The sequence below is a fragment of the Bacillus sp. 2CMS4F genome, assembly GCF_023161785.1.
Classification (GTDB): Bacteria; Bacillota; Bacilli; order Bacillales; family Bacillaceae; genus Bacillus; species Bacillus halotolerans.
Genome location: NZ_JALNTO010000013.1, coordinates 1 through 115343 on the forward strand (window position 1 = coordinate 1; position 115343 = coordinate 115343).

Annotated in this window: 129 protein-coding genes, 1 other RNA gene and 2 riboswitches (1 of these 132 running past the window's edge); of the genes, 15 read left to right on the plus strand and 115 right to left on the minus strand. The window is 43.1% G+C overall.

Annotated elements, in window-relative coordinates; genetic code table 11:
- Positions 1-138: 138 nt before the first annotated feature.
- Together MTN95_RS16540 and MTN95_RS16545 are read right to left on the minus strand one after the other, a co-directional pair.
- Positions 139-321 (minus strand): zinc-finger domain-containing protein, encoded by a 183-nt coding sequence (locus tag MTN95_RS16540; RefSeq protein ID WP_024121802.1) that lies wholly within the window; start codon positions 319-321, stop codon positions 139-141.
- Positions 314-994: a ribonuclease H family protein gene (locus MTN95_RS16545; RefSeq protein ID WP_095713156.1), complete on the minus strand. Its 681-nt coding sequence runs from the start codon at positions 992-994 to the stop codon at positions 314-316. Before MTN95_RS16545 ends, MTN95_RS16540 begins: the two co-directional genes overlap by 8 nt.
- A gap of 82 nt (positions 995-1076) precedes the next feature.
- Between MTN95_RS16545 and MTN95_RS16550 the strand changes: the two genes are divergently transcribed.
- The 3 genes from MTN95_RS16550 to sspL are packed head-to-tail and all read left to right on the plus strand — an operon-like array spanning position 1077 to position 2325.
- Positions 1077-1766 (plus strand): queuosine precursor transporter, encoded by a 690-nt coding sequence (locus tag MTN95_RS16550; protein ID WP_024121804.1) that lies wholly within the window; start codon positions 1077-1079, stop codon positions 1764-1766.
- Positions 1766-2164 (plus strand): reverse transcriptase-like protein, encoded by a 399-nt coding sequence (locus MTN95_RS16555; protein WP_024121805.1) that lies wholly within the window; start codon positions 1766-1768, stop codon positions 2162-2164. Before MTN95_RS16550 ends, MTN95_RS16555 begins: the two co-directional genes overlap by 1 nt.
- Positions 2165-2196: 32 nt before the next feature.
- The gene (gene sspL / locus MTN95_RS16560; protein ID WP_010334670.1) at positions 2197-2325 is read left to right on the plus strand and encodes a small, acid-soluble spore protein L; all 129 of its coding nucleotides are present in this window, start codon (positions 2197-2199) and stop codon (positions 2323-2325) included.
- Positions 2326-2333: 8 nt separating this feature from the next.
- Here the strand turns inward: sspL and MTN95_RS16565 are convergent, their stop codons facing one another.
- The 14 genes from MTN95_RS16565 to MTN95_RS16630 form a co-directional block, all read right to left on the minus strand.
- On the minus strand, positions 2334-3221 hold the full coding sequence (locus tag MTN95_RS16565; RefSeq protein WP_103671787.1) for a 5'-3' exonuclease: 888 nt from the start codon (positions 3219-3221) through the stop codon (positions 2334-2336).
- Positions 3222-3319: 98 nt separating this feature from the next.
- A complete protein-coding gene (locus tag MTN95_RS16570) occupies positions 3320-3466 on the minus strand; it encodes a hypothetical protein (protein ID WP_003230761.1) in 147 nt (48 codons plus the stop codon).
- 74 nt (positions 3467-3540) lie between these two features.
- The gene (locus tag MTN95_RS16575; RefSeq protein WP_044155446.1) at positions 3541-3798 is read right to left on the minus strand and encodes a YpbS family protein; all 258 of its coding nucleotides are present in this window, start codon (positions 3796-3798) and stop codon (positions 3541-3543) included.
- 64 nt (positions 3799-3862) lie between these two features.
- Positions 3863-7444: a dynamin GTPase gene (gene dynA, locus MTN95_RS16580; RefSeq protein ID WP_248339025.1), complete on the minus strand. Its 3582-nt coding sequence runs from the start codon at positions 7442-7444 to the stop codon at positions 3863-3865.
- 178 nt (positions 7445-7622) lie between these two features.
- Positions 7623-7712 (minus strand): Fur-regulated basic protein FbpC, encoded by a 90-nt coding sequence (gene fbpC, locus MTN95_RS16585; RefSeq protein ID WP_100069434.1) that lies wholly within the window; start codon positions 7710-7712, stop codon positions 7623-7625.
- Between the two features lie 70 nt (positions 7713-7782).
- Positions 7783-8289 (minus strand): isoprenylcysteine carboxyl methyltransferase family protein, encoded by a 507-nt coding sequence (locus tag MTN95_RS16590; protein WP_105991758.1) that lies wholly within the window; start codon positions 8287-8289, stop codon positions 7783-7785.
- Positions 8290-8292: 3 nt separating this feature from the next.
- Entirely contained in the window at positions 8293-9390 is a 1098-nt protein-coding gene (locus tag MTN95_RS16595; protein ID WP_248339027.1) for a type III polyketide synthase, read from the minus strand.
- A 73-nt stretch (positions 9391-9463) separates the two neighbouring features.
- Entirely contained in the window at positions 9464-10780 is a 1317-nt protein-coding gene (gene pbuX / locus MTN95_RS16600; protein ID WP_248339029.1) for a xanthine permease PbuX, read from the minus strand.
- On the minus strand, positions 10777-11361 hold the full coding sequence (xpt, locus tag MTN95_RS16605; protein ID WP_059336603.1) for a xanthine phosphoribosyltransferase: 585 nt from the start codon (positions 11359-11361) through the stop codon (positions 10777-10779). Before xpt ends, pbuX begins: the two co-directional genes overlap by 4 nt.
- Before the next feature lie 91 nt (positions 11362-11452).
- Positions 11453-11552, minus strand: a riboswitch (purine riboswitch).
- Between the two features lie 143 nt (positions 11553-11695).
- A complete protein-coding gene (locus MTN95_RS16610) occupies positions 11696-13201 on the minus strand; it encodes a carboxypeptidase M32 (protein ID WP_101860390.1) in 1506 nt (501 codons plus the stop codon).
- Between the two features lie 112 nt (positions 13202-13313).
- A complete protein-coding gene (kdgT, locus tag MTN95_RS16615; protein WP_024121814.1) occupies positions 13314-14309 on the minus strand; it encodes a 2-keto-3-deoxygluconate transporter in 996 nt (331 codons plus the stop codon).
- A 43-nt stretch (positions 14310-14352) separates the two neighbouring features.
- On the minus strand, positions 14353-14943 hold the full coding sequence (gene eda, locus MTN95_RS16620; protein ID WP_248339031.1) for a bifunctional 4-hydroxy-2-oxoglutarate aldolase/2-dehydro-3-deoxy-phosphogluconate aldolase: 591 nt from the start codon (positions 14941-14943) through the stop codon (positions 14353-14355).
- Between the two features lies 1 nt (position 14944).
- Positions 14945-15919: a 2-dehydro-3-deoxygluconokinase gene (gene kdgK / locus MTN95_RS16625; RefSeq protein ID WP_024121816.1), complete on the minus strand. Its 975-nt coding sequence runs from the start codon at positions 15917-15919 to the stop codon at positions 14945-14947.
- 34 nt (positions 15920-15953) lie between these two features.
- Positions 15954-16973: a LacI family DNA-binding transcriptional regulator gene (locus MTN95_RS16630; protein WP_248339033.1), complete on the minus strand. Its 1020-nt coding sequence runs from the start codon at positions 16971-16973 to the stop codon at positions 15954-15956.
- Positions 16974-17195: 222 nt separating this feature from the next.
- On the opposite strand from MTN95_RS16630, the gene kduI reads away from it, so the two are divergent.
- Positions 17196-18023: a 5-dehydro-4-deoxy-D-glucuronate isomerase gene (gene kduI / locus MTN95_RS16635; protein ID WP_024121818.1), complete on the plus strand. Its 828-nt coding sequence runs from the start codon at positions 17196-17198 to the stop codon at positions 18021-18023.
- Between the two features lies 1 nt (position 18024).
- The gene (gene kduD, locus MTN95_RS16640; protein WP_202852557.1) at positions 18025-18789 is read left to right on the plus strand and encodes a 2-dehydro-3-deoxy-D-gluconate 5-dehydrogenase KduD; all 765 of its coding nucleotides are present in this window, start codon (positions 18025-18027) and stop codon (positions 18787-18789) included.
- A gap of 45 nt (positions 18790-18834) precedes the next feature.
- On the opposite strand, the gene MTN95_RS16645 is transcribed toward kduD, so the two are convergent.
- Together MTN95_RS16645 and MTN95_RS16650 are read right to left on the minus strand one after the other, a co-directional pair.
- Complete coding sequence (locus MTN95_RS16645) at positions 18835-20760, minus strand: ATP-dependent DNA helicase (RefSeq protein ID WP_248339035.1); 1926 nt, start codon at positions 20758-20760, stop codon at positions 18835-18837.
- 102 nt (positions 20761-20862) lie between these two features.
- Positions 20863-21051: a hypothetical protein gene (locus MTN95_RS16650; protein ID WP_229042794.1), complete on the minus strand. Its 189-nt coding sequence runs from the start codon at positions 21049-21051 to the stop codon at positions 20863-20865.
- Positions 21052-21217: 166 nt separating this feature from the next.
- Here MTN95_RS16650 and MTN95_RS16655 point away from each other — a divergent pair, with 166 nt between their 5' ends.
- Entirely contained in the window at positions 21218-21370 is a 153-nt protein-coding gene (locus MTN95_RS16655; protein ID WP_003153548.1) for a YpzG family protein, read from the plus strand.
- A gap of 82 nt (positions 21371-21452) precedes the next feature.
- Here MTN95_RS16655 and MTN95_RS16660 read toward each other — a convergent pair whose 3' ends face one another.
- The 10 genes from MTN95_RS16660 to MTN95_RS16705 form a co-directional block, all read right to left on the minus strand.
- The gene (locus MTN95_RS16660) at positions 21453-21899 is read right to left on the minus strand and encodes a hypothetical protein (protein WP_312842978.1); all 447 of its coding nucleotides are present in this window, start codon (positions 21897-21899) and stop codon (positions 21453-21455) included.
- A 340-nt stretch (positions 21900-22239) separates the two neighbouring features.
- Entirely contained in the window at positions 22240-23388 is a 1149-nt protein-coding gene (locus MTN95_RS16665) for a THUMP domain-containing class I SAM-dependent RNA methyltransferase (RefSeq protein WP_248339037.1), read from the minus strand.
- A 98-nt stretch (positions 23389-23486) separates the two neighbouring features.
- An RNA gene (rnpB, locus tag MTN95_RS16670) (RNase P RNA component class B) lies at positions 23487-23868 on the minus strand.
- Positions 23869-23934: 66 nt separating this feature from the next.
- Positions 23935-24231, minus strand: coding sequence for a cell division regulator GpsB (gene gpsB / locus MTN95_RS16675; RefSeq protein ID WP_010334692.1), 297 nt, complete (start codon positions 24229-24231; stop codon positions 23935-23937).
- A 78-nt stretch (positions 24232-24309) separates the two neighbouring features.
- The gene (locus MTN95_RS16680; protein ID WP_024121823.1) at positions 24310-24855 is read right to left on the minus strand and encodes an SLOG family protein; all 546 of its coding nucleotides are present in this window, start codon (positions 24853-24855) and stop codon (positions 24310-24312) included.
- 89 nt (positions 24856-24944) lie between these two features.
- Entirely contained in the window at positions 24945-25172 is a 228-nt protein-coding gene (gene cotD, locus MTN95_RS16685; RefSeq protein ID WP_081638329.1) for a spore coat protein CotD, read from the minus strand.
- Between the two features lie 85 nt (positions 25173-25257).
- A complete protein-coding gene (locus tag MTN95_RS16690) occupies positions 25258-25386 on the minus strand; it encodes a hypothetical protein (protein ID WP_003230707.1) in 129 nt (42 codons plus the stop codon).
- Between the two features lie 100 nt (positions 25387-25486).
- Positions 25487-26728: a ribonuclease H-like domain-containing protein gene (locus tag MTN95_RS16695; protein ID WP_248339039.1), complete on the minus strand. Its 1242-nt coding sequence runs from the start codon at positions 26726-26728 to the stop codon at positions 25487-25489.
- Positions 26729-26744: 16 nt separating this feature from the next.
- Positions 26745-28994 carry an ATP-dependent helicase MrfA gene (gene mrfA, locus MTN95_RS16700; RefSeq protein WP_105991750.1) on the minus strand — a complete coding sequence of 750 codons (2250 nt, stop codon included), beginning with the start codon at positions 28992-28994 and terminating at the stop codon, positions 26745-26747.
- Positions 28995-29098: 104 nt separating this feature from the next.
- A complete protein-coding gene (locus MTN95_RS16705) occupies positions 29099-29605 on the minus strand; it encodes a PTS sugar transporter subunit IIA (RefSeq protein ID WP_202852559.1) in 507 nt (168 codons plus the stop codon).
- A 136-nt stretch (positions 29606-29741) separates the two neighbouring features.
- Between MTN95_RS16705 and MTN95_RS16710 the strand changes: the two genes are divergently transcribed.
- On the plus strand, positions 29742-30161 hold the full coding sequence (locus MTN95_RS16710) for an Hsp20/alpha crystallin family protein (protein WP_248339041.1): 420 nt from the start codon (positions 29742-29744) through the stop codon (positions 30159-30161).
- A 21-nt stretch (positions 30162-30182) separates the two neighbouring features.
- On the opposite strand, the gene MTN95_RS16715 is transcribed toward MTN95_RS16710, so the two are convergent.
- Positions 30183-30557, minus strand: a complete 375-nt coding sequence (locus tag MTN95_RS16715) for a YppG family protein (protein ID WP_248339043.1) — start codon at positions 30555-30557, stop codon at positions 30183-30185.
- Between the two features lie 187 nt (positions 30558-30744).
- On the opposite strand from MTN95_RS16715, the gene MTN95_RS16720 reads away from it, so the two are divergent.
- Complete coding sequence (locus MTN95_RS16720) at positions 30745-30933, plus strand: YppF family protein (RefSeq protein WP_105991748.1); 189 nt, start codon at positions 30745-30747, stop codon at positions 30931-30933.
- 35 nt (positions 30934-30968) lie between these two features.
- Here MTN95_RS16720 and MTN95_RS16725 read toward each other — a convergent pair whose 3' ends face one another.
- On the minus strand, positions 30969-31340 hold the full coding sequence (locus MTN95_RS16725; RefSeq protein WP_105991747.1) for a YppE family protein: 372 nt from the start codon (positions 31338-31340) through the stop codon (positions 30969-30971).
- Between the two features lie 45 nt (positions 31341-31385).
- On the minus strand, positions 31386-31631 hold the full coding sequence (locus MTN95_RS16730; protein WP_095713163.1) for a DUF5446 family protein: 246 nt from the start codon (positions 31629-31631) through the stop codon (positions 31386-31388).
- Between the two features lie 197 nt (positions 31632-31828).
- On the opposite strand from MTN95_RS16730, the gene sspM reads away from it, so the two are divergent.
- Entirely contained in the window at positions 31829-31933 is a 105-nt protein-coding gene (gene sspM / locus MTN95_RS16735; RefSeq protein WP_010334703.1) for an acid-soluble spore protein SspM, read from the plus strand.
- A 25-nt stretch (positions 31934-31958) separates the two neighbouring features.
- Here the strand turns inward: sspM and MTN95_RS16740 are convergent, their stop codons facing one another.
- Complete coding sequence (locus MTN95_RS16740; RefSeq protein ID WP_248339045.1) at positions 31959-32921, minus strand: DUF2515 domain-containing protein; 963 nt, start codon at positions 32919-32921, stop codon at positions 31959-31961.
- A 40-nt stretch (positions 32922-32961) separates the two neighbouring features.
- Between MTN95_RS16740 and recU the strand changes: the two genes are divergently transcribed.
- Positions 32962-33582 (plus strand): Holliday junction resolvase RecU, encoded by a 621-nt coding sequence (recU, locus tag MTN95_RS16745; RefSeq protein WP_248339047.1) that lies wholly within the window; start codon positions 32962-32964, stop codon positions 33580-33582.
- 21 nt (positions 33583-33603) lie between these two features.
- Positions 33604-36348 (plus strand): PBP1A family penicillin-binding protein, encoded by a 2745-nt coding sequence (locus MTN95_RS16750; protein WP_248339050.1) that lies wholly within the window; start codon positions 33604-33606, stop codon positions 36346-36348.
- 72 nt (positions 36349-36420) lie between these two features.
- On the opposite strand, the gene MTN95_RS16755 is transcribed toward MTN95_RS16750, so the two are convergent.
- The 18 genes from MTN95_RS16755 to MTN95_RS16840 all read right to left on the minus strand — a co-directional run bounded on the left by MTN95_RS16755 (position 36421) and on the right by MTN95_RS16840 (position 52648).
- Positions 36421-36915: a YpoC family protein gene (locus MTN95_RS16755; protein WP_248339054.1), complete on the minus strand. Its 495-nt coding sequence runs from the start codon at positions 36913-36915 to the stop codon at positions 36421-36423.
- Entirely contained in the window at positions 36912-37571 is a 660-nt protein-coding gene (gene nth, locus MTN95_RS16760; RefSeq protein ID WP_010334708.1) for an endonuclease III, read from the minus strand. The genes MTN95_RS16755 and nth overlap by 4 nt, the downstream gene beginning before the upstream one ends.
- Positions 37572-37589: 18 nt before the next feature.
- Positions 37590-38288, minus strand: a complete 699-nt coding sequence (dnaD, locus tag MTN95_RS16765) for a DNA replication protein DnaD (protein ID WP_044155229.1) — start codon at positions 38286-38288, stop codon at positions 37590-37592.
- A gap of 93 nt (positions 38289-38381) precedes the next feature.
- Positions 38382-39674 carry an asparagine--tRNA ligase gene (gene asnS, locus MTN95_RS16770; RefSeq protein WP_044155223.1) on the minus strand — a complete coding sequence of 431 codons (1293 nt, stop codon included), beginning with the start codon at positions 39672-39674 and terminating at the stop codon, positions 38382-38384.
- A gap of 140 nt (positions 39675-39814) precedes the next feature.
- On the minus strand, positions 39815-40996 hold the full coding sequence (gene aspB / locus MTN95_RS16775; protein ID WP_248339056.1) for a pyridoxal phosphate-dependent aminotransferase: 1182 nt from the start codon (positions 40994-40996) through the stop codon (positions 39815-39817).
- A 22-nt stretch (positions 40997-41018) separates the two neighbouring features.
- Positions 41019-41504, minus strand: coding sequence for a cell wall elongation/penicillin-binding protein regulator TseB (tseB, locus tag MTN95_RS16780; protein WP_024121839.1), 486 nt, complete (start codon positions 41502-41504; stop codon positions 41019-41021).
- Positions 41505-41512: 8 nt separating this feature from the next.
- On the minus strand, positions 41513-41683 hold the full coding sequence (locus tag MTN95_RS16785; protein ID WP_003225588.1) for a YpmA family protein: 171 nt from the start codon (positions 41681-41683) through the stop codon (positions 41513-41515).
- Positions 41684-41826: 143 nt separating this feature from the next.
- Positions 41827-44622 (minus strand): ATP-dependent DNA helicase DinG, encoded by a 2796-nt coding sequence (gene dinG / locus MTN95_RS16790; RefSeq protein ID WP_248339058.1) that lies wholly within the window; start codon positions 44620-44622, stop codon positions 41827-41829.
- Between the two features lie 125 nt (positions 44623-44747).
- Entirely contained in the window at positions 44748-45131 is a 384-nt protein-coding gene (panD, locus tag MTN95_RS16795; RefSeq protein ID WP_044156733.1) for an aspartate 1-decarboxylase, read from the minus strand.
- 2 nt (positions 45132-45133) lie between these two features.
- A complete protein-coding gene (gene panC, locus MTN95_RS16800) occupies positions 45134-45994 on the minus strand; it encodes a pantoate--beta-alanine ligase (RefSeq protein WP_105954963.1) in 861 nt (286 codons plus the stop codon).
- Between the two features lies 1 nt (position 45995).
- Positions 45996-46829: a 3-methyl-2-oxobutanoate hydroxymethyltransferase gene (panB, locus tag MTN95_RS16805; RefSeq protein ID WP_105954962.1), complete on the minus strand. Its 834-nt coding sequence runs from the start codon at positions 46827-46829 to the stop codon at positions 45996-45998.
- Between the two features lie 240 nt (positions 46830-47069).
- The gene (locus MTN95_RS16810) at positions 47070-48053 is read right to left on the minus strand and encodes a biotin--[acetyl-CoA-carboxylase] ligase (protein ID WP_227597590.1); all 984 of its coding nucleotides are present in this window, start codon (positions 48051-48053) and stop codon (positions 47070-47072) included.
- A complete protein-coding gene (locus MTN95_RS16815) occupies positions 48038-49231 on the minus strand; it encodes a CCA tRNA nucleotidyltransferase (RefSeq protein WP_248339060.1) in 1194 nt (397 codons plus the stop codon). Before MTN95_RS16815 ends, MTN95_RS16810 begins: the two co-directional genes overlap by 16 nt.
- Before the next feature lie 4 nt (positions 49232-49235).
- The gene (gene bshA, locus MTN95_RS16820) at positions 49236-50369 is read right to left on the minus strand and encodes an N-acetyl-alpha-D-glucosaminyl L-malate synthase BshA (protein ID WP_024121846.1); all 1134 of its coding nucleotides are present in this window, start codon (positions 50367-50369) and stop codon (positions 49236-49238) included.
- Positions 50366-51076, minus strand: a complete 711-nt coding sequence (bshB1, locus tag MTN95_RS16825) for a bacillithiol biosynthesis deacetylase BshB1 (RefSeq protein WP_248339062.1) — start codon at positions 51074-51076, stop codon at positions 50366-50368. The genes bshA and bshB1 overlap by 4 nt, the downstream gene beginning before the upstream one ends.
- On the minus strand, positions 51069-51482 hold the full coding sequence (mgsA, locus tag MTN95_RS16830) for a methylglyoxal synthase (RefSeq protein ID WP_044155160.1): 414 nt from the start codon (positions 51480-51482) through the stop codon (positions 51069-51071). The genes bshB1 and mgsA overlap by 8 nt, the downstream gene beginning before the upstream one ends.
- A 15-nt stretch (positions 51483-51497) precedes the next feature.
- On the minus strand, positions 51498-52301 hold the full coding sequence (gene dapB / locus MTN95_RS16835) for a 4-hydroxy-tetrahydrodipicolinate reductase (RefSeq protein WP_105954957.1): 804 nt from the start codon (positions 52299-52301) through the stop codon (positions 51498-51500).
- Positions 52302-52312: 11 nt separating this feature from the next.
- Entirely contained in the window at positions 52313-52648 is a 336-nt protein-coding gene (locus MTN95_RS16840) for a nucleotide pyrophosphohydrolase (RefSeq protein ID WP_105954956.1), read from the minus strand.
- 139 nt (positions 52649-52787) lie between these two features.
- Between MTN95_RS16840 and MTN95_RS16845 the strand changes: the two genes are divergently transcribed.
- Positions 52788-53660 (plus strand): YitT family protein, encoded by an 873-nt coding sequence (locus MTN95_RS16845; RefSeq protein ID WP_105954955.1) that lies wholly within the window; start codon positions 52788-52790, stop codon positions 53658-53660.
- Positions 53661-53709: 49 nt separating this feature from the next.
- Here the strand turns inward: MTN95_RS16845 and ypjB are convergent, their stop codons facing one another.
- From ypjB to MTN95_RS17025, 36 genes are all read right to left on the minus strand, one after another.
- Positions 53710-54504: a sporulation protein YpjB gene (ypjB, locus tag MTN95_RS16850; RefSeq protein ID WP_105954954.1), complete on the minus strand. Its 795-nt coding sequence runs from the start codon at positions 54502-54504 to the stop codon at positions 53710-53712.
- 68 nt (positions 54505-54572) lie between these two features.
- A complete protein-coding gene (lhaT, locus tag MTN95_RS16855) occupies positions 54573-55166 on the minus strand; it encodes a lipoprotein heptaprenylglyceryl N-acetyltransferase LhaT (protein ID WP_248339065.1) in 594 nt (197 codons plus the stop codon).
- A gap of 110 nt (positions 55167-55276) precedes the next feature.
- Positions 55277-56044, minus strand: a complete 768-nt coding sequence (locus MTN95_RS16860; RefSeq protein ID WP_010334724.1) for a menaquinol-cytochrome c reductase cytochrome b/c subunit — start codon at positions 56042-56044, stop codon at positions 55277-55279.
- Positions 56045-56076: 32 nt separating this feature from the next.
- Positions 56077-56751 (minus strand): menaquinol-cytochrome c reductase cytochrome b subunit, encoded by a 675-nt coding sequence (gene qcrB / locus MTN95_RS16865; RefSeq protein WP_003225560.1) that lies wholly within the window; start codon positions 56749-56751, stop codon positions 56077-56079.
- 1 nt (position 56752) lies between these two features.
- Positions 56753-57256: a Rieske (2Fe-2S) protein gene (locus MTN95_RS16870; RefSeq protein WP_248339068.1), complete on the minus strand. Its 504-nt coding sequence runs from the start codon at positions 57254-57256 to the stop codon at positions 56753-56755.
- Between the two features lie 142 nt (positions 57257-57398).
- Positions 57399-57845 carry a YpiF family protein gene (locus MTN95_RS16875; protein ID WP_105991735.1) on the minus strand — a complete coding sequence of 149 codons (447 nt, stop codon included), beginning with the start codon at positions 57843-57845 and terminating at the stop codon, positions 57399-57401.
- A 58-nt stretch (positions 57846-57903) separates the two neighbouring features.
- Entirely contained in the window at positions 57904-58443 is a 540-nt protein-coding gene (locus MTN95_RS16880; protein ID WP_105991734.1) for a ReoY family proteolytic degradation factor, read from the minus strand.
- A 69-nt stretch (positions 58444-58512) separates the two neighbouring features.
- Positions 58513-59784 carry a tetratricopeptide repeat protein gene (locus MTN95_RS16885; RefSeq protein ID WP_248339070.1) on the minus strand — a complete coding sequence of 424 codons (1272 nt, stop codon included), beginning with the start codon at positions 59782-59784 and terminating at the stop codon, positions 58513-58515.
- Positions 59785-60132: 348 nt separating this feature from the next.
- Positions 60133-61419 carry a 3-phosphoshikimate 1-carboxyvinyltransferase gene (gene aroA, locus MTN95_RS16890; RefSeq protein WP_227597604.1) on the minus strand — a complete coding sequence of 429 codons (1287 nt, stop codon included), beginning with the start codon at positions 61417-61419 and terminating at the stop codon, positions 60133-60135.
- A 10-nt stretch (positions 61420-61429) separates the two neighbouring features.
- Complete coding sequence (locus tag MTN95_RS16895; protein ID WP_248339072.1) at positions 61430-62545, minus strand: prephenate dehydrogenase; 1116 nt, start codon at positions 62543-62545, stop codon at positions 61430-61432.
- Between the two features lie 48 nt (positions 62546-62593).
- On the minus strand, positions 62594-63676 hold the full coding sequence (hisC, locus tag MTN95_RS16900; RefSeq protein ID WP_024121856.1) for a histidinol-phosphate transaminase: 1083 nt from the start codon (positions 63674-63676) through the stop codon (positions 62594-62596).
- Between the two features lie 11 nt (positions 63677-63687).
- A complete protein-coding gene (gene trpA / locus MTN95_RS16905) occupies positions 63688-64491 on the minus strand; it encodes a tryptophan synthase subunit alpha (RefSeq protein WP_105954949.1) in 804 nt (267 codons plus the stop codon).
- Positions 64484-65686: a tryptophan synthase subunit beta gene (gene trpB, locus MTN95_RS16910; RefSeq protein ID WP_202852574.1), complete on the minus strand. Its 1203-nt coding sequence runs from the start codon at positions 65684-65686 to the stop codon at positions 64484-64486. Before trpB ends, trpA begins: the two co-directional genes overlap by 8 nt.
- Positions 65667-66320 carry a phosphoribosylanthranilate isomerase gene (locus tag MTN95_RS16915; RefSeq protein ID WP_202852575.1) on the minus strand — a complete coding sequence of 218 codons (654 nt, stop codon included), beginning with the start codon at positions 66318-66320 and terminating at the stop codon, positions 65667-65669. The genes trpB and MTN95_RS16915 overlap by 20 nt, the downstream gene beginning before the upstream one ends.
- Before the next feature lie 4 nt (positions 66321-66324).
- Positions 66325-67077: an indole-3-glycerol phosphate synthase TrpC gene (gene trpC, locus MTN95_RS16920; protein WP_105954946.1), complete on the minus strand. Its 753-nt coding sequence runs from the start codon at positions 67075-67077 to the stop codon at positions 66325-66327.
- A complete protein-coding gene (trpD, locus tag MTN95_RS16925; protein WP_105991728.1) occupies positions 67070-68086 on the minus strand; it encodes an anthranilate phosphoribosyltransferase in 1017 nt (338 codons plus the stop codon). The genes trpC and trpD overlap by 8 nt, the downstream gene beginning before the upstream one ends.
- The gene (trpE, locus tag MTN95_RS16930; RefSeq protein WP_248339074.1) at positions 68058-69605 is read right to left on the minus strand and encodes an anthranilate synthase component I; all 1548 of its coding nucleotides are present in this window, start codon (positions 69603-69605) and stop codon (positions 68058-68060) included. Before trpE ends, trpD begins: the two co-directional genes overlap by 29 nt.
- Positions 69606-69822: 217 nt before the next feature.
- Entirely contained in the window at positions 69823-70206 is a 384-nt protein-coding gene (gene aroH, locus MTN95_RS16935; RefSeq protein WP_248339089.1) for a chorismate mutase, read from the minus strand.
- Positions 70203-71291, minus strand: a complete 1089-nt coding sequence (gene aroB, locus MTN95_RS16940; protein ID WP_044155075.1) for a 3-dehydroquinate synthase — start codon at positions 71289-71291, stop codon at positions 70203-70205. Before aroB ends, aroH begins: the two co-directional genes overlap by 4 nt.
- On the minus strand, positions 71291-72463 hold the full coding sequence (aroC, locus tag MTN95_RS16945) for a chorismate synthase (protein ID WP_024121865.1): 1173 nt from the start codon (positions 72461-72463) through the stop codon (positions 71291-71293). The genes aroB and aroC overlap by 1 nt, the downstream gene beginning before the upstream one ends.
- A 74-nt stretch (positions 72464-72537) precedes the next feature.
- The gene (gene cheR, locus MTN95_RS16950) at positions 72538-73308 is read right to left on the minus strand and encodes a protein-glutamate O-methyltransferase CheR (protein ID WP_024121866.1); all 771 of its coding nucleotides are present in this window, start codon (positions 73306-73308) and stop codon (positions 72538-72540) included.
- Between the two features lie 232 nt (positions 73309-73540).
- Positions 73541-73990: a nucleoside-diphosphate kinase gene (gene ndk / locus MTN95_RS16955; RefSeq protein WP_081638330.1), complete on the minus strand. Its 450-nt coding sequence runs from the start codon at positions 73988-73990 to the stop codon at positions 73541-73543.
- Between the two features lie 115 nt (positions 73991-74105).
- Positions 74106-75068 carry a heptaprenyl diphosphate synthase component II gene (gene hepT / locus MTN95_RS16960; protein WP_024121868.1) on the minus strand — a complete coding sequence of 321 codons (963 nt, stop codon included), beginning with the start codon at positions 75066-75068 and terminating at the stop codon, positions 74106-74108.
- 25 nt (positions 75069-75093) lie between these two features.
- Positions 75094-75795, minus strand: a complete 702-nt coding sequence (gene menG / locus MTN95_RS16965; RefSeq protein ID WP_024121869.1) for a demethylmenaquinone methyltransferase — start codon at positions 75793-75795, stop codon at positions 75094-75096.
- A gap of 5 nt (positions 75796-75800) precedes the next feature.
- Entirely contained in the window at positions 75801-76556 is a 756-nt protein-coding gene (gene hepS / locus MTN95_RS16970) for a heptaprenyl diphosphate synthase component 1 (RefSeq protein ID WP_248339167.1), read from the minus strand.
- A 165-nt stretch (positions 76557-76721) separates the two neighbouring features.
- A complete protein-coding gene (gene mtrB, locus MTN95_RS16975) occupies positions 76722-76949 on the minus strand; it encodes a trp RNA-binding attenuation protein MtrB (RefSeq protein ID WP_024121871.1) in 228 nt (75 codons plus the stop codon).
- A gap of 21 nt (positions 76950-76970) precedes the next feature.
- Positions 76971-77543: a GTP cyclohydrolase I FolE gene (folE, locus tag MTN95_RS16980; protein ID WP_010334745.1), complete on the minus strand. Its 573-nt coding sequence runs from the start codon at positions 77541-77543 to the stop codon at positions 76971-76973.
- A 175-nt stretch (positions 77544-77718) separates the two neighbouring features.
- Positions 77719-77997, minus strand: coding sequence for a non-specific DNA-binding protein Hbs (hbs, locus tag MTN95_RS16985; protein WP_003153447.1), 279 nt, complete (start codon positions 77995-77997; stop codon positions 77719-77721).
- Between the two features lie 372 nt (positions 77998-78369).
- Positions 78370-79848 carry a stage IV sporulation protein A gene (spoIVA, locus tag MTN95_RS16990; protein ID WP_010334746.1) on the minus strand — a complete coding sequence of 493 codons (1479 nt, stop codon included), beginning with the start codon at positions 79846-79848 and terminating at the stop codon, positions 78370-78372.
- Positions 79849-80030: 182 nt separating this feature from the next.
- Positions 80031-80765 carry a hypothetical protein gene (locus MTN95_RS16995; protein WP_024121872.1) on the minus strand — a complete coding sequence of 245 codons (735 nt, stop codon included), beginning with the start codon at positions 80763-80765 and terminating at the stop codon, positions 80031-80033.
- Positions 80766-80786: 21 nt separating this feature from the next.
- Positions 80787-80990, minus strand: coding sequence for a DUF2768 domain-containing protein (locus MTN95_RS17000; RefSeq protein ID WP_024121873.1), 204 nt, complete (start codon positions 80988-80990; stop codon positions 80787-80789).
- 336 nt (positions 80991-81326) lie between these two features.
- A complete protein-coding gene (locus MTN95_RS17005; protein ID WP_248339091.1) occupies positions 81327-82364 on the minus strand; it encodes an NAD(P)H-dependent glycerol-3-phosphate dehydrogenase in 1038 nt (345 codons plus the stop codon).
- Positions 82365-82381: 17 nt separating this feature from the next.
- A complete protein-coding gene (gene der / locus MTN95_RS17010; protein ID WP_010334750.1) occupies positions 82382-83692 on the minus strand; it encodes a ribosome biogenesis GTPase Der in 1311 nt (436 codons plus the stop codon).
- Between the two features lie 150 nt (positions 83693-83842).
- Entirely contained in the window at positions 83843-84037 is a 195-nt protein-coding gene (locus MTN95_RS17015) for a capping complex subunit for YIEGIA (protein ID WP_024121875.1), read from the minus strand.
- Positions 84034-84927 (minus strand): YIEGIA family protein, encoded by an 894-nt coding sequence (locus tag MTN95_RS17020; RefSeq protein ID WP_044155014.1) that lies wholly within the window; start codon positions 84925-84927, stop codon positions 84034-84036. Before MTN95_RS17020 ends, MTN95_RS17015 begins: the two co-directional genes overlap by 4 nt.
- Positions 84924-85526, minus strand: coding sequence for a YphA family membrane protein (locus tag MTN95_RS17025; protein ID WP_105954939.1), 603 nt, complete (start codon positions 85524-85526; stop codon positions 84924-84926). Before MTN95_RS17025 ends, MTN95_RS17020 begins: the two co-directional genes overlap by 4 nt.
- 77 nt (positions 85527-85603) lie before the next feature.
- Between MTN95_RS17025 and MTN95_RS17030 the strand changes: the two genes are divergently transcribed.
- The gene (locus MTN95_RS17030) at positions 85604-85735 is read left to right on the plus strand and encodes a YpzI family protein (protein WP_010334754.1); all 132 of its coding nucleotides are present in this window, start codon (positions 85604-85606) and stop codon (positions 85733-85735) included.
- Between the two features lie 49 nt (positions 85736-85784).
- On the opposite strand, the gene fni is transcribed toward MTN95_RS17030, so the two are convergent.
- The 17 genes from fni to MTN95_RS17115 form a co-directional block, all read right to left on the minus strand.
- Positions 85785-86834: a type 2 isopentenyl-diphosphate Delta-isomerase gene (gene fni, locus MTN95_RS17035; RefSeq protein WP_248339101.1), complete on the minus strand. Its 1050-nt coding sequence runs from the start codon at positions 86832-86834 to the stop codon at positions 85785-85787.
- A 12-nt stretch (positions 86835-86846) separates the two neighbouring features.
- Positions 86847-87995 carry a 30S ribosomal protein S1 gene (gene rpsA / locus MTN95_RS17040; protein ID WP_024121879.1) on the minus strand — a complete coding sequence of 383 codons (1149 nt, stop codon included), beginning with the start codon at positions 87993-87995 and terminating at the stop codon, positions 86847-86849.
- 236 nt (positions 87996-88231) lie between these two features.
- Complete coding sequence (gene cmk, locus MTN95_RS17045) at positions 88232-88906, minus strand: (d)CMP kinase (RefSeq protein ID WP_044155003.1); 675 nt, start codon at positions 88904-88906, stop codon at positions 88232-88234.
- 78 nt (positions 88907-88984) lie between these two features.
- Positions 88985-89161: a YpfB family protein gene (locus tag MTN95_RS17050; protein WP_105954937.1), complete on the minus strand. Its 177-nt coding sequence runs from the start codon at positions 89159-89161 to the stop codon at positions 88985-88987.
- 44 nt (positions 89162-89205) lie between these two features.
- Positions 89206-89862 (minus strand): cyclic di-GMP receptor DgrA, encoded by a 657-nt coding sequence (dgrA, locus tag MTN95_RS17055; protein WP_105991724.1) that lies wholly within the window; start codon positions 89860-89862, stop codon positions 89206-89208.
- Positions 89863-89955: 93 nt separating this feature from the next.
- Positions 89956-91308, minus strand: a complete 1353-nt coding sequence (gene ypeB / locus MTN95_RS17060) for a germination protein YpeB (RefSeq protein ID WP_105991723.1) — start codon at positions 91306-91308, stop codon at positions 89956-89958.
- A 36-nt stretch (positions 91309-91344) separates the two neighbouring features.
- Complete coding sequence (gene sleB / locus MTN95_RS17065; protein WP_105954934.1) at positions 91345-92259, minus strand: spore cortex-lytic enzyme; 915 nt, start codon at positions 92257-92259, stop codon at positions 91345-91347.
- A gap of 143 nt (positions 92260-92402) precedes the next feature.
- A complete protein-coding gene (gene prsW / locus MTN95_RS17070; protein ID WP_105991722.1) occupies positions 92403-93059 on the minus strand; it encodes a glutamic-type intramembrane protease PrsW in 657 nt (218 codons plus the stop codon).
- 120 nt (positions 93060-93179) lie between these two features.
- A complete protein-coding gene (locus MTN95_RS17075) occupies positions 93180-94154 on the minus strand; it encodes a YpdA family putative bacillithiol disulfide reductase (protein WP_105954932.1) in 975 nt (324 codons plus the stop codon).
- Positions 94155-94262: 108 nt separating this feature from the next.
- Positions 94263-95537, minus strand: coding sequence for an NAD-specific glutamate dehydrogenase (gene gudB / locus MTN95_RS17080; RefSeq protein WP_044154979.1), 1275 nt, complete (start codon positions 95535-95537; stop codon positions 94263-94265).
- Between the two features lie 156 nt (positions 95538-95693).
- A complete protein-coding gene (locus MTN95_RS17085; RefSeq protein WP_010334765.1) occupies positions 95694-96278 on the minus strand; it encodes a genetic competence negative regulator in 585 nt (194 codons plus the stop codon).
- 151 nt (positions 96279-96429) lie between these two features.
- Entirely contained in the window at positions 96430-97209 is a 780-nt protein-coding gene (locus MTN95_RS17090) for a metallophosphoesterase (protein ID WP_105991721.1), read from the minus strand.
- 85 nt (positions 97210-97294) lie between these two features.
- Positions 97295-97738: a YpbF family protein gene (locus MTN95_RS17095; protein ID WP_024121889.1), complete on the minus strand. Its 444-nt coding sequence runs from the start codon at positions 97736-97738 to the stop codon at positions 97295-97297.
- Between the two features lie 64 nt (positions 97739-97802).
- Complete coding sequence (locus tag MTN95_RS17100; RefSeq protein ID WP_105954930.1) at positions 97803-98543, minus strand: LysM peptidoglycan-binding domain-containing protein; 741 nt, start codon at positions 98541-98543, stop codon at positions 97803-97805.
- Positions 98527-99108, minus strand: coding sequence for a CPBP family intramembrane glutamic endopeptidase (locus MTN95_RS17105; protein WP_282459616.1), 582 nt, complete (start codon positions 99106-99108; stop codon positions 98527-98529). Before MTN95_RS17105 ends, MTN95_RS17100 begins: the two co-directional genes overlap by 17 nt.
- A gap of 14 nt (positions 99109-99122) precedes the next feature.
- Entirely contained in the window at positions 99123-100613 is a 1491-nt protein-coding gene (locus MTN95_RS17110; protein WP_248339103.1) for a RecQ family ATP-dependent DNA helicase, read from the minus strand.
- On the minus strand, positions 100606-101664 hold the full coding sequence (locus tag MTN95_RS17115) for a YpbB family protein (protein WP_248339168.1): 1059 nt from the start codon (positions 101662-101664) through the stop codon (positions 100606-100608). The genes MTN95_RS17110 and MTN95_RS17115 overlap by 8 nt, the downstream gene beginning before the upstream one ends.
- A 265-nt stretch (positions 101665-101929) precedes the next feature.
- Between MTN95_RS17115 and MTN95_RS17120 the strand changes: the two genes are divergently transcribed.
- The gene (locus MTN95_RS17120) at positions 101930-102178 is read left to right on the plus strand and encodes a ferredoxin (RefSeq protein WP_248339105.1); all 249 of its coding nucleotides are present in this window, start codon (positions 101930-101932) and stop codon (positions 102176-102178) included.
- Between the two features lie 39 nt (positions 102179-102217).
- On the opposite strand, the gene fmnP is transcribed toward MTN95_RS17120, so the two are convergent.
- Positions 102218-102790: a riboflavin transporter FmnP gene (gene fmnP, locus MTN95_RS17125; protein ID WP_024121894.1), complete on the minus strand. Its 573-nt coding sequence runs from the start codon at positions 102788-102790 to the stop codon at positions 102218-102220.
- A 156-nt stretch (positions 102791-102946) separates the two neighbouring features.
- Positions 102947-103081, minus strand: a riboswitch (FMN riboswitch).
- Between the two features lie 206 nt (positions 103082-103287).
- Between fmnP and serA the strand changes: the two genes are divergently transcribed.
- Positions 103288-104865, plus strand: coding sequence for a phosphoglycerate dehydrogenase (gene serA / locus MTN95_RS17130; protein ID WP_248339108.1), 1578 nt, complete (start codon positions 103288-103290; stop codon positions 104863-104865).
- Positions 104866-104923: 58 nt separating this feature from the next.
- Here the strand turns inward: serA and aroD are convergent, their stop codons facing one another.
- The 11 genes from aroD to spmA form a co-directional block, all read right to left on the minus strand.
- Positions 104924-105685, minus strand: coding sequence for a type I 3-dehydroquinate dehydratase (aroD, locus tag MTN95_RS17135; protein WP_105954926.1), 762 nt, complete (start codon positions 105683-105685; stop codon positions 104924-104926).
- Between the two features lie 112 nt (positions 105686-105797).
- Positions 105798-106913, minus strand: a complete 1116-nt coding sequence (locus tag MTN95_RS17140; RefSeq protein WP_248339111.1) for a sigma-X negative effector — start codon at positions 106911-106913, stop codon at positions 105798-105800.
- Positions 106849-107433 (minus strand): RNA polymerase sigma factor SigX, encoded by a 585-nt coding sequence (gene sigX / locus MTN95_RS17145; RefSeq protein ID WP_024121898.1) that lies wholly within the window; start codon positions 107431-107433, stop codon positions 106849-106851. Before sigX ends, MTN95_RS17140 begins: the two co-directional genes overlap by 65 nt.
- Before the next feature lie 203 nt (positions 107434-107636).
- Positions 107637-109403, minus strand: coding sequence for a sensor histidine kinase ResE (gene resE / locus MTN95_RS17150; protein WP_227597637.1), 1767 nt, complete (start codon positions 109401-109403; stop codon positions 107637-107639).
- Positions 109400-110122 carry a DNA-binding response regulator ResD gene (gene resD / locus MTN95_RS17155; protein ID WP_010334777.1) on the minus strand — a complete coding sequence of 241 codons (723 nt, stop codon included), beginning with the start codon at positions 110120-110122 and terminating at the stop codon, positions 109400-109402. Before resD ends, resE begins: the two co-directional genes overlap by 4 nt.
- Positions 110123-110204: 82 nt before the next feature.
- On the minus strand, positions 110205-111380 hold the full coding sequence (gene ccsB, locus MTN95_RS17160; protein WP_101860350.1) for a c-type cytochrome biogenesis protein CcsB: 1176 nt from the start codon (positions 111378-111380) through the stop codon (positions 110205-110207).
- 19 nt (positions 111381-111399) lie between these two features.
- On the minus strand, positions 111400-113028 hold the full coding sequence (gene resB / locus MTN95_RS17165) for a cytochrome c biogenesis protein ResB (RefSeq protein WP_248339117.1): 1629 nt from the start codon (positions 113026-113028) through the stop codon (positions 111400-111402).
- The gene (gene resA / locus MTN95_RS17170) at positions 113025-113564 is read right to left on the minus strand and encodes a thiol-disulfide oxidoreductase ResA (protein WP_227597643.1); all 540 of its coding nucleotides are present in this window, start codon (positions 113562-113564) and stop codon (positions 113025-113027) included. The genes resB and resA overlap by 4 nt, the downstream gene beginning before the upstream one ends.
- Positions 113565-113657: 93 nt before the next feature.
- Complete coding sequence (gene rluB, locus MTN95_RS17175; RefSeq protein WP_024121903.1) at positions 113658-114392, minus strand: 23S rRNA pseudouridine(2605) synthase RluB; 735 nt, start codon at positions 114390-114392, stop codon at positions 113658-113660.
- A 91-nt stretch (positions 114393-114483) separates the two neighbouring features.
- Entirely contained in the window at positions 114484-115020 is a 537-nt protein-coding gene (gene spmB / locus MTN95_RS17180; protein WP_010334782.1) for a spore maturation protein SpmB, read from the minus strand.
- Between the two features lie 4 nt (positions 115021-115024).
- On the minus strand, positions 115025-115343 hold the 3' portion of the coding sequence (gene spmA, locus MTN95_RS17185; protein ID WP_248339120.1) for a nucleoside recognition domain-containing protein. Its footprint extends 272 nt past the window's final position; only the last 319 of its 591 coding nucleotides appear in the window; the start codon falls outside the window, past its right edge; its stop codon occupies positions 115025-115027.

The window sequence follows — 115343 nt, forward strand, 5'->3', positions numbered from 1 at the left end:
CCTATCCAAGCAGGGATAGATATGTGGGAGCCTTTTTCTGTATCTAAAATACAATAAGCATCTAAAGAAACAAAAAAGCTTGTAGAAAAAACATCGTTTTCTCTACAAGCTGAACCGCAGAAGCTGCGGTTTTATTTTTTAGTGCTTGGTTAAGACATCTCCATATGATTTAAGCTTTTCCCCCACTGTACATTTATTGATACAAAATGAATGTGCATATGTTTTGCCAAACTCCTTGCGAAACTGCTTCTTAATAAAACAGTCTTTGCAATATTCATCTTGCAGTTCTGTCAGTTCCTTATATATAGCTTTCTTATCCAATATTGTCATCTCCGTTACAGTCTAATTTCATGTGGCTTTCTACGAATTGATGAGATAGGATTTTTTTTGCGAGGCCATCAGCTTCCTGATTTTCTTTTCGCTGTATCGTTTCGTATGTCGGACTCAGCTTTAGTGACTCAAGAAGCGCTTCTATTTTATCCAGCCATTCATTATGGGAGGGATCATAGCAAGGCCAGCTGCCGTCAAGCTGATTCAGCACAACAAGAGAGTCCCCTCTGATCGTGATTGAATTTCTGCTAGCTCCGAGCTCTCTTACTTCTCTAATCGCTTCATAAAGAGCGGCATATTCAGCTTCGTTATTGGTTTTCAGACGGAAGCTTTTATTTTTTCTTAAGCGGTGGCGCGTCCCTCCCAATGTATAATAAATGACGATTCCGAGCCCGGCCAGCTGGCTTTCCTTATCGAAACTGCCGTCAAAATAAACGGTAATGTCATCAGGTTCATGCGCAAGCTCCTCAGTCAGCTTTTCTAATTCCTTCAGTGTCCAGACGCCGCCCTTCTCATCTTCGAATTCAAGTTCCTTCATATAAGGAAAACGGCCGAGTTCCCTCGCGAGCATACGTGCTTCCTGAACAGTCAGCCAGTTTTCGCCCAAAAACGAGACAGGCCCCGTCCCTTTTGCTTCTATTTTCATGTGCGGTCTGAGATTCAATATAATCACCTTACCATTCATTAGTTGCCGGGCTTGTGCTATAATCAAACCATTCTTAACCCGGAAAGGAAGCTTCTTCATTTTGTTTAATAACTCTTTTTGGATCTTTTTTGCGATCATTCATTTTATCATTGTTCTTTTATTTTATAAAGGATTTGGCAAAATGGGTTTATTTGTGTGGATCGGCTTTGCAACAGTCTGTGCCAACCTTCAAGTCGTCAAAACGGTTGAGCTGTTTGGCTTAACAGCAACGCTCGGGAATGTGATGTACGGCACAATCTTTTTTGCTACAGATGTGCTGAATGAAAAATATGGGCCAGCTGAAGCGAGAAAAGCTGTATGGCTCGGGTTTTCGACTCTCCTGACACTGACTTTTGTTATGCAGGGCGTTCTGCTTTTCGAACCCGCTTCAAGCGATATTTCACAAACAGCGCTGGAAACGATTTTCGGTTTTCTCCCGAGAGTTGCTTTGGGAAGTCTGCTTGCCTTTATCTTCAGCCAAACACTGGATGTTTATGTATATTCGGCAATTAGAAGGATATTTCCTTCCGATCGGCTTCTATGGCTGAGAAACGGCGGCAGTACAGCAGTCAGCCAGCTGTTTGATACATTCATTTTTACCGGAGTCGCTTTTTTCGGCACATATCCGGCGGATGTTTGGCTTCATATTTTTATTTCTACATATTTGATTAAGTTTGCGGTATCTCTGATTTCGCTGCCATATGCTTATGCGGCGAAAAAAATGATTCCCAGTGACGAAAGGAGTACATGATGCCTACAGAAATATATGTTGACGGAGCGAGCGCCGGTAATCCAGGGCCTTCCGGCATCGGCATTTTTATCAAACATGAAGGAAAAGCAGAATCTTTCTCGATTCCAATCGGAATGCATACCAATCAGGAAGCGGAATTTCTGGCGTTAATTGAAGGCATGAAACTGTGTGCAGCGCGCGGGTATCAATCGGTCTCCTTTCGAACTGACTCGGATATCGTGGAACGCGCAGCCGATCTTGAAATCGTGAAAAATAAAGCGTTTCAGTCATTTGTCGAAGAAATCATCCGATTAAAAATGGCCTTCCCTCTTTTTTTCATCAAATGGATTCCGGGAAAGCAAAACCAAAAAGCCGACCAGCTGGCAAAAGAAGCGATTCGGATGAATGATAAGAATTAGAATGGTTCATGCTATTGATGAGGTGAACAAACATGAAAAAGAAAGATAAGGGCCGGCTGACCGGCGGTGTTTCCCCGCAAGGCGATTTAGAAGGAAATACACATAATGACCCTAAAACAGAGCTTGAGGAAAGAGCTAAAAAAAGCAATACAAAACGCTAGAGAAGATCTTAAACGATCTCTCTAGCGTTCAGTTTTTCAAGCATACGCTCTATTCCTTTGATCTGATGGCGGCGAAGCATGACAGCCGCCTGCTCCATATTCAATGTAAAAACGGCTTCTGTCAGCGTACAGGCTAACGGCACAGAGCAGTTAATCTCAGCAAGCTTCCTCGAAATTTCCAGGTCGCTTAAACCTTGCTGAATTTTCCCCTGCTGTCCCTTTGGAAGAAGAGACAGATTCTCCAGCAAGCGGTCAATTGTTTCGTATTCACGAATCAGTTTATACGCGGTTTTTTCTCCAATGCCTTTTACTCCGGGATAATTATCACTGGAATCGCCCATCAGCGCCTTGATGTCAATTAAAGCCTTGGGCAGGACACCTGTTTCTTCGTAAAATACATCTTTTGTATACATTTTATAATTGCCGATTCCTTTTTGGAGCAGCGCAACGCTTACTTCGTCCGTTAACAGCTGAAGTAAATCCCTGTCGCCTGTTACGATCGTAATATCCGTTTCTTCAGAAAACAAAGCTGCAAGTGTTCCAATACAATCATCCGCTTCGTACCCGGCAAGGCCAATATTCATGATGCCTAGTTCAGCGGCCGCTTCCTTTGCCAGATCAAATTGCGGGATCAGCTCAACCGGCGGCTGGCTTCGGTTCGCCTTATAATCCTGAAACAGATCATTCCGGTACGTTTTGCTGCCCATGTCCCAGCAGCATACAACATGTGTAGGCTGAAATGTTTCCACGGCTGTGATTAAATGCTTCAAAAATCCGTTAACGCCGTTTGTCGGAACCCCGCTGTCATTTATCATAAAGTTGCGATGCACGGCTGTGGCGAAAAATGCCCTGAATAATAGAGCCATGCCGTCAACAAGCAATAATTTATTTTTCATATGATAACTCCTTTGTCTATCAGTCAATCTATTTTACCATAAGTGCCGCGAAAATAAAAAACAGCATCTCTGGATAGAGATACTGTTTTGCGGTTAAATTAATCGTTGTGTCTTTTATTGCTGGCAATCAGCTTTTCAGCTTCGCGTCCTGCGTAAGAGTCGAAATGGGTTTGAAACCCGTTTTTCTTTTTGGCATTGTTATTGGCCTGCGCATTTCTGTTACCCAGCTTTGTTCTGCCCAACATAAATCCCCCCTTACGTCGGATACATATAGTATGCGCGTAACGGAGGATTTGCACTCGAGGCAGGATCATCCAGCTTATGTGCGGCTGACGTATTCTTTGACCATTTCTTTTGATACCAGACGTCTAGTCGGTACGATGCCTTTCTTGGCCAGCTGATTCATCTTTTCTGTAATTTCATTAATGGCATCTGTTGAAAATGGCTCATCGTTTTTGCATTTCGCAACAGCTTCTTCAATCGCCATTTCACGAAGGTGTTCAAGCTGCATAAATGTTTTAATATGCTCGTGCTGTTTTGCAGAATGTGCAGAAATTGCTTTATGTACCTCTGACATCAATCGTTCATCTCGCTTTTTCTATTTAGTCTAACATGACTTGAAATGCAAGCCAACTGAATTTTTACATTTTGATTGTATCGCCTGTTCTCTGCCAAGAAATACATGCTTGATATGCATCTTCTATCTCTTTCACATGTTCCCCCTCTGCGTATCCTTTTACATACGTATCTCTTTGGCCCTCTATTTGCGCCAATGCTTTTTCCGCCATTCCATACTGCTGGTGTCTGACATATTCAGCATAATGAGATATAAGGCTTTCTTCTTCACTTTTAATCCAGGCCTCCGTTATTTTCATAAGCTTCGTCCGCGCTGCTTCAATGAAGCCTACTTTTCCTTTCTGTTCAAAAAACTGCTTCGGAGATTTGATTTGTTTTTGTTCCTGTTCAAAGGCACGTTCATCGATCTCAGGTTCAACTTCTTTGAGCTGTATGCTGTTAGAAAGCCGATCATCCGCATAAATGGAGAAATATCCGTCTTCATCCAATGTTTTTTGACAGCTTTCCAGCCACTCTTCAGTGATATGCCGTTCGATGAAACCGCTCATTCGAATGTCGAGCGTTTTGATCTCCTGAATATATTCAAATTGATAATCATGTAATGCGCTTTTCATCGCCGCACTGATATTCTTTTTCCAATCTCCATTTTGAAGACCCGGATGAAACGCTGCTTTTAACAAATCATTCGCAAAAAAGGACAAACGCTGTGTAATGTGATAAAGCTGCTCCCTTGTATCCTTTTTTACTTTCTCAATAATGGTTTCTGAATTGCGGCGTTCCTTGATATCAGCAGCTGCCCGCTCAAACGATAACAGAAGGCGCTTTTTTTGCGCTTCCTTTTCTTCTTTGGACTGATGCTGAGATTGATGAAGCTGTAAGACCGTCTCACATAGTTTGTCTGCTTCTGAGCTAAGCTGGACCGCAGCCGCTTTCTTTACATCGACCTCAATAAACTGGTCTAAATGTGCTCTTGCTTTTGAGAACTGATTATGATATGTTTCCGGTTTTCCTAAAAGCTCTTCTTTACTTGACACGTAAAAGAGCTGCGGATCATGAATTCCTTCTTTTAAAAGCTCTGATCTGACATAATCCGTGACCGTTTCGAGCTCTGCTTTATCTTTCGCAAGATCAGCGGCATTAATGACAAAAAACATTTTATCCATGCTGAGCGATTCTTTCACGAGTCCCAGCTTCCGTAAAAATGAGCGGTCTCCTTTCGAGAAAGAATGCTGATAATAGGTCATGTAAAAAAACGCATCGGCATCCTTGATATATTGAAACGCAAGTTCTGTATGCCGTTTATTCAGACTGCTGGCTCCAGGTGTATCAACGATCGTAATCCCTTTTTCAGTCAGCGGGCTTTTATAATAAACGGTCACTTCCTTTACAGCACAAGCCGTTGTCTCCTCAGCTACATACGGTTTTAATTCGGAGAGCGGAATCGTTAATATCTTTTGGGCCTGAATATATTGCTGATATTTTTCATATGCAAGCAGGAAATGACTGATCATGTTGATTTTTTCTTCTTGCAGACGCTCTTTTTTGATTGCCTTTTTCCATTTATCCGCAAATGACCGTCCTTGTGGTTCCTCTTGCATTCCTGTGAGCTGCATGATTTCAGTTGTTATGTCATCCTCCGTCTTAAAAATGACATCCGCTGTTTTGTGGGATTTGCCGTTTACCGGTTTCGTTATTTTGTTAATCGTTGCTGTTGTCGGTGTCGGTGATGACGGCAGCACTCTTTCACCAACCAGCGCATTGGCAAATGAGGATTTTCCTGAACTGAATCCGCCAAATAGAGCAAGTGTAAATTTTCGGTCTTCCAGCCTTTTAATCCTTTCACGAAAAGCTGAGGTTTGTTTGGACAGCATACGATATCCGCCCAATAGATCCGACAGTGTGTAAAAGCGTTTTATCTGTTCTTGAAGCGGCAGCTCTTTCCCGTTTTTCACTTCTGTTTTTAGCGGTTGCTGCTTTATATGCTGTGCTTGGCTTTGTTTCTGTTCTGGAGCCTCGACCTTTTTTTTCTTCGTTCTAAACCAGTCCGTATCTATGTTTATTGGGCTTGCAGGCTTCTCTTCCCAGATCGCCCACATCCGGTCGGCTTTCTCACGGGCATGTTGTTCATGACTGGCCTGTTCCTGAAGATAAGCCAGCTTTTCCGATTCCTGCGCGAGCCGGCCATTGATCGATTCCTGTACTATAAAAGCACTCTCTTTTACCGTGGCGGTAAGTGTTTTGATGATGTCTGACGCTTCAGCTTTCGCCTCTTTACGGATCAGCTCTGCCAAATCTTTTGTATATTGCAAGACATATTCAGAAGAAAATGCTGCACCTTGCTTGACTGCGCGTTCAATGATATCAATATGAAGCGGCGTGCGATAAGCCTGGATCAGCTTTTCACTTTCAGCTGATTGAATACCAAATCCCTTGGCGAGTTTATGCAAAATATCAATGATATGCCAATCCGCTTCAGCTTCCGTTCTTTTTTTCACATCAGAGAAAAACTCATTTCTCCTTTTTTCTCTTTCCTGTGCAGTCTTTGCTTTAGAAAAGAAAAAACCGGTCTTAAAAGAGGGCTCACGTGATTCTAAGTAAGCTGCTGCCAGTTCACGCATTTCAAAAGGCGTCAAATTAGCGTTTTTTAAAATTCGATTGATTTCCTCCTGCATCGTGCTTTCTGCCTCAATCGGTTTATTTGCTGCTTCGGTTGATTGAAGCTGCAGGGAATCGACCAGACGTGCTTGCTTTTCAAGCTGTTCTCCAGAACTTGGACTGTCCGTATCCTCTTTCATGAGCATCTCTGTGTGCTCTCTCAGTAAATTCTGTACTTTTTGTTCAGTAATGGAATGCAAATTTCTTTTTGACTGCTGTTCAATTCTTTTTAACTCTTTTCGCAGGATACCGATTTGATTGAATGGGTGATTCGGTTCCGTCACCGACGTAAAAAAGAGTGCATCCTTTGGAATGCCTTCTTGACAAAGCATCTCCTCCACTTGCGCTTTGTAATCTTCAAAGCGTGTCTCAGTCTCATCATGTCTGTCAGTTTGATTAACGATAAAATAGACATTCGGAATGCTGTCTTTGATTGACCTAAGAAACAGTACATTTTCCTCAGAGTGGACATGGTTATAGTGTACGACGTAAAACAGCGCATCTGCCTGGTGAAGAATAGATGCCGCCGATAAAAAATGAGCCTCATCTGTTGAGTCAATCCCGGGGGTATCAATATACGCAACTCCTGGTTCGATTTCAGTATACCGGTCAAAAATTTCTACGGTTTCAATCTGCTCCCCATCCTTGCAATATTGCTGCACCTTGTCTTTATGATAGGCACCCTCCAGCTCCGCACACGCTCCGTCTGTTGTATGAAGACGAACACGCTTTTCTCCGTTTCTGATTACAACAAGGTTAGCGCTGGTCGGAATTGGACTTGTCGGCAGAATATTCTCCATTAACAGGCAGTTCAGCAATGACGATTTCCCCGCTGAATAATGCCCTGTAAACGCGATATAAATTTCTTCATCTGCGGCTTTCTTAACAACTGAAGCCAGTTTAGCCGCCCTTTTTTCATCCTGGTTCTCAATCAATTGTTCATAAAGTGCCCCAGTTTTGTACAAAAGTTCTTGTCTGCTGCGTTCTGTCATAAGTCTGAACCCCTTTGTGCCGTTTCAATTATGAATCTTTTTTGAAAGATCTGAATAAATCCCACTTCCATTTTACACAAGAATGACCCAAATTTCTTTAAGAGAATAGAAAAAAGCTGCCGAAGACGGCAGCTTCTATAAAAGAAAATCTGCAACTTTTTTACAAGTTCCAGATTCTTTAAACAGATTTATTAGAGATTCCTTTCAATACAAAACCGATTAATACACTATATGTACAAACTGCCCCAAGCAAAAACAGCATTGTCATTTGCTTCACCATCCTGATTGAGAATCTTTTTCAAGTTCATTCTAACATGGATGAGAATGATATTCAATCTCTATTTTGCTGTATATTCTCGTAATGCTTGCTCCTCTGCACGTATTCTGACAGACAGCATAACGGCATTTAAAAGTGAAAACAGACACATGGTAAAGTACGCTTGATACAAGAGCGGAATCAGGATGATTTCTAATACGACAACCGTATAGTTTGGGTGCTTCAGCCATTTGTAAGGCCCTTTTTTGACAAGTTCAGCACCCGGAACAACAAGAATTTTTGTATTCCAGTATGCCCCCAAGGAACAAAGCGCCCAATATCGAATCGCCTGTACTGCCAATATAGCCGCTGCTATGCCTGACCACCAGTTTGAAGGCTGTTTGTGCAGCAGCAGTACTTCGGCAATTAAAGACAGAAAAAATAGAATGTGCATGGTGATGATATACGGATAATGACCCTCTCCGCACTCTATCGCACCTTGTTTTTTCACCTTTTGTTCGTTTCGTCTCGCTACAGCCATTTCCGCTACTCTTTGAGCAGTGAGCACAGTGATTAGCATCCAAAACATGAGTTATGCCCCCTTTTCCCAGCTGAACAGCAGCAATTCTGATGAAAATCCCGGCCCCAATGCACCGATCAGACCCCGTTCTGCTTCGTTTTTGCTTCCGTTCTGCAGATGGTGGTCGATCACATACAGAATTGTGGCTGATGACATATTTCCGTGTTTTTTAAGGATAGTTTGCGAAGACGCAAGCTGCTCAGGTGACAGGTCAAGACATTTAATGTATGCATCAATGACTTTTTTTCCGCCTGGATGAGCCAGAAAGACCGTAATATCGCTGAATGAAAGCTGATGTCCATTCAAAAAAGCCTGGACATTTGTCTTCAGCCATTTTTCAACCAAAGTCGGAATATCCCTTGAAAAAATGACTTTGAAACCTTGATCGGTAAAGTCCCAGCCCATAACATCTTCAGATTGTTTCATCAATACAGATTGCGAATCCGATATATTCGGCAAAAGCTGCAGCTTTGTCAGCCGGCGGTCCGCCTTCTCCCCGCATAATAATGCCGCTGCAATGCCGTCGCCAAAAAGTGATGTGCCGATCAAATTGCTTTTCGTTTTATCTTCAGGCTGAAATGTCAGACTGCACAGCTCAGCAGCAATGACAAGAACAAAAGCCTCCGGATACGCTTTGCAGTACTCAGCAGCGCGCGCAAGCCCGCTCGCCCCTCCTGCACAGCCAAGTCCCCAAAGCGGAATTCGCTTCGTATAAGGAGAAAACGGGAGTTCATTCATCAGCCGCGCCTCAATGCTTGGTGTGGAAAGGCCCGTGCTGGAGACGAAAAAAACAGCATCCACTTTTTCATAAGGAATGGGTTCTTGAAGATAAGCTGCATTTGCGAGACACGTTTGAACAGCACTGACGCTATGCCTGAGTGTTTCCTCTATATAAATTTGATTTTTTTCTTCGAAGCTGTGCCCTTCTTTATACCATTCAATCGGTCTCACAAATTGTCTCGATTCAATTTGCCCATTTTTAAAGGAGGTTAACAGCCGTTCTATATCTTTAAAGGAATGCTGAAACATATATCTGGCAAACTCCGCCGCCTTTTCTTGATTCACATCATTCTCAGGAAGACTTGTCCCGATCGACAAAACAAACGCCATATGATCACCTCTTAGCATACATTGTGCCGCAACTTTCTTTTTTATATGCAAAAAAACTCCGCCGAAGCGGAGTTTACACTGCTGTTTTTTGCTGATTGACATCAGCTTTCTGTTCTGTTTTTTCAGTTTTCGAAAACATATTATATATCATATTCAAGGCAACAGCTGTAAAGCTGCCGGCAACAATGCCGTTTGTTGTAAGAAGCGTTAAGGCGCTTGGAAGCTGTTTAAATATGTCTGGCACAACTGTTACACCGAGCCCAAGCCCCACTGAGCAGGCAACGATCAGCAGATTTTCCTGCTTTGCAAAATCAATTCGGCTGAGCATTTTGACGCCATAAGCAATGACCATTCCAAACATGGCCACCATCGCTCCGCCTAACACGGCAGATGGAATGATGGTCGTAAAAGCAGCAATTTTGGGAAACAGGCCAAAAGCCATTAGAAGCACGCCTGTCGCCACAATCACTGTATTTTTCTTGATTCCTGTCAGCTGGACAAGACCGACGTTTTGAGAAAATGCAGTGTAAGGAAATGCGTTAAATATACCGCCCAGCAAAACAGCCAGTCCTTCTGCACGATATCCTCTGGATAAGTCCTTTTCTGACAGACGGCGGTTGGTCAGATCGCCTAAAGCAAAGTAAACGCCCGTTGACTCCACAAGGCTGACGATGGCAACGATGGACATTGTAATGATAGGGGCCGCATGAAAAGACGGTGTGCCGAAATAAAACGGCTGAATCATTTGCACAAAGGCAGCGTCTGAAACATGATCAAACTGAACTTTCCCCATAAAATACGCAATAAATGTCCCGATCAAAATACCGATCAAAATGGAGATGGACTTGATAAATCCTGTTGTAAAACGGTAGAGAAGCACGATGATGCTCAAAACGATAAAAGCCAGAGCGAGATTAGAAAGATCACCGAAGTCTGGACTGCCTTCCCCGCCGGCTATATTATTCATGGCCACCGGCATAAGCGTAATGCCAATGATGGTAACGACAGAACCTGTAACGACAGGCGGAAAAAACGAGACCAGTTTTCCAAAGAAAAAAGAAATGAGAATCACAAGAATACCTGAAGCGATAATACTTCCATAAACGGCGGAAACCCCATATTCGGAGCCTATCGCAATCATTGGTGACACAGCGGTAAATGTGCAGCCAAGCACAACTGGAAGCCCGATGCCGAAAAACCGATTGCTCCAAACTTGGAGAAGTGTAGCAACACCGCACATAAAAATATCAATCGACACCAAGTAGGTCAGCTGCTCCGCCGTCAGCCCCATCGCCTTCCCCACAATCAGGGGAACGACAATGGCGCCGGCGTACATGGCGAGTACATGCTGGATCCCTAGTGACAGCGTTTTGCCGAATCCGTTTTTCATGAACGAACCTCCTGTACAAAGGATACTTTTCCTTTTTCTAAAGATTCAATTCTTGCCAAAGATTCCACCCGATAGCCAAGCTTCACAAGTTCTTCTCTTCCCGGCTGAAACGATTTTTCAATGACAATGCCAAGTCCCGCGACAGAAGCTCCAGCTTGCTGTACGATCGATACCAGCCCAAGTGCGGCTTGTCCATTTGCCAAAAAGTCATCAATAATCAAAACGCGGTCTTGATCTGACAGATGATTTCCTGATACTGCAATTTGGCTTTCTGTTTGCTTCGTAAAGGAATAAACAGACGATGTCAGCAAATTGTCAGTGAGCGTTAAAGACTTATGTTTTCTCGCGAATACGACTGGCACACCCATTTGTAAACCAGCCATTACGGCCGGAGCAATTCCGGATGATTCGATTGTAACAATTTTTGTTACTCCGTCTTTTTCAAATCTGGCGGCAAACTCGTCACCGATTTTCTTCATGAGCAGCGGATCAATTTGATGATTTAAAAAAGCATCCACTTTCAATACCTGATCTGATAAAACGACGCCCTCTTCCTCTATTTTTCGTTTCAGTGCTTCCATCCTGTCATACCTCCGTTTAGATAATAAAAAAAGCATTACCCGCTCAAAACAAAGAGCAAGCAATGCTGAAATAACAAAAAACCGTACACGTCCGGTCTCATTGCTCACTCATAGTCGGACATTTACGGTGCCCGGTAGAAACTTGCGTGCCATATCCACGCGATTATATGAGTGTTCCTATCATATTGTTACAAATTATATCAAGATTCTAAGGTCTTGCATAGACAAAAATAAAAATTTCCGAACTTTAATTCTTTTTTTGAAAAAATCATTCGTTTTTTATGAATATTTTGATAATAAATTAGCCTGACGTTTGAAACGCCAGGCTTTTTCATTAAGATAAATACAGATTTGAGTATTTATTTTGCAAATAATCAATCAGGTAGCGTACATTCAGCTCTTCACCTGTTGCTTCTTTAATAATGTCTAATGGCTTTTTCCGTTTTCCGTGAATATGCACTTTTTCCGTCAGCCATTGTTTAATCGGATGAAACTCTCCTCTTTCCAAGAGAGTATCAAATTCAGGCAGATCATCGAGCATTTTATGTTTCAGCTGCGCTGCATACATATAACCAAGTGCATACGATGGGAAATAGCCAAAATCTCCACCCGCCCAGTGAACATCCTGCAGGATTCCCTCTGCATCCTCAGAAGGAGTAATACCTAAATAATCCTGATATTTTTGATTCCAAAGTGAAGGCAGTTCTTCCACAGATACTTCATTGCTGAAAATCGCTTTTTCAATTTCATAACGAATAATAATATGCAAAGGATACGTCAATTCATCCGCTTCAACTCTGATTAATGAAGGTTTTGATTCGTTGACAGCCCTAACAAAATCATCAAGCGATATGTTGCCGAACTGTTCAGGAGACGCTTCTTGTATTTTCTGATAGTATGGTGTCCAGAAATGCTTGTTGCGTCCAATAAAATTCTCGTAAAATAATGATTGAGATTCATGAATTCCCATTGAAGCACCGTCTGATAAATTCGTCCCGCTCAGCGCTTCGTCAATATTTTGCTCGTAGATCGCATGACCGCATTCATGAATTGTGCCGAAAATAGCTGTCCGGAAATCTTTTTCATCATATCTCGTCGTCACCCGAACATCCCCGCGGTTCATTGTGGTCGCAAATGGATGAACGGTTTCATCAAGCCTTCCGCCGTCAAAATCGTAGCCGAGCTCTTGCAGGAAATAAAGGCTGAGTTCTTTTTGTTTTTCCTTAGGGAACACTTCACTGATAAAGCTTGTATCCGGTTTATTCTCTGAGGCTGACACTTGTTTGATAAGAGGAATGATCGCTTCTTTCAGCTCAGAAAACAGCTGATCAAGCACCTTGACTGTCACACCTGGTTCAAACAAATCAAGCAATGCATTATAAGGATGCTCTTCATAACCCCAATATTCAATAAATCGTTTATTGTATTCGACCAGCTCCTCCAAATAAGGGGCAAACAAGCTGAAATCAGATTTTCCTTTCGCTTCCTCCCATGCTGTTTCAGCCTTTGAGCAAAGAATAACATATTCCCTGTATTCTGCTTCAGGAATTTTTTTGTTTTCTTCATACTCTTTTTTTGCCAGCTCTACAGCCTTTTTCGTATCTTCAGCCAAATCATCAAACCGTTCATAAAGCGCATCAATAAGCTCCTTCATCCGATCTGATGTCTGGATATTGAATATATCTGTCGAAAGCTGACCGATGCTTTCAGCACGGTCCTCTGAGCCGTTTTTCGGCGCGCCTGTTCTGGAGTCCCAATGCATTAATGCAACCGCTTCACTATAATGTGAGATTCTTTTTAAAAGATCAAAAAATTCCTTTTCGTATGTATGTATCTCCATATCCATTCCCTCCCTATTCTAGCCGTTCCATTACAGGCTACTGGAAGGGTGTTTGAAAGTCAAATTGTTTGTATAAAAGGCTGCCGGTCTAGTTATCGGCAGCCTTCATCACTCAGTTTATCGTCATTTGATTGTTTGGCGGCGGCGGTGTTTTTCGTTTTTTTGCATTGATTTTTTTATCCGCCCACACTGTTGCCAGAGGTGTTAACAAAGAGGTGACAATAACGCTTGTCGCAATGATTGCAGTTGCCGATTCAGCAACGGGTGCAAACGCAGAATTCGCTTCCGCTAAGGCGTATGGCACGGCGACTGCCGCTCCCGCTGTGGATGAAGCTGCCACCCCCGCGACACCATCACCCCGGGCAATGAAACGATCAAGCAAATACAAGGAGCCGCCGGATAAGATGACAACAGATACACCGACCAAAATGCCTAATAACCCTGACTGAATCAGCATTCCAAAATTTAAAGTGTTCCCAAGTGAAAATGCAAAAAACGGAATGATTGCCGGCACTACCTTGCTGAATAAGTCTCTCAGATCATGATCAAGATTTCCAAGTATGCAGCCGAGCAAAAACGGGATGACTGTTGCCGCCAGCGTTTCCCACGGAAAAGCAGCCAGTCCGGTAACTCCGAATGTAACCATGGTCATAAAAGGCCCAGATTCTGTACTGATAAACGCGAATGCGCCGGCATCTTCTTTTCTGCCCATATGATTCATGAGCGCCAAATAGAGGCCGCCGTTCGTTTCATTCATCACTGCAACAATAGCTAGAACAGAAAGACCTGCAAAGAATCCGGATTGGATGCCTTCATCGGGTATAAATTGAGCCGCAATCACACCGAGCAGTGCCGCAAACCCGATCTTTCCCAATAATAAGGTAATTCCTTTTCTCGCAATATAGCCTGAAGAACGGAAATCAATCGTCGCTCCAACGCAAAAGATAAAAACGCCTAGTATGGGAAGGGTTCCTGTAATAAGCGCACCCGTAAACCCTCCAAAAAACTCTGCTGTTCCAGGCGCAAACGTATTAAGCGCTGCTCCCAGAAACAGCGGAATAATCATCATTCCGCCAGGTACCCGTTCAATTGTCGCTTTGATTTTCATATATATTCTCCCATCCTCTGGTTATGGAAAAACAATTATGTGGCTACACTTGGAAAACAGCCTGTAAATCCTCTTTTGAACAGCTTTCCAGCTGTCTTCCGACTCCGACGGCACCTGCCCCTGCCTTAAGCCATTCCGGAACCTCAGACGGATGGATTCCGCCAGTCGGTATAAAAGTAACCTGCGGAAAAGGGCCCGCTAAATTTTTCATAAAAGAAATGCCGAATACACCGCTTGGAAACAGCTTTAATGTAGTGAATCCGCATGTCAACGCTTTCATAATTTCGCTCGGTGTCAGTACGCCAGGGATATAATGCGTCTTCATAAACGATAGGTGTTCAGCAAGATCTGTTGAAAAACCCGGACTGACAATAAATTGTGCTCCTGCTTCCGCAGCTTCTCCCGCCTGCTGCGCAGTGATGACCGTGCCCGCTCCGATTAAGACATCTTCCCGATTTCTGTAGGACTCAATAATAGCAGAAGCTCCAGGTGTCGTATAAGTGACTTCAATTGCCCGAATCCCTTTATCTATCAAACTCTCAATCTGCTGACAGGCCTGCTGTTTATCCTTTGAACGAATGACTGCAATCAGCTTGGCTTCTTTCAGACGGTTTTCTACTACATTGGACTCCATATTAACAATCCCCTTTCTTGTGGTGAACTGTTCTTTGAGCAGATAGAAATGCGGCTAATTTTTCCCTTGTCGGCAGACCGTCCATGTCCCCCGGTGCCTGAACTTGCAATGCGCCGATCGCATTACCCCTTTGCACTGCATCCTTGTACGGCAAGCCATCAAGAATTCCGCTGATGACGCCGACAGCAAATCCGTCTCCGGCGCCGACTGTGTCAACAACCTGATCAACCCGGAAGCCTTCTGTATATCCTTCACTTTCCTTTGATTTAAAGTAAGCGCCTTCTTTTCCAAGTTTAATAGCGACAAAGCTGACACCTTTTTTCAGATAAAAATCTGCAATGCCTTCAGGCGTTTTTTTACCAGTCAATAGCTCTCCCTCTGCGATTCCAGGGAAGAACCAATCCGCAAGTCCCGCCAAATCATTAATCGTATGTGCCATTGTAGCTTGATCAGGCCAAAGTGCGGGTCTTAGGTTAGGATCTAATGAGATGGTTTTTCCAGCCTGTTTCATGTCTTTCATCACATAATAGGCGAATTCTTTCATATCGGCGGACAAAGCCGGGGGAATACCTGTAACATGCAGATGGTCTGCGCTTTGAAAATAGTCTCTTGGGTATTCAGCAGCTGTTAAAGTGCTTGCAGCCGAGTTCTTCCTGTAATAGGTTACCTCAGGATCGCCTTCTTTCACTTTGGACTTTAGCAGCAGCCCGGTTGGATTGCCATCCTGAGACCGGATCACGCGAGACACATCCACTCCCTCTTTTTTCAGCTCCTGAAGAATAAATGTTCCGAGCTGATCATTGCCGACTTTGCTCATCCAGCCCATTTGAAAGCCAAGTCTGGCCAGGCCGCAAGCCACATTGCTTTCTGCCCCGGCCAGCCCTTTTGAGAATGTGGAAGCTTCATGAAGGCCTCCGTACTCATTTGCGTAAAACATGGCCATCGATTCGCCGAAAGTAATCGCATCAAGCTTCATTTCCCAACCTCCCCTTAGTTGAGGGCACCTTGGATTAAAGTGACTTTCTCATGATGACTTTTGCCTCTAATTCGATGGTTTGAGGCGCTCCCTCGTCACCTTCAATCCTTTTTAATACGCGTTCCATCGCCGTCTTGCCCATATCATGTGACGGCTGGGCGATTGTTGTAATGCCCGGGCCGATGAGTTTATACCATTCCGTATCATCGAATCCGGCAATCCCTGTATCTTCGGGAATGCGCAGCCCTATTTCTTCCATACAGCTAATAATTTTCAGCATAATCAACCCATTTAAAGCAAGAATCGCTTTTTTTTGCTCAGGCATCTCATTCATAAAAGAACGCAGCGCCTTCTCAAGCTGCTCTTTGTCTTTGACGTCAATTTCATACATTCGCCTGAGTCCATTCACATTTCGCACCGCAGCAATCTCCTGATAAACAGCCGCTCTTTCCGCCCGAGGGCTGATGGATGCAATCGGTTCGGTAAACAGCGCGACATCTGTGTACCCTTTGCTGTAAATCTGCTGAAGGATCTCTTCAGTTATCCTTCTGTTGTCAGTCGTTACGGTATCCAGTTTCAGATCCGGCAATTTGCGGTCAATTAATACTGTCGGCACCTGCTGTTCGGCAAAGGAATATAAAATATCCTTGTTTTCCCCGGTTGCATTCAAAATCAGCCCTTCTACAGAGTGTGCTTCGAGCTTTAGCAACATTTCCCGTTCTTTTTCAGGACTGTTATCAGTGTTGCACACCATTATGCTGTAGCCATATTGATCACAAACCTCTTCAACTCCCCTAAATGCTGCGACTGAAAAGGGATTTGTAATGTCGGCAACAACAAATCCGATTAATTTGCTTTTTTTTATTTTCAAACCTTGTGCCATTTTACTCGGCCGATAATTCAATTCAGTGATTGCCTTTTTTATGTTTTTTACCTTTTCAGGAGAAATTGCGTCAATTTTCCCGTTAATATAACGAGAAACAGTTGATTTTGATACTCCTGCAAATTCAGCTACTTCTTTGATGGTGATATGGCCTGTTGTTTTCTTTTTCATTCAAGTGCTCCTGTATCATCTTATAATTTGAAACCGATTTCAAAACCGTTACAACACAAGAATACCATATTTTTTAAAATTGAAAAGTATTTTTTTAATAATGTGCTTATTCACAAAATTTCCGTTGACTCTTTTCTCTATTTATCCTAAAATTTTCTTTGAAACCGTTACCAAAAAATTTCATTCAAGTGATGCTGAAATCCTAACCAAGGGGGAAATCCAATGGAAAATCGTTACTCTGTACACCCTGAACAAGTAAAACGCTTTACAACCGAGGAGCTTCGCAGTCATTTTTTAATGGATACTTTATTTACGGAAAATAAGCTGACCATGTATTACTCCCATGAAGACCGCGTTGTGATCGGCGGTGCAGCACCCGGACAGAGCGAACTGAAGCTTGATGCCGGAGACTTTCTTAAAACGGACTTTTTTCTGGAACGGCGTGAAATCGGTATTATTAACGTCGGCCAGCCTGGTGCGGTTAAAGTTGGCGATGATGAATATGTGCTTCAAACAAAGGATTTTCTATATATCGGGATGGGCAATCGGGATGTAGCATTTAAAAGCCTAAACGGAGAAACAGCAAAGTTTTACTTCGTCTCCTCGGGCGCGCATCAAAGCTATCCGACGCAAAAAGCCGCTCTTTCTGAACTGACACCGGACCGGCTCGGTGACGCAGCAGCATCAAATGTAAGAAGCTTGTACAAAGTCATTCATCAAGATGGCATTCAAAGCTGTCAGCTGATGATGGGGATCACGATGCTAGACGAAAACAATAACTGGAACACCATGCCGGCACACGTTCATGATCGCCGGATGGAGGCTTATCTCTACCTTGATCTTGAGAAGGATTCGAAGGTTTTTCACTTCATGGGTCAGCCGGATGAGACACGCCACCTTGTCGTCGGAAACGAGCAGGCTGTCCTTTCTCCTGCCTGGTCCATTCATTCTGGCGCAGGAACATCTAACTACAGTTTTGTATGGGCGATGGCTGGTGAAAACTACACATTTACGGACATGGATCTTGTGCCGATGGATGGGCTGAAATAAGATGAGTTATCTGCAAGAGGCATTTTCATTAGAAGGAAAAACGGCACTGGTGACAGGGCCGGGTACGGGAATCGGCCAAGGAATCGCCAAAGCGCTGGCAGGCGCCGGTGCTGATATTATCGGCACATCACATAAAAGCAGCCTCTCTGAAACACAGCAGCTTGTGGAACAAGAAGGCCGCACATTCACTTCCTTTACATTGGATATGAGTAAGCCTGATGCAATAAAGGATACAGCGGCTGAACTGTTTGAAACACAGCAAATCGACATCCTTGTCAATAACGCCGGGATTATTCACCGGGAAAAAGCGGACACTTTCGCTGAAGAGAACTGGCATAACGTGCTGAATGTGAACCTAAACAGCTTGTTTATCCTGACCCAGCTGGCGGGCAGACACATGCTGAAAAGAGGTCATGGGAAGGTTATCAATATTGCCTCTCTCCTCTCTTTTCAAGGCGGCATTCTTGTTCCAGCCTATACAGCAAGCAAACATGCCGTTGCTGGTTTAACAAAATCGTTTGCAAATGAGTGGGCCGCTTCCGGCGTACAAGTTAACGCGATAGCGCCTGGCTATATATCAACTGCCAATACACAGCCTATCCGGGATGATGAAAAGCGAAATGAAGACATTTTAAAAAGGATTCCTGCCGGCCGCTGGGGCAAAGCTGATGATATCGGCGGGACGGCTGTTTTTCTGGCATCTCGCGCTTCTGATTATGTCAATGGACATATTTTAGCAGTAGACGGCGGCTGGCTTGCCCGCTGACAAAATGAAAAAGCTGATGATCATGGATCATCAGCTTTTTTGTGGTTACATCATATGCGGTTCAACAGGTAAGACCTTTTTCACCTCATCAATGATGCGTTCATTTTCTCCGCCCGCATAAATATGAATCGAGCCGCTGTCTTGATTGGAGCGAATCAGACGGCCAATCCCCTGCCGCACTCGCAACAGCATATACGGAAGGTCAACCTCTTCAAACGGGTCTTTTCTCGCACTGTTGCGTTTTGCCGTAAATACAGGGTCATGAGGCGGAAACGGCAGTGACCAGATCGTGACATTCTTCAATGCGTCACCAGGAATATCAAGCCCTTCCCATAGGTGAACTGAACATAAAACCGTTTCCTCTTCCCCTTGGAATTTTTCTACTAAGCTGCTGATTTCTTCGTCGCCTTCAAAGTAAATCGGATACGGCAGCTCCCAAGCAGCTGCGAGCTCCTTAAACTCGTTTAATTCCTCAAAAGACGGGAAGAGCACCAGCGTTCTGCCTTTATAGTGCTTAATTGTCTCTATTGTTTGAGCTGTTTTTTGTTCTGTGCTCATTTCTGTTTTCCCATAAAGGGTAACGGTCATTTGTTCGTCATAATCATAAGGAGAATCAACCGTTAACGATAAGTAATCATGAATCCCCAGACTGTCCGCAATATAGTCAAACGAACCGCCTTCTGACAGCGTTGCAGAAGAAAAGATATACGGAATTTTCTTTGAAAACACTTTCTCGCCAAGCACTTCTGCTACTGTTCTCGGCATCACGACAAAAGTGGATTCCGCTTCCTTTTGCTCCAGCCAGCTGATCGCATCCTTTTGATATAAAGATAGTGAATACGCCATTTGCTCAACATATTCCTCTACGACTGACAGCTCGTATTGATCAATGGTGTACATTTCTGACTCAAATACGAGTGCTTCACCAATTTTATCAAGCAAACGGCACAGCTCGTCCGCCGCCTTTTTGACACGCTGTTCATTCTTTATTTCCAAACGGTGCGACCCGGCAACTTCTCTTGATTCTTCAGAAAGAACATAGAAAAATTCGTCGTTTGCAGCAAGTGCGTCTTCTATCAATTCAGCAAATTCTTCTCTAATGTCATTTTGAAGCAAACGTTCTAAAAATAATTCGAGAGTTGATTGCTTGACTCTGTACGTTAACGCTTTTTGCGCAGCAAACTCTAACAGATGCCCTTCATCAAATACAACCGCACTATGATCAGGCAAGAGCGGCAGCTGTCCCTCCCGTTTGCGCGATTCTTCCGTCCATACATGTTCCATATAGAAATCATGAGAACAAATGATCAAGTCTGTTGACTTGCGATAATAATCTCTTGATAGCGTCAAGCCGCATCTATGTCTCATATCACATGTCAGGCAATCTTGAAACGAGTCGTAGCTTACTTGCGACCATTCTTCATTCGAAAGGTTAGCGTACTGCTTTCGGTCACCATACGGATAAAACCGCTGCATGGCCTGTGACTCATGGACAAATGACGGTAAAGCTTCATAAAGATCAAGCCACTTTTCATCATCAGATCGCTGCATTGTTTTTTCAAGCTTTTTCAAGCATAGATACTGCTCATGTGATTTCGATAGCCTTGTGTCAATCTTAAGATCCAAATGTTCAGCCAGTTTCGAAATGTCTCCCTCTTTTTTCACAAGCTGTTCGATTAACGTTTCATCGGCGCATGCAATAATGGCCGGTTTCCCCGTATATCTGGCATAGCTGATGGCAAACAGCAGATACACTAGTGTTTTCCCCGTACCGACTCCTGCCTCAGCGAACATGACCTTCTTTTCTTTAAATGCCCGTTCAAGCTGAAACGCCATAAATACCTGCTCATCCCGAAGGTCAAAGCCTTTTTCGGGAAGGATATCGTAAAACACGTCACCAATCCAATTGTTCAATTCTTCGTAAAAATTCTTTTCTTTTGTTAAAGCAAAAGGCAAACGTGATGTTGTCACCCAACTCCAACCCCCAACTATTCGGCATTCAGACCATCTATAATATCATTTAACCCTTTACAATACAACAAAAAAACTTGGCGAGGCCAAGTTTTTTTCATTTCATTTCCGATTAACATGTGAACATAAAAACGGATGGTCTGTTGAATGTGTATGTTTTACCGCATTTTCTAGAGCTTCCTGTGCGGAAGTCATGGCGGAAGGATCGAACTCCGCTCCGGCTTCCTGCAGCTGGGAGGCAGTTGCGTCTAACGCCTTTTGTATTTTACTGAAGTGCTCGCTGTTCAGCATAAAATAAGGATCACCTCTCAAAAGAAATAATCATCATTCTATGCCGATACTTCACTTTCTATACATGCCCTCCTGAATGTTTGGCACGTGACCTGCACAAACTACAACAGATATTCGATCGAATATCCATCTTCACAAATTTATTCTATCCGGGAGTGATGGTTACATGAGTTATAAAGATCGATTAGATCAGCATTCTGAATTGTTTCATCACAATTGGACGCGGCCGAAACGCTCTAAATCGCAGGTGAACGGCCACACCGAAATGTCCCAGACCAACATTATTTTACGGAGCAACGCAAAAGCGCACCGCTGGTAATGGCAGGATAAACTGTAAAGATGATTACAGGCTGTCGAATATCGACAGCCTGTTAAAATTATATCTATAGAAAATTTTCTGTCTATTTTCTTTTCTCTACATAAATAGTTTTGGATTGAACTGCGTCTTTCATTTTCCCGCCTTTGTATAACTCAACATTAACCTGCCATCTCTCTTTAAATGTAGGTTTTAGTAGTTTACTGAAATAAAACTTTTTAACAGGTGTTTTATTCGAGAATGAACCCTTATGGAAATAATTACCGAGGTTATATTCCCCATCTAAGGTGACAACACTCATTCGATAGTTCAATGTCCCACATTTTCCATTTGTCTGAGCATATGCATCAATAGAAGTAGCTTTTCTTGTATATGTTGTTGCATCAGTCCAAACCCTAGCTTCACAACCTTTAATTCCTTGAACTGTTTCCCATGAACTCATTGCTGCTTCTGCTTTAGGACTGCAAATAAAGGTAGAGCCTGCTATCAGTAATGCAGAAGCACCCATCAAGATTTTCGATGTTTTTTTCACTAATTCCAACTCCTTCATATTTTTACATAAAATATTATAAATCAGCATTATATATATATCAAGACTAGTAGGTAAATTTTAAGAAATTATTAAACTATAGCAACTTACAATATAAAAGGCAAATCCGTTAAGAATTTGCCTTTATTATGAGAAATTATTATAAATTACTACGTATGTATAATAAATGGTTCATAAAAACTTTATTCCCCAACACTATCCCAAAGATATTCATGTTTAAAATTTATACTAAATAGCCGAAAAACAGGAACTCAAGTCCCTGTTTTTCGTCTATTTCCTTAAAGTACCATTTATGACCTATTTTTAAATCCTATAAAAGGGACTATATTTTTGAAATTGTTTTTTTCTTTTTAGCCCAATACTGATAATAATCCGTTTTGATAAAACCGTTAAAGAGCTTGCGTTTTTTTGTCGCTTTTCTTCCGTAGGCTTCCTCAAAATTCTCATTTGATGTCAGCATATACACAGACCAAGTATCAAGCGGTTCGAACGCCTGTCCCATTTCTTTGTACATCTGCTCAACGGCTTTTTTCTCTCCGAGACGTTCTCCGTACGGCGGATTTCCGACAATCACGCCAAACTCATGTTTTGTAGTGAAGTCCTTTACCTGCATTTGTTTAAATTCGATTAATTCGCTCAGTCCCGCTTCCTCTGCATTTTCTTTTGCGATTTGCACCATTCGGTGATCTACGTCACTGGCGAAAATCGTAAGCGGCTGATCATAATTTGCCTTTTCTTCGACTTCAAGACGTGCCTTGTCCCACAGATCTTTACCGATCCACTCCCAATCCTCTGAGACAAAATCGCGGTTAAATCCCGGGGCAATATTTTGGCCAATTAATGCGGCTTCAATCGCGATCGTTCCGGAACCGCAAAAAGGATCGACAAATGGACGGTCCGGAGTCCAATTTGTTAATTGCACCAAAGCGGCAGCAAGCGTTTCTTTAATGGGCGCGCCTCCCTGATCCACGCGGTATCCCCGTTTGTGGAGGCCTGTCCCTGACGTATCAAGTGTAATAACCGCCTGATCTTTCAATAAAGAAATTTCCACCTTATATTCGGCGCCTGTTTCTTCGATCCAGTCATTGGCTTTGCCGGACTGCAGCTTCAGCTTTTCAACAATCGCTTTTTTGACGATCCGCTGACAGTCGGGAACGCTTGCAAGTGTTGATTTAACGGATTTACCGATGACAGGAAATTTCCCGTTCTCCGGTATAAATGAACGCCAGTTAACCGCTTTCGTTTTTTCAAACAGCTCATCAAATGTTTTTGCTTGAAATGTAGCAACCTGAACTTTTACGCGGTCCGCCGTTCTCAGCCAAAGATTCGCACGGCAAATCGCAAGCGCATCTCCTTCAAAGATAACTTTTCCGTTATCAACCTTGCATTCATATCCTAAGTCACGAACTTCTTTTGCAACTACAGCTTCAATGCCCATCGGCGCTGTTGCAATTAGTGTATACTTCTTCATCGTATCACCCTGTCTTTTAAAACTTTTCTCTCATCAAGATAAAAGCTCTCCTTATACGGGAGAGCTTGATTTCATCATTTAATTTAAGTGGTCTAACGTTCTGTAAGCCATGTTTTGTTCCATCGTACTGCAATCGGCTTATCACCTCGTACTCAGGCGGCAATCATCTATCTACAGAAAGCATTCTGTCCTTCTCTCCGTTGAATTCCGTCAAGAAGGTTCCCCTACCAAAATTTGGGTTTCTCGCTCGAGGGGTTTACCGCGTTCCACTCTCACCATTTCTAGTGAGACTTCGTCACTGTGGCACTTTCAAGGATACTCAGCCATATCCAAAGGACGTAGGCTTTTTTCCTGCCGTCAGCCTATCAAGGCTGCCCTAGCTTATGACTTCGCTAGGCACGAACACTACGGGCATCTCAGCACCGTGCGAGCATGGACTTTCCTCTACAGATTCAAGATCTGCAGCGATTACCCGAACGTTAAGAACATGAATTATTATATAACAACTGATTGTCATTTACAAGCGCCATTTTTTTCAAGCGCAGATCAATCATAAAGCTTGCTGCCAAAAACATGCTTTTCTAAGTTAGACAGCCGTTTTAAGATATCAAAGTTCGTTGTGTTTGATTGCACTGGCTGTTTTTTGCTGGCTTCTTCAAGCTGTTTTTTCAGCTGCAAATTTTCCTGCTGCAGTTCTTCAATTTCTTGATGGAAGGTTTCATAATCCTTAATGATCATATCTAAAAATTTGTCAACGTCTTCTTGTTTGTAACCTCTAACGCCTGTTTTAAATTCTTTTTCCAAAATGTCTTTCGCAGAAAGCTTTACTTTATCAGCAAGCATCTTTTTCACCTCGTATCGTGAATCATCATCTTATATTTTTTCAGAAATCTGGACGATTGTCAAATTTCTCTTTCTTTGTTATGAGAAGCTGTCTTCCTCTACTGTCACTCTCAGATCATCCATTGTGATAAAGTAGATCGGATAGCCATCCTGTTCGCGTCTTTTTTCCGCTGTCTCAAGCATATACTTTGGGGAACCTGCCATTTCAGAGTCATATAAAAGCATAAGCGCGTCAGACTTATCAATGAAGAACTGATTTTTTTGTTTGAACTGAAGCGGGCTTTCATACGGACGATGAGTCAGGCTTTCCTCGTAGTCCGCCTGGGCCAGAACAGCTTCATACAGTTCCTTATTCGGCTCTTTCCAGTTCTTTTCCTGCTCGTAAAATGGTGTGATGACAGCAACCTTTAAGTCAGGGTATTCTTCTTGCAAATCATATGCAACTTCGGCCGACCAGAGTTCTGTTCCAAGCTGCCCTGAGATTAAAATCCATTCTAATCCTTCATCCAAAAAAGCAATCAGCCGGTTCTTAATGGCTTTTTTTATGTAATACAGCGCCTTGTCATCCTGTTTAAATATCCCGAGTTCAAACGGTTTATATCCTGTTATCGCTAATACTTTCATCTTTTCACCTGCTTTAAAAAATGGGGCTCCCATTGGGCCCCATTTGATGTGCTGCGTTGGTTTACACCATCAAGCTGCACGTTTCCATACTAGTAATCGCAACAAGGTCTTCCTGCTTGAAAATGCTGATGCGTAGCCGGATCAACATTTGAGAAAGTGTGTGGAAAGTAGTGAACGTGCTGGAAATGCTGGTGATTTACGTTTGTTGTGTGCTGTGGGTGAATGTGCGGCACGATTGTTTTTGAAAACGTATGGTGTTCACAGCAATGAGTAGGATGGACAATCGGCGCCATCATGTGCGGTCTGCAGTGATGCATGATTTAAAATCCCCTTTCCATAAACTTTATTACAATACTAAGCTATGAAAAATAGAGGGTACATGTTCTGATGCAAAGACCTATTTTAAAAGTGTGCAATTAAGCTGTCTTTAAAGTTTGAAAATACGAAAGCAATCAAAAACACAACGACGAAGAACAAATAAAAAACACCCTTATACATACCAACTCTCCCTTTAAAAATAACTAACGTCATTTTACAGGATTCGCCGGTATTCTACAACAAAATCGATGTGAATCCAGCAAAAAAATTTCATGGCGAAAGAAGTCGTCTTTTGCGCTTTCCCGGGGAATATTCAAGAGGAATATTTCCTCTTCAGACGGGCAATTCTCACGTGCAGATTTTCCGTTTCTTTTTCTGATAAGGACGCCTCATCGGCAAGTAATTGTTCAGCTGTATGTAAAGCTTTCCCGAATTCCTTTTTCTTATGCTCAAAATATTTCGCAAGCTCTATCGCTGAAGTGTACCTGCATTTCTGGTGCTGAGAATGAGATAGTTTCTCCCAAAGCGGGACTGCATCTTCTAGGCGGTTTTGTTTTTTGTACAGCATTGATAAATCTAAAAGGGCTCTGTCTTTATTTTCAAATGACTTTTCTTTAAGTCTTTCAAGCTGATTGACTGCTTGGCCTGTTTCCTTATGGGCCATAAACCATTTCGCCATTGCGTAAGCTTCATCATGCTCTTTTGGCATATCAGAAGCGGAAAGAATTTTCTTTGACATATGAATGTACAGTGAAATTAACGACAGCACATCCATCTCATTATGGTGCAGCACACCCTTTAAAAGATCCGGTTCCTGTGCCTTAATAAAATGAAAGTACAGCATCGGTGCCAAATAGCCCGGGGTGTCTTCTTTTCTGCGTACGCCGAGCTCTTCTTTTTCAACTGAGCCAAGCGACACGCGTTCCATTTTGTGCTTCCACAAACGCCTTGCTCCATGCAAGAGGTCAAAATGTCCGAATTCCGGGAGCTTCGGAACTCTGTCACGAATCAGTGTATGCCTTGTTTTTACCTGCGGCCAATCAAAAGCTTTTCCGTTGTAGGTAACAAGTGATGTAATATCAACCTCGCTTAAAAAGCTCTGATACAAGGCGACTTCATTCCCCGGTTTGGGCAGAAGATGCTGTTTGATTACCACTTGATCTTTATATACCCTTGCATGGCCGAGCAAAAAAATCGTATTGCCGGCTCCACCGCCAAGACCTGTTGTTTCTGTATCAAAGAAAAAGAGGCTGTTGTTTTCATATCCTTTTGCAGATAGTGTATGCGACAGGCTGCTTTTATTCCATAACGCGATGACTTCATCAAGCTCGGAAAAACAGTAATGTCCGTGCCGATGGGAGAGCGGATATTCTACTTCCCTGATCAAACAGTATTCATCCTCAAAGAAGAAAGGCTTCACGCCATAAGCCTCCCACTCTTTAAGAAACGGTATATCAGAGCGAATGTCTGAGGTTCCATTCTCTTCTATCTTGTGTTCTGCTTCCTCCAGCACCATATGCTTTTTCATACGCTGGAGTTTTCCTTTTAACGACATGCCTAACCTCCTTTCCTTATGACATTTGGTCCAACAGCTGCAAAATTCGTTCCTTGGCTTTAATTCCTTCTATTTCAGTACCTATACAAGACGGACAGCCATCATGACAAGGACATTGTTTTATCAGCCGCTTAGCCGCTTCATTAATGTCAGCAAACCGTGTAAAGACTTCCTCTGCCAAGCCGATTCCGCCCGGATAATGGTCATACAAAAATACCGTTGGCAAACCGGTATGGGCAGCTTTGATTTGCGAAACGACATGGACATCATTTCGGTCACACATAATATACACAGGGACAATATGCTGCAAAACATTCGATATGCCGAGAAGCAGCTGTTCGAGTGTCTTTTCTCCAATGTCTTCATCAATTGTTTTGATTTCAAGCCAAGCCGCACTCGTGTGGAGTTCTTCTTCCGGTAAATGGATAGGGCCTGATCCGATATTTTCAAAAGTAGTCATCTTAATCTTTTTAAAAATAGTGGGCAATGCATTTACCGTAACATCGCCGTAATGTAGGGATGTACGGCTCCTCTCTTTTGTTTTGTCAATTTCCAGCACCTTCAGCTGGACTGCCAGATTGGCATCCGTGTAATATTCCACATCAACTCTTCTGACATAAGCCTTTTTATGATCCCAATCAAGCTTTTCCACCTGGAATTGCACGCCTTCATGCAAATAAATCGCTTCATCATGAAGAAGCGTCATCGCACTAAACCGATCCATTTCACCGATGATTCTCACATTCGCAATATCCGTTTGATCGACAATGACCACATTTTCTTGTGAAGCCGAACGCAGACTGATATTGGAAGCAGGAAACGATTCGTTTGCCCAATGATAACGTTCCCCATTGCGGTGCAGAACACCTTCTTCCTGAAGGTACTCGAGAATATCACTGACGTCCAGCGGCCCAAACTCTTCATCGGCTTTAAAAGGAAGTTCATAAGAAGCGCATTTTAAGTGATCAACTAAAATAATTAGATTCTCTGGGTTGATTCTTGCCGATTCCGGCGAACGGTCAAAAAAGTATTCAGGATGGCGCACAATATACTGGTCAATCGGCGTTGAATTAGCCACCATGACAATCAAGGACTCACCGTGTCTTCTGCCGGCTCTTCCCGCCTGCTGCCACGCACTTGCCACACTTCCGGGATAACCGGTCATGATACAGACCTGCAGCTGACCGATATCAACCCCGAGCTCCAGCGCATTTGTGCTGACAACCCCAAGAATTTCGCCATCTCGCAGTCCTCTTTCGATTTCTCTTCGTTCTTTTGGAAGATATCCTCCCCGATAGCCTCTGATAGACTTTGCCCCGATCTCTTTTTTCACCAGTTCCTGAATATGGCTTAAAATAATTTCGACACGGACTCTGCTTCTGGCAAATACAATGGTCTGCACTCTGTTCTTCAGGAACTCTTTCGCCAGCTCATTTACTTCTACTGTTGCGCTTTTTCTGATGTTAAGCGGCTGATTAACAATTGGCGGATTATAAAATACAAAGTGCTTCCGTCCGCTTGGCGCACCGTTGTCATCAACCAGCCTCATTGAGTTTCCGGTCAGCTGCTCTCCCAATTCCTTCGGATTCGCGATCGTTGCCGAGGTACAAATAAAGATCGGGTCACTTCCATAAAATCGGCAGATCCGTTTCAGCCGGCGGATTACATTTGCCACATGGCTTCCGAATACACCGCGATACGTGTGCAGCTCGTCTATCACAATATATTTAAGGTTTTCAAACAGACTCACCCATTTTGTATGATGCGGAAGAATTGCCGAGTGGAGCATATCAGGGTTTGTAATCACAATGTGCCCTGCTTTTCTGACTTTTTGTCTGATCGCCGGAGATGTATCTCCGTCATATGTAAAACTTTTAATATCAATGCCCATCTCATCAATGATTTCATTGAGCTCACTTTTTTGATCCTGGGCCAGCGCTTTAGTAGGAAATAAATATAACGCCCGGTTTGTATCGTCCTCAGCGATAGATTGCAGGACAGGCAGGTTGTAGCATAATGTTTTCCCGGATGCCGTAGGCGTTACAGTTACAATGCTTTCACCTTTTTGCACATATTGAAAAGCGGCATATTGGTGGGTATATAAGGCATCAATTCCCCTTTTGGAAAGGGCTGTTTTGAGTCTCTCATCTATACGTTCAGGCATCGGTCTTGTCCTTGCTTCACGAGGCTCAATTTCATGCCAGTTCACAACGTTTTCATTTCCTTTCAATTCAGAAATGAGTTCAGTCAGTGATTTCTTTTTCATTCTTTACACCTCTTTATCAAGTACAGTTTACCGAATATTTGTTTGCATGGCTAGGTGCAAATTTTATACAATCGGACAACAAAAAAGCAAGGCATCCGCCCTGCTTATTTCGCTCTTATTGTGAGCAGCTTTGTTTCGCCTTTGTGTGCAGCCTTTTCGCCTGCAGGCTCTATTGTTTCCACAGCTTCCCCATTCATAATGACGATTGGGATGACTGTGCTGCTCGCTTTTTCTTTTATTAACTCCAAATCACACGTGATGAGCGGGTCGCCGACCTTTACTTTGTCACCTTCTTTAATGTGAGCAGTAAATCCTTCTCCATTCATATTTACGGTTTCTAATCCGACGTGAATTAACAGCTCGATTCCCGTACGTGTCCGGATGCCCACGGCGTGTTTTGTATGAAACAGCTGAATCACTTCACCTTCAGCAGGTGAAACAATTTCACCATTAGAGGGTTCAACTGCAATTCCTTCGCCCATCATTTTTTGTGAAAAAACAGGATCCGGCACATCTGTCAGATCCATTACCGTCCCGTCTGCCGGAGAATAGATGACCTCTTCCGTAATTTTTTCCTCTGATTTTCCCATTCCGAATAATTTTTTCAGCAATGTGTTATCTCCCTTCCAATTCATCAACCGTTATCCCTTCATTCACCACCTATTTAACCACACTTTCAATTTCGCTTCAATTTATAACAACATCCGGCACAAACGCATAGTCTGATAAAAAAAGGCGGTGGCTCATTTGGAATGTAAAGATGACAAAAAGAATGAATTGTCTAAGAAAGAAGAGATCATCAATCAAGCAATGGACCATCTGTTTCAGTCTTCTGCATTAGGAAATCTTTTACATGGTTTTCAAAATTTGATCGACTCTAGTTTTAAAGATGTACAGACTACGATAGACGTCAGAGAAAGTGATGACGGGCTGTATGTCGATATCACAATTCCAGCAACGTTTCGAGACGGCGAGATTCTCATCGACATTAAGTCCCGGTACCTCCATGTAACGCTTCAGGAAAAACAGAAGGAGCAAAACACCTCCACATTAACAAGCATGACAAGAACCGTACAGCTGCCTTATGAGGTCCACCAGGAAGAAATGGTAACGTCATGGAGTGAGCAGACAATGACGCTTTTCTTCCCAACAAATAAGCATGAATGATTTGATTCATTCATGCTTCTGTTATTTGAAAAAGTTGGTAAATCCCTTTATTAATGAGCCGACTTGATTCATGGCACTCATGACTTGGCCTGTCGTATCCATCATTTTATTAAAGTCAAACTGCCCGTTCGCTTTTTTGAATTGTGACATAATACTTTGAACCTGTGAAGGCTGCTGCTGATTCGGTCTCGGAATAGGATAAGGATTAGGAAATACCGGCTGCTGCATAGGCATAGACTGAGGCGGAATATACGGCTGATAAAACTCCTGTTGTCCGTAATGCTGCGGAACGTACTGTTCAGAATGAACAGGCGCATTCTGCTGATAATATCCCTGCACTTGCTGAGGATAATAATAACCCAATTGCCGAGGATCGTTTTGAGGTCTCCTTTTCATTGCGATTTCCCCCCTAAACTCAACAGTTTCTCTCCTATATATGTATGAATCATTTCTTTTGTTTGTGTCTGATGCCATCAAGCGTGTTTGTCAAATTGTGTCGAAAGTTTAAATTTTTTAAAAACAGAAAAAAGTCGAATCATTATGATACCATATTTTCAATACAGATGAGAGGGGATGCACCATAATGAACGTATCATACTTAAGCAAACGTTTTGCAGAAATGAAGAAATATGAAACAGACTGTGTGAATAAACTGATGGACTTTGCCAAGTTCCTCTATATTCAAGGACACCTCAACGCAACTGAATTTCGTAACAGTATGAAGGTTCTGGAAGCAAATGGAGCAGAAAGCCCGGCATATGAGCTGAGTTAATGTCCGGCCCCCTATAATAAAAATGAAGACAGCCTTTATTGGCTGTCTTCACTTGCAATTTCATCCTTCACTGTCTGCAATGTGTAAATGACTGATTCAGTGATGTCTTTGAATCGCTTTTTATGAATATGATGAACATATGATTGAAGAATCAATTCCAGGAAATTATCTTTTGCGGTCTCTATCTGCTCAGCATGCACATATTTCGGGCGGCGAGCCTTTATAAATTCAAGCGCCCCTTCCGCCCAGTGAGCTGCCAGGGCATCATTCTCCTCCACAGCAGGCTTTATCGTCTCAAAAAAATCGTACGAATGGTTATTTTCTTTCCCTTCCTGATATCGTGCAGCACCTGTTTCAGCGGCTTCAATCATTTGCTCGGTAACTTTCAGCAATGTTTGTGGTTGCAACATCCTTCACCTCAAAGCTTATCGTACCAAATTTTGCTCATAAATTCAGCCGATACGGTATACCTTGTCCACAGCATACCTCTCTTGAGGGGATCGGTACAGCTCGTTTATACATATATGAAGATCCATGATTTCTTCTTCCAGAACACTCAAACGCTCGTCCTCCGTTTCACGCATTTCAGCCTCGAATACATCTATAGAACGGCTAAGGCTCTGTTCAGCACAGTTTATTTCAGTTTCTATATCAGAAAGCATTCGGAGAATATCTGTCTTGCTTACGTAACCGGACATTTGTGTTCCTCCCTTTACTCTTCTCTCCCGGTTAAATTCTTTGCTCGTACGGCGCAATCCTTCCGCATGACAAAACTAGAAGCAAATCGCCAAACAAACAGGTATTCCACGAAAAGCTGAAGTTTTCGACAAAAAGACACGCAAAAATTGTATGATCCTCACGCTTAATGCACACGATACTTGTGAGGAGGTGCCGTATGAAATCTAGACCGAAAAAAGCCGGCCAGCAAAAAAAGACGGAATCAAAAGCAGTTGATTCTTTAGATAAAAAACTAGGCGGCCCGAACCGTCCTTCTACGTAAGAAGCAAGGAAATTCCTTGCTTCTTTTATTTCTTCAGCCAATGCTCCACCGCAAAGAGCGCATGCAGCTGACGTTTTTTGTTTACATACCAGTCAGTCAATTCTATCTGCCGCGGCAATGCCTCCCGTGCAAAGAGGCCTTTCTTTATCTTTCCATGAAACCAATCTGTTTTCTTTCCGTCTAATGAGTGAGTTAATTCAGGGTAGCATGTCCTTAGCATAGGAGATGTCCTTTTTGTGATTCCGATCATTTTTTCCATATCAAAACGGGAGCCTGTATGCGGCACTGTGTGCAAAAAGTCATAAAAAGAAGAAAACAGTTCCGGACTGAACAGCAATTGTGACAGCTGTTTTCCAAGCCTTATCCTTTCTTCGGTTTTAGAAAAACGCTTGGCCGAAATACCGTAAAGAATGCCGTCTGAAGAAGGAAAAATAACGGTGTTGAAATGAAACCAGTCACTTAAATAAAAAGGAATCGTGCCAAAAACGTTCTTTTTGAACGAAGGATTTTGTATAATAGGTGTTTGAATAGTGTTTTGTTCATTTATAATGAGAGCATACATGAGCCGCTCCGTGTTTCGTTCATGCCAAAAACGGGTCCACTCTTCTGTCATAAATTGTGATACCCCAAACAATTGCAGATAGTTGAACAGGGGCTTCCCGGTTTTTACAGACCAGTGGTACAAAAGAAGCTGCGGATAGGCATCTGAAAAGATGAGCCAATTCGCTCTCTCGTAGGCCAAAAAGAACCACCTTTGCTGTGACTCACGCAGACCAAGCTGAAACAGACTGCCCTTTAAATCAGTCATTGACCAGCCGGCATTGCGTGAAACGAAGGAAGCTAAGAGCGACCATTTAATTTCCGGATGACGGTCATAGAATGCTTTATAAGCATTCGTTCTTGAAATATTATCGGCGTTTTTGACTGCCGTCTGCCGCTCAATCCGGCGAAGAAGCTTTCTGATGGCCTGTTGTTCTTTCACGTTCATTCACTTCCGTCACTAATAGTTTAATAAGGAGGATGAGAAAGTGATTCGGTATCCTAACGGAAAAACGTTTCAGCCGAAACATCCGGTTTCATCCCAAAACAGTCATAAAAGAGCGCCATCTTACAGTAATCGCGGAATGACCCTCGAAGATGACTTAAACGAAACGAATAAGTATTATCTGACAAACCAAATTGCCGTGATACACAAAAAGCCGACACCTGTTCAAATTGTAAATGTCCATTATCCAAAAAGAAGCGCTGCAGTCATAAAAGAAGCCTATTTTAAACAATCATCGACAACAGATTATAACGGAATTTATAAAGGGCGGTACATTGACTTTGAGGCGAAAGAGACAAAAAACAAAACCTCTTTCCCCCTGCAGAATTTCCATGACCATCAAATTGAGCATATGAAGCAGGTAACGGCTCAAGACGGTATTTGTTTTGTTATTATATCCGCTTTCGGCCAGGTTTATTTTTTAGAAGCCGATAGGCTGTTTTATTTCTGGGAAAGAATAGAAAAAAACGGCAGAAAATCAATTCGAAAAGATGAGTTAGAGGAAGCAGCTTATCCGATTTCTCTTGGATACGCGCCAAGAATTGATTATATTAGTATTATTGAGCAGCTTTATTTTTCGCCATCATCTAGTGCGAAAGGTTGATTAACGAAAGGTTGAGATGTTATGTCAGATCAATTTACGAGTCGTGAAGCTCGACGTAAAGCGAACAGCAAGTCGAGCCCTTCACCGAAAAAAGGCAAGAAACGAAAAAAAGGCGGTTTGTTTAAAAAGACGCTATTCACTTTACTCATTCTGTTTATCCTTGGGGTAGTCGGCGGCGCCGTAACATTTGCCGTCATGGTTTCGGATGCGCCATCACTGGACGAAAACAAATTGAAGACGCCTTATTCTTCAACTATTTATGATAAAAACGGAAAAGAAATTGCTGAGTACGGTTCCGAAAAGCGGTCCTACGTCTCAATAGATGAAATACCTGATGTCGTAAAAGAAGCCTTTATCGCGACAGAGGACGCACGTTTTTACGAACACCACGGGATTGACCCTGTCCGTATCGGAGGCGCCTTAGTCGCCAACTTTACAGATGGCTTCGGGGCTGAAGGCGGAAGTACGATCACCCAGCAGGTCGTCAAAAACTCCCTTCTTTCCCATCAGAAGACGTTGAAACGGAAGGTGCAGGAAGTATGGCTTTCGATTCAGCTGGAGCGCAATTACTCTAAAGATGAAATTTTAGAAATGTATTTAAACCGGATTTATTTTTCTCCTAGAGCATACGGAATCGGAAAAGCGGCGGAAGAATTTTTCGGCGTCACAGATTTAAGCAAATTGACTGTGGAACAGGCTGCGACACTTGCGGGTATGCCGCAAAGTCCGACGGCGTACAATCCCGTTAAAAACCCGGATAAAGCGGAAAAAAGACGGAACATCGTACTCAGTCTCATGAAAAAACAAGGATTCATTTCTGATTCTCAATATAACAAAGCGAAAAAAGTGGCAGTGAAAGATGAAGGCGTTGTATCACAGAAAGAATATGAAAAAACAAATTCAAATAAATACAGTGCGTTTGTTGAAGAAGTCATGAAAGAAATTGAAGAAAAATCTGATGTCAATCCAGGTACTGACGGATTAAAGATTTATACGACATTAGATACAAAAGCACAAGACAAACTTGATGAATTAATGGACGGAGACACTGTCGGATTTACTGAAGGCATGCAGGGCGGTGTAACGCTTCTCGATACAAAAACCGGAGAAGTCCGCGCGATTGGTGCGGGAAGAAATTCTACGGTTGGTGGCTACAATTACGCGACCCAAGCTCAGCGACAGCCTGGGTCTACCATTAAGCCTATTCTCGACTACGGTCCAGTTATTGAAAATAAAAAATGGTCCACATACGAACAAATTGATGACTCAGCTTATACGTATTCTGATGGAACACCGATCCGTAACTTTGACCACAAATATAAAGAACTAATGTCTATGCGTGAAGCACTTGCGCAATCTCGGAACATTCCTGCTTTAAAAGCATACCAAGCAGTGGGTAGAGATGCTGCTGTAGACTTTGCTAACGGATTGGGACTAGGATTAGATAAAGATAAAGTATATGAATCGTATTCTATCGGTGGATTCGGAAAAGGCAATGTTGGTGTCTCTTCACTGACGATGGCAGGAGCATACAGCGCCTTCGGAAATAACGGAACATATAATGAACCGCATTTTGTAAAGTCTATTGAATTTAACGATGGCACGAAGCTTGACTTAACACCAAAATCAAAGTCAGCAATGAGCGATTATACTGCGTTTATGATTACAGATATGCTGAAAACAGCTGTTAAGACAGGTACTGGACAGCTTGCACAAGTACCCGGTGTGGAAGTAGCAGGAAAAACAGGGACGACCAACTTTGAAGAAAGTGAAATCCAAAGGTACAATATCGCAAGCGACGGTGCCCGAGATTCTTGGTTTGTCGGCTACACACCGCAATATACAGCAGCCGTCTGGACAGGTATGGGAGAAAACGAAGCTGGAAAGAAATCTCTTTCAACTGAAGAGCAAAAAGTTGCAAAACGCATCTTCGCCCAGCTCATTGCCGATGTCGATGACGGAAGCGGATCATTTGAGAAACCTGATAGCGTAGTGGAAGCGACTGTGGAAAAAGGCTCTAATCCGGCAAAACTGGCAGGGCCGAATACGCCAAGCGATAAAAAGGTCACAGAGTACTTTGTAAAAGGTACATCTCCTTCTACTGTTTCTAAAACATATGAGAAAGAAGAGAAAGAAGAAACAGCAAAACTGTCTGGTTTAAATGTGAAATATGATAAAGATAATCAATCATTGACATTAAGCTGGAAGTACGACGGAGATGCGACCTTTGCTGTTAAGCAATCTGTTGATGGCGGCAGCTACTCTGAAGTTCAAAACAGCTCTGCAAAAGAAGCAGTCATTTCGGGCGTGCAGCCAGGCTCTGTATACAAATTCGAAGTGACAGCCGTCAGTGATGATGGCAAAAGTTCAGCGTCGACATCCTATGAAGTGCCAAAAGCCGAAGAGGATGAAGATAAAGAAGACCAGCAGCAAACGGATGATGAAAATAAAGATGATGAGAAGACTCAGGATGACACACAAACTGATGATTCTCAAACAGATGACAGTCAGACAGATCAAGATCAGACAGATGATTCAACAAACGATCAAGACAAAAAACAAGACAACACGAACACCAATCCGTCCGACAACAGCAACCAAGACCAATCTAACGATAACAGCAACAATAACAACGGCCGCAAAGAAGAGGACGCGTCAGACGGTGACTCAACGGATGATTCATCAGGCTCTAATACAGATAAAAACAAAACAAATACATCTGACAATACACAAACGAATTCATCATCAACTGAAAAAACGAATTAAAGACAAAGCCATCACCCCTTAAAAGGTGATGGCTTTTTTCTGCACAAAAAAACCTCCCTTTTAGGGGAGGTTTTATCGTTTCATCGCGTGATGCTTATAGAAATGCTTCTTCATTTCTGTAAAAAGTTCATCTAGCTGGATAAAGCAATGATACTGGGTCGGCTTCAGCAAAATGAACTCCACTCGTTCAGCCCAATTAATCGGCTTAGCCGGAAATGATTTCTTTGTCAGTTCTGACCAATTCAGCGATATCACCCGCTCACCGGCTATCCAATGAAATGAAGCCAGTAAACATACAATACCTTTAAGCATGTCGTTTTGGTCGCATCTGGACTTTCTTGTTTGAAATACAGGGAGAAGTGATTCTTTTGTTTCTTCCCACACTTGAAATAGATACGGAACGTACTTGCCGCTGTTTTCCCATGGCAATATGTCCTGCGTGGTCTCGCAGAAGTCAAAATACAAAGGATTAATCCTTAATGGTTCCTTGATATCAGAGAAGTCAATGTGTCCTAGACTGCGCAAATATTGCTCATAAGAAGCTAACAATTCATTCGCTGCCGTCATCGTTTCACCAGCCCTTTTTTATCTCTCTTCTGCCCTTCTCTGCACAGAGAAAGCAATGGACATTCCGCACAGCGCGGCGATTGTGCCTTACAGTGGTATCTTCCGAAGAATATGAGACGATGATGGGTAACGGACCAATCTTCTTTAGGAACCTTGCGCATCAGTGTCTTTTCGACTTCCAGCACCGAATCTTTCCACCGGCAGATTCCCAGACGCTTGCTGACCCTCTCAACGTGTGTATCTACTGCAATGGCCGGTACGCCAAAGGCAACAGATACGACAACATTGGCGGTCTTCCGGCCAACTCCTGGGAGTTTCACAAGCTCATCACGGTCCTTCGGTACTTCTCCGCCATAATCTTCAATAATCATTTTACTCAGTTTTTGAATATTTTTTGCTTTATTACGGTACAGACCGATTGATTTGATATCCTGCTGAAGCTCTTCCAGAGAAACAGATAAATAGTCTTCCGGCCGTTTATATTTTTGAAATAATGTTTTGGTCACCCTGTTTACAAGTGCATCTGTACATTGCGCAGATAAAGCGACTGCCACCACTAATTCAAAGGGATTGGAATGAACAAGTTCACACTCCGCGTGGGGAAACATGTCGCCTATCTTCTCTAAACAGAATTCAATTTGTTTTAGATTTAACACGATTGTCACCTTTTCACTTTATTGTTCAAGCCAATTGTAAAAAGGAACCTGCCTCTTATACTCTTTTTGCGGTTCATTCTGTTTTGTTTGAACACGCCGGAATTTTTGGCTGTGGATTTTGGCCTGCTCCACTGTTTTCAGCCCGTTTTTCTTCCATTCAAACAAAATCCGGTCAATGTAGCGGAAGCTGAGTTTTCCTGATAATACAGCCTCTTTTAAAGCGTGTTTAATCAGCTGTGCATCATGCTGATCCTGATCCTGCCAAATGGCCAGCGTTTCACACTCTAAAGGAGATAACGGTCTTGCAAACTCTTCTTCAAAAATCGTATAAAGGCTTTTTTGTTCCCCTTCTGCTTTTCTTTCTTGTGTTTGATTCTGTGCAAGCTCTATATACTCATAGAGCTTGCCCCATAAAGGCTGGAGTGAATATTTCTCAAACTTGATGCCGTTTTGGTCTTCGCCTTCCTCAATAAACAGAAATCCCTTTTGGATAAACATACGCAATCTGTTTGTGCATTCTTCAACAGAAATCGTCATGCCTTCCTGCAGTTCATGCGGTGTAGGAAAATAAGATCCCTTTTCTAAATGCATTTTGATTTTCAACAGCAGAATCAGTTCTGTTTCGTTAAGTCCAAGCTGTTTATAATGGGTCAGCAGAAGATTGGGGATCGTCGACATCCCCATCTCCTGCATATCAATAAATTGCTGTTTTTTCATCGTTACACCTCTTACTGTAAAGGATAGTGTTTTCCCCTTTACTGTAAAAAGTCTCCCTTGCAGGAGACTCTTTTTTTGTTTCATTAAAATGTATTACGGATACAGACGGTTCAACAGTCTTGGGAACGGAATTGTTTCACGTACGTGAGGCGCTCCGCTGATCCAAGCTACTGTACGCTCTAATCCAAGGCCGAATCCGGAATGTGGAACTGATCCATATTTTCTAAGTTCAGCATACCATTTATATGCGTCAGAATCCAGTCCATGTTCTTTAAGACGCGCTTCCAAAAGTTCCATATCGTGAATCCGTTCAGAACCGCCGATGATTTCTCCGTAGCCTTCAGGCGCGATCAGATCTGCGCAAAGCACTACATCTTCGCGGTCAGATGCCGGCTGCATATAGAACGGTTTTAAGGACGTCGGATAGCGAGTGATGAAAACCGGTTTGTCATAGTGCTCGGCAATCGCTGTTTCATGAGGCGCTCCAAAATCGTCTCCCCACTCGATATCGTCAAAGCCTTTTTCTTTCAGAAAATCAACCGCTTCGTCATACGTAATTCTTGGGAACGGCGCTTTGATTTGCTCAAGTTTTGACGTGTCTCTTCCTAGTGTGTTTAATTCAATTTTGCAGTTCTTAAGAACCGATTGCACGATGAAAGAAACGTAATTTTCCTGTACTTGAAGGTTCTCTTCAAATTCTACAAACGCCATTTCCGGTTCGATCATCCAGAATTCGATTAAGTGACGTTTTGTTTTAGATTTCTCTGCTCTGAACGTCGGTCCGAAGGAGAATACTTTTCCTAATGCCATCGCCGCAGCTTCCATGTACAGCTGTCCGCTTTGAGAAAGGTAAGCATCTTCATCGAAGTATTTTGTCGCAAAGAGCTCAGTTGTTCCTTCAGGCGCACTTCCAGTCAAAATCGGCGGATCTACTTTTACGAAGCCTTCGTTATTAAAGAATTCGTAAGTCGCGCGAATGATTTCATTACGGATTTTCATGATCGCATGCTGACGCTTTGAACGAAGCCATAAGTGTCTGTGATCCATCAAAAATTCCGTACCGTGTTCTTTTGGCGTAATTGGATAATCAGTCGCTTCGTGAATGACTTCAATATCTGTCACAGCTAATTCATAACCAAGCGGAGAACGCTCGTCCTCTTTGACAATTCCTTTTATATAGAGTGACGTTTCCTGCGTCACAGATTTAGCCGTTTGGAAAATGCTTTCTTCAACCTCCGCTTTTACAACGACACCTTGAATAAAACCTGTACCGTCTCTCAGCTGTAAAAACGCGATTTTCCCGCTTGAACGCTTATTAGCGATCCAAGCTCCGATCGTTACTTCCTCACCTACGTGCTTGTACACTTGGTTGATTGTTGTTTTCAAAATATTTCCCTCCAAAACAAGAAGACATTCGGAAGCTTTTGCCCCGCGAACTCTTTTATCATCACTTTATTATACCCGGTCTTAACTGACCGGGTCAATGCAGATAAAAAGCGGCTTTTTGTCAGCCGCTTTCTGATCCGTTAGCTATGTTTTTCTACAAAACGTTTGATTCGTTCCACCGCTTTTTCAAGAAGGTCTAATGATGTCGCGTAGGACAACCGGACATTATCAGGAGAGCCGAATCCGGAACCTGGAACAATCGCGACTTTTTCTTCTTCAAGAAGCGCCTTGACAAATTCATCTACATCTTTGAAACCGCAAGTTTGAGCTGCTTTTTTTGCATTCGGAAATAAGTAAAAAGCACCTTCCGGCTTCACGCAGCTGAAGCCCGGGATTTCAACGAGCTGATCATAAATCGTGTTTAATCTATGCTCAAATGCTTTTCTCATCTCCTCCATTGGCTCAGAAGGTCCGTTATATGCGGCAATCGCTCCGTATTGTGCGATAGATGTCGGATTTGACGTGCTGTGGCTTGCAAGGTTTGTCATCGCTTTGATGATCTCTTCTACTCCAGCCGCATAACCGATTCTCCAGCCTGTCATGCTGTGTGATTTTGATACGCCGTTGATGACGATCGTTTGCTCTTTCAAACGGTCAGACAGCTGTGCGATAGAAACGTGTTTTTTTCCGCCGTATGTAAGTTTTTCATAAATTTCGTCAGATACTATCAGGATGTCATGATCAAGGCATACTTCGCCAAGCGCGGCCAGCTCTTCTTCCGTATACATAACGCCAGTCGGATTGCTTGGTGAATTAATAACGATTGCTTTTGTTTTTTCTGTAATCGCTTTTTTCAGCTGCTCAGGAGAAATTTTAAAGTGATTTTCCTCAAGCCCTTCCACATAAACAGGCTGACCGCCAGCAAGTTTCACCTGTTCCGGATAGCTTACCCAGTACGGCGTTGGGATAATCACTTCGTCTCCTTCATCCAAAATCACTTGGAAAAGGGTATACAGTGCATGTTTGGCACCAGTACAGACAATCAATTGAGACGGTTTGTATTCAATATTCTGGTCACGTTTAAATTTCTCTGCAATGCTGTTCTTTAATTCAGCCAAACCGCCTGAAGGCGTATATTTCGTATGTCCTTCGTTCATTGAGCGTACAGCTGCATCAATAATGTGCTGCGGTGTATTGAAGTCGGGTTCGCCCGCTCCAAGGCCGATGACATCATGACCTGCCGCTTTCAATTCTTTCGCTTTCGCTGTAATGGCCAGTGTGGTAGACGGTGTTAATGCGGATACTCTTTTTGCCAGTTTCAACTTGAACTCCCCCTAATTCGTCTTAAGGCGTGATATTTTTGAGAATCTTTCCAGTTGTAAAGTCCACATAACTTAAACTGTATTGTCCTTCTTTGTCTAAGTACGTTACTTCCCAAAGCAGGACGTTCCCTTCTCTTGCCAGGTGAACCTCTTTTTGCTTTGAAACCAGCCCTTCATCTTGTATGATTTTCGCCGCTTTGTCCTCGGTGATTCCCTCTTTTGCTTCTTTTGAGAGAATTTTTGCTTTTTTATCTTCAGGAACCCATACATATAATTTGATGCCTTTTTTGTCGGTTCCCTTTACGATATAATACTTTTCTTTTCCGACAAATGTTTCGACTTGATCAACGCTGGTGAGGTCGGTTTCTTTTTTCGCTTCAGCAGCTGCTGCTTCGTGCCCCTTTTCCTTTTGTGCCATGGCTGATTTATAAATGTTTGCCGAGACAAGAAGTACTGCTAAAAAAATAATACCAAATATGGCGGTAAATATTAATGCTTTTTTTCTCATCTTCTCACCTACGTACGATAAATGGTAAAAACGGCTTGGTTTTTGTTTTCTTCATCAAGCGCAAGACCGAACATCAGATTATCTCTTTTCAGTGTCCGATTCAGCGTGTCTACAATTTTATAAAGGTCATCCGAATGCTCTACATTAATTGTTGAAAGAATTTCGATTTTGCTTTCCATTTTTTCATCCTCCAAATTGAACAAATATTGTTAGTCATACTCCTTTTCAGGACGCGCCATACTAGTACCACAGAGCGGAAAAACCCGCTTTTACAAATAAAACATGTCCTACTCCCACACCGGAAAGCCGCTTTATGCGGCTTTTATTCACTTTTTTCGGCAACATAAGCTTCAATCTCACTGTCAGTCACTTCAGATATTGCGGACGTCGGCAGAGCGTCTAGAAACAGGCGCCCGTAACCAGCGGTTTTGACCCGTCTGTCTAATATGACAATCGTTCCTTTGTCTCCGGCTGTCCGGAGTAAGCGCCCAATTCCTTGTCTGAACGTCAGCACCGCTTCCGGCAGTGAGACCGTTTGAAACGGATTGCGCCCTTTTTTCCTCGCCAGCTCACATTTTGCAGCATGCAGCGGATGATCCGGAGCCCGGAAAGGAAGTCTCACGATGATCACTGTCGTCAGCTCATCACCAGGGAAATCAACGCCTTCCCAAAAATGATTCGTTCCAAGCAAAATGGCCTGATTGGCTGTTTTGAACGTTTTCATCAGTTTTCCGGGACTGCCACCGGTTATGCCCTGAGCCAAAAGCTGAATGCCTGAAACACTCATGGCGAGCTTGAGTTCCTGATGCACTTTTTTCAGCATGTCATGAGACGTAAACAGCACAAGGATTTTCGGCTGTTTTTCTTTTGCCATCAGTTCGATATAATGTGCGGTATCCTGTATAAATTCAGTCTGCCCCGTATCTTGGATCGATTTTATTTCTTTTGGAATCATTACCTGCATCCGCTCATCATAAGAAAAAGGCGACGCGATCCTCATTGTGCGGGGGAAAAAGTCGCTTAACCCCAAACGCTCAATGATAAATTGAAACGAATTTTCTATCGTTAGGGTTGCAGATGTAAGAACGACACTGTTTTTCCGGGCAAAAAACTGATCAGCAAGAAGCTCGCCCGGTTCCAGCGGCTGCGCATATATAGCTACTGCATTCTTCGCACCTTTAGCATCTATCTCAATCCAAACCGCTTCATTGTCATCTGAGCCAAAGAACAGCTGATTTAGAGTCTGGCAGTACTCCCCCAAATCATTCATGCTTCTACTATATTCATCGGCCAAAAAAGCATTTTTGCTTTTCATAACCGTCAGATGTTCTTCCATCAGAGCCGTCTGGGTCTCAAAAAGCTGCTGCAAATGCGCCAGCATAGAACAAAGCCTTTCCGCTCCATCTGTTAAAATAGGCCATCCTTTATCGTGACTTTTTTTGTTCACGTTAAAGACAAGACGGTTTAAGTCTTCTTTAGGTTTTCTTCGTTTGACAAAAGAATGCACAGAGCTGAAAAACGCATCACTTTCCGCCTGAATATGCTGAATCCACTCCTCCACTTCGAAAAATGAATCCACCGGCAGGCTGTGGCGCTGAAAAAGCTGTCTCATTTTTTTCAGAAGGCCCTGCTCTTTCAGCGTTCCGATTCTGCTCAATTTTGTATGCAGTTCTATGTAAGTTGCTCTTTTTCCTAAATGTTCGCTTGCAGCACGTTCAAAATGGTGTGCTTCATCAATTACAAAAGTCCCGCTATCCGGGAGTCTTTTTTTCCGGCTTGCCTCATCGGTTAGCAGAAGAGAATGATTCGTAATCACCAGATCAGACCGCATGGCACTTTGTTTGGCCCGTTCATAAAAACCAATCACTTGATCCCTCTGTTTTCGTTTATAAGAATGATCATCATATGCCAATCTGTCCCACAGCAGTTTTCCTCCTGACGGCAAATTCAGTTCTGCTACATCTCCCGTGTTTGTCTCTGTCAGCCAAACAAGAAGCTGGGCTTTTGTCAAAACGGCATCATAGTTATCGTCTTCCTCATGAAGCACCTGCTCAAACTTATAAAGGCACAGATAATGCGATTGCCCTTTTAAAATGGCCGCAGTCACCGAAAAAGGGAACATATCTTTGATGATCGGCAAATCCTTCGTCAAAATCTGCTGCTGAAGAAGGGTTGAATACGTGCTGATGACGACCGGCTTTTTTGACTTTTTAGCAAAAAGCGCAGCCGGAATCAAGTAGCCGATCGTTTTTCCGATTCCGGGAGCAGCTTCAATCAGCGCGTGTTCACGATTGGCAAAGGCCTCAGCCACTTCTTTCATCATCAGCATTTGGCCTTCTCTTTTTTCGTACTGGGGCATGAACTCAGAGAGCGCTTTTTCATTTCCTGCTGCCCAATTTTCTATCTCAAATAGAAATTCTTCATCTTCTTTGAGACGTTCAATCACAGGTTCTGGTTCTCTGACAGAAAAAGATGAAAAACGCGTATAGCCTGGCATATCTGTATGTCTGTTTTCATAAATGAACATATCTAACAAATGCGTCAGATCACTGATAAAATGCTGTGACAGCCTTCTTAACTGCTTTAATGTCGGGTAAGGAAGCCGCCTTAGCTTTTCAAGAATTTCCAAAAAAATAAGTCCTGTGACTTCAGCGTCGCTGTCAGCTCGATGCGGCTGATCATGCCGCAGCTGAAGCTCTTCGCTTAATTCAGTCAGCTTATATCCCTCAAATCCCGGAAATGCGATACGGGAGAGCTCAACAGTATCCAGCACTTCACAATCTGGGAGCTGGAAACCCGCTTTATGTAACTCATGCTTCACAAACCCGAGGTCAAAATGGATATTGTGGGCGACAAAGTAAGCGCCGTCAAGCAAATGAAACACTTCTTCAGCCACTGCTTTAAACGGCGGCTGATTTTCTACCATTTGATTCGTGATTCCCGTAAGCTGTTCAATAAAAACCGGAATGGATTTATTTGGATTAATATATTTTGAAAACCGCTCAGTAATTTGTCCATTTTCAATTACAACCGCTGCAATTTGAATGATTTTATCGCCCTTTTTTGGCGAATTCCCTGTTGTTTCTACATCTATAACAACGAACCGTTGCTTTTTCATTAAAATGGACACCTCAATTCTTGCATACGACAAAAGTGTAACACGTTTTGTACGGAAATGGAGCGACAAAACCGTTTTACGCTGAAAATCTTAAACGAAAACCCCCGATAAAGGGGGCGGTATATCTACAAAATGGTGCTGGCAGGTTCTTGTCCAAGCATTTGTTCAATTTTGTTTTGGTCATTCAAAACGGCAACTTTCGGCTGATGGTTTGCCGCTTCTTGATCAGACATCATTTTGTAGGAAATAATAATAACCTTATCGCCTTCCTGTACAAGGCGTGCGGCAGCTCCGTTTAAACAGATGACTCCGCTTCCGCGCTGACCGGGAATAATGTACGTTTCCAGGCGTGCTCCATTGTTATTATTCACAATTTGCACTTTTTCATTAGGAAGCATTCCTACCGCATCAATAAGATCTTCATCAATTGTAATGCTGCCCACATAGTTAAGATTTGCTTCTGTAACCGTTGCCCTATGAAGCTTTCCGCTCATCATCGTGCGATACATCATTATATTCTCTCCATTTCTCGAATATCAATAATGATATTGTCTATTAAACGCGCTTTTGAAAATGCAACTGCTACAGCCAGAATAATCTTTCCTTCGAGCTTGTTCACAGGCTCAAGTTCCGGATAAGAATATAGCTCAACATAATCAATTCTGCCGCTTGTCGTTTCAATGATGTCTTTTGCAGCATTGATGACCGCTTCAGGATTTCTCTCACCTGCTCTGATCAGTTCGATACTCGTCTGAAGGGCTTGGTAAAGCTTAGGCGCTTCTCTTCTTTCCTCAGCCGTTAAATACACATTCCGGGAGCTTTTGGCTAACCCGTCTTCCTCTCTGACCGTATCTACAGCAACCAGTTCAATATCCATGAAAAAATCACTGATTAAACCATCAACAACTGCCACCTGCTGCGCATCCTTTAAACCAAAATAAGCGCGTGTCGGTTTAACAAGATTGAACAGCTTCGTCAGCACGATGGCAACTCCGTCAAAGTGTCCTTCTCTTGAACGCCCGCATAAAACATCTGTACGTCTCTCAACATGTATCGTTACATTTTTTTCACCGGGATACATGTCACGGGCATCAGGAGTGAAAAGAATATCAACGCCGGCATTTTCCGCAAGAGCGGCATCACGTTCGAGATCGCGCGGATACGCTTCAAAATCCTCCCCGGGACCGAATTGCGTCGGATTTACAAAAATACTCATAACGACGGCATCATTTTCTTGTCTGGCTTTGTCTGCCAAGGTTAAATGCCCTTCATGAAGAAATCCCATCGTCGGAACAAATCCGATTGTTTTGCCTTCTGCCTGATATTGTGTAATGATTTCTTTCAGCTGTGAGATATCTGTAATCTGCTTCATCTTATTTTCCTCCGTACAAGCCTTCCAGAACTGCCTGATTCATCTGAAAGGAATGCTGTTGTTCAGGGAAAGCACGATGTCTTACATCATGGACATATCCACTGATTGCTGTTTCTATAGTGCCGTCAATTTGCGTATATTGTTTCACAAATTTAGGTGTTCTAACAACACCATGGCCGATAACATCGTGATAAACAAGAACCTGTCCGTCCGCTTTTACACCAGCTCCGATTCCAATGACAGGAATGGATAATGTTTCTGCGATTTTTGCCGTGAGTTCTGCAGGCACACATTCAAGCACAAGCATCATGGCTCCCGCTTCCTCACATTTTATACTGTCTTCTATTAATTTCTTGGCGCTTTGTTCATCTTTGCCCTGTACTTTATATCCGCCTAATACACCGACTGATTGCGGTGTAAGCCCTAAATGACTGACAACAGGAATGCCACCGAGCGTCAAGGCGCGGATGGATTCAAACACTCCCTCACCGCCTTCCAGCTTCAGCGCGTCGGCTCCGCTTTCCTGAACGATAGCTGCGGCATTTTTCAGCGTATCCTCTTTAGACAAGTGATAGGACATAAACGGCATGTCGGTTACGGTAAATGTATTTGGCGCACCTCTTTTGACAGCTTTCGTATGATGGATCATATCCGCAACTGTCACGCCGACAGTTGAATCAAGACCTAGCACGACCATTCCTAGTGAATCGCCGACTAAAATCATATCCACTCCCGCTTGTTCAGCAAGCTTGGCTGCCGGATAATCGTATGCCGTCAGCATGACAATCGGTTCTTCCTTCTCTTTCATTTTTAAGAAATCAAGTTTTGTTTTCACTTTTTCTCCTCCTCATTTTTAGAGGAGATGAGCTGCCGTTTCTTATACAAGCCAAAAAACCTTCCGCTACACGAGAAGGATTCTTCACTTTCTAAAGTTCGGCGAGTTTCATCCCTCTGTCCCAGTCCTTTTTGGATCAAGGCAGACTGCTGCTATGTCTATCTATTTTTTATGAATAGGTGCAGTTCGCAGGCGATACTGCCCAATGGAAGTATATCAAAATCAACAGGCTTGTACCAACTACAATGACCCCATTTCGATATCTGCCGAATAGATTTTTTTTATGCCTTCCTTTGTTTCTAAAAGAAGAACACCCTCTTCGTCTATTCCTAAAGCTTTCCCATAAAATGTTCCGTTTAGCGTTCTTGCTCTTAATTCACTGCCGATCCCAAGCGCATAGCTTTCCCACAGAAGCTTAATCGGCGTGAAACCATGCGCTAAATAATCGCGGTACCGTTTTTCAAAAGAAAGCAAAATATGCTGCATGACGCTGGCCCGATCTATTTTTTCACCGGCTGCCTGACTAAGGCTCGTTGCGGTTTCCTTTAGCTCCTCGGGAAAATCATCGGCCTCTTGATTAACGTTTATGCCTGTTCCGATAATGACTGAACGGACGCGGTCTTCTTCCGCCTGCATTTCAGTTAAGATGCCGACTGCTTTTTTTCCGTGAATTAATATGTCATTAGGCCATTTAATATCCGTTTGGAGACCTGTTGCCTCCTCTATTCCTTGCACAACAGCTACCGCAGCAAGAAGCGTAAGCTGAGGTGTTTTTTGAAGCGGAATGTCTGGACGCAAAATCAGGCTCATCCAGATGCCTGTTCCTTCTTGAGAATGCCACACCCTTGACATACGCCCTCTGCCGGCTGTTTGTTTATCCGCGACAACAAGAGTGCCCTCCGGCGCGTTATCATTAGCAAACTCATGAGCCTTTTTTTGAGTGGATGAAAGGACGTCATGATAAAAAAGATGCTGGCCCATCACTTCTGTTTTCAGCCCAAACCGTATCTCACTTTCACTGAGTTTTCCAGGCTTTTTGATAAGCCGATACCCTTTTCTTCTGACAGCTTCCACTTCATAGCCTTCTTTGCGAAGCTCCTCAATATGCTTCCATACAGCTGTTCTCGAGCATCCGAGAGCATCACTGATTTTTTGGCCGGAAATAAACTCGCTTCCGGCCTGAGAAAATAATTCAATAAGATCGTTTCTTAAGGTTGATCGCATGTCTTCAGCCACTCCTCTATGTGTTCCTTCTGATTGGAGAGCTTTCCCGTTACAACAGCCTGCTCTATCCGCTGTAATTCTTCAGACACCCATTTTCCAGCGGGCTGGTTTCGCAGTGCAAGTAAATCCCGCCCCGTGATGGCAAGATCCTTCAAACTTTTGATGGGCAGGCTTTGATAAGCTTCTCTGACTTCCTTCAGTCTCTCACCGTTCAGCTTCTTGGTTTGCCGGAGCATTGATATTTTGACCGCGGATAAAAGCGCTTTTTCACCAGCCTTGTACATGGACATAGCGTCAAGGCTCTGGCCAAACGTATCGGCAATGTGAGCGGCTTCCTTCATCACTTTTCCAGGGAGCTTCCAGGCTTTCAGGAAAAGCATCGCTTCTTTCAAGTCTATCTGAAGATCAATTAAAAGCGCTGCCCAAAGCTCCTCACGAGAAGCGAGAAGAGAAAACGGAAACTCACTCGCCGTCAGCAGGTTCTCTCGTTTGTGATAAAAACCGGGCAGTTCTTCATAAAGCCCCGTATGTACAAGCATTTGAATGGCCTCTTGGCACGCTTTTCCCAGTAAAAGCTTCTCGAACTCTATAGTTTTCCGTTCGACTGACACATGAGAAAGAAGTGTTTTCTCTTTTATGATCGCTTCTTCTGTTTCTTTCGAAAGCGTAAATCCGAGCTGGCTCATAAATCGCACCGCTCTCAGCATGCGAAGCGCATCCTCCTGAAAGCGGTCCTCCGGTTTTCCAACCGTTCGAATCAGCTGCTGATCAATGTCTTTCTTGCCGCCAAAATAATCAAGAACTTGACCGTCAGCTGTCATGGCCATCGCATTAATCGTCAAATCCCTGCGTTTCAAATCCTCTTCTAATGAGGTGATAAAGTGCACTTCTGACGGTCTTCTGTAATCTTCATAATCTGATTCAGTCCGGAATGTAGTGACTTCATAGGTATCATCTTCCCAGAGCACGATAATGGTCCCGTGCTCTTTGCCGACATCAACTGTCCGCTTAAAAAGCCGTTCTACTTGGTCCGGTGCCGCATCTGTCGCAATATCGACATCTCCAATTGTTCGTTTCATATAGCTGTCACGAACTGCGCCTCCGACAAAGTAAGCTTGGTGGCCTGCTTCAATTAATGTGCGGAGCACGGGAAGTGCTTTGATAAAAATTTGTTCCATGTCATCACTCCGGTTCTGCTAAATCGGCATATATCTGTTCATACTGGCTGACAATCTTTTGTGACGAAAATTCATTATTGAGCATTTCCATGGCCGCTTCGGTAAACCGCTTGCTCAGCTGTTCGTCTTCTAAAATGCGAACCGCTTTGGCTGAAGCGGCTTCGACATCGCCGACATCCACCAAAAACCCGCTCACATTGTTTTTTATCACTTCAGGGATACCGCCAATATTCGTTCCGATGCAAGGCACTCCGCATGCCATCGCTTCAAGCAGGACAAGGCCGAAACTTTCTTTTTCAGACAGCAGCAGCTTCAAATCACTGATGGAGTAAAGCTCCTCGACACGGTCTTGATTTCCAAGCATCAGCACTTGTTTTTCCAGCCCATATTTTCTGACAAGCTCACAGGCCACTGATTTCTCAGGACCGTCTCCGACTAAGAGCAGTTTTGCTTTTGTTTTGCCGGCTATATTGCGAAACACCTGGATGACATCCTGCACACGTTTGACCTTTCTGAAGTTGGACACATGGATCACGACTTTTTCATCCGGCAGTATGCCGTGTTTCTCTTTAATGGCCGCTGTGTTTTTCTTAAGGTATACACGTTCATCTATGAAATTATAAATCGTTTCTATTTTTTTCTCCGGCTTAATTAAATCGTACGTTTCAGCAGCAAGGGCTGATGAGACCGCTGTCACCCTGTCTGAAGCCTCTATCGCAAAACGGATAAGATCTTTTAAGGATGGATCGTAGCCTAATACTGTAATATCCGTTCCATGCAAAGTTGTTACGATGCCGATATTCCGTTTCAGCATCTGCTTTGCGAGATAAGCGCAAACCGCATGCGGCAGAGCGTAGTGAGCGTGGATGATGTCTAAATTCTCCCGTTCTGCAACCTCAGCGATTTTGCTTGCCAATGTTAAATCATACGGCGGATATTTAAAAACGGCATATTGGTTAACTTCAACTTCATGAAAGTGAATATTAGGATGATATGTATTTAATCTGAACGGGATGCTCGATGTTATAAAATGGATTTCATGACCCTTTTCAGCAAGCTGTTTCCCGAGTTCTGTCGCAATGATACCTGAGCCGCCGACGCTCGGATAGCATGTAATGCCTATTTTTAACTTTTTCATTGTTCGCCCCCAAGCACATCATGATCCAGCATCAGCATCCGATTGGAAAAGAAGCCCTCGGCGTACCCTACACCCGCTTCTTTGCCGTACAGCTTTTCTCTTGCTTCAATGATCTCGATATAACCGTTCGTCAATGGTGTTGAAACAGAATTCTGTGACGGTACAAACTGGCTTTTGTAGGCATTGAGGCTTTTCTTTTTATCCTCTATTGTATCCGAGATATCAATAACAAAATCAGGCTGATGAAAACCATTTATCATATAATAGTAGACCTTACTTACTTTATGCGCAGGCAGGCTGTTTTCATCTTTATATTTATGAATTCCTGCTGAAAAGATCGCTTCTTCTACCAGTGCGGCAGCATTGCCGTGATCCGGATGACGATCCTTTTTATATGGCATAAACACCGCTTTCGGCCGGCAGGTTCTAATGACTGTGACAATCGCCCGAATCGCCTCATCACTCATCATCAGCCCGCGGTCAGGGAGCGTCAGCTGAATTCTTTTGTCCACACCTAATATACGGGCTGCTTCGGCCGCTTCTTCTTTTCGCAAACTGACTGTTCCGTTTGAAGATAACTCCGCTTCAGTCAAATCGCATATCATGGTTTTTTTTCCCTGTTTGACAAGCTTTGCTATTGTGCCGCCCATACCGATCTCGACATCATCACTATGGGCGCCAAAAGCAAGAACGTCAGCATTATACATGAGGTTCTTCTCCCCGAAGAAGATTGCGGAATTCAAAAACGCCTTCATCAAGTGTGCGAACAAGTATTTCTGCAGTTCCCATATTGGTGGCAAGCGGAATCGAATAAACATCACATAAACGGATTAATGCCGAGACATCCGGTTCATGCGGCTGTGCGGTCAGCGGGTCGCGCAAAAAGATAACTAGGTCAAGTGCGTTAGCGGCAATTAACGCGCCGATTTGCTGGTCTCCGCCTAAAGGGCCGGATTGAAAACGCTGGATTTGAAGGCCGGTTGCCTCTTGAATTTTCAATCCCGTTGTTCCCGTTGCATATAGATCATGATGACTCAAAATCTCTTGATAAGCGGTTGTAAATTGGATCATATCCTGTTTCTTCTTGTCATGCGCGATCAAAGCAATTTTCATCATTTATCCCCCTGTCTAATCAATGATATTTTCCAATCCGTAGACAAGCTGATCAATCTTCATGACTTGTTCTACAGACAGTTTTACACCGGACATGAAGGAAGCACGGTTATAAGAATCATGACGGATCTGCAGCGTTTGGCCGTCCATGCCGAACATCACTTCCTGATGGGCGATCAACCCTGGAAGACGAACACTGTGCAGACGGATTCCGTTTAGCTCCGCACCTCTTGCTCCTGGAAGGATTTCTTTTTCATCTGGATGTCCTTGCTGTTTTTCTTTTCGAACCTCGGAAATCATTTCAGCGGTTTTGAGAGCCGTTCCGCTTGGCGCATCAAGCTTCTGATCATGGTGAAGCTCAATAATCTCAACATCATCGAAGTAATTGGCAGCCATTTTTGAGAATTTCATCATGAGTACCGCACCCAATGCAAAATTTGGAGCGATGATAGCCCCGATCCCTTTTTCTTCTGTCAGAGATGTAAGTTCTTTCAAATCAGCTTCAGAGAAACCGGTCGTACCCACTACAGGGCGGACACCGTGTTCTAATGCAACTTTTGTATGTACTTTCCCGATTTCGGGTGTAGTTAAATCGATCAATACATCTGGTTTTGTTTCTGTAAAGCAGGCATGGATATCTGTGTAAATAAGAGCATCAGACTCAACAGACATCACATCAGATAATTTGTGCTGATCGTATGTATGGTCAACTGCTCCGACTAGGTCAAAATGAGGTGTTTTTTCCGCCAATTTAACAGCTTCTTGCCCCATTCTTCCCCGCGGTCCTGCAATGACTACTTTAATTGTTTCGTTTGTCATCTTGATCTCCTCTACTTTCCTTCTTCTTTTCTTGTCCAGCGGTCTTTATCTCTTGTATTAAATTTATGCATGACTCGGTCGTGGGCTTCCTCTAATGAAATATCAAGTGAGTTGGCTAAACAAACCAATACAAACAGCACATCACCCATTTCCTCTTCCATGCTTTTATCATCTTCAGTCGCTTTTTTTGGTTTTTCTCCATAACGATGATTGACTTCTCTTGCAAGCTCGCCCAGTTCTTCGGTTAATCTTGCCATCATGGCAAGCGGGCTGAAATACCCTTCTTTAAATTGGCCGATGTAGCGGTCCACCTCAGCCTGTATATCTTTCATTGTTTTATCATTCACTGCACGAAACCTCCTATCATCCTCTTACATGTTAGCTAATTCGGATACGTTTGACAAATGTTTAAGCACGTTTGCTGTTTTCTTTTGCATCCACTATAATATAAACGCTATCTAATGGAAGGAAAAGGGGTTTTGTGTGATGCTTGGAGAAATTAGATTAAAAAACATATTTTTTATTTTAATCGGTGCAGCAATTTTTTCATTTGGCCTGGTTCATTTCAATATGCAAAACAATCTGGCAGAGGGTGGATTCACGGGAATTACACTATTGCTTTATGCCCTTTTCCATATTAGTCCTTCTATTTCAAACCTGGTTTTGAATATCCCGATCTTTTTTATCGGCTGGCGTTTGCTGGGCAAGACGATGTTTGTATACACCCTAGTTGGTACTGTAGCACTGTCTTTATTCCTCAGCATTTTTCAGCGATATGAAATACATATGCCCCTTCAGCATGATCTTGCGCTTGCCGCTTTATTTGCCGGCGTATTCATTGGAGCCGGCTTAGGCATTATTTTTAAGTTCGGCGGTACGACGGGCGGGGTTGATATCATTGCCCGTTTGGTCAATAAGTATTTTGGGATACCAATGGGCCGAACGATGTTTGCTTTCGATGCTTGCGTGATCATTTTATCATTGCTTACCTATCTCTCTTACAAAGAAGCCATGTACACATTGGTTGCCGTATTTGTGGCGGCAAGACTGATTGATTTTATCCAGGAAGGCGGATACGCAGCTAAAGGTGCAACAATCATCTCTTTTAAAAACGACCAGATTCAGAAGAAAATTCTTGAGGAAATGGAACGGGGCGTTACCATTTTGAAAGGACAGGGATCCTACACGAAAGAGGATCTAGACGTGCTGTATTGTGTAGTGCCCAAAAACGAACTGGTCATGCTGAAAAGTGTGATTAACTCCATTGACCCTCATGCCTTTGTCGCGGTCAGCGATGTCCACGATGTGCTTGGAGAAGGATTTACACTCGATGAAAATAAAAATCCGCTCCCGCGCTAATGTTTTTTGATAACAAAAGGCAAAAGGCGGCTGCCGCCGCCCCTCTTACTCATTTTGGATAATCCCGCTTTTTTAGTTTCCTTTTCTCCGCTCTGTATTTTCTGTAACCGACATAAGTAAGTGCAGTAATGATGATACTGCCTGTAGTGATCATCACCCATAACAAAGACGGATCTGCATCATCCTCTTCCACCCTGTCAAATACACTCTTCAGATCGTTCTGGAGTAGGGAAAGCCGTTCAAGCTTCGTACTCTCGGTCATTTGCTGAAACCCCTCTTGCTCAATCACTTCAATATGTTTTCCGACTGTATCAAGCTGATCTTCTGATATATCGATTGTAAGACTTGGATAAATCAAATCATACAAGCTGATAAATTCGTTCCACTTTTCATGAAAGCTCGTACTTTCATTTTTTTGGACATCCTGCTTGAGTGCGGCAAAGACCTCCATAATCGGCTTCTCCAGTGACCCCCAAAGGGGATCAGACTGATTGTCAACAGCATCCATCAGCATTCTGAACTGCGCGGCTGCTCTGAGCTTTTGTGTGTCTGATGCATCAGCCTGTTTTAAACTCCGTACCATATCGTTATAGCCCAAAGTAATTTGGCGAATTTGGGCTCCAGTTAACATGCTGTCTTGCTTCTGTTTTTCAGCGGATTTTAATGTTTTTTCAAAATAAGATAAGACTTGCAGCGCCTCTTCATATTTCGACTGGCGGGTCATTTGAAAAACCGTATCGGATAAATCATTCAATTCCTTGAGGCTTCCCCGCTCTTCAGCCTTGGCATTCCCATTATAAAAAATAAGAGCAATCAACAAACAGATCGTCAGCTTTCGTTTCATGCAGGTCCCTCCCACTCTCTCTCCTTACAGAATATGAAGGAAAGGACAAGGATAGACCAAGATTGTCTTTACGTCAGTTGAAGCTTTGTTTGCTTTTTCGAAATGACGAGATAGAAGGCAAGTCCGATTGAAAAGATGCTCAGCCAAAACGTTCCGTATCCTATGTCAGTCATATATTCAGAAAGCATGGAGTATTGCGGCATCATCCCAAACAGGTAATCAATGACATCATTATGAAGCGTCCAGACCGCAGCGATAACAAGATGCCATAATGAAAATCGAAAATACGGGCTGTACAGCACCCCCTGGACAGCCATTGCAAAATGCGAGGCAATCAGCATATAGCCTTCCCATGGCAAATCACCCGTGACAGCCAATACGAGAAGATTCATTCCGACCGCCCACAAGCCATATTTCACGAGCGTCACTAACGCAAGCGCTTCAAAAAGCGGAGCATTCCGCTTCATGAGAAAGGCCAGCAGCACAAACAAGAAGAAAAACGTTGCTGTCGGGCTGTCCGGAACAAAGATGAAGAAACGGGCCGGCGTCTCCAAAAGCTGAGGCAAGTACCAATAGTATCCGTAAACCGTCCCCAGAAAATTGATCGCTAAGACAAGAATAAGCATCGTTCGCTGTCCTAATACATATTGAAACCATTTCACATCAAATCAACTCTCAGTCTGTAAAAATAATATGTCCATATAAAAAAGCTGACGCCTGGTCAGCTTTTGATAATAAAAGTATATCCTTCCGTTTCGCAATTCACAATACGTTATTTCGCCGTTGTTTCGGAAATGAATTTCGCAAGTTCTTCAAGCTGCTTATCATTTCCTTTGAACACGCCTGCCGGCATTTGGCCTTTTCCTTCAACAGCGATCTTTTTGATTTCTTCCGGCTTCAGTCCGGTGTCTACCAATGAAGGCCCGGCCGCTCCGCCTTGAAGATTATCCCCGTGACATGAAATACAGCCCTGCTCCTGAAAAATTTTATATCCTTCGGCACTGGTATCGATATCCGCTTCTTTTGTGATTTTCCCCTGCTCCTCCGCCTTTGCCCAGTCGTGAGTAGCTACGGACTGCCAGGTCAAAAATACAGCCGCGGAAATAGCCAAGAGCATCATCCCGACAGCCACGGGACGCTTCCAAGGCCTTCTTTCCGTTCCCCTGTCGAGAAATGGCGCCAAAAGCAGAGCGCCAAAGGCGATCCCCGGCATAATCATAGCGCCGACCACCGTAAAGCTCCCAGCGGCGTATTCATATTTCAAAAGCTGATATAAGAAAAGAAAATACCAGTCCGGCAGCGGAATATAACCTGTATCCGTCGGGTCCGCCATCCGCTCCAAAGGCGGCTGGTGTACAATCGTCAAAACAAGAAAACCGATCAGAAAGACAGCTCCGACCATCCATTCCTTCAATAAGAAATTTGGCCAGAAGGCTTCTGTTTTACCGGGATACTCTGAGTAATCCTTCGGTATATTCGGCTTTTTCTCAGCCGGTATCCTTGAGTCTCCTACAAATTTCATCCCTTTGCCCCGGTGCATGTCATCCCCTCCCTTTTATTCGCAGATCAAGTTTAAAGCGGTCCTGAAATCCCCTGCTTGCGGATCATAATAAAGTGTGCGGCCATCAATCCAAACAAGGCGGCAGGAAGAAAGAATACATGGATCGCAAAAAACCTAGTCAGCGTTTGGGCGCCTACAATATCCGGATGCCCTGCCAGGAGTGTTTTGACTTGCGTTCCGATCAAAGGAGTGGCTTCAGCGATCTGCAGCCCGACTTTTGTGGCAAACAGAGCCTTCATATCCCAAGGAAGCAAGTAGCCTGTAAACCCAAGCCCAAGCATGACAAAAAAGATTAACACACCGACTATCCAGTTCAGTTCCCGCGGCTTTTTATACGCCCCTTGGAAAAAGACCCTCAGCGTATGTAAAAACATCATCACAATGACCAAGCTGGCGCCCCAATGGTGCATTCCCCTGACAATCTGGCCGAATGCAACTTCATTTTGCAAATAATATACCGATTCCCAGGCATTTTTAATATCAGGCACATAGTACATCGTTAAAAACATCCCCGACAACACTTGGATAACGGTTACAAAAAACGTCAGTCCCCCAAAGCAGTACACAAACGCAGAGAAATGATGGGCGGGATTCACATGTTCCGGCACTTCGTGATCGGCAATATCCCTCCACATCGGTGTAATATCAAGCCGTTCATCTACCCAGTCATAAATTTTGTTCAGCATGTCACCCTCCCCCCTTAGGCTTTGCTTTTCCAAGATACAGGAAGCCGTCTTTAACTTCTTGCTCGTAATGATCAAGAGGCGCAAGCGGCGGCGTGCCCGGGACATTGGTGCCGTCTTTTTCATAGAGTCCGTAGTGGCAAGGACAGAAAAATTTATTCGGATTTTTAGGATCGCTGTTCCAGTTCACCGTACACCCCAAATGCTTACAAATTGGTGAAAGTGCTACAATCTCATCCCCATTTTTGAAAACCCAAGCTGATCTCGATTCTTCCGACTCATACCAGGCATCGACTTGATTAATTTTGAAATCAAAGCGCTGCGGCTCTTTTGTCAGCTCATCTACGCTGACAACCTGAACCATGTCCTGCTTTCCTGTCGATTTTAACACCGGGTCGAGTGCAAAGCGAACCATAGGCATGAGCATACTAGCCGCCATAAATCCCCCTACGCCTGTAAGCGTATAATTTAAAAATTGACGTCTCGATATATCATGTCTTCCGCCCATCTCTTCTCCCCCCCTCAAGGTCAACCCTGCAAACTGACTAAAATAGAAAATATTTCATAACTCTAGACACCCTCATAATATATGAATCTCTCAGCAAGGTCAATATAGCCAAAATATTGTTTATAAGGAAATGTAAGTGTTTTTATGAAGCGTTCCATAACTGTAACAAAACGTTCAAAATTTCAGCTGTGCGTTCATCTAATATTTTTCTTTTTATGGAGTCATTTAAGTGCTCTAACGGAACAGAAGGCACAACAATAACCTTCCCCAATGACTCTTCGCAACTCCAATGATCATCAGCTGTCAGCAGTACAGCATGCTGAAAATCTGATTTGACCTCCTCCTGTAAATCTTTCAGCCCTTGAACGGTATTTTCATTTCTATCAACATATGTATAAGCAGGCAATAAATATACCCGTCCTTTTAACTGCCTTTCCAATTCTTCCGCTAGAAGCTGCGTAAATTCGCCTCTTTCTGCTGCTATTTTTAATTGGCTCCCCATTTTTATGTTAATTAATGGTATGACAGCGGTATCAATGTAATCTTTTGATTGTAAATAGTCCTTAGCATCAGGCATTTTCCATCTCATCATCGTTCTCCCCTTTTTACGACAACAAGCCTTGCATTACACTGCAAGGCTGGTCATGTTATGTGAGCTGATTCAATTGGTTCGATAATTGTTCAAATGCTTCTTTATCATGACGATCGAGCGCATCGTCAATGTCTTTTAATAATTTTTCTCTCTGGAATGTAGAAATGGCGTGCTCCAGGATTTGTTCAGCCAGCCCCTGATCTTTTTTGTTTTCAAACAGATCTTTCGGAATGTGAGGGTTGGACTCCAGCACCGCCGCATACTCAGGAGAACTGTAGGCTGAACGGAAATTAAGCTGGATAAACAAATCCTGCTGTTTATTTAATCTAATATCATGAAAAGATTTTTCCGCGTCGGTTGTCATGACATTCTCTTTATAAAACCGAAACGGAACTTCTTCAACACAATGTGTTGACATTATAATGCCTCTCGGGCAAAATTCTGCCTGCTCTACAAAATGAACCTTTTCCATTAAAGAATCGTGGCTCATTAAGTAGTTCAAGATCCATACGCACTCTCTGCGCTTTAGCTGATAATGGTTTAAAAACCAACGGATAAAATCCTTTTTCTCATTGACAGAAACAGGGGTCTGCATGTAATTCCCTCCTCTATCGTTCGTATAATCTATACTTATATGTTCCACATAAGCGGTTAAAATTCCTGCTTATCTCGAAAATTCATCCTCGATCCGCAAGATTATTTCTTCCAGCTCTTCATTGGCTCCGTCTATTTCGAGTACCTTTTTCAATAGCGGCAGCGCTTCTTGTTGCAGGCCTTCTTCTAATAAAAAGGTTGCGTATTCGTATAAGAAATCTCTGTCCTCACGATAGTGAAGAAAAGCAGCTTCAAAGGATTGTTTTGCTTCTTCGTACTGCTCTAATTCGGTGTAAGCGCTGGCCAGATACCAATTGTATTTCGGATCTTCTTCCCCGTAGCCCCGCACCTCTTGAATCAGATCAATAATTTGCTCATAATTCTCTTCCTTATGATACACAGCAAGTAAAGTATGGAGTGCTTCGACGAAGCCAGGATCAAGAGCAAGCGCTTCCTGAAGAAGTTTTTTCCCTTCTTCTGACTTCCCGATTTTTAACGCCATCTTCGCGGCATAGAGGAAAAGCTCTTTGTTATATTCATCATATCTGATACCCTCTTTTGCCGTTTTTAATGCCTCTTCATACATCCCTTCAGCCTCATAGCTCTTTGATAGCGGCATATAAAGTGATGAATAGGATGGATCAAGCTCCTTTAAATCGGACAGCTGTTTAATAGCCGTTTTGATCAGTCCCGCTTGTGAGGCTGTAAACCCATAGCCGAAAATTGTATTAGGGTCAGGATTCTCATCTACAGCTTTTTCATACCACGGAATGGCCTCCTCAAAATCTCCTGATGCACTTAGCGATTCCGCCAGTCTTTGGTGGACATTAACGCCTCCGATCTCACTCTGCTCCCCAGCCGTTCTTTTAAAATATTGAACAGCTTTTGCATAGGCTCCTTGAGTAAAGTATAGCTCGCCTAACGCAAAATCAATGATTGGTTCATTTTCAAGAATAGACTTTGCCTGTAAAAGCTTTTGCTCACTTACTTCGAACAGCCCCTGCATCTGATAAAGATCAGCCATGAGCAGCAGGCTTTCCGGATATGATGGGTCTGATTCCGGGATCGTTTCCAGCACAGCCAATGCTTTTTCTTCTTCGTCAATATCTATTAAAAGTTCAGCATAAAAATTCGTCAGTTCTGTTTCATTCGGATATAAATCATGCAAATCACTGATCAGTGAGATCGCTTTCTCTACATTTCCCCACTCGTAATAAAGCTGTGCTGCGATGGCTTTATCTTCATCATGAAGCTGTTTTTCGGCCTTCGAGAGGGTGTTGAGTCCCTTTTCTGTTTCTCCTGCTTCAACTAATTTTATGGCTTCTTGAATTAATGTATTCAAATCGGACCGGTCCTTTCTTTTCCTAACAACATCAATCATACATAAAAGTCTTATTTGTTCGGGTTAATCCTATCATAATTCAGAGGATAGCCCTCGGCAAATAAGATGCTTACACTGTACGTCAAGGAATTTCTGAGTCTTATTAGTTTATCAAAAGATCCTGCGATAGCAAATAAAAAAAGGAAGATAGCCCTCTATTACAGTAAAGCAGCCCTTGACCTGCCGACTTGTAAGTAAAGCCCCCTCCCTCTTTTTTTGTTTTTATATTCCTCTATAAGACAGGCTATGTTTTTTTTCTTCAGTTTATGACTGATAAACGCTCACACAACAAATCCTGAAGCATAAACTTCAGGATTTGTTTGAAAGCTTATTTAAATGATCAAAAAAGTTTGGATATGACACATGAATGGCGTCTGTCTGTCCGATCTCAACCGGCTCTTCTGTTAAACAGGAAGCTATACCGAGCATCATTCCGATCCGATGATCTCCATGACTTGATACTTTCGCGCCGCCTTTGAGAGTTTGTTTGCCATATACCTTCATTCCGTCTTCAGTCGGTTCAATCTCAGCACCGAGCTTTCGAAGCTCTGAAACAACTGTGTCGATACGATTCGTTTCTTTCACTTTAAGCTCTGCGGCATCCTTAATGACTGTTGTTCCCTCCGCCTGAGTCGCAAGAAGGGCAATAATAGGAATCTCATCAATCAAACGCGGAATAATATCTCCGCCAATTTCAACCGCTTTAAGAGATGACGTTTCAATGATCAAATCTCCATAAGGCTCTGCGCTTTCATCAACAGATGGTATGATTTCAAGCTTTGCCCCCATGTTTTGAAGCACATCGATGACACCGGTCCGAGTCGGATTTAACCCCACGTTTTTCAGTACAATTCTGCTGTTTGGAATCATTGCGCCAGCTGCAAGGAAAAACGCGGCTGAAGAAATATCTCCGGGAACAAAAATATCTGCAGCCGTAAGCTGCTGGCCGCCTTTTATGGAGACACTTGTCTTGTCCTCTGCCAGTTTCACTCCGAAAGCAGACAGCATCCGTTCAGTATGATCTCTGGATTTATGAGGCTCGGTGACAGTTGTAGTTCCCTCAGCCTGCAACCCGGCAAGCAGAACAGCCGATTTAATTTGCGCGCTGGCCACAGGTGATACATAGTCAATGCCTTTTAATGTACTGCCGCTTACTGACAGCGGTGTAAATTCTCCGCCGGCTCTGCCGTCAATTTTAGCGCCCATTTGTTTCAGAGGTTCTGTTACACGCTTCATTGGGCGTTTCGCAATGCTTTCATCCCCAGCTACCGCGCTGTAAAAAGGGCGGCCCGCAAGGATTCCGAGCATCAGACGAATCGTTGTGCCTGAATTACCGACGTCTAACAGACTTTCTGGTTCTCGCAGGGAATCCATCCCTTTCCCGTGAATGATCACATCACTGCCGTTTCGCTCAATTTGAACGCCCATCTTACTAAAGCAATCGATGGTGCTCAGACAGTCTGCTCCCGGCAGAAAATTTTTAACAGTTGTTGTGCCTTTCGCAAGCGCACCAAACATAACAGAGCGGTGAGAAATGGATTTATCACCGGGAATATGTATTTCGCCGTTTAACGCCTGCACCTTTTCTCTTTTCATTGTTTCCACCTCAATCAGCATAAAAAGTTTCGTATTCCGCGCGGGCTTCTATGCACTGTTCGGCCCGTTTGCGGTCATCATCGGATTGAAAACTGATCCTTAAAATCCCGTTAATATCTTCTCTCGTTTCAATAATGCGGATATTCGTTATACTGATGCGTTCCGCAGCAAGTATAGCCGTTATCTCGGAAATCACACCAGGATGATCCGGCACGTCTACGTATAAATCATAAAATGCCGGTATTGCGCCCTTCTGGCGGAGAGGCAGTCCATCACGGTAGTCCTTTGCCGTTTTAAAATAATTGAATAGTTTTTCCGCATCTCCATGCTCTACATATGTCCGGATCGTTTCAATCTCACGAGTCCACTCATCAAAACGATCTAAAATCTTATCTTTATTATGTAACAGAATATCACGCCACATTGCAGGACTGCTTGATGCAATCCGGGTAATATCCCGAAAACCGCCGGCAGCAAACCGCTTCACAAGCGGATAAAGCTCTTCCGAGTGATGGGTCTGATGCACAAGACTGGCTGCAACAATATGCGGAAAATGACTGATCACGCTTGTTACGCCATCATGCTCTTCAGGCGACATTTCTACAAATTGGGCATTCGTCCCTTGCAGCAAATGTTTTAACTGATCGACCGCTTGTCTGTCCGTTTTACGGCCCGGGGTTAAAATATAAAACGCATTTTCAAACAGAAATTCCTTTGCAGCGGCAACTCCTGATTTATGCGAGCCCGCCATCGGATGCCCTCCGACAAATTGGTAGCCGGCAGGCAGCACTTGATCGGCGTAATGAACCACTTTTTGCTTTGTGCTTCCTACGTCAGTAATCAAAAGCGGATGCTTAATTTCTGAATGGGCCAGCTCTTCAAGCATAAGCAGCGTTTGCGCAACAGGTGTTGCAATAATAACGGTTGCAGCTTTTTTCGCGCCGTCAATAAACGAATCAGCACTCTCGTCTATCACACCTAATTTTAAGGCAGCCACTACCTGCTCATCTGAGATATCGACCCCAATAATGCGTTTTTCCGGATGTTTTTTTTTGATGGCTAACGCAATAGAACCGCCTATCAATCCGAGACCGGCGAGCAATATTGTATCTTTGATTTGATTCATTCGTCATCACCTGGTTCATAGACTAAAGAGGTGATTCTTGACCACCTCTTATAAAATTTCAGCTAAAGTTGCGAGAATTTCCTCGTTTTGCTCTTTCGTGCCGATCGTAATCCGGAGTGAAGTCGGGAACCCTAATGCATTTCCTGATCGGACAATATAACCTTTTTGCAGCAATGCCTGAAACAATTCATCAGACGGGCGGTTAAAATCTATTAAAACAAAGTTTGTCTGTGAAGGGTAGCATTTTAATCCGTGTGTTTCCGCAAAATCATAATACTGCTGAAGGCCTGCTTGATTTTTCTCGATGCAAGAAGCGATAAATTCTTGATCGTCAAGCGCTGCAATCGCTGCAGCCTGGCCAAGACGGCTGGTGTTAAACGGCTCTCTTGCCGGCTCTATTTGGCGGATCAATTTTTCGTCAGCAATACCGTATCCGACTCTAAGCGCCGCCAGACCGTATGCCTTTGAAAACGTACGCAATATCATCAGATTGGAATACGTATTCAAAAGCGGTATGCTTTCCGGGTAATCCTCAGCTGTTACATATTCATAATATGCTTCATCAAGAACAACGAGGACACGAGAAGGAACACGTTCCAGAAATGAAATCAATTCTCCTTCAGCCGTATAAGTGCCCGTCGGGTTGTTCGGGCTGCAAATCCAAACGACTTGAGTCTGTTCGTCAATCGCTTCAAGCATCGCGTCTAAATCATGAGAGCCGTCAGAACGAAGGGCAATTTCACGAACTTCAGCGCCTTCAATCACCGCATTATGCTTATATTGCGGAAAAGTCGGTGCTGCTGCAATCGTGTTTGTTTTGTCGTTTAAAAAAGCCCGGCATATAATTTGGATGATTTCATCTGAACCATTGCCGAAAATAAGTGATGTTTCGCTCACATTGAGGTGCTCACTGAGCCTTGTCCGCAAAGCGGCGCTATATCCATCGGGATAAAGCGCAAGCTGTTGAATTTCATGATGAAGTGCCTCTTTTGCAGCTTCCGAACAGCCGTACGGATTTTCGTTTGATGCAAGCTTCACGACTTTATCCAAGCCATATTCTGCTTTTACTGCTTCAATCGGTTTACCCGGCTGATAAGGCTTCAGTTGTTTTAAATGTTCTTTGATACGCAAATCCAGTCACCTCATTTTAAACTGTACAAACCGCCAAACGTCTTCGCGTAATCTTCAAACTCCTGCACTGCACGATCTCTCGTCTCAGTGCTGATGAGCCGATCCTTTAATTCTTCTATCTTTTTGACGAGCGCACTTCCCACTACGACACCGTCACAGATTTCATTCATCTTGACCACCTGCTCGCGGCTGGAAATACCAAACCCAACAGCAACCGGCACAGCGCTGAGATTCTTCACTGTCCGGATAAATGGATAAGCTGATGAATTGAACTCATTTCGGACACCGGTCACACCTAACGAAGATACACAGTAGACGAAGCCCTCGGCTTGTTCAATAATCGTTTTCAAACGGCTTTCGCTTGTCGGTGCAACTAAAGAAATATACGTTACCTCATGGGTTTTGCATTCCGCTTGAAGGCTGGCGCTCTCTTCTAAAGGCAGATCCGGAACAAGCAGGCCGTCTATATGATTTTCCCGCAGTAAAGCGAAAAAGTATTCTTTGTTCAATTGTAACACAGGATTATAATACGTAAAGAGGATAATGGGAATATTGACGCCATTTTTTTTCATTTCTCCGCCTAATTCAATCGCTTTTACAATATTCATCCCGTTCTCAAGCGCCCGTTTTGAAGCCCGCTGAATCACCGGACCGTCTGCCAGCGGATCAGAGTATGCTACACCAATCTCAAGTGCCGTGGCACCCGCTTTTTGAAGAGACTTAGCCAGTTCGACTGAAACTTCCGGCAACGGATCACCCGCTGTAATAAACGGGATAAACAACTTTCCCGACTGCTGCAGGTCTGCTTTAAACATGCGCTTTCACCTCATCTTCCAATACGTTCATTAATGTGTTGACATCCTTGTCTCCTCTTCCTGATAAACAGACGAGGATAGTTTGATCCCGCCCCATCTCTTTTGCGATTTTAAATGCCTTCGCTAATGCATGAGCAGATTCGATCGCTGGTAAAATCCCTTCTTTTTCTGACAATAGTTTTAACGCATCTACTGCTTCTTCATCAGTTATGCTATCGTATGTGACACGGCCGCTTTTATGCAAATAAGCGTGCTCCGGACCAATTCCCGGATAGTCAAGTCCTGCTGAAATTGAATAAGGCTCAATAATTTGACCGTACTCGTCTTGAATGAGGTAAGTGAGCGAACCGTGAATCACACCGACAGTACCTTTCGTAATGGTAGCGGCATGAAGCGGGGTATCAATTCCTTTTCCTGCCGCTTCAGCACCGATCAGTTCAACATCTTCGTCTAAAAATGCCTGAAACATGCCTATCGCATTACTTCCGCCGCCTACGCAGGCAACGACTTTATCAGGCAGTACTCCCTCAATGTCTTTCAACTGATCCTTCGCTTCCTCTCCGATCATTTTTTGAAATTCCCGGACAATTTGCGGGTAAGGGTGCGGTCCGACAACCGATCCGATCATATAAAAATGATCCTCACAATGCTGAACCCAATAACGGATAGCCTCATTTGTCGCATCCTTCAGGGTCCCGTTTCCGCTTGTGACCGGCACAACCTCTGCTCCAAGAAGCTTCATTCGGAATACGTTCAGAGACTGGCGGGCGACATCCTCTTCACCCATAAATACAATACAGGAAAAACCAAACTTTGCAGCAACTGTGGCGGCGGCTACTCCATGCTGTCCGGCACCTGTTTCTGCAATGATTTTCGTTTTGCCCATTTTTTTTGCAAGCAATGCCTGGCCTAAAGCATTGTTGATTTTATGGGAACCTGTATGGTTTAAATCTTCTCTTTTCAAATAAATTTTAGCGCCGCCTAAATGCTCTGTGACTCGATCGGCATATGTTAATGCGGTCGGCCTGCCGGAATATTCAGCTAACAGCTTATGATATTCTCCCCTAAAAACAGGATCATCCTTTATTTCCTTAAATGCTGTTTCAATTTCTCCTAACGGCTGCATAAGAGTTTCCGGAACAAATTTCCCGCCAAAATCACCGTATCTGCCTATTTTATTCGGATATGGATACATATCGGTTCATCCTTTCTTCTAAGAGCCTAATCAGTTTGTCATCTTTTTGTCCGTTTTTTTCTATTCCGCTGGCAAGATCGACTCCGCCCGGTCTCCATTTCAATAAGTCTGCGATTGTGTCGGGATTCACACCGCCTGCGATGAAACACCGTTTCCCCGTTTGTTCAGCTTTCTGCTGATATTCAGGCACACACTCCCAAGCAAAAGCCACTCCAGTCCCGCCTCTTGCCCCTTTTACAGATGAGTCAATCACAAAACCGTCTACAGAATCGTTAAAGCGGTCCAAATTCTGAATTGCTGTGCTGTTATGATGGAGCGCCTTCCATATTTCACAATTTGTCAGCAGACGGAGGACTTCAGCATCCTTTGGAGTCTCATCACCATGAAGCTGAATGACGTCAAGCTGCAAATCGTCTGCTATACGGGCAATCGTTCCCAGCGATTCATTCACAAAAACGCCTGCAATCTGTTTCTCGGTACGAACTTGGCTCAGCCACTTTCTCACATCTGCCGGAGATACTTTTCGTTTACTGTCAGCAAAAATAAAACCCAGATAATCTGCCTGTGAATCCGCTGCAAGCCGCAGGTCCTGCAGTGACCGTATACCGCAATACTTTAATGCCGGTTTTTTCACATCCTCACTCCCCATACAAAGCATGGATTGCTTTTTGCTGTGAATGCTGTCTCATCAATGACTCTCCGATTAGAACAGCTCGTGCTCCATGTTCTTTGACAAATGTTAAATGTTCTAAAGAACCAATGCCGCTTTCACTGACAAGCAAGCATTCTTTCGGAACTAGGGATGCAATCTGTTTCGTCTGTTCGAGCGAAGTTTCAAACGTTTTTAAGTTTCGATTATTAATACCGAGAATATCAGGGGTGAATACCTTCACTATTTGTTCAAGCGTCGTTTGATCATGAACCTCCACTAACACATCCATTTCCTTTTCCCCTGCTTCGAGATACAACTCGTGAAGCTGTACAGGATCAAGCACCTCTCCGATTAACAATATGGCATCTGCTCCGATTCTCTTTGATTCCTCCACTTGAATCGAATCAATAATAAAATCTTTTCTCAGCACCGGAATCGAAACAGCACGCTTTACGTCTGATAAATAACTGTTTTTCCCTTGGAAAAACGGAAAGTCAGTTAAAACAGAAAGTGCGTCTGCCTGCGCAGCTTCATAGTCTTTTGCAATCTGCTCCGGAACAAAATCTTCTTTAATGAGTCCTTTTGACGGCGACGCTTTTTTGACTTCGGCAATCAATCCGATAAAACGGTTCGGGTTAGCCAGCGCCTCTTTAAAAGAGCGTTTTTCAAAAGGCTGCTCTTCTGGCAGGATGAGAGTTTTGACTTCTTCTTTTTTTTGATTGATTATGTTTTCAAGCATAGATCTCTCCCTCTTTCTGTTTCAGTCTATCGAGCTGGGCTGCGGCACCTCCGCTTGCAATCGTTTCTAACGCAAGCTCTGTTCCTTCTTTCAGTGTTTCGGCAATACCCGCCGTGTATATCGCAGCGCCGGCATTAAAGGCTGTAATATATAAAGCCGATTTGCTGCTTTTATTTTCAAAAATATTCTGAATCAGATGAGCGCTTTCTGTCGGTGACTGCACCTGTATATCTTCAAGTCTGCCATTTTTGAAGCCGAAGTCTTCGGGTGAAACAGTATATTCCCGGCGCTCTCCATCCTTTATTTCAATCACATCGGTCGGTGATGTAACCGAAAGCTCATCTAAACCGTCACGGCTTGCTGCGAATAGTACATGCTTCGGCTGGAACATTTCCAGTGCGCTTGCCATCAATCCCGCTTTTTCAGCAGAATAGACACCGATCACCTGACGCTTCGCCTGCAAAGGATTGCTGAGCGGTCCGAGCAGATTAAAAATCGTTCTGAATCCGAGCTCTTTTCTTGTACCCGCCACATGTTTCATGGACGAATGATAAAGCGGCGCAAAGAGAAATCCCATGTTATTTGTTTCAATGCTGACTCTGACTTCTTCAGGTGTGGTTTGAATTGGTATCCCAAGCTCTTCAAGAACATCGGCACTTCCGCTTTTAGAAGATACGGAGCGATTGCCGTGCTTTGCAATTTTAGCTCCTGCTGCTGAAGCAACGATTGCCGATGCCGTTGAAATATTAAAGGTAGAGATGCCGTCACCGCCTGTACCGCATGTGTCAACCACATCATGAAGTCCGTCTACCGTAAGGGCATGTGTCCGCATGGCCTTCACAAAGCCCGCCAGCTCTTCTGCAGTTTCGCCCCGATGAGCCAGGATTGACAATATACCGCCCATTTCAGAAGGAGTCATTTCTGCTGTCATCATCATATTCATAAGCGCTTCCGCTTCAACAGCAGTAAGTGTCTTACCGTCAACGCACGTTTGCAGAAATTGGTTCATCGGCTTCATCCCCCTTGCTACGAAACATGTCTTCAGCAATATGAATGGTTTTCAGCAGTGCGCCCGCTTTGTTACAGCTTTCTTCATATTCGGCTTCCGGCACAGAATCAGCAACAATACCTGCTCCAGCCTGTATCGATGCAACACCGTTTTTTACGCTCATGGTACGGATCGTAATACAGGAGTCGATATTCCCGTCAAATCCGATGTAGGCGATGCAGCCGCCGTATGTCTCTCTCGGTGTCGGCTCCAGTTCATTTAAAAGCTGCATGGCGCGGATTTTTGGGGCCCCGGTTAAAGTTCCCGCAGGAAAAGCCGACATTAGCGCATCGACAGGGTGAACTCCCTCTTTCAACCTCCCTGTGACGACTGAAATGATGTGCATAACATGTGAAAATGAGACGATCTTTGTGAACTCCGGCACAGCAACCGATCCATACTCTGCCACTCTGCCGATATCGTTTCGAGCTAGATCAACGAGCATATAATGCTCCGCTTTTTCTTTCTCATCTTTCATCAGCTCAATTTTGAGTTTTTCATCTTCCTCTTTGTCTGCGCCTCTTTTTCTTGTTCCGGCAATCGGATGGATTTCCAAATGCCCGTCTTGAACGTGGATTAACCGTTCCGGAGAGCTGCCGACAATCTCTCTGTCCGGGAGTTTTATATAATACATATACGGCGAAGGATTGACGATTCGCAGCACTCTGTACAATTCAAAGGAATCTGCTGTTATCGGAATCTCAAATTTTTGTGACAGGACACCTTGAAAGATGTCTCCTGCTTTTATATATTCTTTGATCTTTTCTACATCTGCCATAAACGCTGATTTTTCGTAATTTGAAGATACCGTATCGAAACCAGGCGTCTTATATGACTCAGATGAAAGAAACAGTTCTTTTATGTTTTTTTGATCCATCATTTTATCAATGAGGCCTTGGAGCTCTCGGTGATTTTTATTGAACACAGCAATTTTTTCAGCTTCAGTTTCTTGTCCATTCAATCTAGCATACTGAATAAAGTGGACGTTTTTTGTTTCATGATCATAAGCAATTAATGTGCTGCAAACAAACAGCATACACTTTTCAAATTCCGTTTCCTTCCTGTGGCGAGGAACAGAAGGTTCAATCATCGGGATCATATCATAGCTTAAATACCCGACAGCTCCGCCTACAAAGGGAATGGCAAGCTCTGGCGTTTTGATTTTGTATGCTGCATTCATCCAATCCAGTACCTCTTTTAATTCTTTTCCAGTGTAAAGGGATCGTCCATTCTCATCTTGAGCAGTAAAATCATTTTGCTGTTCTTTGATCGTGAGAAATGGCTGTAGGCCGATGAACGAATATCTGGACCAATTTGATGTGTCATCCTTGCTTTCAAGAAGGTAAGTGATCTTCCTGTCCAGCTGCTCGATCATTTGGATAGGTGTCAGTGTGTCAACTGTGAAAGTCTCCACAATCGGTATGGTGCGGTAGGACATACTGTCCTCTAAAAATGCAGAAATGTTTGATTGGAAATTCATTGCTTTCACTCCTTTTGGCAAGGAGAATGAGAAGAAGGCATGAGAGGGAAAATCAAGATATAACAAAATAAACCCAAAAGAAAGGCTTCTTTTGGGTAGAATAAACATACATGTCTCAGCTCAACTACACTCATTCTCTGCTACCCTATTCTCTAACTCAACTCATTCACTAAGCTTTATACACACTCTTGTGTATTTCTAAGCTGTTCTAATCGTATTACAATTCATTATTTTTTGTCAATGATAAATCGGGTCTTAATACAACCGCTTTTTCTAAATAGACATGTCTGATTTGATTCTGAGGAATTTCAGTCTGAACAGTCATCATGACCCTTATGCATTTTTTCAGACCGCCTGTAACATCCATTTCCTGCATACATGTCACCGGCACATACTGCCAGCCAGAAAGCTCGCGGACAGCTTTTGCCGGGAAAACAGAGTGCAGGTCAGGCGTCGCCGATAGAAGCATTTGAACAACATCTTCCGGCTTTGTTTTGTTTTCTTCTATCATTTTTTCTAACAGCTGTTTGGTTTTTTGTAAAATCTCTTCTTCAGTATCCTTTTCGACTGTAGTTGCTCCGCGAATTCCACGAATCATCATGATGTCTCCTCCATTCGCCATTTGTTCAGCCAGCTCTCAAGTTCATCTCTTGAAAACGTATGGTCGGCGACTTTTCCTAATTCTTTGAGAACGATGAATTGAATCATACCGCCGCGGGTTTTTTTATCATTCATCATACGGTCTAAAAGCACGGAAGTTGCCGTTTCTTTTTTAATGCGGCTTGGATAGCCCAGGTTCTTAAGCCAGCTGACTAATCGATTTCTGTCCATTTCACAGCCGGCTTCCTGTTCACTTATATATAAAGCAAACTGCATACCGAGTGCTACCGCATCACCGTGGGTGATCTGTCCGTAGCCATACTCCGCCTCAACTGCGTGGCCGAGTGTATGCCCAAAGTTAAGATAGGCTCTGATTCCTTCTTCCTTTTCATCCTGATGAACGACAGACGCTTTAATCGAAATACCTTTAAAAATCATGTCATTCAGCTGCTCGCTGGTGATATCGTTCAGTGAGTGAATGCCCAGCAGGTCTTTCAGGAATTCTCTGTCATAAATAAAAGCATGCTTAATCACTTCTGCCATCCCGGACCGAAGCTCTTTTTCCGGTAGGGAACGGAGAAAGTCCGTATCGTAAAGCACGGCTTTGGGCTGATAAAATGCGCCGATCAGATTTTTTCCAAGCGGATGATTCACCGCTACTTTTCCTCCGACCGCGCTGTCATGCGCCAAAAGCGTTGTAGGCATTTGAATGAAATCAATGCCGCGCATAAAAGTGGCAGCCACAAATCCAGCAAGATCTCCTACAACACCGCCTCCAAAAGCGATGATGCATGAGGAGCGATCCATATGAAATCGAATCGCTTCACTCTGCAGCTTCGTGTACATATCCATTGATTTCGCCTGCTCTCCGCTCGGCACCGTCACTTTTTTCACAGGCCATTTTTCTTCCAGCAGGTGAAGCATTTCATCACCGTACAGGCGATCCACTTCTTCATCGGTAACAAGCATAATGCGTGTTAATGGCCTGTTTAGCGAGGTTAATAGTTCACAAGCCTTTTTTCTGATTCCTTGTCCGATAAATACAGGATACGAAGAGGAAGCGGTTTGAACATGCAGTGTTCTCATTAAAATTCCCTCGACAGTTTTCTCATATTCTCCACGTTTTCTCTAATGCGGTCAATTTGGTCTAAGCCGAATTGTTCAACAACAGCGTTCGCAATTTCCCATGCAACAGCAGCTTCCGCCACTACACTTGCCGCTGGCACTGCGCAGCTGTCTGAACGTTCAATGCTGGCAGAAAACGGTTCTTTCGTTTCGATATCCACACTTTTCAGCGGTTTATATAATGTCGGAATCGGCTTCATGACTCCGCGGACAACGATTGGCATTCCTGTCGTCATGCCGCCTTCCAATCCGCCAAGTCTGTTCGTAGCACGCGTATATCCTTTTTCTTCGTCCCAAATAATCTCGTCATGAACCTCGCTTCCGTTTCTTCCGGCCGCTTCAAAACCGATGCCGAATTCCACACCTTTAAATGCATTAATAGAAAGTACTGCCGCTGCAAGCTTGCTGTCCAGTTTACGGTCATAATGAACGTAGCTGCCCACGCCCACCGGCATTCCTTCAACAATCACTTCCACAATTCCGCCGATGGAATCTCCGTTTGCCTTCGCTTCGTCAATGGCATCCATCATTTTTTTGCCTGCTTCTTCATCGTAGCATCTGACCGGAGACTCTTCAGTCACACGCTTCAAGTCATCAATTGAAGTATAATCCGTTTTTTCAGCCTTAACTGCCCCGATCTGTAATACGTGGCCCGCTACCTTAATGCCAAGCTCAGAAAGGATCTTTTTAGCGACAGCGCCTGCCGCCACTCTTACGGTCGTTTCACGTGCTGAAGAGCGCTCAAGCACATTTCTCATATCGCGGTGGTTATATTTAATCGCACCGTTTAAATCTGCGTGTCCCGGTCTTGGTCTGGAAATTTGGCGTTTCATTTCCTTTTCTTCTTCTTCAGTAATCGGAGCCGCACCCATAATTTTAGTCCAGTGTTTCCAATCGTTATTTTCTACGACAAGTGCGATTGGTGAACCGAGAGTGCGGGCATGGCGCACCCCGCTCATAATTTTCGCCTGGTCCTTTTCAATCTGCATGCGGCGCCCGCGGCCATGGCCTTTCTGGCGTCTGCCAAGCTCAAAGTTGATATCTTCCTCAGTTATGTAAAGCCCCGCAGGCACACCTTCAATAATGGTTGTCAATTGGGGGCCGTGTGATTCACCGGCTGTTAAATATCTCATGACTTCTTCTCCCTTCATCGCATTAACGCTTTTAAGTAAAACTACTATAACATATTTTTCGGCAAAAAGTCAGTCTATCTTTTTTGATAAAAGAATGTATCCGCGGGAGAAAGGCCGAATTTCTCCGGATTGAAGATCTGCTCTGTGCTGCCGACAAAGAGAACCCCATTCTTTTTTAAGCTATGCGCCATTTTTAAGTACAGCTCTTCCTTTGCGTTTTCTGTAAAATAAATAAAAACATTGCGGCACACAATCAAATCAAAGTCTTGCTCGTAGCGATCCGCAAGCAGATTATGTTTTTGAAACCTAATGTTCTTCTTTATGTCATGTTTCACTTCATAGCTCTTATCAGCATTTTGAGTAAAATAACGATCCTTCACAGAAGACGGCACTTCTTGCAAAGATCGCTCCTGATACACGCCTTTTTTCGCTTTTTCCAATGCTTTATCATCTATATCAGTCGCCAAAATCTGATAGCCTGGGAGCCCTTTCTGCTGATCTAAAATCATTGCGAGCGTATAAGGCTCCTCCCCTGTAGAGCATGCCGCGCTCCATATTTTTAAAGGCTTTGAATGTTTGATTAAAGGCAAAATAGCTGTTTCAAGAACTTCCCATCTTTTATAATTTCGATAAAATTCTGAAACATTAATCGTCATTCTGTCTAATGTTTCATTTAAAAGCGCCTGATCCTTTTCTAATGCCGCTGCAAAATCCTTAAAGCTTTGAAAACCTTTTTTCTCATAAAGGGATGTCAGCCTTCTCTTCATTTGCGCTTCTTTGTATAAAGTTAAATCAACTCCGGTTAATTGCTTCCATTTGGTTGTAAATACGCTGTATGTATCCATCTCTTCTCTCCCAGTCTCGCTGTCTTTTGTCCTAGTATAGCTTGTTTTATCAGGAAATTGTATTGTTTCAAATAAAAAAATCAGCTTTTCAGCTGATTTCAGATGATTGGTAAAGACAGTGGTGGATCCCCTGCCGTTTAGCCATATATTCAAGTCAATGTAAACCTTTACAAAAAAGCCGGAACCGGCGGAATGCAGATGCCAGCTCTTCTCTCGGCTTTTTCAGCAATGATTAATAGATCCAGCCTGTCATGAGTTGTTGATATGATACTAACTCTTCATCCTTAAAGAAAATATTAATCTCACGCTCAGCACTTTCCAGAGAATCAGAGCCGTGGATAATATTTTTTCCGACAAACATGCCGAAATCCCCGCGAATGGTGCCTGGCAATGCTTCTTTAGGGTTTGTTTTTCCAATCAGCTGCCTGGTCACTTCAACGACATTTTCGCCTTCCCACACCATCGCAAAAACTGGTCCGGAAGTAATAAACTCAACAAGTTCTCCAAAGAAAGGCTTCCCTTGATGTTCGGCATAGTGTTTCTCAGCCATTTGTTCAGTTACTCTCATCAGCTTTGCGCCAGCTAATTGTAAGCCCTTACGTTCGAATCTAGATAAAATTTCCCCGATCAGCTGCCGTTGGACACCGTCCGGTTTCACCATGATAAAAGTCTTTTCCATCACATTCTCCACCCCATCATATGTATGTATAGGCTTTCACATTGCACACCGAAATCGTAACATCTTTCAGATAATTAATCAATCCGGGGCGGAGAAATTTCTTAATATCTACAAAAAATTAAAATTTTCTTTTGCCGATATATTTTGCGATGGCTGCAAGAGAAGAACGCGCACGCCCTCTCGGAAGCGTGTTAAGTTTTTGGAAAGCTTTTTGCAGATACATCTCGCTTACTGCCATCGATGCTTCAATTGCATCTGTCTTTTTGATTTCTTCAATAATAGGCGCAAGCTGTTCTTGTGTCGTCTCGCTGTTAATTAATTTAAGCTGATTCTTTAAAGCTGGATTTTTTAATGCATATAGGACAGGCAATGTAACATTTCCTTGAAGCAAATCGCCTCCAACCGGTTTACCCAGTTCTTCTTCAGTTGAAGTAAAATCAAGAATATCATCAATGATTTGATAAGACATGCCGACATAATATCCAAACCAGTAGAGCGCCTTATGAATCTTTTCTTCAGCTCCGGATGCAATAGCCCCCAGCTGGCAGCTGACAGCGATAAGAAGCGCCGTTTTTCTCTTTATGCGCCGCAGGTACGTTCTGAGATTCTGTTCCATGTTGTATTTGTCTTTGATTTGTTCAATCTCTCCAAGACACACTTCAACAATGGTCTGCGACAAAATCCGATGAGCTTTCGGTTCATTAATTCTCGTCATCATTTCAAGAGATCCGGCAAGCATATAATCGCCTGTATACATCGCAATTCGGTTATCCCATTTGGCTTTGATCGTCGGCTTTCCCCGGCGAAGCTCCGCATCGTCAATGACATCATCATGAACCAACGATGCCATATGAATCATTTCCAGAGTGACAGCGACATATTTAATCTTATTGATATCGTAATCGCCAAACATGCCGGAAAGCAGAACGAAGACAGGCCGAATCCGTTTGCCTCCTGCCTGCAATAGATGAAGACCCGCCTCGCTCAAAAGCGGATAATCGGAGCGTACGGTTTGTTCAAGCTCCCTTTCAATTACATCAATATCGTCATTTAAAAAAGAGTAGGCCATTTTAAATTTCATATCATTCACCCAAACATCTGTGTTTTCATTTCCATCCGATATGCGTGGCAGCAACTCCGCCAGTAAACGAATGATATTTGACATTTTTCAGACCCGCCTCTTCAAACAGGCCTGCCAGTTCCTTCATACCAGGAAATTCTCTGGCTGACTCTTGGAGCCACGAGTATTCTTTATAGCTTTTCGCAAACAGCTTCCCGAAAAACGGCATAATATACTTAAAGTACATAAAATAAGCCTGTCTAAATCCAAACATTTCAGGCTGTGAGGTTTCCAGGCATACTACTTGTCCGCCAGGCTTCACCACACGTCTCATTTCTTTCAGTACGGTCAAATAATCAGGCACATTACGCAGTCCGAAGCCAATTGTTACAAAATCAAATGTATTATCATCAAAAGGGAGCTCCATTGCATTTCCGTGCAGCAGTTCGATTTGACTGAAACCGCCGTCTTTTACTTTCTGTTTGCCGACGCTCAGCATGTTTTCGCTGAAATCCAAACCCTTTATCTCACCGGTTTTACCGGCTGCTTTTGCAAGAGCAATCGTCCAGTCAGCTGTTCCGCAGCAAACATCAAGAGCTTTGGCGCCTTCTTTTACACCCATGATGCGCATCGTTTTATCACGCCATTTTTTGTGCTGCTGAAAACTGATGACAGAGTTCATTTGGTCGTAGTTTTTATATATTTTTTCAAATACTCCGTGTACCCGCTGTTCTTTTGAGTCCTGCATAATGGTTACCCTTCTTCCACTTTCTGATGATAAGTTTGATCTTGGCTGATTGTCTTCAGGCGGTTTAATAAAATTTGCTGAATAGGTGAGCTTAGAGGCAGAAGTGACTCAATGCTGTTCTTTGCTTTCCTAAAACACTCTTCCAGCATCTCTTCTTTTGTTTTCCCCAGCTGTATAACACTGCCGATCACATCTAAAAATGTATCATTTCCGGTCATAAGCCGCTTATATACAAAAAAATCACTCGATAGCTTCTTCCAGCGCGGGAGATTGAAATGTTCAGACACCCGATGGAATAAAGCTGATTCAACGATGCCGACACTTTCGAAAAAATGGTGTTCGTCCTTTACAGATCGGTCATACAGACGAATTTTATGTTCATTGATTTCTTTAATTGCTGTAGCGAGCGTTCTAATCATGTAGATATCCTTCATTTCAGATAGTAATGAATAGTACAGTCCGCTGAAATAATCGCCTGCAAGAACAGTCAATTGGCGGTTCTTGTTTTCGTCTCGTTTTATGACTCTGGCTGTCGTTACTTCATCATGGGTATCAAGGGCGCTTTGTACAAGCATCGCTGTTACAATATAATTTTCTCTGTCATTGTTTTTTATGTCGGCTTCCTCAAATAATGCATGAAAAAGAAGAAGCTTATCCTCATCGATCTTAGGCGCAGAAATATGCTTCGCTAAATAAGGATGAGACAGCTTTTGTTTTATTTTCGTGTTCAGATTGGCTAAAGTTCCGTAGATGTCTTGCAAAAATATCACCCTTGTCCCCAAATTCACATTTATTTCTAAATCATATGTATGAGTTTTATTTTGTCATAAGATTACGCAGGTATCATTATAGCATAAAAAAAACAAATTGGCTGTATCCTCCCGCTGTTTGCGAGCATTTGCTTTAAAACAGCGGGGACAGCCAGCTTATTTTTTTTCGCTTTTCATTTCTCCGTATGCGGTTTGAATGAGCGCCTCTCCTCTGACTTTAATGGCAGAAGTATGCTCTGTAAACTGAGCAATGATCACTTCTCCCTTGTCGAGTTTTTCAGAATGGTGAAACTTTGTGTCCGTTCCCCTTGTCAGGCCGATCACATTCACTCCATCCTCAATTGCTTTAATGACGACAAAATCGCTTGAATGCTTTTCGTTCATTTATAGCACCCTCTATCTTTATTAGTCCTGGCGTTTAATATGTTCCAATACTTCTGAACGTGCAGCAGCATCATCTTTGAAAATGCCTCTGACAGCTGAAGTGACTGTTTTGGCGCCCGGCTTTCTTACGCCCCGCATTGTCATGCACATATGCTCTGCTTCAACAACAACCATTACGCCATGCGGATCAAGCGTTTCTACGATGCTTTCTGCAATTGTAGAAGTGATGCGCTCCTGAAGCTGCGGACGCTTTGCAACTGCCTCAACGGCACGCGCCAATTTGCTGAGCCCTGTGACTTTTCCGCCCCGCGGTATATATGCAACATGTGCTTTTCCGTAAAAAGGAACAAGGTGATGCTCACACATAGAATGAAACGCGATATCTTTTACTAGAACAAGCTCCTCATGGTCTTCACCGAAGATAGTCTGGAAATGTTCTTTTGGATCTTCATTCAAGCCGGAGAATACTTCGGCATACATCTTTGCGACTCGTTTCGGAGTATCAAGAAGCCCTTCTCTGTTTGGGTCCTCTCCGATCGCTTCTAAAATTTGACGAACAGCTTGTTCGATTTGTTCTTTATTAACTTCTTTCATGTTCTGTGTCCTCCACCAATGAATACATTTAATTTCGATTCTAGCACATATGCCCCGCTAAAAGCAAAGTGAATGCACACGCTCCTAAAAAAATGAAAAGCCCCTTAAGAAGGGGCTTTTCTGTGAAGAAATAAAGTGTATGTAATCTAGATGCATACACGATCTATATTCACAATTATTTTCCGGCAACTGCGTCTTTAAGCGCTTTACCTGGTTTGAAAGCAGGTACTTTGCTTGCTGGAATTTCGATTTCTTCACCTGTTTGAGGGTTGCGTCCTTTACGTGCAGAACGTTCACGCACCTCGAAGTTACCAAAACCGATCAGTTGGATTTTATCACCGTTTTTAAGTGCATCTAAGATCGTATCAAAAACAGAGTCAACTGCTTTTGTCGCGTCTTTTTTAGACAATTCGCTTGCTTCCGCAACCGCATTAATAAGTTCTGTTTTGTTCATGCCTTTCACCTCCTCCCAAAAGGAATAAGCTCAGTTCGTTTATTATCATTTCTTCACAGTTCAGTCTGATTCTAAACCTGCCTGAGAAAAAAATCAGACAAGCAAGAGAAAGACAATTAAACGGCTTTTAAGAAAAACTGCACTCCAAGGAATGTTTGTCCATCAGAGTGAAGAATTTCTGTATGTAGAGTAACACATATAAAAAGCCATATCAAGCATTTTAAAGCGTCAATCCCTTGCTCGTCAAGGATTTAACGTGATTTATCGAACAAATATTCCTTTTTTTCCTTTTTTCATCCTATTCCTTGATCCTTTTCCAATATTAAGAGCAAAGAAAAAAGACCTCCTATTCTATAAAGAGGTCTCCCCGCATTACAGGATAATGGCGATTAAGCCGCCTGATCCTTCGTTTATGATTCTTTCTAATGTTTCTTTTAATTTATATCGTGCGTTTTCAGGCATCAGTGACAGCTTAGCCTGAATCCCTTCTCTCACGATAGAGCTGAGCGATCTTCCAAAAATGTCAGAATTCCAAATTGAAAGCGGATCATCCTCAAAGTCCTGCATTAAGTAACGCACCAGTTCCTCGCTTTGTTTTTCAGTTCCGATAATCGGCGCAAATTCGCTTTCGACATCCACTTTGATCATATGGATTGACGGTGCGACAGCTTTCAATCTTACCCCGAATCTGGAGCCTTGCCGTATAATTTCCGGCTCATCCAGACTCATGTCAGTTAAAGCAGGCGCTGCAATGCCGTATCCCGTCTGTTTGACCATTTTTAAAGCATCGGACACCTGGTCATATTCCGTTTTCGCATGGGCAAAATCCTGCATCAGCTCAAGCAGGTGGTCTCTGCCCCTGATTTCAACGCCTACCACTTCTTTTAGGATTTGATCATATAAATGGTCGGGCGCATACAAATCAATTTCTGCAACCCCTTGGCCGAGCTCAATCCCGGCTAATCCGGCACTTTCAATAAACTCAAACTCGCTGAATTGACCGACAACCCTGTCGACATCACGGAGCCGTTTAATATCCTTAACAGTTTCCTTCACTGATTCCTGATAGCTCTCGCGCAGCCAATGGTTTTCTTTCAGCACCATGACCCAGCTTGGGAGATTTACATTTACTTCAAGCACCGGAAACTCATAAAGAGCCTCTCTGAGAACATTCAGTACATCGTTTTCCCGCATACTTTCTACGCTCATTGCCAAAACAGGGATATCGTATTTCTCGCTTAAATCCTGGCGCATCGCCTCTGTCTCCGGGTGATACGGTTTTACTGAGTTAATGACCATAATAAAGGGTTTTCCGACTTCTTTCAGCTCTTCAATGACTCTTTCTTCTGCCTCTATATAGTCACTTCTGGCGATATCACCAATCGTGCCGTCTGTCGTAATAACCACTCCGATGGTCGAATGTTCTTGAATCACCTTCCGCGTTCCGATTTCAGCAGCCTCATGAAACGGGATCGGTTCTTCGTACCAAGGTGTATTAATCATCCGCGGGCCGTTTTCATCCTCGTATCCTTTTGCACCCGGCACTGTATAGCCTACACAATCTACTAATCTTATATTGACATCGAGTCCGTCTGATACATGAACAGACATCGCCTGATTCGGAACAAATTTAGGCTCTGTAGTCATAATCGTTTTTCCGGCTGCGCTTTGAGGCAGTTCATCCTGCGCACGTGCCCGGTCTGCTTCATTACTGATATTCGGGAGCACCACAAGCTCCATAAATTTCTTAATAAACGTAGATTTCCCTGTACGGACAGCACCAACGACTCCTAAGTATATATCGCCTCCTGTTCGTTCAGCGATATCCTTGAAAATATCGACCTTTTCCAAGTGATCCCCTCCCGGACTTCCTATCCTTATCAATTTTATTAACCTTTTTCAATCAAACACAGGACACTATATGTGTATGACGTTGTCCTATTTCAATATGACATCTTTAGAAAATTTTCCATCCTTAATCTATTAAAGTATAAAAAAACCTTTCTCCCTATTTGTATGCAAGGGAGAAAGGTTCATTCCTTTTTTATATCATTTTCTAAAAAAACAGGTTCTTGTTTGTCATTAACGGTATATTTCACTGAAAATGCGGGGACGAAAGGCGTCTCTTCCCATATTATGTCCTGTATTTCCGTGCCGGGTTTAAAAGTTTTTTTGCTTTTTTTGAGACAGGAAACGAGCTCTGTCCGATAGTCGGCATAAATTTCTCCGTCTCCGTCAATCATAAGCGGCAGGGAGTTTCCTGAGATTGGGCTTGTGACAGAAAGAGAGTCAGCCTCCCCTAGTTTTTTCCCATCAAGCGTAAACAAGTCACGCGCTAATACATCCTGATATGGCGGATATTTATGTTCTTGGCGGTACATTTGAACGCGTAATTTGATATCACGTATTTTTTCCGCCATCTTTACATCAATCAGTTTAACAGTCGGATTATTCTCTACATCGACAAGCACGTATTGATAGTCTCCGCCGCTTTCATATGCCGTGCTTGGAGGTTCAGCCATATATCTCGGCGCTAAACGGTTAAAATCTATCGGATATTTTTGATAAAGCGGTGTTGACATATCTTTTGTTTGAATCGGAAGCAGTCCTCCGTTTGCCTTTTGAAATTCATCAACGGCAGATTGAACCAGCTTTAATTGGTCCTGATATGGAGTGGCTTGTACACTGCTTTTCCGTTCATGTGGATATAAACATCCAGATAAGAAAATCACTGCTACAAAAATCATAGCGCACTTCAGTTTACCCATACAGCACTTCCTTTTACAGCTTTATTCATTAACAGGGCCGCTGAATACCACCACAAATACAATAATTCCCGAAATTAATACACACATGTAAGCAAACGATGAAACCGCAATCTTCAGAAAACGGTTTCGGCATTTAAAACGGCTTAAATAGATGCATGCTACGGCCAGAAACATCAGCCCCATGGAACCAAGGGCAAACCACATTTTGATCAATGCCAGACTCAAATGACCCGCGCCCCCTCCGACATTTGTTTTGTAAGCGTTACATTTTATTTTAATATACAGCGCTTGAAAAGATCAACCAGATTTTCCATCCTTTGATAGAATAAAAAAACTGAAGCAAAGAGGGGGACTTTGCTTCAGTCAAATTGACTATATTCACCTACGTTTAAGAAACACTCTCTTGGACTTCGATGCTATAGTATGCGACTTTGCATACAGATGCATCCTCTCTTGCCTAAATCGGCAAAATGTTTCAGGAGATCCCAAGGCATGGGTATTCTTCTGTGTTTCGGGCTTTCGTGCAATTAGAATATGCGGAATTCTATTCCGTTGACACTTTTATTTAACTTGGTTATCAAATGTATTCACCAAGTCCTCCATCTCGTGGGTTTTTCCTCTCGCCATTAAGGATTCAACAGCGGTTTCTACCTTTTGTCCATTAAACAGAACTTGATGAAGGGCTTCTGTAATCGGCATTTGCACCTGATATTTTTCTGAAAGCTGGTAAGCCGCTTTTGTCGTGCGTACTCCCTCAACGACCATTCCCATTTCTTCGAGAACATCCTCAAGCTTGTACCCTTTTCCGAGTAAATTGCCGGCACGCCAGTTTCTGGAGTGAACACTTGTGCACGTAACAATCAGGTCTCCGACACCTGTCAATCCGGAAAACGTTAGCGGATTCCCGCCCATTTTTGTGCCGAGTCTCGCAATTTCAGCAAGACCCCGCGTAATCAAAGCAGCTTTGGCATTATCGCCGTATCCTAAGCCGTCTGTGATGCCAGCAGCAAGGGCGATAATATTTTTCAGAGCGCCTCCGATTTCAACACCGATAATGTCAGGATTTGTGTACACCCGAAAATTGTGGTTTATAAACAGATCCTGCACCTCTTCTGCAGCCTGCATGCTCTTTGAAGAGGAAGTGACGGTTGTCGGATGCCGGAGTCCTACTTCTTCAGCATGGCTCGGCCCGGAGAGCACGACAATGTCCTTTCTGACATCACTCGGGAGCTCAAATTCCATAATTTCAGAAATGCGCAGGAGCGAATCCGGCTCTATCCCCTTACTCACATGAACAAAAACTGCTTTTTTCGTCATAAAAGGCACTGCCTGTCTCAACACTTCCCGAATCGCTTTGGTCGGAACAGCAACTATGATGAAATCTGCGTCTGACACAGCCTCCCCGATTTCCGTTGTTGCTCGAATCGATTCAGGGAGCTTGACATCAGGCAAATAATCCTTATTTTCGTGCAGATCATTTATTTGTTGGATCAGCTCCGCACGATGCCCCCAAATTCTCACATCATGGTTGTTATCGGCTAATACTAAAGCCAGTGCCGTTCCCCAGCTTCCCGCTCCAAGCATTGTGACTCTTTTCATATTTGCTTCACACCTTTTTATTTTCTAGCTCTTGCAAATATTTTGATTGGTGTCCCCTCAAAACCGAACGCATCTCTGATTCGGTTTTCTAAAAATCGTTCGTATGAAAAATGCATCAGTTCCGGATCGTTTACAAACACAACAAAACTCGGCGGCTTCACCGCAACTTGAGTCGCATAATAAATTTTCAAGCGTGACCCGTTATGAGTCGGTGTCGGATTCATTGCCACAGCATCCATAATGATGTCATTTAAGACATTCGTCTGGACACGAAGTGAGTGATTTTCACTCGCTTTAATGATTGCAGGCATGAGCGTATGAATCCGTTTTGTCGTTAATGCTGACATGAACAGAATCGGTGCATAATCAAGAAATTGAAAATGATCACGGATATTCTGTTCAAATTCTTTCATCGTGCTTTCATCTTTGTCAACAGCATCCCATTTATTCACTACGATCACGACAGCCTTGCCTGCTTCATGTGCATAACCCGCGATTCGCTTGTCCTGTTCGATAATGCCTTCCTCGCCGTCAAGCACCACCGCAACAACTTCAGAGCGGTCGATGGCTTTCAGCGCCCGCAGCACGCTGTACTTTTCAGTCGTTTCATACACTTTACCTTTTTTTCTCATGCCGGCAGTGTCTACAATGACAAAATCCTGCTGGTTATAAGTAAATGTTGTATCAACGGCATCTCTTGTTGTTCCCGCCACATTACTCACAATGACACGATCTTCGCCAAGTATCGCGTTTACCAGAGAAGACTTTCCTACATTCGGGCGTCCGATCAGGCAAAATTGAACGACTTCATCATCGTATTTTGTTTCAGGGATATTTTTAAAATGCTCCGCTGCGGCATCCAGTAAATCTCCGAGTCCCAGCCCGTGTGTTCCTGAAACCGGATACGGTTCACCAAAGCCCAGCGAATAAAAATCATAAATATTCGCTCTCATTTCTGTGTTATCCAGTTTATTTACCGCTAAAACAACAGGCTTTTTCGTGCGGTACAAAATTTTCGCTACTTCTTCATCAGCAGCAGTCACACCTTCACGGCCATTCACCATAAAAATAATGACATCCGCTTCATCCATGGCGATTTCGGCCTGCTCGCGTATCTGTGTTAGAAACGGCTCATCACCGATATCAATACCGCCCGTATCAATCAAATTAAAATCATAATTCAGCCATTCAGCCGAGCTGTATATCCGATCCCTTGTCACACCAGGGGTATCTTCTACTATTGAAATTCTCTCACCCGCAATCCGATTAAAGATTGTAGATTTTCCTACATTCGGTCTCCCGACAATGGCTACGACAGGTTTACCCATAGTACCCTTCCTTTCGATCCAGCCGCTTTCATTTTTACATAAATTCTCAACCGGTTATTTAAATCATCTCATTTTTTATGAAAAGAAACCCTTCAGAGGAAGGGCTTAACTCATTTATTATATCAGTTTTTACTGGGATCACAACTATTCTTAAAAATGTTTCACGATCAAATAAACATCTTCCCCAATTCTATGGGCAATTCCGTCAAGGATTGCCTCAAGGTTTTTAGCGAAAAGCTCCATCTCTTTTTGGTCATTACAAAAAAAGATAGGTGTCCCTCCTGAAGCACGGTTCCGGTTTGTCGTGATAACAGACAAAATCACTTTCGTCAGCGATTCACTCATCCTATCACCTTATCCTGTTTTTTGATAAATTCCGTAGGCATTCTGATCGCGTTTTCCAAGGTCGGAACATTGCTGATAATCTGAACAGCTGTTTCCGGGTGATGAATTTGCGGCAGGACAAAAACACCCACTCTTCCGTCATTAAGATCCCTTTTCGCGATTGGCGTCAGGGACGGCTCTCCTGAGTCCCGATACACCCCCAGCACATTGGAGACATCAAATAAAATGGCCTGGCGCTGACCCAGGTTGGCAATGGTTGCAGCTGAATTAAAATTTTTAGGCGTTAAAATAAACCCCATGCCATGCTTTAAAATCAGCTCCTGTTTCTCCGGAAGTCCGATGTTCATCATATAAATATTATCTACAAACAGACCCGGCCCTTCAAAGTGAGGCTCTATGTACTCAATATCGACAATATCTTTCAATACACTGCCGGACATAAATTTCATTGCTAACAAAAAACAAACAACAGCGGTGATGACAGCAGCCCAGATTGAGAAAAACACGTACGCCGATGTTGTCAAAAGAGCAGTAAAAATTACGATATAATTTCTGCTTTCAAACGCAATGGCGATTCCTTCAATATAAGTGCTTCCTCTTGAAACAAGTTCGTACGAATCCATTTGTGTCAGCGTATTCCGCTCCATATTTCTGACATCTCTGAATTGAGTGGCTGCAAGTGTCAAAAACGTGATGGCCGTAAACTCCTCCTGTAATAGCGCAGGCATAATAATTGCCCCTAACCCTGCCGCAATAAGCCCAAGTGCTATATGAATGACTTTTCCGTGAATATAGGTCGGATACTGACGGTAATCTGTTTTCAGCATATACAGCCTTGTGGCGACTCCTGCTACGACCCCCGCAATAATCGGATAGATGTAATCACTCATGACATTTTAGTAGCTCCTTTGTTTGATCTTTTGCCTCTCTGGCCAATTTGACTGGCGAGCTGTTCATATTTTGATATGCCAAACAGCAATATCGTTCCCGCAGAGCACGCGTTAAGCCATTGAAAACCTCCGACAGCTGTATGCCCTGCCAATTGTTGAATGACAAAAGAATACACCAGTTCGCCTTGGCACATTCCTAGAACATATAAGGCAAGCTGCATCTGAAAATCCCTTTCAACAGAAGCAGTCAACAGCACACATAATACAACAGCGGTCCACTCAGGTTTTATGATGAACCAAACCGGATCATATAATGCAAAAAGATAAACAAACGCATACCCGGAAACAAGCGTCAGGTGCACCATGATATAGCGAAATCGTTTATACATCCCTAAATATCCGGCATAGACGCACCCGCAAACGAAAAACATCACGTACGCCGCATTCAGAGAAAAATATAAAGTAAAGTGATGTATGCTTAAGATGATATTAGTCAAAATAAATACTGAGACGGCAAAGCGCCTTTTCGTCTTTCCAAGAATAAAGGTTGTCAGCACCCACAAAAACCACATTGACCAATAATAATAAAATTGTTCCATATCGCTTCCTCCATACTCCCAGTATGGAGTCTAAACACTTTTTTTAAACAAACCGCTTCATGTAAAGGAGAATGATCATGGGAAAAGACAGACAGGAGAAAAAACTCAAGGCTTCGGGCAGAGTGGAATCAGACCGGGACCAATCGATTCACTATGACGGAGCCACCAGCCTTGAACAAAACGGCAAATTTAAAAAGCGTAAATCATAATACAAAAAGCCCAAAACTCACACCGTTTTGGGCTTTTCTTATACAGCTGTCAACGCACATTGTAATTGGAAGTATGAATGCCTCTCTCTGTCAGCCAGTGATGAGTCTCACCTTTTATTACAAGAGGAGCCTTTTGCAAATCAGAAATCGTACTGGTGCCAAGCACAGTCATAATCATTTTTAATTCCTCTAGGATCAGCTGAATCTCTTCAAGCAGCCCTTCTTCGCCTTTTTCAGTCAGCGCTTTTAAGAAGTGCCCTGCCATTCCGGTACAGGAAGCCCCAAGAGCTATCGCCTTCGCGACATCAAGCGCATTTTGAAGGCCGCCGGACGCAATCGTTGTTTTACCGGGAAACTCAGAGCGGATTTCCGCCAGGCTCGCTGCTGTTGAAATCCCCCATGAGTTGAAAAAAGTGATCTGGCGCTGTCTTCGGAGATTTTCTATTTTCGAGAAATTTGTCCCTCCGTAACCGCCGATATCAACAGCTGCCGCACCAGCGTCATACAGCTTTCTTGCTGATTCTTTGCTCATTCCGAAGCCTACTTCTTTTATTATGACAGGCACTTTGACTCCGCTGCAGATCTGTTCAATACGGGAAAGAGCGCCGTTAAAGCTTCTGTCACCTTCGGGCATGACAATTTCCTGAATCACATTCAGGTGAATCTGCAGCGCATCCGCCTCAATCATTTCGACAGCTTCCTTCGCCTGACGAGCTGTCGCCTCACTGCCCAGATTGGCAAAAATCAGCCCATTCGGATTTTCCTTTCGGACGATTTCATACGAATAGCGTTCAGACGGGTCTTTTAACGCCGACATTTGTGAGCCGACAGCGAGAGGAATATCAGCTATACGAGCTGCTCTAGCAAGCGCCCTATTAATTTCATATGTAAGTTGTCCGCCGCCGCCAGTCATTGCATTGATAAAAATCGGCGAACTGCTTGAAAGTTCGCCGATTTTTGTGGAAATATCTACTTGTTCTAATGCAAGATCGGGCAGACTGACATGAACAAACGTAATATCATCAAGACCCGTCTCCCGCTTTTGGCCGGTAGACAGGGCATGATTGATGTGTTCTCTTTTCCGTTCTGCTCGAGTCACGTTTATCACCAATTATTTTAGTTTATTAAGCTTATCTCCGATCAGATCTCCAAGCTGGAAGCCAGTGCTTGTTTCTTCCTTCGCCTGATATTGGCGGTAATCCTCTTGATCGGCTTTAGGAGCTTCTTCAAGCTCACGCATGCTTAATGAAATGCGCTCTTCATTTTCATTCACATCAAGAACCTTCACTTTTACAGTCTGTCCTTCTTCAAGGACTTCATGCGGCGTGCCGATGTGTTTATTAGAAATTTGAGAAATATGAACGAGACCTTCTACGCCAGGAAGAATTTCAACAAACGCACCGAAGCTCACGAGACGCTGAACCTTTCCTTCAAGCACATCACCCGGTTTGACTTTCTCGCCAATTTGGCTCCAAGGCCCAGGCAGAGTTTCTTTAATAGATAAAGAAATACGCTCATTATCCCGGTCAACCGATAATACTTTCACTTTCACTTCCTGTCCCTCTTCCACAACATCAGACGGCTTTTCAACGTGGGAGTGGGAAAGCTGTGAAATGTGCACAAGCCCGTCGATACCGCCGATATCAACAAACGCGCCAAAGTCAGTCAGGCGCTGCACTTTACCATCGAGTACACTTCCAACTTCTAGAGACTGAAGAAGGTCTTGTTTTTTATTCGCCTGCTCACTTTCAACAACCGCACGGTGTGAAAGGATGACGCGGTTTTTATCACGGTCAAGCTCTACTACGAGCAGAGACAGTGTTTTTCCTTTATAGTCGGTAAAATCTTCTACAAAATGCGCTTCTACAAGTGATGCCGGAATAAAGCCCCGTACGCCGATATCAACGACTAGACCGCCTTTTACGACATCTTTCACTTCAGCTTCAAACACTTCTTTTGTTTCAAATTTTTTTTCAAGGTCTTCCCAAGCGCGGTCTGCATCAACAGCACGTTTAGATAAAATCAAAGCATCGTCTTCCACTTTTGTTACTTTCAGGTCAAGCTCGTCGTCTACTTTTACGACATCCGATGCTTTCTCTACATGAAGACTTGATAATTCACTGATTGGAATAATACCGGACTGTTTGACATTGATAATTTCAACATCCACATGCTTGTCCTCTACCTTTGTCACAATCCCTTTTACTACATCTCCAACCTCTGGTACTTGAACATCAATTTGATTCATTTCCTCTGTCATTTGAATAACCTCCTTGGTCCAAACCTACACAGCTTAATTAAAAACGGTTTGAAAGCTGAACACGTATCATGCATGTCCGCTTTTAGCCGAATATGTATTAAAGAATCATCCAAAAAAGATTTTGAATGATCAATAAAAAGTTTTATTAGTATTAACTTCTAATAAAAGGACAGGTTTGTCAAGCAATAACATTCTTTCTTTGTTGAAAAATTCAAAAAAAGTGGCCTCCGCCGGTATCAGCGGGACTTTTGCTCCACTACATCAAGGATTTTTTCAGCAACTTCCTGAATGGAGAGAGAAGTCGTGTCGATTTCAAGCGCGTCATCTGCTTTTCGAAGCGGAGAAACTTCGCGCTCTGAATCGAGTTTATCTCTTCTTGCAATTTCCTCAATTAATGTTTCGTAGTTGGCATCGTAGCCTTTTTTTACATTTTCTTCATAACGGCGTTTCGCTCTCTCTTCAACAGATGCCAAAAGAAAGATCTTCACTTCGGCATTTGGAAGCACATGCGTTCCGATATCACGTCCGTCCATGACAACGCCGCCTTTTTCCCCGAGCTGCTGCTGGCGTTTCACCATTTCTTCCCTGACGCTTCTGTGCTTGGCAGCAATTGAGACTTGATTGCTGACCTCGTCTTTTCTGATGTCCTCAGTCACATCTGTGCCGTTGACAAGCACCTTTTGTCCTTCTTTTGTTGTAATCAGCTCAATATCGGTTTGCTTTAACAGCTCAGCCAATTTTGCTTCATCTGTCAAATCAACTTTTTCTTGTAAAGCCACATATGTAATGGCCCGATACATCGCTCCCGTATCAATATATATGTACGATTTTTTTTCAGCCACAATTTTGGCAACGGTGCTTTTGCCCGCAGCAGCCGGGCCGTCGATCGCAATCGATAATTTCTTTTCCATAATTCCTCTCCTTGCTCTTTTCTCCTCTATGGATTGTATCATGAACTTTATGAAAAAGGGTGAAAAATTCATGAATAATTAATGTTTGAAGGTTTCTATCCAATCATTAACTTCCATTTTATCCACCCCTTCATATTGAATCACTTTTGAGACATAAGGTTCAATATGCTGATAGTGAAAAAGAAACTGGATACCAAGTAAAATCACTGCCTGAATGAACAATAATTTGAGCAGCAGCCGTTCAAAGGTCTTCATCAGCCCACCTCCATCACAAATAGTATGGAAGTGTTAGCCGATGTTTATTCCAATCGTCCCTTTCTTCTCTTGTTTAACTGGCGGCGAATGCAATACTGAAGAAGGAGCTGCTGATCACCGGCTGAAATCTCCAAATACTCCAAGGTCATTTTACGTTTGCCTGATTTTGAATCATTATAAACACGCCTGACAACCGTGTCAGCCTCTATTTGATGCGTTTTCTCCCCATCCTGAAGGCTGATGAACAGGCGCAGCGTATCCCCGTGCTGAAAAGAATAGCCATCTGTCACAATCAAAGCAATACCGCCGGCGCTGATATTGTACGAAAGTGTATGAAACCCGTCTTTTTCATCTGCCGGCTCGACCAGCACATCCAATACCGCGTCAGTTCTTACATATTGCCTGCGCTGAATTCGCTTCATTTTTTCACGGGGAGGCACTTCAAGGCAGATCATTTGAAGCTTGTCCGTCACTTTTCCCTTAATGCGGCTTGAGAAGCGGTAAGGCACTTCGTCTTTACCGACAAACTCTACCGTTACTTCAATATTATGATGTAAAATCACGGTTCTTCCTGTGTTTACATCAACCGGATATGCGATCAGGAGCTCTCCGTTTTCTATACTCACGGCTTTGCTCTTTGCTATTTTTAAATCATTTTCTTCTATGTATTCTAAGTGTACAGTTTCCCCAATCTCTATCATTGACTTCACTCTTTCGCATTCAATATACTCACTTTTTTATTAAAGCATGTAATGAAAAAAAGGAAAAGACTTTTAGTCCTTTCCTCCTAGTTTTTATAGGTCTTTATATATAGGTTCAGCATTTTTTAGTTTTTCAACTTTCTCTTCCGTTCCGTCATTAGCATTTATATACATTCTGAATGTATCATTTTCAATCGTACCCAGTATTTCATAGCATAATACTTCCTGTCCTAATTCATTTGTGATCACAGCAAGCCTTGTTTCTCTCACTTCTACATTTTTGTTTAATTTTGCTTTCGCATCTTGTTCAGAGATAGCCGGCTTTGGTATGTCTCTTTTTCTGTGGGATGTTAAGAAATCTCGCGCTGAAAAGCCGACAACCTCGCCGTCATCCAAGGCAACTTTCATACGGATAGCTTCTGGATACATCCGGACATTATTTTCTATTGGAACATATGAGAATACACCGATTTTATCGTATTGCGCACTTTCATCAATTTCCAGATCTTTCGTTTCATATCCGTTTTTCTTTAGAAAAGCAAGGGCTCGATTCGATCCGTCATTCAAGCTGATTTTCTGATCTTTCACTTCTCTGTTTTGGATTAAATAAACCGGGTGTCCGCCTTTTTTTGTAATATCCATATATATCGCTGCTTTATGATCAGGATCTTTCATACTGATACTGTAGACGTCACGGTTTGTTTTTTTTCCGCTCTTTATCACTTTGATTGCATAATTGTCATCAGGTGCAAAGCGTTGGGCAATTTGTTTGGCTTCCTGTGCAGAAATTTCTTTTCCCTTCAGATGGGCAAAACCCTTCTCCTCTTTTTTGGTGCTGGTGAAACTTGGCCCAAGATCTGTTCCTGAGGCGAAGGATCCGACATTTTTTTCAACCGTTTTAAAGCTGTTGATGATCGTGTTATCACTCTGTTTTTCATCAGAGGCCAGCGCCATCTCTACATCCATCCAGCGCAAGTTCTTGCTCATGACAAGGTGCTGAACGTGGCGCAGTTCATTTTGTATATCTTCTGATTGCTGATAAAGCTTATTTAACGAAGTATACTCTTTTTCATCGAGCGGTTTTTGATCCAAATCCCTGATTGACGTTTTATAGCTGAAATCGCCGATCTTGGATAACAGCTCTTCCGTTTTGTTAAACGGCATTAATGTAAGCGGCAGCTGACTGACACTGTTATGGGCTTCTGATGTAATTCTCCAAACATCTATCAATGCGGGGGACAGTGATTTTTTGCTGTTCATGGCAAGCGTTGCGCCAATTTTATCATGCAGCTGGTCTACCTGATAGGTGAGCTCATGAAACGCCCGCTGATAGTTATTTTCAGCATGAAGAAGGACAGCGTCTTTTTCCTGGTGCTCTTTGTATCCCCAGTAACTAGTACCGACAATTGCAATACCGAGCACTGCGATTAAAATAGCTCTGATCATTTATCACACCTCATTTTTATGCTTTCTTATGTCCTGCTACTCACAGAAAATGTGTTTACCGATTCTCTTAATCTGCGGGCGCCCCCAAATCCACGCGCTGGTAGCTGTATCCGGATTAAAGTAATACAGCGCTTCCTCGGAAGGGTCCCAGCCATTAATGGCGTCTAATACTGCTTCTTTTGCTGTTTCGTTCGGCTGCATATAAATTTGTCCGTCAGCCACCGCTGTAAAGGCAAGCGGTTCAAAAATAACACCTGATATTGAATTTGGAAATAACGGACTGTTTAAACGGTTCAAGATAACTGCTGCAATAGCAACCTGTCCCTCGTACGGCTCGCCACGCGCTTCCCCGTAAACCGCTTGAGAAAGCAGCCGAATATCATTATTGGAAAAACCGCCCGGCATATTAGCTGCAACCGCATCCTGTTTTCTTGTTTTTGCAGGCGTGTTGTTGTTTTGCTGTTTATTCGCTTGCGGCTGCTGTGTTATTTTTTCAGCAGGCTGTTTCTGCCGCGTCTCTGCTTGCTGCCTTGCTTTTTGAGTCGCTGTTTTTGACGGTTTCGTTTGGTATTTCAGCGGTATTTTTCCGTAATGCGTGAATTTATTTCCTTTTTGGAGCTGCTCCATGACATATTCACGGTAATATTTAGACTTAGATATCAAGGTCTGTTTGGTTTGGGCTCCGACCAGACCGTCTACCTCTTTTAAGCCGAATTGATCCTGAAAGTTCCGTACTGCCCAGTATGTCCCCCATCCATAAACCCCGTCAATTTTCCCATTATAATATCCGTTATATTGAAGACGCGCCTGCAGCTCGATCACATCGTCCCCTGTTGCCCCTCTTTGAATGACTTGATTAGAAAAGGCTGAAATGGTTTCAGTATTGATAAACGTCGTAATTATAAAGGAAAATAAGATGAGACATGCCATAATCGATCCTTTGGACTTCATTTTTTCAAGCCTCCTACAGCAAATTTTTGAGTATAATCGTATTTTCTGTAACGAGGTTATTTTTATACACTCTTTCCTTCTTATCCCTCACAGCTTAAAAATTTCAGCAAATCAAAAAGCCGCACTATCGCTGTGCGGCTCTTCTAAATCTGTATCATATTAACGGAACGGGCTTTTTTTGCTTTTCGCAAACCAAACCACCATAAAAATAACATAAATGGAAACATGTAATAGATCCAATTACTGAGTGCTGTCAGGATAAAGTCATACGACCCATGTAAAAGTGAAGGTACGGCCAACGAAAGGAAAAGCCATTTTACACGTGCTTTTTCAGCGGAAAAACGCGCTTTCCCTAGGTAAAACCCCATAATCACTCCAATTAAGGCATGGCATGAAACGGGCAGCAGCGCTCTGACAAACGCATGCTCCACGCCATGACCGATTAAATAAAGAATATTTTCGAGTGTCGCAAAACCGAGCGATACACTTGCGCCGTATACAATTCCGTCATAATGTTCATCAAAGTGGGCGTGCGGGTAAACACTGATCATTAAAATAAACCATTTTAATGATTCCTCCAAAAAGCCAGAAGACAAAAAAGAAACAAAAAAGCTTCCGCCTCCCACATTCTCTTTTTCAAGCACATACTGAATAAACATGGTGGGAAATACAAGAACAACCCCAAGAAAAAATGACCGAAGCACCATATGTACAGGTTCATTATCATACTGATCTTTTAAATAAAAATAACTTAACAGCGCGATGCCGGGAGCAATCCCTGCAGAGATGATTGCAAACATCAGGCAACCTCTTTCCTTTATATTCCTATGTCTATCCTACCATGTTGTGTATGAATTTACATCTGTCTGCCCTTAAAAAAACAAAAAGAGCATACGAATCCTTCATATGCTCTCCTCTTTTCACTTATCTTCTCTTTTTGCGATTTCATTTGCGATGTGGCCGCCGTGAAATCTTCCGTTTTCAATAAATATTTCATTTGCATTATTTCCGGCAGCGATGACCCCGGCAATAAAAACGCCCTCCACATTGGTTTCCATCGTTTCTTCATTAAAAAACGGACGCCCTGATTCCTCATCGATTTTCACACCGATTTTTTTCAAAAATTGATGATCAGGATGATAACCCGTCATGGCAAATACAAAATCGTTTTTAATGGCAATCAGTTCCTGCTGACCGGAGCGGAAAACGACTTCATCTTCCGTGATTTTTTCTACACAAGCGCCAAATTCCATTCGGATTGTACCGTTTCTTACTAAAGATTCGAATTCTGGCAGAATCCATGGCTTAATGCTTGAAGAATATTCATTGCCCCTATATAAAACGGTGACACGCGCTCCTGATTTGACGAGTTCAAGCGCAGCATCTACACTTGAATTTTTCCCGCCGATAACGACGACGTCTTTATCGAAATACGGATGTCCTTCCTTAAAATAATGGAATACTTTCGGCAAATCCTCACCAGGTACGTTCATATAGTTTGGATGATCATAATAGCCTGTGGCAATAATGCAGTATGGTGTTAAATACGTCTCTTTTGACGTTTCGATAACAAATGAATTGTTTTCTGCTTTTGTCACTTTTTGCACCATTTCAAATGCGTTCACACGGATCTTTTTCCGCTTTACGACTTCCCTGTAGTACGACAAAGCCTGAATTCTGACAGGCTTTCTGTTTTCGGTAATAAATGCCACGTCACCGATTTCAAGCTTTTCACTTGAGCTGAAAAAGGTTTGATGCGTCGGATAATTGTAAATACTGTTAACAACATTGCCTTTTTCAATGACGAGGGCATCAATGCCAATTTGTTTTAGGTGAATGGCCGCAGATAACCCGCAAGGACCTCCGCCAATAATTATTGCTTTTTCTTCAATCATTTCCGTCAACTCCTGCGATTGGCATTCGATTCACATTTTTCTATTTCCAAATAAAAAAATCTCCTATTTTATCATAGGAGATTTTTATTTTTTATGCAAATCATCAACTTATATCCAGCCTCTAAAGCGCGAAGCCTCCGCCATTTTACGCACGCCTACCATATAAGCGGCAAGTCTCATGTCGATTCTTCGGTTGTTGGCCATTTCATAAATATTGTTGAATGATTTTACCATCATTTTTTCTAATTTCTCTTCTACTTCTTCCTCGCCCCAGTAGAAGCCCTGATTATTCTGAACCCATTCAAAATAAGAAACGGTTACGCCTCCCGCGCTTGCCAGTACATCCGGAACAAGCAGAATGTCACGGTCTGAAAGAATTTTTGTTCCCTCAAGCGTAGTTGGGCCGTTTGCTGCTTCAACGACGATTTTCGCCTGAATGTTATGGGCATTTTCTTCTGTAATTTGATTTTCAATCGCGGCAGGAACTAAAATATCACAATCCAGTTCCAGCAGCTCTTGGTTCGTAATGGTATCGTTGAAAAGCTTTGTCACTGTGCCAAAACTGTCACGGCGGTCGAGTAAATAATCAATATCCAGGCCTTCAGGGTCATACAGTCCGCCGTATGCATCGGATATGCCGACAACCTTTGCCCCTGCATCATGCATAAATTTTGCCAAATAGCTTCCGGCGTTTCCGAAGCCTTGAACGACAACTCGCGCACCTTTAATATCGATGCCTTTTTTCTTCGCCGCTTCTTTTATGCAGATGGTTACACCTTTTGCTGTCGCTGATTCTCTCCCGTGAGATCCGCCAAGCACAAGCGGTTTGCCTGTAATGAACCCAGGCGAATTAAATTCATCAATTCTTGAATACTCATCCATCATCCAAGCCATGATTTGTGAGTTTGTAAATACATCCGGTGCCGGCACGTCTTTCGTCGGACCGACAATTTGGCTGATAGCTCTGACATAACCCCTGCTTAGACGCTCCAGCTCTCTAAACGACATATCCCTTGGATCACAAACAATTCCGCCTTTACCACCGCCATATGGAAGATCAATGATACCGCATTTTAAACTCATCCAAATAGAAAGCGCCTTCACCTCTTTTTCTGTTACGTTCGGGTGAAAACGTATCCCGCCTTTCGTCGGACCGACAGAGTCATTGTGCTGGGCACGATAACCCGTAAAAATCTTGACTGAACCGTCGTCCATACGAACAGGTATTTTTACCGTTAATAACCTCATCGGCTCCTTTAACAGTTCGTACACTTCTTCGGGATATCCCAATTTTTCCAGAGCCTTATGTATTACGGTTTGGGTTGATTTTAATACATCAAGTTTGTCCTCTTCTGTATGACCGGTGTTTCGATCGGCTGCCATTTGAGTTAACCTCCTAGAATCTTCTGTTTCTCACATGCTCCCTTTCAGAGAATAGTATACACCTTCATATGATCTATGCATAGGATAAACGTTATGTTTTTCCATGTTTTTTAACAAAAAAAACCGCTGTAAAAAACAGCAGTTTTTCTTCCATTCTTATGAAAAATGAGTTTGGATTGTCTCTACAGCATTTCCGTCCATAATGAGCTTACCATACTCTTGTAAGCGATAAATCGTTAATGTTGTCGGATTGCCGTATTCAGCCAGGACCGCCACAACACCCTCGGCAGTCTGTGATCCCAAGTCTTCAAGGCTGAGAAAGTACTGTCCTTCATAGTGGTAGACAGTTCCTCCTGTGATACCGATCCGCTGTAAGCTTTCAGAAAGCTGAATGATATCTTCAAAGGAATGGAATTGATATATGATGTCCGCGCTTTCGTCAAGCTTGACTTGCATTTCGATGTAATCATCATCATACTCATCTTCTTCTGAATCCGCTTCTTGGTTCTTTGTTACGATCACAACCATCCCTTGTGCTTGGAGAGAATACACTTCCACTGCAATCGGTCCATTCGCTTCAAAGCCGAGCTCTGTATTTGCTTCATTCATCATATCTTTAAATAACTGGTGGACTTTAAATGAGTCCTTCCAGAGGTCTTCTTTTGTTAATCCACGATCAGTTAAATCATCGAGGGTCAAGAAGATTTTGATCTTATTATAATTCAGACGCTCAAGCCGCATAACGTTCCCTCCTGCCTCTACTTGCACACAAATCATATAACACATTATATGAGATGATGAGTCATAGGTTCTTAATTGTTATCAGTTTACACTGAGTTCACTAGTAAGACAAGCACAATGCAGTTTTTTATTGACACACTCTTTAGGGAAGTCATTCAGGTGCTGCAAGTGTCACGATGTGTGCCTCAGGCTCCGCCCCTAAACGAAGGGGCACTTTTGTTGTGCCGTACCCATTGCTGATGAGGTACGCAGCATTTTTCACAAAACCGGTTGTCCCAAGCTCATAAGGGCCAAATTTTCCAAATCGAATCTGTCCGCCATGGGTATGCCCGCTGAATATCACATCAATACCGTCGTTTTCATTGATTTGTTGATGGATCTCAGGGTTATGGCAAACCAGAACGTTCACCTGGTTCCCGTCAATTTCTTTAATCGCTTCTTCATAATCATCCATCTCCATCCTGATGTCATCCACTCCGGCTATGGTGATGGTATGTCCGTTATACGTAAAAGGAACCGATTCATTTCGCAGCGTAATAATACGGTGCGTTTTAAAAATAGCATACAGTTCCCGCTGACTGATTTCATAATCATTGTTTCCCCAGACAAACATGACAGGAACTCCCAAACCCACAAGCCTTCTGACGTTTTCCTCAATTCTCGAGCAGGACACCCCGCCCTCAGCTAAATCACCGCCGATTATAACCAGATCCGGCTGATGGCCCTGCGCTTCCTCTAAAAGACCGTGATCAACAATACGTTTATGAATGTCAGATATAAAAAAGATCGTAAGAGGCGGCTTCCCCTTCATTTTTGATAACGTAAATGTATGGATTTTTAAGTGATTGCCTTTTGCCACTGAATACATTTTTGCCGTCATTGCCGCTGCTGCAATAGCCAATGCACCGGCAATTTTCATTGATCGCTTCATTAAAAACTCTCCATTCTTTTAGAACTTATCAATAAGACGGACAATAAAAAAAAGACGTTTCTATCGTTTGAGAAAACGCCCCATTTTATTTACTTTCAAAATATAGATTAATATCGTATTGGTGCTTCATCAGTTGAAAAACAGATTCTCTCGCCTTCCATTTATCAGGCTGCGGCCACAGATCAGTGCTTTTCTGAATAATTTCACATCTCAGTTTATGGAAATCACCCTCGGCTTTTTCTTCTTTTTTCTTAAAATAATATGAAGTGCAGTATGCAAAAGCAGTTGCCATCATCCAAAATAAATAAAAGGTATGGCTGAGCATTTCTTGAAGAATGAGCTGAGGCGCCGGACTTTTGATCATCATTAAAAGACATAATAAGCCCAGGCAAATGAGTGAGGTCCACCGCCACCTGCGGCATTGCGCAGCATAGTTTTCGTATTTTTGTTTTCGTTTTACCAACGCCTGTAGCATCTGTTTGGTCGGCGCGTCCGTAAATCGGTCCAGCTGGTTCCATAAGGATTCCATACGCTTCACACCTTGTCCCTTTTCATTGCTACAATATATGAGCCTGCGATCAAAAAGATGCCCGCTAATAAGTCAAAGGGATGTCCAAAATTTGCCCGGTATAAACGTCATTTCCGTTCAAATGGTTATAGGCACGGATCTTTTCTTCTCCTGATCTGCTTTTATAATATTTCATGGAAATTCGGTACAGCGTTTCTTTCTTTTGAACGGTGTGCTGAACGATACGTTTTGCCTCCGTATCTTGAACTGGTTCAGACTGCTGCTGTACCTGTTCCTGCTCTTTTTGGACTGTTTTTTCCGGGGAAGGGGAAGCAGCCGCGCTTTTTGCTTCCTGTTTGTTTGCTGTGTCCTCTTTTTCCGCTACAGCAGGCTGCTTCTTATCAGTTGTTGCTTCTGTTTGTTTCTCTGTCTTTTTGCCTTCAGATTTTTTTTTTGACTCTTCGCGCAGAACTGTCTCTGCCGTTTCTTTTTTGGCCTCTGGTTTTTGGACCACCTCGTATTTACTCTGGCTGCTGTTTATAAAAACATCTTCATAATCATCGGGATTTCCCGGATGGCTTTTCATTAGATAAAATAAGGTGACAAAGACGATAACCGGCACAAATACAAACAGTACTGCGAGAGTGGTAAATAACGGCGTTCTTGTTTTGCCTTGCTTTTTTTTCTTCTCTCTTTGATTTTTTACAGATTGTCTTGTCGGAAGGCTTTCTTCATCATCTTCGAAAAGGTCGTCCGCCAATGCGGTTTTATGGTCTTCATAAAGATTCTGGGCTTTTCTTCTTTCTACTCTAGACATGTTCGTCATGTGTATCCCTCCTAACATGTTCAAAACGAATCTGACAGGCAAACACGGCATCAATAATAAAATGCGCCGTTACCGGAACAAATAGATTGCCGGTCCATTCATAAATCAGTCCAAGCAAAAAGCTGATTACCGTCACCATGATAAAAAGCAGCCATTTTGTCAAATACCGAAAATGAAGAACAGCAAATACAAGACTGGCCGCCCATAAACCAATATGGGTCTGCAGCACTCCCCTGAATAACATTTCTTCAGCAAAAGAAATCAGAAGCGTTAAAAATATAATATGAGGGATTGGCCTTTTACTGAATAACTTTTTATTGATTCCGCCGTCATCATATAAATGAGTCGGACACCATTTCATGATTGCCATGTCGGCTAAAATGACAATAACCGCTAAAGAAACACCATACCAAATGATTCTTATATCCCTAATATGCCAGAGCCTGAAAAAATCACTTGCATCCTGAAAAAAGAACAAAACGGCAGCAGCGGACACCATGATGATCAGAAGCTGTGTCATGTATAGCTGCTTCAGTATATCACGGTCAGACAGATGCTGGATCAAATCCTTTTGCTGTTTCAGTTCGGCTCACCTACAGTCTGCAGACTGAATATACGGTGCAATTCCGATCTCCAGCCGTCTAATGGCTCTATTTTGACGCGCTCCTCTTTTTGTTCATACAGCGAAAGATCAAAACCGCAATGTGAACAGCATGGCATGCTTCCCTTATCGGGCTCGTAGGTTTCATCAAAATAGGCTAACAGCGATTGTCTTAAACAGCCATCGCGATGAAGCAAAGCTGATACGTGACGCATTTTATCAAGTTTCAGCTCCATGCGATACGTGATTTCCTGCTTGATCAGTTCAATTGATGTTTTCCCCTGCATAAAGAGATGGATGATCATTCGCGACTGCGTCTCTGTGATACCACATTGCATTAATAATTCGCGCAGTTTTCTTTCGTCCCGTTCTTCCGTTTCTTCCAGCACGCGAATAACATTGGCGATTTCTCCATCCGCAAGGCTCTCCATTTGGATAATCTGCTCCTGCAATTCGAAATCTCCAGGCGCTCTGAGCAAAATGCTGACACTCGGTTTTCCGTCACGCCCTGCTCTGCCGATTTCCTGCATAAAAGCTTCAGCCGTCTGCGGGAGATAAAAATGGATGACATATTTGATATCAGATTTATCAACACCCATTCCGAACGCATTTGTACAGCAAATGACATCAAGCTGGTTATTGATAAATTGCTGCTGAATTAACATTCTGTCACCAGAATCCATGCCGCCATGGTAATAATCAACCCTGCTGCTTGTTTTATTTTTAATTTCCTCCGCTAATTCCTCTGCCCATTTCCTTGTCGGACAATAGACAATTCCCGGTCCTTGCAGGTTTTCAACCAGCTGAACGACCCTATCTATTTTTTCGGCAGTATCCGCGGTATTTTCAACTTTGAGTGCAATATTCGGCCGGTTAACCGAGTTAAGATGCTGTTCGGCATGCTGCAGATCAAGCAAATTCATGACATCATGCAGCGTATCCTTCGTCGCCGTAGCCGTCAGAGCAAGCACAGGCGGATGCCCAAGTTTTTTTCTCAGCTGTCCAAGCTTTGAATAATCAGGCCTAAAATCATGTCCCCACTCCGATATACAATGCGCTTCATCAATAACAAAAAGACTGATCGGAACGCTCTTTAATTTTTCCAGGACATATGACGACTGCAAAGCTTCGGGCGACAGATACAAAAATTTGTAGCGGTGGATATGCTCCAACACGAAATGTCTTTCCTGCCTGCCGAGCATGCTATTTAATGCGGCAGCTCGTTTTTCTCCCCGCGCTTTCAGCTGCTGCACCTGGTCCTCCATTAAAGAAAGCAAAGGAGAAACGATTAATATCATACCGTCAAGCATATAACCGGGCAACTGGTAGCAAAGAGACTTTCCTCCCCCTGTCGGAAGCATTGCAATGGTATCCTTTCCGCTGAGTACGCTTCTGATGATGTCCTCCTGCCCTTTTTTAAAGGAATGAAAACCAAAAAACTGATATAACGCTTGCTGTAATTTAGTCATACTGTTTCACCTGCTTTGCCAATGCCAGCCTGATTTGAAAGTAGCTGAACCGCTGCTCTAGGCCTTCTCGAATTTGTTTGATCTTGTTTGTCCGCATGCGTTTGGCGAACTCAGCAATTTGGAGCTGATCTTCAGCCGAAATATATCCATCAATCACAAAAGCCGGCTCATGAAGAGAAATTTCGACGATATGGTCTTCAATTGTGGCGGTTTTCAGCTTTCTGATTTCAGCAATTCGCTGAATCGGAATCCCTTGTCTGACCATCTGCCATGTTTTTCTCGTAGACTCAGTCAGTGCGTTCTCCAAATGCACATCAGAAAGAAGATCCTTTAATATAGAATCTTCACATTGCGACAAGGAATGAATAAAATAATGTACCGCAGCCCAAAACAAGACATAAACGTACCACTCGTCTTCTTTCAGATTGTCAGCAAGCTGCCTGCTCGTATAACCGATCCTATTATATGAAGTTAATGAGTAGACAAAGATAAGAGCTGCTTTCTCGTCAAGCTTTTGCAAATAATTCTCCAGCATATCCTGCAAGCCTCTTGCCAGTTTTTCATGATCCTTTTGCTTGTGCATGTATCGCTTGACCCAGTGAAGCGTCTTATAATCTTTTGTGACGGGAATATACTGTCTGCTGCTGTGCTGCTTATTTGACAATACCTGTACAAGAAGGGAAAGTCTTTTCCAGAGCACGCTTGCGGCCTGCTGAAAATAAGCGCCGTGGCAATGGGCTGGCCAAGGCCGTTCACTCAGCGCCTGCCTCAACATGCTTTCGCCTCTTATAGTCACTCTGTATGTATCTGTTTCTGGCATCGGTTCCAGAAATGACTGCTGCTCAAGCTTGCGGAGTGAGGCTGAAATGTCGCTTCTTGAACATTGCGGAGCCATTCCAAAATATCTTGCAGTCTGAAATAAGCCGGCATCTTGAATGGTTTGTGACGATCTTTTTCCTTTGAATAAGTGAAAAACGGCACTTCCTGACCGTTCCCCGTTTATTTTAGAAAGGCAATCGAGAACCATGATATCAAAGTAATTTAATGACAACCTATCCACCCACATTCTTCCTGACAAAAATCGCTGGTTTGTTCTTTTTATTTTAACAGATTTTAAACAGAAATCGACGTTTAAAGTCATCATTAGGGGGGATGTTATGTAGATAACCCCTTATGTGATAAGCATTCTCAATCATTTTTCTGTTGAAATGTGGCATCAACATCATTACAATAAGTAAGAGGAATAGGTGTTAAATTGATTAAATATAAAGATTGATCCATTTGTTCCACCAAGAACAATCTGGGAGGTTTTATTCATGGCAAAGTACACAATCGTAGACAAAGATACATGCATTGCATGCGGCGCTTGCGGAGCGGCTGCACCAGACATTTACGATTACGATGATGAAGGCATCGCGTTCGTAACGCTTGACGAAAACAAAGGCGTTGTCGAAGTTCCTGAAGTACTGGAAGAAGATATGATTGACGCATTTGAAGGATGCCCTACTGATTCCATCAAAGTGGCGGATGAGCCGTTTGAGGGCAACCCGCTTAAATTTGAATAGAAGTAATCGAAAAAGCTCCCCTGCGGGAGCTTTTTTTATTTAATGAATATGCGCGCTTCTTTGCTGTTCAATCCACGGTTTAAGCTTGATAAAGATAAGTGTGAACACAATCGTAATGACAATGCCTTTTATGACGTTAAATGGCAGGATACCAGCGACTACCGCTGTTTTCAGCGCACTGTCGGATAATGCCGGGGAGTGTAAAAACCATGTGTAGGCCGGAAGAATCAGAACATAATTCAGAATGCTCATCAGCACCGTCATAGCTGCAGTTCCAAGCAGAAGACTTACTGCCAGGCCTTTTGCTGAGTTCAGCTTTTTAAATAAGAAAGCAGTCGGCAAAATAAAGAGTGTTCCGGCAATGAAATTTGCAATTTGTCCTACAGGCACTCCAGCCATGCTCCCCTGAATGATATATTGAAGAACGTTTTTTATCGCTTCAACGGCAATACCCGCTAAAGGTCCGTATATAAGAATCGCAATAATGGCAGGGACATCACTGAAATCAATTTTTAAATAATCAGGAAGCCCCGGAAACGGAAAATTTAACAGCATCAAAACAAATGCGATGCTGCTCAGCATGCTGATCACGACTAATTTTTTTACTTTCAATTTGCTCTCTCCTTTTCGATCACATCTTACTCGAAAAGCGGAAAGGTTCTTTTTCCAGCCAATAAAAAAACCGCTCTATGATATAAAAGCGGGGTTTCAAAAATTTGGCTTGGTAAAGAAACGTTTGAAAACCTTTCTTTCAAAACGCTGCTGAACCTCCATCTTCTCCCATCCAGACTATACTGTCGGCTTCGGAATCACACCGAATCCTGCTGTCAAAAACAGCTCGCGGGCTTAGAGCCATTGCTCATCACCGCCGGTAGGGAATTTCACCCTGCCCCGAAGATTGATCATATGAATTTGGTTCCATTATAAACGATAAACGGCTGGTTGTATAGATAATTGCTTCAAATTAAATATAACGCCAAAAGTCTCTAAAACTGGTCAATTCCTCACTTTCCTTTTATCCTTTACTGCGTCAATACACATTGACACTCTATTGAGAATATGTTAAATTATCAGATATTTAGTTTGTCAATTTAGGAGGAAATCTTACGATGTTTCGAGTATTGGTCTCAGACAAAATGAGCAACGACGGCTTACAACCACTTATTGAATCAGATTTTATTGAAATCGTCCAAAAAAACGTAGCAGATGCAGAGGATGAATTACATACCTTTGATGCTCTATTGGTGCGAAGCGCAACAAAAGTAACAGAAGACCTTTTTCAAAAAATGACTTCTTTAAAAATCGTCGGAAGAGCCGGTGTCGGTGTGGATAATATCGACATTGACGAAGCGACGAAACATGGGGTAATTATTATTAATGCGCCAAACGGAAACACAATTTCCACAGCTGAGCACACATTCGCGATGATCTCATCTTTAATGAGACACATCCCTCAGGCCAATATCTCTGTAAAATCCAGAGAATGGAACCGCACAGCATATGTCGGTTCGGAACTTTACGGCAAAACACTTGGAATTGTAGGATTAGGCAGAATCGGAAGCGAAATTGCACAGCGTGCGAGAGCCTTCGGTATGACCGTGCACGTTTTTGATCCTTTCTTAACAGAAGAAAGAGCGAAAAAAATCGGTGTAAACAGCCGTACGTTCGAAGAAGTCTTGGAAAGCGCAGATATCATCACTGTGCATACACCGTTAACAAAAGAAACAAAAGGCTTATTAAACAAAGAAACGATTGCGAAAACGAAAAAAGGTGTTCGCTTAATTAACTGTGCACGAGGCGGCATTATCGATGAGGCAGCTCTTCTTGAAGCTTTAGAAAGCGGCCATGTTGCCGGTGCGGCTCTTGACGTTTTTGAAGTTGAACCGCCAGTTGATAATAAACTCGTTGACCACCCGTTAGTGATTGCCACTCCTCACCTAGGGGCATCGACAAAAGAAGCGCAGCTGAATGTTGCAGCGCAAGTGTCCGAAGAAGTTCTGCAGTTCGCAAAAGGTCTTCCTGTTATGTCAGCCATTAACCTGCCTGCCATGACAAAAGATGAATTCGCTAAGATTAAGCCGTACCACCAAATCGCAGGAAAAATCGGCAGCCTCGTATCACAATGCATGAAAGAGCCGGTACAGGATGTCGCGATTCAATATGAAGGCACAATTGCTAAACTTGAAACATCGTTTATTACAAAAAGCCTTCTGTCAGGCTTCTTAAAACCACGCGTTGACTCAACAGTTAATGAAGTAAATGCGGGCGGTGTCGCAAAAGAACGCGGCATTAGCTTTAGTGAAAAGATTTCCACTTCTGAATCTGGATACGATAATTGCATTAGCGTAAAAGTGGCAGGAGACCGCAGCACCTTTACCGTTACAGCTACCTATATCCCTCATTTCGGAGAACGCATTGTCGAAATCAACGGGTTTAATATCGACTTTTATCCAACAGGCCACCTGGTTTACATCCAGCATCAGGATACGACGGGGGTCATCGGCCGAGTGGGACGTATTCTCGGAGATAACGATATTAACATTGCAACCATGCAGGTTGGCCGTAAAGAAAAAGGCGGAGAAGCCATCATGATGCTTTCTTTTGACAGACATTTAGAAGATAAAATTGTGAAAGAACTAACAGATGTTCCTGATATCGTGTCTGTGAAACTTATTGATCTTCCATAATGAAAAAAACTCAAGCTCTGCAGCTTGAGTTTTTTTCTGCTTTTTAACGGTTTCCTGTTTATGTATGTTTGTGCAGTACTTCTAACACGTTTCTCAGTTCGGATACAGGTATTTGCCCAGGTGCTGAAGCCTCTTCTCCTGCGCCGAATGTACAAGCTGATCCAAATATCTCACCGCTCAGCCTGCTGACTAATCCCGTTCCCGCCATTGACATTGTGATCATTGGACGGTCCGCATATTTTGTCTTCATCGTATACGTCGCATCAAGCAAGGTTAAAAGATCTCCTGCATCCTTTGGCATTACAGCTATTTTCGGAATATGCGCTCCTAACTCCTGCATTTTACGAAGCCGAGAAATGATTTCGTCCTTTTCAGGTGTTTTCTGAAAGTCATGATTAGACATAATCACGTAGACACCATTTTCTCCTGCTAAAGATACTAACGCTTCAACGTTTGCCTCTCCTGAAAATAATTCAATATCGATAAAGTCTATATCTTTTGTGCGGATAGCCGTTTCCAGCAAAGCGATGTAGGAACTTACATCCATTTCTTTGCTCCCGCCTTCTTTATGCGATCTGAATGTAAATAGAAACAGCTTGTCTCTTAAAGACTCTCGCAGCTTTGAGATCATCTTTATGACTGCTTCATTGTCGTCTGCTTTTTCAAATACATCGACTCGCCACTCGACAATATCCGGATCCAGTAATTTCACAGCTTCTGCTTCTTTTAAAATTTGCTTTTCTGTTTTCCCCATCAGCGGAACGATGATTTTCGGCATCCCTTCACCGATGGAAACTCCTTTGATTGTTAACACGTTCACTCGTCTCAAACCCTTTCAATCTTTACCTTATTTTATTATACACGGACAACTTTTTTTTGAAAATTTCTATTATATGAAAAGCAACGAAAAAAGAGCCTGAAAAAAGGCTCTTTTAATTCAAGGAAACCGGATTTGGAGCAGCTGGAACCGGAATAGCTTCTGATACATCGTATCTGCCGATTTTATTTGTTCCCGTTTCCGCAAAGGTCACTTCTGTAAAGCCAAACTCCTTTGCTGTTAAAAGAAGTCCCTCCAGCATTAAGATGCCGGCAATAGAATCCTCAACCCCCGAGTGTTTTGAGAAATGGATATATAAGTGATTCTGTTTCTCCGTTACAGATTTGACGGCACCCGCTTGAATAAGAGGTGCAGTATTTGTTTGATTGCTCGATTCCATTTCCTTAATAGCTTCTTTTACAGTATTAAATGTTCTTTCTGTTGGAACGAGAAAGTCTTGTCCTTGTTCATTTTGGTACAAGGAGTAGGCTCTGTTCGACTGTTTAGGAATAGGAATTTCAGTAAAAGTACCATTTGAGCCAATACTGGCGCCGTCCTTTTTCTGCTCCGATGAAAAAATTTTGATTTTTTCATAAGGACTCCATTTTAAAGATTCTTTCAGCAATTTTTTTAGTATTGCGTCGTCTTTTACAGAAAAAGCCTCAATGGGCTGATCGACTTGTATATTTAATTCCTTATGGTTTTGGTTTTGGTTTTCCTTTACTTCCACTTCATCCATGAAGGAGGGAATCGTGATGGCGTGATCAAGGATATCCAATTGATCACTTTCAAACAGCACCTCCTGTATGGTTTGGTTTGATTTCGTTTTTTTAATGCTGACGGGTATAATTGTGGATGTTTCGGCATCGGCAATTGCTACAGTCGTATAGTTGTTCTGCTCCTTTTCAGGAACAACTAACGATGACTGACCCAGGGATAATGCAGCTTTTTTACTGTCTGCTGTCTCAGTTTTCGTTATAGCGTTTTCTTGGGACGCTTCTTTTTGTTGAGGCTGTGCCTGATCAAAGAAATGAGGAGAAATAATGAAGGCGATATAAACCGCAACTGCAGTGGCACATGCGGGGCCAATCCACCTAACAGCGGACTTTTTTTTGCTTTTTGCCATCGAAAGCCGCTTATATATGTCTTGCGGAGAACGATGGTCTTTAACTGCCGGCAGTTGACTTAACAACTCCTTTATCTGTTCTTCGTTCCAATCTGACTTCATCATCCATTAGCTCCTCCCTCAAAAGCTCCATATGTTTCCGAAGTACTTTGAGCCCTCTGTGTTGGGTCGTTTTCACTTTGCTTTCCGAGAAGCGCAGAGCATTGGCTGTTTCCTGTATTGAATATCCCTGAATAAACCGTAAGATAATCACAGCTCTTTGATCGATCGTACATTGATCAAGCGCAGCATAAATTTCCCGGACATTTTCATGTTGAACCGCGAGTTCGTCCGGAAGCAATTGCTGATCTCTGACATCCTGTGTGTCCCAATCAAATGTCCCGAGTACACGCTGTCTGATCGTCTGCTGCTTACGGAACCAGTCTATCGCCACATGGCGTGCAATTGACAAAAGCCATGTTTTTTCACTGCTTCTTCCTTCAAACGTATGATATGAATTTAATACACGAATATAAACCTCCTGAAGAAGGTCTTCAGCCTGGCTTTTATCCTTTACCATATAAAATAAAAATTGATATAAATCTTGATGGTAAGTTTTATATAACGCTTGAAAGGTTTCTTCCATAGGAAACCCCTCCGTTCCTTTAGTCGTAATAATAGCTTAAAAGTTACATTACAACTATATTACGAGAAACTGGAATTTGGAAGGGAATTTATATTAACATATCCTTAAATTTTATTAAGAAAAACCTTTTAAAAAACACCCGCTTGGATCAGCGGGTGTTTCTTATGGAACAAGATTCTTCGGCAAATTCAGACTCGACTTAATCATTTTGTCGGAATATAAAACGTAAACGTCGTTCCTTTGTCCATCCGGCTGTGCACCGTAATGGTACCGTTGTGAGCTTCCACAATATTTTTAACAATAGCGAGTCCCAGTCCGGTTCCTGCTCTGCCTCTTGTCCGTGCTTTATCCGCTTTATAGAACCGCTCAAAAATAAATGGCAGATCCTCTTCCGGTATGCCGGAGCCGGAATCTTTGACGTCTATTTTTATTCCATCCTTAATCGTATGAACGGAGATGGAGACATTGCCGCCTGATTGAGTATGACGCAGCGCGTTATCAATTAAATTGGTAAACACCTGCTCCATCTTATCTTCATCAAACATAAATTCTTCTTCAGTGAGAGAAATGTCCTGATGCAAAGAAATATTTTTTTCTTTGGCAACGCCGGAAAATTTGCGCATGATCTTTTCTATAAATTCATTAAGATTGATTTGTTCATAATGCAATCCAGTATGGCCTGATTCCATTCGCGCTAAATCAAGCAAATCGTTGACAAGGCGGCCCATTCGCAGCGACTCGTCATATATAATTTGAGCAATCTCTTTTCGGTCTTCTTCGGAGCTCGCAATGTCATCGACAATGGCTTCACTGTACCCTTGAAGCATGGAGATCGGCGTTCTTAATTCATGGCTGACATTTGCGATAAAGTCTTCGCGCAATTTATCAAGGCGGCGTTCTTCGGTCATATCTCGAAGAACGGCAACCGCGCCTCTGACATGCGATTCCGCATACAGCGGCGACATCAGCAGCACCCATGATCTGCCCTGCAGCGTCATTTCAATCATTTGTTCTTTTTCTGTGCTGACAGCATTTTGGAACAGTTCTTTTGCTTCTGGCGGAAGATTGTCGCCTTCTTTAATATTCATATTCTGCTCATAATACCAAGCCTGCAGAAAACGTTCGGCCGGCGGGTTTGTCACGAGAATCGTGCCGTCGATATTGATGGTAATCACTCCGTCAGCCATACTGCTTAATATGTTTGAAAGCTGTTCTTTTTCTTGGTTGAGGGCATTGATATGAAAATTAAGCTGCCGTCCCATTTGATTAAAGGCGGTTGCCAGCTCACCGATTTCATCCTGGGTTAAAATCGGGATTTTCGTGTCAAACTTGCCCTTTGCCAAATCCTGTGCGCCCTCTCTCATTTTTCGAAGCGGATACGTGACCCTGCTTGATAAAAAGAAAGCGAAAAATGTGGTCAGCACAATCGCAATGCCTGCGGCAAGGAATATATAACGGGTCGTGTGTTTTGTTGTGTCTTTGACAGCAAGCAGAGACTGAGATAAAAAGACCATGCCTTTTTTTCCGTCTTTTTCATACGGAACACCCACAATCAGGCGTTCATTATCCGTGTCTCTGCCGCTCAGGCCCGTACGTTTACTGACTTTTTTATGGTTGTCCAGAGCCTGATGTAAATCCTTGTCCCGCTGTATTTGCTCAAGCGTGATAGATGAGAGCCGATTTTTATCGTTCGGCGAATACCAGTATTTTTTCTCATCCTGTATGATCGCAATGCTTGTTAAGTTATCAGCGAGCTCCCAGGTGATCGACCTTGCCAGCGCCTGATCCTCGTGTTTTTCTAAGATGACTGCGACTTTATTTGCAAGCTGGGTTAAATCATTTTCGGCTTCTTCCACATGATAATTTTCGATAAACTCGAGTAAAAGCACCGTTAAAATAAATAATACGATCAGGACAAGAGAAAGGATCGTAGCCCACAGCTTGCCTACTACGCTTTTCCAAAATTTCATTCAGCGCCTACCTCGAATTTATAACCGACGCCCCATACGGTGACGATTTTTTTGGCAGCTCCCGGTGATACTTTATTGAGCTTTTCCCGGAGTCGTTTGACGTGTGTGTCTACTGTACGCAGATCGCCAAAAAATTCATACTGCCACACTTCCTTGAGAAGCTTTTCCCGATCATACACTTTGTCAGGTGTTTTCGCTAAGAAGTAAAGGAGCTCATACTCTTTCGGTGTTAAGCTCACTTCAGTTCCGTCAGCAGTTACCCGATGGGCATCATGATCGATTGACAGATGAGAAAACACCAATACGTTTTTTGTCGGCGTATTCGCATTGAAATAAGAGTTTTGAGATGCCCTTCTCAGAAGCGCTTTTACCCGCAGCACAACTTCTCTCGGACTAAACGGTTTGACAATGTAATCATCTGTTCCCGATTCAAACCCCTGCACCCGGTTTGCTTCTTCTCCTTTTGCGGTCAGCATGATGATTGGTGTAGCTTTTTTTTCGCGAATTTGGCGGCAGACCTCAATTCCGTCTGTGCCAGGCATCATTAGGTCAAGCAAAATTAAGTCATAATTGGTTTCGAGGCCTTTGGCAATGGCTTCATCACCATTTTCCGCTTCTTCAATCACATAATTTTCACGTTCAAGATACATTTTTAAAAGGCGGCGAATTCTGGCTTCGTCATCAACTACTAATATTTTGGTTTCATTGGTTTGGTCCATCGTTTTCCCCCTGCTTTCCTTCTGTTACTTTCATTTTATCAAATCGTGAGAAAGTTTGAGAACTGTATCGCTTTGTTCTGGACTATGCATAAGAATGAAGTCCGGCAAGCACAAGATTTACGAATATTAAATTGAACATAATGATGGCAAAACCGATTACGGCCAGCCATGCTGATTTCTCACCGTGCCACCCTCTTGACAGCCTTAAATGCAAATAAGCGGCGTAAAACAAAAACGTGATCAGCGCCCATACTTCCTTCGGGTCCCAGCCCCAAAATCTCGTCCAAGCGAGCTGAGCCCAAATCATTGCAAAGATCAGCGCGCCGAGTGTAAAAATCGGAAAACCGATGGAAACGGCTCTGTAGCCAACCTCATCCACCAGATCAAGATTCACGTTTTTCACCAGAGGATGTAAACAGGCACTGATTCTTTTTCTGACGATCAGGCGAAGCGCTCCGTACAATAGGAGTCCAGCTCCAAACGACCAAATCACTGTGTTTACCTTTCTGCCTGAGAAAAGGGCCGGAAGCTCTGCAATGGGCTGCATTTTCCCCTCGGTGATAAGCTCACCCTCATGCGGACCTACAAGTGCGGGCATTTCATAGACCATCACGCTTTTTTCCTTATTCTTATCCACCCAGTTAAACTCAGCTTCATAGCCGGCAAAACGAAACACAGATGTTATCACAATAAAGGCAACTGCCGTCACCATAATAAACATGATAGCTTCAAGCCAAAAGGTTTTTTTACTTGGTTTTGTCTGGTCAACATGCTTCAAAAGAAAAATGACACCTGCGACAAAACTGATGGCGAGTATAGCTTGCCCCAGCGCAGCCGTGGTTACGTGGATATACAGCCAATTGCTCTGCAATGACGGAATTAAAGGCGAAATGTCCGTCGGAAACATGCTGGCGTATGCAATCAGCAATAAAGCGATCGATAATGTAAACAGACCTAATGAAGGCAATTGATAGATAAAATAAAGGATAATAAACGCAAGCACAAGCATCATGCCAAAGGCCGTTGTAAATTCAAACATGTTGCTGACAGGCGCATGGCCGCTGGCAGCCCACCTTGTAATAAAATAGCCCAGGTGGCAGAGAAAACCGATAATCGAAAGGGTAATCCCGATCGTCGCCCACCGGTTTGCCCTGTCTTTTTTATTTTTCCTTCCGCGTATGGCCCCGCCGAAAATCGGGACCGCGATTAAATACACGAGAAAGGCCGCATAAAGAAAATTTCCGCTCAGCTCTGCCATGACACCACTCCCTTTTCGCCTATTTCTGTGTTTTCATTAATTCTTTTTGGTCTGCTGGTTCAGTCAGCCCCGTATCGGCTAAAACAAATTCTAAATCCCGCTTCAGTCCGTACCAGTTTTTATTGGTATGGCCGGCAACCATGACTGCACCTTCCTGTGTATGCAGCCAGATTCTGCGGTGCTGCCAGTACATTCCTTGAATGACGCCAATCATAAAAATGGCTCCGCCGATGGCAAGCACCCAAAGCGTCAGATCTTTTCTGACTGTCAGACCGGTTATGTTTTTCGTTTCGACATGGTCAAATTTTAACTTGTACTTATTGCTGCCCGACCCTTCAATTGTTTCTTGAATGGCAACAAAGCTTTTTTCGCCTTTTGGCTTATCTGGCGTTATGATATTAAAGACAAACGCCGGATTGTTAGGGATTTTTGTTTTTGTGCTCGGCTCTCCGTCCTGATTAAAATAGAAGTCAGGAAGGTAGCTGGCGACCTCGACTTTGTAACCGTTGCCAAGATCATAAACCGAATCTGGATCCAATAGGTTGATCTTTAAGCTCCCAAAGGATTTTTTTGATTTTTTGTCAATCAGCTGAAACACCATCTGATCGAGCTGATTCTCTTTATAATCCACCTGATAAACAGAAAACGAATCAAAGCGCAACGGCTGGTTGACACGAATATCTTCTTCTTTTACTTTTTTCAGCTTCGGCTTCTCTCCGTAGACAATTTTGCCTTCCCGTTTATAGAGAACCGCGTCTGTTTGAAAGTTTTTCGCGACCTTTCCGCTTCCGACTCTGTCAATGGCATCAGCGAACACCTTTTTTTCTGACTCGCTGTTATAAGTCTCTACGCTGAATTGATTGTTTTTTAAATAATATCTTCCGTCTGTGCCTGGAATTGCCGCAGTTTCGCCTTCTCTGACCCAGAGCGTTTCATCGACGTACATACCCGGCACAAATCTCAGCATTGCGCCAATCAGGAAAATGATTAGACCTATGTGATTGACATACGGACCCCAGCGGGAAAAACGCCCTTTTTCCGCCAGAATGCTGCCCTCTTGTTCTCGTATTCTATAACGCTTTTTCTTTAAGAGCGTCACAATCTTTTCTTTTTCTTCAAGGTTGAGCTCGGTCTCCGTTTCACTGAACAGCCGCTGCCTTTTTAAGAAAACAGGGCTTCTCCTGACCCCCTGATTTTTCAATGCTCTGTAAAGAGGAATCACGCGGTCAAGGCTGCAGATGACAAGAGAAATGCCGATAGAGGCAATCAGCAGCAAATACCACCAAGATCCATATAAATGATGGAACCCGAGTAAATAATAAAGCTGGCCGAACGTGCCGTATTGTTCTTTATAATATGTATCAGCCTGAGCGCCGGGGGGCAAATAGGCTTCTTGAGGAAAAATAGTCCCGAATGCTGATGCTGCAAGGGTTATGACGATAAGCCATATTCCGACCTTAACCGAAGAAAAGAAATTCCATATTTTATCAATGAACGTTTTGTTATAGGTTTGTGAACGTCTCGCACTTCCATCGTATCTCATATCAGCAAGCGGGGGCTGCGTTTCCTGAAGCGCCCTGCCGCACGATTCACATAAAACAGTTCCGACCGGGTTGATATGTCCGCATTCACATTTTACCTGCTTCATCCCGAAGCCGCTCCGGGTTTTATGAGATTCATATAGTCATGTATCATGCTTTCTGTCATAGTGCCGGTCACCACCTTGACAACTTTTCCTTCCGGATTGATTAAAAAGGTTGTCGGAAGCGGAGATACGCCATAGGCATCAAGCACCTGACGATCTGTATCCAGGACAACCGGAAAATTTACTCCGTAGGATTTCATAAAATTATGTACTGCTATCTTTGACTCCCCAACATTTACCGCGACAATTTCAACGCCTTGGTCTTTAAAATATTTGTATTGGTTCGCCATATAAGGAAATTCTTTTTTGCACGGCTCACACCAAGTGCCCCAGAAATTCAAAAAAACACCTTTTCCTTTTAAGTCACTCAGCTCAATACGTTCCCCATTCGTATCTTCAAGGACAAAATTCGGTGCCTCGGACCCTTCGGATATGCTCTCTTTGTCGGCAAATACAGCATTGTATATTGTATAGGCCAGCGCGCAGATTAAAACGAGAAGGATGCCGGTCCGAATGAATAAACGCCTTTTTTTCTTCATTGTCCACTGCCCCCTTCCCCTATTGCAGATCCATTCAATTATATCATTTCACAATCATTTCACATTTCTAACTTTTTGAAGGTTATGTGAAACTTAGAAAGCGTTTTTACCGTGTTCCGCTAGCGCTCTGAGTCTTTTGACTTCATGCGGCGTAAGCTCTCTTGCGTCTCCCGTATTTAAGCCTCTCAGATTTAAAAATGCGTATTCTTCCCGCTTCAGCTTGATTACTTCATGTCCGATTGCTTCAAACATGCGGCGCACTTGCCTGTTCCGTCCTTCATGGATGGTCAGCTGTATAATGCTTGTTTGTTTTTTCTTATCCAATGAAAGCAGCTTCGCTTTGGCAGGCGCTGTTTTGCCTTCCTCCAGCATAATGCCGCGCTCCAGCTTTCTGATCAGCTCTTTAGACGGTATACCTTTTACCTTTGCTACATATGTTTTGTTTATTTCATATTTAGGGTGCATCAGCTTGTTGGCAAACTCGCCGTCATTGGTTAAAAGCAAAAGACCGCTTGTATCGTAATCCAGACGTCCGACCGGATAGATGCGCTGCGGCACTTCTCTAAAAAAGTCTGTCACGACTTTGCGCCCTTTGTCATCGTCCGCTGCGGAGATCACGCCTCTTGGTTTATATAGCAGAAAATAAACAGGCTCTTCACGTTCCACCTTCAAGCCGTTTACTTCAATCTGATCAGAACCGGTGACTTTAACACCAAGCTCTGTTATTACTTTGCCGTTCACCTTTACTTTTCCTTCTTTAATCAGCTCTTCTGCCTTTCTGCGCGATGCAACTCCGGCGTGAGCAATTACTTTTTGCAGTCTTTCCATGTCTTTCACCTCAAGTATTATCTTACTTTTTTCAACCTGAACAAACAAGCTTTTTCAGATTTCGCATGCTTTATCTAAAAAAACGCCATTTTCAGGCGCTCCCAAATAATAACGTAACGATGATGATAGATGCAACTACACCGATTAAATCAGCAAGAAGTCCCACCTTTAACGCATCACCCATTTTTTTAATGCCAACAGCTCCGAAATACACCGTCAGCACATAAAGTGTTGTATCCGTTGATCCCTGCATCACCGATGCCAGCCTGCCAATAAAGGAGTCCGGTCCATACACTGCAATTAAATCGGTGGTCATACCCAGAGCAGCCGTACCGGAGATCGGACGAATCAGCGCAAGCGGAACCACCTCAGCCGGTATGCCGATGGCAGAAAAGGCCGGCTTTAATAAATCCATAAAAAAGTCAAGCGCCCCTGATGATCTGAAAACAGTAATCGCAACTAGCATCCCGACTAAGTAGGGGATAATCGAAAATGCGATCTCAATTCCTTCTTTCCCGCCTTCAACAAAGGATTCATATGTCGGCACCTTTTTGATTGTCCCATAAAGAAGAATGCCCGCAATAATAATAGGGATCATGGCTAAAGACAGCCAGTTGATAATTTCCATCGGCTTACCTCCCCTTCTTTTTACGGCGGTAATAAAAATACCGGTCAATAATAATGGCGCCGATTCCAGAAATAAGTGTCGCCAAAATGCTCGGTCCGACGATATCTGTCGGCGTTTTGGAGGAATAGGCCATTCGCACGGCGATAACCGTTGTCGGGATGAGAGTAATGCACGAAGTATTAACAGCTAAAAAAGTGATCATGGAACGGCTCGCTTCCGAACGGTTTCCATTCAGCTTTTTCATTTGCTCCATTGCTTTAATGCCAAGAGGTGTGGCCGCGTTCCCGAGGCCGAAGAAGTTCGCCATGAGATTTGATAAAATG

Excerpts from the sequence above, each read along its gene's own strand:
- MTN95_RS16755 (WP_248339054.1), bottom strand. The coding sequence starts at position 36,915 with ATGACGGCAGCGAATGAATTGTTAGCTTCTTATGAGCAATATTTGCGC.
- folE (WP_010334745.1), bottom strand. The coding sequence starts at position 77,543 with ATGAAAGAAGTTAATAAAGAACAAATCGAACAAGCTGTTCGTCAAATT.
- MTN95_RS17015 (WP_024121875.1), bottom strand. The coding sequence starts at position 84,037 with ATGAGTGAATCGCTGACGAAAGTGATTTTGTCTGTTATCACGACAAAC.
- trpB (WP_202852574.1), bottom strand. The coding sequence starts at position 65,686 with ATGTATCCATATCCGAATAAAATAGGCAGATACGGTGATTTTGGCGGG.
- kduI (WP_024121818.1), top strand. The coding sequence starts at position 17,196 with ATGGAAAATCGTTACTCTGTACACCCTGAACAAGTAAAACGCTTTACA.
- resE (WP_227597637.1), bottom strand. The coding sequence starts at position 109,403 with ATGAAATTTTGGAAAAGCGTAGTAGGCAAGCTGTGGGCTACGATCCTT.
- MTN95_RS17140 (WP_248339111.1), bottom strand. The coding sequence starts at position 106,913 with ATGATGAAGTCAGATTGGAACGAAGAACAGATAAAGGAGTTGTTAAGT.
- rpsA (WP_024121879.1), bottom strand. The coding sequence starts at position 87,995 with ATGACAGAGGAAATGAATCAAATTGATGTTCAAGTACCAGAGGTTGGA.
- aroA (WP_227597604.1), bottom strand. The coding sequence starts at position 61,419 with ATGAAAAGAGAAAAGGTGCAGGCGTTAAACGGCGAAATACATATTCCC.
- MTN95_RS16655 (WP_003153548.1), top strand. The coding sequence starts at position 21,218 with ATGAGTTATAAAGATCGATTAGATCAGCATTCTGAATTGTTTCATCAC.
- MTN95_RS16895 (WP_248339072.1), bottom strand. The coding sequence starts at position 62,545 with ATGAATCAAATCAAAGATACAATATTGCTCGCCGGTCTCGGATTGATA.
- ccsB (WP_101860350.1), bottom strand. The coding sequence starts at position 111,380 with ATGGCAGAGCTGAGCGGAAATTTTCTTTATGCGGCCTTTCTCGTGTAT.
- fbpC (WP_100069434.1), bottom strand. The coding sequence starts at position 7,712 with ATGACAATGCTGTTTTTGCTTGGGGCAGTTTGTACATATAGTGTATTA.
- resD (WP_010334777.1), bottom strand. The coding sequence starts at position 110,122 with ATGGACCAAACCAATGAAACCAAAATATTAGTAGTTGATGACGAAGCC.
- MTN95_RS16650 (WP_229042794.1), bottom strand. The coding sequence starts at position 21,051 with ATGCTGAACAGCGAGCACTTCAGTAAAATACAAAAGGCGTTAGACGCA.
- MTN95_RS16815 (WP_248339060.1), bottom strand. The coding sequence starts at position 49,231 with ATGGAACAAATTTTTATCAAAGCACTTCCCGTGCTCCGCACATTAATT.
- MTN95_RS16730 (WP_095713163.1), bottom strand. The coding sequence starts at position 31,631 with ATGTCCGGTTACGTAAGCAAGACAGATATTCTCCGAATGCTTTCTGAT.
- resA (WP_227597643.1), bottom strand. The coding sequence starts at position 113,564 with ATGAAGAAAAAAAGGCGTTTATTCATTCGGACCGGCATCCTTCTCGTT.
- MTN95_RS16860 (WP_010334724.1), bottom strand. The coding sequence starts at position 56,044 with ATGCACCGGGGCAAAGGGATGAAATTTGTAGGAGACTCAAGGATACCG.
- trpA (WP_105954949.1), bottom strand. The coding sequence starts at position 64,491 with ATGTTTAAAGCAGACCTGCAGCAGTCGGGAAAGTTGTTTATCCCGTTT.
- MTN95_RS16720 (WP_105991748.1), top strand. The coding sequence starts at position 30,745 with ATGAACGTATCATACTTAAGCAAACGTTTTGCAGAAATGAAGAAATAT.
- gpsB (WP_010334692.1), bottom strand. The coding sequence starts at position 24,231 with ATGCTTGCTGATAAAGTAAAGCTTTCTGCGAAAGACATTTTGGAAAAA.
- MTN95_RS16995 (WP_024121872.1), bottom strand. The coding sequence starts at position 80,765 with ATGGGTAAACTGAAGTGCGCTATGATTTTTGTAGCAGTGATTTTCTTA.
- MTN95_RS16575 (WP_044155446.1), bottom strand. The coding sequence starts at position 3,798 with ATGTCAGAGGTACATAAAGCAATTTCTGCACATTCTGCAAAACAGCAC.
- ypjB (WP_105954954.1), bottom strand. The coding sequence starts at position 54,504 with ATGAAACGAAAGCTGACGATCTGTTTGTTGATTGCTCTTATTTTTTAT.
- MTN95_RS17100 (WP_105954930.1), bottom strand. The coding sequence starts at position 98,543 with ATGACGAACATGTCTAGAGTAGAAAGAAGAAAAGCCCAGAATCTTTAT.
- mtrB (WP_024121871.1), bottom strand. The coding sequence starts at position 76,949 with ATGAACGAAAAGCATTCAAGCGATTTTGTCGTCATTAAAGCAATTGAG.
- MTN95_RS16610 (WP_101860390.1), bottom strand. The coding sequence starts at position 13,201 with ATGGAGATACATACATACGAAAAGGAATTTTTTGATCTTTTAAAAAGA.
- MTN95_RS16785 (WP_003225588.1), bottom strand. The coding sequence starts at position 41,683 with ATGGAAAGCAAAATCGAAATTCTTTCAACAATTAATGTAGAGCATTCG.
- MTN95_RS16595 (WP_248339027.1), bottom strand. The coding sequence starts at position 9,390 with ATGGCGTTTGTTTTGTCGATCGGGACAAGTCTTCCTGAGAATGATGTG.
- pbuX (WP_248339029.1), bottom strand. The coding sequence starts at position 10,780 with ATGAAAAACGGATTCGGCAAAACGCTGTCACTAGGGATCCAGCATGTA.
- MTN95_RS17025 (WP_105954939.1), bottom strand. The coding sequence starts at position 85,526 with ATGGAACAATTTTATTATTATTGGTCAATGTGGTTTTTGTGGGTGCTG.
- MTN95_RS17095 (WP_024121889.1), bottom strand. The coding sequence starts at position 97,738 with ATGGAATCCTTATGGAACCAGCTGGACCGATTTACGGACGCGCCGACC.
- MTN95_RS16870 (WP_248339068.1), bottom strand. The coding sequence starts at position 57,256 with ATGGGCGGAAGACATGATATATCGAGACGTCAATTTTTAAATTATACG.
- MTN95_RS17050 (WP_105954937.1), bottom strand. The coding sequence starts at position 89,161 with ATGAAGACCTTTGAACGGCTGCTGCTCAAATTATTGTTCATTCAGGCA.
- gudB (WP_044154979.1), bottom strand. The coding sequence starts at position 95,537 with ATGGCAGCCGATCGAAACACCGGTCATACAGAAGAGGACAAACTTGAT.
- dynA (WP_248339025.1), bottom strand. The coding sequence starts at position 7,444 with ATGACAGAACGCAGCAGACAAGAACTTTTGTACAAAACTGGGGCACTT.
- sspM (WP_010334703.1), top strand. The coding sequence starts at position 31,829 with ATGAAATCTAGACCGAAAAAAGCCGGCCAGCAAAAAAAGACGGAATCA.
- rluB (WP_024121903.1), bottom strand. The coding sequence starts at position 114,392 with ATGGAAAGACTGCAAAAAGTAATTGCTCACGCCGGAGTTGCATCGCGC.
- eda (WP_248339031.1), bottom strand. The coding sequence starts at position 14,943 with ATGGAGTCCAATGTAGTAGAAAACCGTCTGAAAGAAGCCAAGCTGATT.
- sleB (WP_105954934.1), bottom strand. The coding sequence starts at position 92,259 with ATGAAGTCCAAAGGATCGATTATGGCATGTCTCATCTTATTTTCCTTT.
- dapB (WP_105954957.1), bottom strand. The coding sequence starts at position 52,301 with ATGACAAACGAAACAATTAAAGTAGTCATTGCAGGACCGCGGGGAAGA.
- aroH (WP_248339089.1), bottom strand. The coding sequence starts at position 70,206 with ATGATGATTCGTGGAATTCGCGGAGCAACTACAGTCGAAAAGGATACT.
- MTN95_RS16880 (WP_105991734.1), bottom strand. The coding sequence starts at position 58,443 with ATGCAGACCCCTGTTTCTGTCAATGAGAAAAAGGATTTTATCCGTTGG.
- sspL (WP_010334670.1), top strand. The coding sequence starts at position 2,197 with ATGAAAAAGAAAGATAAGGGCCGGCTGACCGGCGGTGTTTCCCCGCAA.
- kdgK (WP_024121816.1), bottom strand. The coding sequence starts at position 15,919 with ATGAAGCTTGATGCGATTACTTTCGGCGAATCGATGGCCATGTTTTAC.
- MTN95_RS16630 (WP_248339033.1), bottom strand. The coding sequence starts at position 16,973 with ATGAAAAAGAAAACAACAGGCCATATCACCATCAAAGAAGTAGCTGAA.
- MTN95_RS16570 (WP_003230761.1), bottom strand. The coding sequence starts at position 3,466 with ATGTTGGGCAGAACAAAGCTGGGTAACAGAAATGCGCAGGCCAATAAC.
- MTN95_RS16810 (WP_227597590.1), bottom strand. The coding sequence starts at position 48,053 with ATGCGATCAACCTTAAGAAACGATCTTATTGAATTATTTTCTCAGGCC.
- MTN95_RS16750 (WP_248339050.1), top strand. The coding sequence starts at position 33,604 with ATGTCAGATCAATTTACGAGTCGTGAAGCTCGACGTAAAGCGAACAGC.
- MTN95_RS16590 (WP_105991758.1), bottom strand. The coding sequence starts at position 8,289 with ATGTTTTGGATGCTAATCACTGTGCTCACTGCTCAAAGAGTAGCGGAA.
- mgsA (WP_044155160.1), bottom strand. The coding sequence starts at position 51,482 with ATGAAAATTGCTTTGATCGCGCATGACAAGAAGAAACAGGATATGATC.
- MTN95_RS16555 (WP_024121805.1), top strand. The coding sequence starts at position 1,766 with ATGCCTACAGAAATATATGTTGACGGAGCGAGCGCCGGTAATCCAGGG.
- aroC (WP_024121865.1), bottom strand. The coding sequence starts at position 72,463 with ATGAGATATTTAACAGCCGGTGAATCACACGGCCCCCAATTGACAACC.
- MTN95_RS16680 (WP_024121823.1), bottom strand. The coding sequence starts at position 24,855 with ATGAAAGTATTAGCGATAACAGGATATAAACCGTTTGAACTCGGGATA.
- MTN95_RS17020 (WP_044155014.1), bottom strand. The coding sequence starts at position 84,927 with ATGAGTGATTACATCTATCCGATTATTGCGGGGGTCGTAGCAGGAGTC.
- aroB (WP_044155075.1), bottom strand. The coding sequence starts at position 71,291 with ATGAGAACACTGCATGTTCAAACCGCTTCCTCTTCGTATCCTGTATTT.
- ypeB (WP_105991723.1), bottom strand. The coding sequence starts at position 91,308 with ATGATCAGAGCTATTTTAATCGCAGTGCTCGGTATTGCAATTGTCGGT.
- MTN95_RS17005 (WP_248339091.1), bottom strand. The coding sequence starts at position 82,364 with ATGAAAAGAGTCACAATGCTTGGAGCGGGAAGCTGGGGAACGGCACTG.
- cmk (WP_044155003.1), bottom strand. The coding sequence starts at position 88,906 with ATGGAAAAGAAATTATCGATTGCGATCGACGGCCCGGCTGCTGCGGGC.
- hepT (WP_024121868.1), bottom strand. The coding sequence starts at position 75,068 with ATGAAATTTAAAATGGCCTACTCTTTTTTAAATGACGATATTGATGTA.
- MTN95_RS17090 (WP_105991721.1), bottom strand. The coding sequence starts at position 97,209 with ATGAAGCGATCAATGAAAATTGCCGGTGCATTGGCTATTGCAGCAGCG.
- prsW (WP_105991722.1), bottom strand. The coding sequence starts at position 93,059 with ATGTTTGCAATCATCTCTGCAGGGATTGCTCCCGGCATCGCGCTGTTA.
- MTN95_RS17085 (WP_010334765.1), bottom strand. The coding sequence starts at position 96,278 with ATGCGGCTTGAGCGTCTGAATTATAATAAGATCAAAATCTTCTTGACC.
- sigX (WP_024121898.1), bottom strand. The coding sequence starts at position 107,433 with ATGGAAGAAACCTTTCAAGCGTTATATAAAACTTACCATCAAGATTTA.
- cotD (WP_081638329.1), bottom strand. The coding sequence starts at position 25,172 with ATGCATCACTGCAGACCGCACATGATGGCGCCGATTGTCCATCCTACT.
- resB (WP_248339117.1), bottom strand. The coding sequence starts at position 113,028 with ATGAAGCAGGTAAAATGTGAATGCGGACATATCAACCCGGTCGGAACT.
- kduD (WP_202852557.1), top strand. The coding sequence starts at position 18,025 with ATGAGTTATCTGCAAGAGGCATTTTCATTAGAAGGAAAAACGGCACTG.
- MTN95_RS16565 (WP_103671787.1), bottom strand. The coding sequence starts at position 3,221 with ATGAAAAATAAATTATTGCTTGTTGACGGCATGGCTCTATTATTCAGG.
- kdgT (WP_024121814.1), bottom strand. The coding sequence starts at position 14,309 with ATGAAAATCAAAGCGACAATTGAACGGGTACCTGGCGGAATGATGATT.
- MTN95_RS16740 (WP_248339045.1), bottom strand. The coding sequence starts at position 32,921 with ATGAACGTGAAAGAACAACAGGCCATCAGAAAGCTTCTTCGCCGGATT.
- panC (WP_105954963.1), bottom strand. The coding sequence starts at position 45,994 with ATGAAGCAGATTACAGATATCTCACAGCTGAAAGAAATCATTACACAA.
- dinG (WP_248339058.1), bottom strand. The coding sequence starts at position 44,622 with ATGAAAAAGCAACGGTTCGTTGTTATAGATGTAGAAACAACAGGGAAT.
- hbs (WP_003153447.1), bottom strand. The coding sequence starts at position 77,997 with ATGAACAAAACAGAACTTATTAATGCGGTTGCGGAAGCAAGCGAATTG.
- dgrA (WP_105991724.1), bottom strand. The coding sequence starts at position 89,862 with ATGATAGAGATTGGGGAAACTGTACACTTAGAATACATAGAAGAAAAT.
- trpD (WP_105991728.1), bottom strand. The coding sequence starts at position 68,086 with ATGAACCAATTTCTGCAAACGTGCGTTGACGGTAAGACACTTACTGCT.
- spmB (WP_010334782.1), bottom strand. The coding sequence starts at position 115,020 with ATGGAAATTATCAACTGGCTGTCTTTAGCCATGATCCCTATTATTATT.
- MTN95_RS17110 (WP_248339103.1), bottom strand. The coding sequence starts at position 100,613 with ATGACTAAATTACAGCAAGCGTTATATCAGTTTTTTGGTTTTCATTCC.
- MTN95_RS17030 (WP_010334754.1), top strand. The coding sequence starts at position 85,604 with ATGGGAAAAGACAGACAGGAGAAAAAACTCAAGGCTTCGGGCAGAGTG.
- MTN95_RS17075 (WP_105954932.1), bottom strand. The coding sequence starts at position 94,154 with ATGATTGAAGAAAAAGCAATAATTATTGGCGGAGGTCCTTGCGGGTTA.
- mrfA (WP_105991750.1), bottom strand. The coding sequence starts at position 28,994 with ATGAAAAAGAAATCACTGACTGAACTCATTTCTGAATTGAAAGGAAAT.
- tseB (WP_024121839.1), bottom strand. The coding sequence starts at position 41,504 with ATGAGAAAAAAAGCATTAATATTTACCGCCATATTTGGTATTATTTTT.
- MTN95_RS16690 (WP_003230707.1), bottom strand. The coding sequence starts at position 25,386 with ATGACGTTAGTTATTTTTAAAGGGAGAGTTGGTATGTATAAGGGTGTT.
- MTN95_RS16665 (WP_248339037.1), bottom strand. The coding sequence starts at position 23,388 with ATGAAGAAGTATACACTAATTGCAACAGCGCCGATGGGCATTGAAGCT.
- serA (WP_248339108.1), top strand. The coding sequence starts at position 103,288 with ATGTTTCGAGTATTGGTCTCAGACAAAATGAGCAACGACGGCTTACAA.
- cheR (WP_024121866.1), bottom strand. The coding sequence starts at position 73,308 with ATGGATACATACAGCGTATTTACAACCAAATGGAAGCAATTAACCGGA.
- der (WP_010334750.1), bottom strand. The coding sequence starts at position 83,692 with ATGGGTAAACCTGTCGTAGCCATTGTCGGGAGACCGAATGTAGGAAAA.
- MTN95_RS16695 (WP_248339039.1), bottom strand. The coding sequence starts at position 26,728 with ATGTCGTTAAAAGGAAAACTCCAGCGTATGAAAAAGCATATGGTGCTG.
- bshB1 (WP_248339062.1), bottom strand. The coding sequence starts at position 51,076 with ATGTATAATGCTGACGTTCTTGCTTTTGGCGCCCATAGTGATGATGTC.
- MTN95_RS16715 (WP_248339043.1), bottom strand. The coding sequence starts at position 30,557 with ATGAAAAGGAGACCTCAAAACGATCCTCGGCAATTGGGTTATTATTAT.
- xpt (WP_059336603.1), bottom strand. The coding sequence starts at position 11,361 with ATGGAAGCACTGAAACGAAAAATAGAGGAAGAGGGCGTCGTTTTATCA.
- MTN95_RS16845 (WP_105954955.1), top strand. The coding sequence starts at position 52,788 with ATGCTTGGAGAAATTAGATTAAAAAACATATTTTTTATTTTAATCGGT.
- MTN95_RS16875 (WP_105991735.1), bottom strand. The coding sequence starts at position 57,845 with ATGAGATGGAAAATGCCTGATGCTAAGGACTATTTACAATCAAAAGAT.
- menG (WP_024121869.1), bottom strand. The coding sequence starts at position 75,795 with ATGCAGGACTCAAAAGAACAGCGGGTACACGGAGTATTTGAAAAAATA.
- trpE (WP_248339074.1), bottom strand. The coding sequence starts at position 69,605 with ATGAATTTCCAATCAAACATTTCTGCATTTTTAGAGGACAGTATGTCC.
- qcrB (WP_003225560.1), bottom strand. The coding sequence starts at position 56,751 with ATGCTGAACAAAATTTATGACTGGGTAGATGAACGGCTTGATATTACA.
- bshA (WP_024121846.1), bottom strand. The coding sequence starts at position 50,369 with ATGAAAAAGTTAAAAATAGGCATTACATGCTATCCGAGCGTCGGCGGC.
- trpC (WP_105954946.1), bottom strand. The coding sequence starts at position 67,077 with ATGCTTGAAAACATAATCAATCAAAAAAAAGAAGAAGTCAAAACTCTC.
- dnaD (WP_044155229.1), bottom strand. The coding sequence starts at position 38,288 with ATGAAAAAACAGCAATTTATTGATATGCAGGAGATGGGGATGTCGACG.
- panD (WP_044156733.1), bottom strand. The coding sequence starts at position 45,131 with ATGTATCGCACGATGATGAGCGGAAAGCTTCATAGGGCAACGGTTACA.
- MTN95_RS17120 (WP_248339105.1), top strand. The coding sequence starts at position 101,930 with ATGGCAAAGTACACAATCGTAGACAAAGATACATGCATTGCATGCGGC.